Genomic DNA, 100034 nt, shown 5'->3' on the forward strand with positions numbered 1-100034 from the left:
AGCAGCGCTGCGTTTTCAGCAGCAGAGAAGCGAGATTATGAACCGTCTTTTTCAGCTCGTCAACAACTTTCTGAACTACTTCGTTGCGACGATCGGGGTTCAACTTCGTGTGCGCCCGGGCTCTACCACCGCCCTCGACCGCACCGCTTCCCTTCTTCCTCCGCGCTGCGTTTCCGTTAGCGCGAAAGAGGCGTGATTCTAAGCACCCACCCCGGTCTCCGCAACCCCTTTGTGAAAATATTTTGAAAAAGCCCCCGTGCGCTGCCGCGCACGGGGGCTTCAGGTTCGAGGGGCCGCGTGCCGCCCGCAATCTCAAAGAAGTCGGCGGTTCATCTCTCTTATATATAGAGCGACGTCACTTGCCACCGACTGCAGCCTGCAGCCGCTCCATCGGCACGGCATCGGCCATGGCCGTGTAACCCGCGTCACTAGGATGAATGCCGTCGCCGCTGTCGTACCGGCGCTGCAGCACACTCGGGCGAGCCGGGTCGCGCAGCACCGCGTCGAAGTCGACCACGCCATCGAATCCGCCGCCGCTCCGGATCCACCGGTTCACCTCGAGCCGGACCGCCTCGCGCCCGGCCGGCAACGCCGCAGGCGTGAGCGTCGCGCCAAAGACCTTCACACCCTGGCGATGCGCTGCCTCGATCAACCGGCGGTAGCCGTCGATCAACGAAGCGGCCGTGACCTGCGTATGCGGGTTGTCGCAATCGAGCCCCGCACGCGGCGGCATCGCCGCAAAGTTGATGTCGTTGATGCCGATCAGCACGATCACCGCCTTCACCCCCGAACGCGAAAGCGCATCGCGCTCGAACCGCGACGCCAGCGACGTGCCGTAGCATGCCGAATCGCTCAGCAGCCGATTGCCGCTGATCCCGAGATTCACGACGCCGAGCGAATCCGAACCCGCCGCGGCCAGTCGGCGCGCCAGCGCATCCGGCCAACGATGATTGCGATTCAGACTCGAGCGCAGCCCGTCGGTGATCGAGTCCCCGATCGCGGCGACACTCGCTCGCGCGGCGCCCGCCTCGACGGCCAGTTCGGTCACCCATGCATACTGGGTAAAGCGCGTGCGGAATGCGTCGGCGCCCGGATCGTTCACGTGATCGCCCGGCGCCGATACGTAATTGAGTTGGTTCGACACACGGTGCCACACGGTCATCCGCTGGTTTGCCCCCATCCGCAGACTGATCGCATACGGCTGCCCGGCCGTCACGTCGATCGCCACCGGGTCGCTTTCGAGTTCCTGGCTCGGGGCGAGCGTCACCGACGCCTTGCCGCCGAAGCGCACGGCAGCACCCGTCGCGTCGGCAAGCGCCGCGCCGTCACCGGCGCGCGCGAGACTGGCAGCCTCGATCACCAGCGGCGCGCGACCGTAGGCGTTGCTGACACGAATCCGCGCGGCATGCCCGGAAACCGTCGGGTAGACGATCTGCCGAACGGTCCGCCCAGCCACGTCCGGCGCGCGGTAGAGCGGCGGCGGCGCAGCCAGGTCGGGAATCGGCTGCAACGCGGTCGCCCACGCAGCGACCCACCCGGCCGGTGCGGCCGAGACCGCAAGCGGCGACAGGAAAACGGATGCGCCCAGCACGGTCGCGACGAAACTGCTTCGAAATGACATCGGCGAAATCCTCATCGGAAAGCAGGCATTGTGCCGCAGAAGCCGCCTGTCTCACGCGCCGGACCGCCTTCCCGACCGGCGATCGCGCCCCTCGCCCCACGTTTACCCGAGTCCCGATGCAAATCCGCAAGAAATTTATTAACCGACCGGTCGGTTGGTTTATACTTCGCACACATTCAACCGGACGAGATCCTCCGCCATGTACACGCAATCCCTCGACATCCCCGGCAACGTCGCACCGCTCGACGCCGCAGCCGAGTCGCCCGAGCAGGCGCGGTTCGACGCGGTCATGGCCGCGGACGGCAAGATCGAACCGCAGGACTGGATGCCCGACGCCTATCGCAAGACGCTGGTCCGCCAGATTTCGCAGCACGCGCACTCGGAAGTCGTCGGCATGCTGCCGGAAGGCAACTGGATCTCGCGCGCGCCGAGCCTGAAGCGCAAGGCGATCCTGCTCGCGAAAGTCCAGGACGAAGCCGGCCACGGCCTCTATCTATATAGCGCAGTCGAAACGCTCGGCGTATCGCGCGACGCGCTGATCGACGCGCTGCACGCCGGCAAGGCGAAATACTCGAGCATCTTCAACTATCCGACGCCGACCTGGGCCGACGTCGGCGTGATCGGCTGGCTCGTCGACGGCGCCGCGATCATGAACCAGATCCCGCTGTGCCGCTGCACGTACGGCCCGTACGCGCGCGCGATGATCCGCGTGTGCAAGGAAGAGTCGTTCCACCAGCGCCAGGGCTTCGATGCGCTGCTGTCGATGATGAAGGGCACCGACGCGCAGCGCGCGATGGTCCAGCAGGCGGTGAACCGCTGGTGGTGGCCGGTGCTGATGATGTTCGGCCCGAGCGATGCCGATTCGGTCCACAGCAACCAGTCCGCGAAATGGGGCATCAAGCGGATCTCGAACGACGACCTGCGGCAGAAGTTCGTCGACGCGACGGTCGACCAGGCGAAGGTGCTCGGCGTGACGCTGCCCGACCCGGACCTGAAATGGAACGAGGCGCGCGGCCACCACGACTACGGCGCGATCGACTGGGATGAATTCTGGCGCGTCGTCAACGGCGACGGCCCGTGCAACAAGGAACGCCTCGCGACCCGCGTGAAGGCGCACGACGACGGTGCGTGGGTGCGTGAAGCCGCGCTCGCGCACGAAGCCAAGCGCCGCGCCCGCGCCGAACAGCACGCCGCCTGAGCGGCAACCATCGAATACAGGATTCAGGAGAGAGAGTGATGAACAAGGAATGGCCGATCTGGGAAGTGTTCGTTCGCAGCAAGCAGGGCCTCGACCACAAGCATTGCGGCAGCCTGCACGCGGCCGACGCGTCGATGGCGCTGCGCATGGCGCGCGACGTCTACACGCGCCGCCAGGAAGGCGTGAGCATCTGGGTGGTGCCGTCGTCGGCGATCACCGCGTCGGATCCGGCCGAGAAGGCCGAGCTGTTCGAACCGGCGGGCGACAAGATCTACCGTCACCCGACGTTCTACACGCTGCCCGACGAAGTCAACCACATGTAACGCCCGCGCCATGACGATCACGCCCGAACACCTCTCCTACGTGCTGCGCCTCGCGGACAACGCGCTGATCCTCGGTCAGCGCAACGCCGAATGGTGCGGCCACGGCCCGATCCTCGAGGAAGACATCGCGCTCACCAACATGAGCCTCGACCTCATCGGCCAGGCCCGCATGCTGTATACGCACGCAGCCGACCTCGACCGCCAGCTGAACGGCGCGGCGAAGACGGAAGACGATTACGCGTACTTCCGCACCGAGCGCGAATTCGCGAACTTCACGCTCGCCGAGCTGCCGCACTACGGCCCGATCGCCGGCACCGCGCACGCCGACAAGGACTACGCGGTGACCATCGTGCGCAACTTCCTCTACGCGACGCTGATGCTGCACGTGTGGACCGCGCTCGAAACGTCGACGGACGCGCAACTCGCCGCGATTGCCGCGAAATCGGTGAAGGAAACCCGCTACCACGTGCAGCATGCGCGCGAATGGCTGGTGCGCCTCGGCGACGGCACCGACGAATCGCATCGCCGTGCACAGGCCGCGCTCGACTACCTGATTCCGTACACGCGCGAGTTCTTCGCGGCCGACGCGATCGACGACGCGGTTTCCGCACCGGGCATCGGCCCGGCGCCGGCCGCGCTCGAAGCCGCATGGCGCGCGGACGTGGACGATGCGCTCGCGGAAGCGACGCTCACCCTGCCCGCGCCCGTGCAGCACGTGACGACCGGCAAGCAGGGCGAGCACTCGGAACACATGGGCTACCTGCTCGCGGAAATGCAGAGCCTCGCGCGCCAGCACCCCGGCGCGAGCTGGTAACCGGCCGACCCAACGGAGCCCGACGATGTCCGTCCAGACCGCCTCACCCGCCGACGCCGCACCCGCCGCGCACCGCAACGATCCGTTGCTCGCGCGCGCGTGGGACGTGCTCGAAGCCGTGCCCGATCCCGAGATTCCGGTCGTGTCGATCCGCGAGCTCGGCATCCTGCGCGACGTCCGTCGCGCGGACGACGGCCTGCTCGAAGTCGTGATCACGCCGACCTACTCCGGCTGTCCGGCGATGTCGCAGATCGCCGAGGACATCGCCGCGGCGATGCACGCCGCCGACCTGCCGCCGCACCGGATCGAGACGGTGCTCGCGCCCGCGTGGACGACCGACTGGATCACCCAGGAAGCGCGCGACAAGCTGCGTGCGTACGGCATCGCGCCGCCCGTCGGCCAGTGCGCCGGCGCCGCGCCGCGGGAAAACGTCGTGCGTTTCGTGCCGCGCCCCGTCGCGGCGCCCGTGTGCCCGCGCTGCGGTTCCGCCCGCACCGAGCGTCTCGCGCAATTCGCATCCACGGCCTGCAAGGCGTTGTATCGCTGTGTCGACTGCCGCGAACCCTTCGACTACTTCAAACCTTATTGACCATGGCGACCCCGCAATTTCACCCGCTGCGTATCCGCGACGTGCGCCCCGAGACCGCCGACGCCGTCACCGTCTCCTTCGACGTGCCGCCCGAGTTGCGCGACGCGTACCGCTTCACGCAGGGCCAGTTCGTCACGCTGAAGACCCACATCGACGGCGAGGAAACGCGCCGCTCGTACTCGATCTGCGTCGGCACGACCGACTACGACCGCGACGGCGAACTGCGCATCGGCATCAAGCGCGTGCGCGGCGGCCGGTTTTCGAACTTCGCGTTCGACACGCTGAAGCCCGGCCACACGATCGACGTGATGACGCCGGACGGCCGCTTCTTCACGCACCTGAACGCCGACCACGGCAAGCAGTACGTCGCGTTCTCCGGCGGATCGGGCATCACGCCGGTGCTCGCGATCGTGAAGACGACGCTCGAGCTCGAGCCGCGCAGCACGTTCACATTGGTCTACGGCAACCGCAGCGTCGACGCGATCATGTTCGCCGAGGAGCTCGAGGACCTGAAGAACCGCTACATGAACCGCTTCGTCCTGTATCACGTGCTGTCGGACGACCAGCAGGACGTCGAGCTCTTCAACGGCGTGCTCGACCAGGCGAAATGCGCGGAATTCCTCGCCACGCTGACGCCGGCCGACGCGATCGACGAAGCGTTCATCTGCGGCCCCGCGCCGATGATGGACGCGGCTGAAGCTGCGCTGAAGGCAGCCGGCGTGCCGCAGGCAAAGGTGCATGTCGAGCGGTTCGGGACGCCACTGCCGCAGGCGGGCGCACCCGTCGTCGAGATCACCGACCAGACGCCGGCCGCCGACCTCGAAATCGTGCTCGACGGCAAGAAGCGCAAGCTGCGCCTGCCGTACGAAGGCGTGAGCCTGCTCGACGTCGGCCTGCGCGCGGGCCTCGCGCTGCCGTACGCGTGCAAGGGCGGCGTATGCTGCACTTGCCGCGCGAAGGTGGTCGAAGGCGAAGTCCGGATGGAGAAGAACTACACGCTCGAGGAACACGAAGTGAAGGACGGCTTCGTGCTCACGTGCCAGTGCCACCCGATCAGCGACAAGGTCGTCGTGAGCTTCGACGAGCGTTGAGCGGCGTCGCGCCGGCGCGGTGCGCCGGTTTCTCGTCGTCACACATCTCGCTTACACTAGGGGCCGCCGGCCGGCTGGACATCGCAACGTCCGCCCGGCCGGCGGTTTTCTTTTGTTGATGACAGGCCGATGAGTACCATTCACGTGATTCAGGGCGGCACCGCCGCCGCGTCGCTGCGCGAGGCTCTCGCGCAAGCCGGACGCGACGAGCGCGTCGTCGGATTGCTCGACGATCTCGCGGTCGGGCCGCTGAAGGGCGCCGACGAGACGCCCGACACGCGCGCCGCCTTCTGGCAACGCGTGCTCGGCGACCAGATTCCCGACTGGCATGCGGAGATCGAAGCTGAATTCACCCGCCTCGACCAGCTCGCGATGGATACCGACCAGGTGGTCGTCTGGCATGCACCGAGCGTCGGCGACAAGCTGCTGTTGCGCCGCGTCGCCTATCACCTGCGCAACGTGCCGCAGCGGCTGAACGAGGTGCGGTTGTCGGCCGCGGACCTCGACGCCTCGCAGCGCGCGGCGCTGACCCGTACCGACCAGGCCTGTTCGACCGGGATGTTCTCGCCGGCGGCACTCGCCCGCAAACGGCCGGCGGCCGCGCCGATCTCGGTACTGCGCATCGGGCGCCTCGCGCTCGAATGGCAGGAGGCGAAGCACCTGAATGCCGAACTGCGTTACTGGGTCAGCAACACGATCAAGAGCGGCCACTACGCGGACCTCGACGCGCTGATCGTCGCGCACGCGGAAACCGGCTGGCTGCCCGCGCGACGCGTCGTCGGCGGCATCATGGCCGGGGCCGACCGCGGTGGGCTGTTCGTCAGCGACTCGATCGCCTGGTGGCGCTGCCGCGAACTCGCGGCCGCCGGCCGGCTCGAGCTGCAGGACGACGCGCCGGCCGCCCTTTCTTCCACGCAGGTGCGCGCAGCAGCCGCGCCTCGCTAACGCTACAACTTTCGCATTCGACCATGGCCCGTACCCGAGCGCCCGACCACGAATCCCAGCGCGAACAGATCCTCGATCTCGCCGCCGAGAAATTCGCGCAGACGAGCTATCCGAGCACGTCGATGTCCGATCTCGCGACCGCGAGCGGCACGTCGAAGGCACGTCTCTATCACTATTACGAGAGCAAGGAAGCGATCCTGTTCGACCTGCTCGACCGCTACACGAAGCGCTTGATGCTGATCATCGCCGAGGTCGAAGGCGCGAGCCAGCGGCGCGGCCTCAGCGAGCGCGACGCGTTCGCCGAGCTGGTGCGCGCATTTCTCGCCGAGTACGAGACGTCGCACAGCCGCCATGTCGCGCTGCTCAACGACGTGAAGTACCTCGAGGACGCGCAGCGCGAAATCGTGCTCGACCGCCAGCGCGACATCGTCGCGGCATTCGCGCGCCAGCTCGCGCGCGCCTATCCGGACCGAATCTCGAAGGAAAACCAGACGTCGGTCACGATGATGGTGTTCGGGATGATCAACTGGACGTTCACATGGCTCAAGCCGGGTGGCCGCCTCGGCTACCGCGACTTCGCCGAACAGGTGATCGACCTGATGGAACACGGACTGTCGCCCGGCGCGTGATTGCCGCGCAGCAGCATGCGTTGCGCGGCGGGCACACTGTGACAGGCCGCCGCGCGTTTCATATGATGAATTTTAAATCCGTTTAAAATCAAACAGATAGAGAATTAACTAAGCGGATTTAGAATTCACCCTCAGCACAAATAACGTCAAATACGGGTTTTCCCCAACCCCACTCAGGTAAAATGCGCTGCATTGCACAAGTCACTGGTGCAGCCACACACTGAGGAACCCACGATGAACACGCAACTCAACCGCCGTGCCGATGCTGTCGGCCACGCCGGTACTGCGCCGGTTCTCGTCAGGGAACTGGCTTCCAAAGACCGTGAGCAAATGCTCACCCACTTTCTCTCGCTCAACGAAGAGGACCGCCTGCTGCGCTTCGGCCAAATGGTGCCCGACCACGTGATCGAGAACTATGTCCGTACGATCGACTTCGGTCGCGACACGGTGTTCGGCGTGTTCGACCATGCGCTCGAGCTGATCGGCGTCGGCCACCTGGCGTACCTGCCCGCCGATGGCGACAAGCGCACGGCCGAATTCGGCGTGTCGGTGCTCGAAAGCGCCCGCGGCCGCGGCGTCGGCTCGAAGCTGTTCGAGCGCGCGGCGATCCGCAGCCGCAACACCCGCGTGACGATGCTGTACATGCATTGCCTGTCGCGCAACGCGACGATGATGCACATCGCGAAGAAGTCCGGGATGCGGATCGAATACGCATACGGCGAGGCCGATGCGTACCTGTCGCTGCCGCCGGCCGACCATTCGACGATCCTCGCCGAGATGCTGCAGGAGCAGGCCGCGGTATTCGACTACGCGCTCAAGCGCCAGGCGCACCGCACGTCGAAGTTCATCGAATCGCTGATGCCCGCCGCGCTGACGGCGTAACATCGGCCGACCGGGCTGCCTCGCGGGGCGCCCGGCCCACCTTCCCTTTCTCGCTTCCCGGCGCCACGCGCTAACGCACTGACCGGATCGGCAACGCCGTCGTCTCCTTGAAGCATTCGAGCGAGAAGCTCGTCTTCACGTCGATCACCGACGGATGGTGCAGCAAATGCTCCTGCACGAACCGGGAGAAATGCGCCATGTCCTCGACCTGCACGCGCAGCAGGTAATCCATGTCGCCCGTCATCGCATGGCACGCGACCACTTCCGGCCAGGTCTGCACGGCCGCGCGGAACAGTTCCGCGTGGGTCGCGCCCGCGCGCGCCGACCTCTCGTCGGCACGGACCGGCACCACGCCGCCGCGCTTCTCGAGCCGCACGCTCACGTACGCGAGCAGGTCGAGCCCGAGCTTCTGCGGATCGAGCAGCGCGACGTAGCCGGTGATCACGCCGATCTCCTCGAGCCGACGGATCCGCCGCAGGCACGGGCTCGGCGACAGGTTCACGCGCTCGGCGATCTCCTGGTTCGACAGGCGGCCGTTTTCCTGAAGAATCGCAAGAATCCGCCGGTCGATGGCATCCAATTCGGCTTGCGCCATCTTCTGCCCTCCAATGATTGTTCAGAGACTGGAAATTGCGCCATCGTAGGCATGGACGATTAAGTTCGCAAGTTTCCGCTCGCGCCCGCCCGCTACACTTTGTCGCACGTACCGATTCGTTGCGCACGCCGACGCGTGCGCCGCGTTCGACATCGAACCGGGCCGCGCACGCCCACGTCGCGCCGGCCGATCGCCCCGCACAGGAGACACGACATGCAGATCCCCAACTGGGACAACCCCGTCGGCACCGACGGCTTCGAATTCATCGAATACACCGCTCCGGATCCGAAAGCGCTCGGACAACTGTTCGAGCGGATGGGTTTCACCGCGATCGCGCGCCATCGCCACAAGGACGTGACGGTCTACCGCCAGGGCGACATCAACTTCATCATCAACGCCGAACCCGATTCGTTCGCGCAACGCTTCGCGCGGCTGCACGGCCCGTCGATCTGCGCGATCGCGTTCCGCGTGCAGGACGCCGCGAAGGCGTACAAGCACGCGCTCGAGCTCGGCGCATGGGGCTTCGACAACAAGACGGGCCCGATGGAGCTGAACATCCCGGCGATCAAGGGCATCGGCGATTCGCTGATCTATTTCGTCGACCGCTGGCGCGGCAAGAACGGCGCGCAGCCTGGCGCGATCGGCGACATCAGCATCTACGACGTCGACTTCGAGCCGATCGCCGGCGCGAACCCGAACCCGGTCGGCCATGGCCTCACCTACATCGACCACCTGACGCACAACGTGCATCGCGGCCGCATGCAGGAATGGGCCGAGTTCTACGAGCGCCTGTTCAACTTCCGCGAAGTGCGCTACTTCGACATCGAAGGCAAGGTGACGGGCGTGAAGTCGAAGGCGATGACGTCGCCGTGCGGCAAGATCCGGATCCCGATCAACGAGGAAGGCTCGGACACGGCCGGCCAGATCCAGGAATACCTCGACGCGTACCACGGCGAAGGCATCCAGCACATCGCGCTCGGCACGAACGACATCTACGGCGCGGTCGACGGCCTGCGCGGCAAGGGCGTGAAGCTGCTCGACACGATCGACACGTATTACGAACTGGTCGACCGCCGCGTGCCGAACCACGGCGAATCGCTGGACGAACTGAAGAAACGCAAGATCCTGATCGACGGCGCCCGCGACGACCTGCTGCTGCAGATCTTCACCGAGAACCAGATCGGCCCGATCTTCTTCGAGATCATCCAGCGCAAGGGTAATCAGGGCTTCGGCGAAGGCAACTTCAAGGCGCTGTTCGAATCGATCGAACTCGACCAGATCCGCCGCGGCGTGGTCCAGGACAAGGCCTGACGCAGACGGCCTCGCGGCGCCCCGCAGCCGGTGCCGCGCGCGCCTCGGCGGCACAGGAAAAAAGGGCGGGAATCTTGCGATTCCCGCCCTTTTGTCTTTTGCATCGTTCCGGCGCGGCCCGACGGCCGCGCGAACGGATCAACGCACGTTCGCCTTCGACACGACGACGCGCGCGGCCGCCGGTTGCGCATCGGCGGCCTGCGCCGGCGCGATCTGACGCATCTGCGCGCCGGCTGCCGCCAGTGCGCTCGCGCCTTGCGCGTGCACCGGGCCGGTCATCGCGAAAAACGCCGCGGACACGATCAGGAAACTCTGGATATGACGTGTGTTCATTGCACCTCCTTTAAAACTGCCGGCGCCTCCCCGGTTGCGTCGAAACGAGCCGACGCGGCCGGGCACCTCCGGCAGGCCGACAAGATTAACGGCATTTGTACGAAGATGGGACCGGCTTTACATGCTTTTACATGATGTAACGCATCGCCGCGCGCCGTTTCGTCGACGCGCCGCTGCCCGTCGGCCGGTGGGCGGCGGGTTTATCCCAGTGCTACCATCACTCAAAACCGGCCAATATGCCGGCCACTGCCGACACGTCCACAAGACGTCGACGCAATCGAAGCTTTGGTGATCCCAAACTGGGTGGAGGAGACAGTTAATGAATGCCCCGCTAGACGCAGGCCAACGCGCGTCGCTCGAAGCCGCGCTGAAGTCCGTCACGCTTGACGACAAATACACGCTCGAACGCGGCCGCGCTTACATGAGCGGCATCCAGGCGCTCGTGCGCCTGCCGATGCTCCAGCAGGAACGCGACCGCGCCGCCGGCCTCAACACGGCCGGCTTCATCTCCGGTTATCGCGGCTCGCCGCTCGGCGGCCTCGACCTCTCGCTCTGGAAGGCCAAGCAGCACCTCGCGGCCCACCAGATCGTCTTCCAGCCCGGTCTCAACGAAGATCTCGCCGCCACCGCCGTGTGGGGCTCGCAGCAGGTGAACCTGTATCCCGGCGCGAAGCACGACGGCGTGTTCGGCATGTGGTACGGCAAGGGCCCGGGCGTCGACCGCACCGGCGACGTCTTCAAGCACGCGAACTCGGCCGGCTCGTCGCAGCACGGCGGCGTGCTCGTGCTCGCCGGCGACGACCACGCGGCGAAATCGTCGACGCTCGCGCACCAGTCCGAACACATCTTCAAGGCCTGCGGGCTGCCGGTGCTGTTCCCGTCCAACGTGCAGGAATATCTCGACTTCGGCCTGCACGGCTGGGCGATGAGCCGCTACTCGGGCCTGTGGGTCGCGCTCAAGTGCGTGACGGACGTGGTCGAATCGTCGGCATCGGTCGACATCGACCCGCATCGCACCGAGATCGTGCTGCCGACGGACTTCATCCTGCCGGAAGGCGGCCTGAACATCCGCTGGCCGGACCCGCCGCTCGTCCAGGAAGCGCGGCTGCTCGACTACAAGTGGTACGCGGCGCTGGCCTATGTGCGCGCGAACAAGCTCGACCGGATCGAGATCGACTCGCCGAATGCGCGCTTCGGGATCATGACGGGGGGCAAGGCGTACCTCGACGTGCGCCAGGCGCTGACGGACCTCGGCCTCGACGACGAAACCTGCGCGCGGATCGGCATCCGCCTGTACAAGGTCGGCTGCGTGTGGCCGCTCGAGGCGCAGGGCGCGCAGGCATTCGCGCGCGGCCTCGACGAGATCCTCGTCGTCGAGGAAAAGCGCCAGATCCTCGAATACGCGATCAAGGAAGAACTGTACAACTGGCCCGATGCGCAGCGCCCGCGCGTGTTCGGCAAGTTCGACGAGAAGGACGGCGCCGGCGGCGAATGGTCGGTGCCGATGGGCAACTGGCTGCTGCCCGCGCACTACGAACTATCGCCCGCGATCATCGCGAAGGCGATCGCGACGCGCCTCGAGAAGTTCGAGCTGCCGTCCGACGTGCGCGCACGCATCGCCGCGCGGCTCGCGGTGATCAACGCGAAGGAAATGGCGCTCGCGAAGCCGCACGTGCAGACCGAGCGCAAGCCGTGGTTCTGCTCGGGCTGCCCGCACAACACGTCGACCAACGTGCCGGAAGGCTCGCGCGCGATCGCCGGGATCGGCTGCCACTACATGACGGTCTGGATGGACCGCAACACGAGCACCTTCAGCCAGATGGGCGGCGAAGGCGTGCCGTGGATCGGCCAGGCGCCGTTCACGGACGAGAAGCACGTATTCGCGAACCTCGGCGACGGCACCTATTTCCACTCGGGCCTGCTGGCGGTGCGCGCGGCGATCTCGTCGAAGGCGAACATCACCTACAAGATCCTCTACAACGACGCGGTCGCGATGACGGGCGGCCAGCCGGTCGACGGGGTGCTGACGGTGCCGCAGATCACGCACCAGCTCGCGTCCGAAGGCGCGAAGAAGATCGTGATCGTCACCGACGAACCGGAGAAGTACGACAGCCAGAAGGCGCTGCTCGCGCCGGGCGTGACGATCCATCACCGCGACCAGCTCGACGACGTGCAGTGCGAGCTGCGCGAGATCGAAGGCACGACGATCCTGATCTACGACCAGACCTGTGCGACCGAGAAGCGCCGCCGCCGCAAGCGCGGCACGTATCCGGACCCGGCGAAGCGCGTCGTGATCAACGACGCTGTGTGCGAAGGCTGCGGCGACTGCTCGGTGAAGTCGAACTGCCTGTCGGTCGAGCCGCTCGAAACCGAATTCGGCACGAAGCGCCAGATCAACCAGTCGAGCTGCAACAAGGACTTCTCGTGCGTGAAGGGCTTCTGCCCGAGCTTCGTCACGGTCGAAGGCGGCCAGTTGAAGAAGCCCAAGGCCGTGTCGGTGGACGGCGGTGCGCTGCCGCCGATTCCGGAGCCGACGCTGCCGGCGATCGACCGTGCATACGGCGTGCTCGTCACGGGCGTGGGCGGCACGGGCGTCGTCACCATCGGCGCGCTGCTCGGGATGGCCGCGCACCTGGAGAACAAGGGCGTGACCGTGCTCGACGTCACGGGTCTCGCGCAGAAGGGCGGCGCCGTGATGAGCCACGTGCAGATCTCGCACGCGCCGACCGACATCCACGCGACGCGGATCGCGATGGGCGAAGCCGACCTCGTGATCGGCTGCGACGCGATCGTCACGGCCGGCGACGAATGCACGTCGCGGATGCGGCACGACACGACGCGCGTGGTCGTCAACAGCGCGCAGACGCCGACCGCCGAGTTCATCAAGAACCCGAACTGGGCGTTCCCGGGTTTGTCCGCGGAAAACGACATCCGCGCGGCGGCGGGTGAAGCCGTCGACTTCATCGACGCGAACCGCTTCGCGGTCGCGCTGCTCGGCGACGCGATCTACACGAACCCGTTCGTGCTCGGCTACGCGTGGCAGAAGGGCTGGCTGCCGCTCACGCTCGCGTCGCTCCAACGCGCGATCGAGCTGAACGCGGTGTCGGTCGAGAAGAACCGCGCGGCGTTCGACTGGGGCCGCCGCGCCGCGCACGACCTCGCGAGCGTGAAGCAGGCCGCGGCCGGCGACGCCCGCCCCGCGCAAGGCGCGACGGTGATCGCGCTGCATACGAAGAAGGCGGTCGACGCACTGATCGCGAAGCGCGTGACGTTCCTCACGGCGTACCAGAACGCCGCGTATGCGGCGCGCTATGCGGCCTTCGTCGACACGGTGCGGGCAGCCGAACGCGCGCTGGCGGACGGCGACGCCGCGCAGGAACCGCTGACCGAAGCAGTCGCGCGCAACCTGTTCAAGCTGATGGCGTACAAGGACGAATACGAGGTCGCGCGGCTGCAGTCCGATCCGGCGTTTCTCGCGCGCCTGTCGTCGCAGTTCGAAGGCGACTGGAAACTGAAGTTCCACCTTGCGCCGCCGCTGTTCGCGAAGAAGGACGCGCACGGCCATCTCGTGAAGAAGGCGTACGGCCCGTGGATGATGTCGGCGTTCCGCTTGCTCGCGAAGGCGAAGTTCCTGCGCGGCACGGGCCTCGACCCGTTCGGCCGCACCGAGGAGCGCCGCACCGAGCGCGCACTGATCGGCGAGTACGAAGCGCTGATCGGCGAGGTGCTGACCAGGCTGAACGCGGCCAACCGCCCGCTCGCGCTCGAGCTGGCGGCGCTGCCGGACGGCATTCGCGGCTACGGCCACGTGAAGGAGAACAACCTGCGCGCGGTTCGCCAGAAGTGGAACACGCTGCTCGCGAAGTGGCGTTCGCCGACGGGCGGGCAGTCGCGCCAGCAGGTCGCGTAACGGCGCGCGGCGGGCGTTCGCGGTCGGGACGTCCGCCACCGCGCGGAGACGGTTCATAAAAAAACGCCACGGAACACAGGTTCCGTGGCGTTTTTCATTGCGCCGCGCGCGATGCGCGGCACACGCGGGCGCGAACTTACTTCGTGTTCGCGTTCGCGGCGGCCACTGCCGTCATGTTGATGATCCGGCGCACGGTCGCGGCCGGCGTCAGGATGTGGACCGGCTTCGCCGCGCCGAGCAGGAGCGGGCCGACCGTCACGCCTTCGCCGCCGACCATCTTCAGCAGGTTGTACGCGATGTTCGCCGCTTCGACGTTCGGCATGATCAGCAGGTTCGCTTCGCCCGACAGCGTCGTGCCGGGGAATGCGGCCTTGCGGACCGCTTCCGACAGCGCCGCGTCGCCGTGCATTTCGCCGTCGACCTCGAGGTTCGGCGCACGCTCGCTGATCAGCTTGCGGGCTTCGGCCATGCGGCGCGACGACGCCGACGGCGCGCTGCCGAAGTTCGAATTCGACAGCAGCGCGGCCTTCGGCACGATGCCGAAGCGCTCGATCTCGGCGGCCGCCTGGATCGTCATGTCGGCGAGCTGTTCGGCGCTCGGCAGTTCGTTCACGTACGTGTCGCACAGGAACAGGTTGCGGCCCGGCAGCATCAGCAGGTTCATCGCCGCGAAGTGCTCGGCGCCCTTCGCACGGCCCAGCACCTGCTCGATGAACTTCAGGTGCGTGTGGTACGTGTCGATCATCCCGCAGATCATCCCGTCCGCATCGCCCAGATGCACGAGCATCGCGCCGATCAGCGTGTTGAACTTGCGCAGCGCGGCCTTCGCGACTTCCGGCGTGACGCCGTCGCGCGCGCCGATCTCGTGGTACGCCTGCCAGTAGCGGTGGTAGCGCGTGTCGTCTTCCGGATTCACGATCTCGAAATCGACGCCGGCCTTCAGCTTCGAGCCGATCTTCGCGAGGCGCATCTCGACGACCGACGGACGGCCGACGATGATCGGCTTCGCGATCTTTTCCTGCAGCACGAACTGCGCGGCGCGCAGCACGCGCTCGTCCTCGCCCTCGGCGAACACGATGCGCGCCTGCTTCTTCTTCGCGGTCGCGAACACCGGGCGCATCACCATGCCGGTGCGGTAGACGGTCGCGCCGAGCTGCTCGCGGTATGCGTCCATGTCCTGGATCGGACGCGTGGCGACGCCCGAATCCATCGCGGCCTGCGCGACGGCCGGCGCGATCTTGATGATCAGGCGCGGATCGAACGGCTTCGGAATCAGGTATTCCGGCCCGAACTCGAGCGAGTGGCCTTCATACGCCTTCGCCACTTCCTCGCTCTGGTCGGTTTCCTCGGCCAGCTCGGCGATCGCGCGCACGCATGCGAGCTTCATTTCTTCCGTGATCGTCGTCGCGCCGACGTCGAGCGCGCCGCGGAAGATGAACGGGAAGCACAGCACGTTGTTGACCTGGTTCGGGTAGTCCGAACGGCCGGTCGCGACGATCGCGTCCGGGCGCACGGCCTTCGCGTCTTCCGGGCGGATTTCCGGTTCCGGGTTCGCGAGCGCCAGGATCAGCGGGCGGTCGCCCATCGTCTTGACCATGTCCTGCTTCAGCACGCCCGCGCTCGAGCAGCCGAGGAACACGTCCGCGCCGACGATCGCGTCGGCGAGCGTGCGCGCGTCGGTGGTCGCCGCGTAGCGCTGCTTCGACGGGTCGAGGTTGCCGCGCCCTTCGTAGATCACGCCCTTCGAGTCGGCGACGAGGATGTTCGACTTCGTGAGGCCGAGGTTCACCAGCAGGTCCAGACACGCGATCGCCGCCGCGCCCGCGCCCGAGCACACGAGCTTCACTTCGGACAACTTCTTGCCGACCACCTTCAGGCCGTTCAGGATCGCGGCCGACGCGATGATCGCGGTGCCGTGCTGGTCGTCGTGGAAGACGGGGATCTTCATGCGCTCGCGCAGCTTCTGCTCGATGTAGAAGCATTCCGGCGCCTTGATGTCCTCGAGGTTGATGCCGCCGAGCGTCGGCTCGAGCATCGCGATCGCCTCGACGAGCTTGTCGGGGTCGGACTCCGAGAGTTCGATGTCGAACACGTCGATGCCCGCGAACTTCTTGAACAGGCAGCCCTTGCCTTCCATCACCGGCTTCGCGGCCAGCGGGCCGATGTTGCCGAGGCCCAGCACGGCCGTGCCGTTCGTGATGACGCCGACGAGGTTGCCGCGCGACGTGTACTTCTGCGCGTCGAGCGGATCGGCATGGATCGCCTCGCACGCGGCGGCGACGCCCGGCGAATACGCGAGCGACAGATCGAGCTGGTTCGACAGCGGCTTGGTCGGGGTGACCGAAATCTTGCCGGGTTTCGGGTTCAGGTGATAAGCGAGAGCGGCCTGCTTCAGTTGTTCGTCCATGATTGACCTGCGAGAGACATGCGAAATTTTGACGGTTCAGTACACAGCACCTTGGGCCGCGTCTGCTTGAATCGAAGGGGTGGTCGACTGCGAGACGGCACGCAGCGCGCCGGATCGGCACGCCATCGAACCTTGGCGGGTAGCAAGAGGAAAGTACAAAGTACTGAACGATTTCTAAGGGTCGCCTAGTGTACACCCCCTAAATGCCGTCCGTTGGTGCGGCGCCGCATCCTCCGCATCCGCATCGAGGCGATCGCGCCCCGTTTGTTTCGCCGGTGGTGAGCCGCCCGCCGAACCTGCGGGAATTCCGCCGAAAACCGGCCTGGATCGGGTAAAATAGCGGGCTACGCGCGCAGCGATGCGGTCGGCCCGCCGATCGCACCCCGGCCCCTCGGGCAGGTTCCCCTTGCTGCGCCACCGGGCCCGCGCCCGCTCTTCGCTCATCACCCAAGGAATGCCCATGACAGGCTACGATCGTCAGTCGATCTCGGATACGACCGCCAAAATCCTGCTCGAAGTGCAGGCGGTGCACTTCAATGCCGAAAAACCGTTCATCTTCACGTCCGGCTGGGCAAGCCCCGTCTATATCGACTGCCGCAAGCTGATCTCGTATCCGCGCGTGCGTCGTGCGCTGATGGAAATGGCTGAAACGACGATCATGCGCGACGTCGGCTTCGAGCAGATCGACTCGGTGGCGGGCGGCGAGACGGCCGGCATCCCGTTCGCGGCATGGCTCGCGGATCGGATGATGGTGCCGATGCAGTACGTTCGCAAGAAGCCGAAGGGTTTCGGCCGCAACGCGCAGATCGAGGGTCATCTGGAAGAAGGCTCGCGCGTGCTGCTCGTGGAAGACCTGACGACCGACAGCCGCAGCAAGATCAACTTCGTCAATGCGCTGCGCACCGCGGGCGCGACGGTGAACCACTGCTTCGTGCTGTTCCACTACAACATCTTCAAGGAAAGCGTGTCGGTCCTGAAGGACATCGACGTCGACCTGCACGCGCTGGCGACCTGGTGGGACGTGCTGCGCGTCGCGAAGGCATCGGGCTACTTCGAGACCAAGACGCTCGACGAAGTCGAGAAGTTCCTGCACGCGCCGGCCGAGTGGTCGGCCGCGCACGGCGGCGCGACGGCCCCGAAGGAGTAATGCCGGCCGGCACGCAGCCGGCACCCTGGCCGAAAGAGCCGCTCGCCTGACCGCGAGCGGTTTTTTTTCGTCCACCGATGCGCATCGGGGCGGCCCCAATCGCGGGCCGCGGCATGCATCGCTCATCGAACCCTAATGCTAGACTTGATCCATCGTCGCCATCAGCTGCGCGGGCAACGCACAACGCCAACAATGCCGGGAGCATCGGCCCGGCCCACGTGACGGGAGAAGCGCCATATGCGTGTGGATCGCCGGATCACTTCGCCTGCGTCCCCGGGTCGTCCTTCGCCGTTCATCGCCGCCCTTCCCTGCGCCGCCGCGTGCGTCGCGTTCGCCGTCCTGCCCGCGCGGGCGGAAGGCCCGTTCACCGTGTCGAGCAACGACCTGACGCCCGGCGGGCGCGTCAGCGCCGCGAACGTGTTCGACCGCGGCGACTGCAAGGGCGACAACCGTTCGCCGCAGCTCAGCTGGCGCAACCCGCCCCCCGGCACGCACGGCTACGCGATCACGATCTTCGATCCCGATGCGCCGGGGCACGGCTGGTGGCACTGGGCCGTCGCCGGCATCCCGGCGAGCGTCACGAGCCTGCCGGCCGACGCGAGCGCGTCGGGCTTCCTGCGCCGCATCGGCGCGAGCGAGGCGCGCAACGACTTCGGGGTCGACGGCTACGGCGGCCCATGCCCGCCGCCCGGCAAGCCGCACCGCTACGTGATCACCGTCTATGCGCTGAAGGGCACGGACCTGCGCGTCGCGCAAGGGCGCCCCGCCCCGATGTTCGAGCACGAGATCGGCACGCTGGCGATCGGCACCGCACGGCTCACGGTCACTTACGGACAGTGAGCGCGCATGCGCCGCCTGCCCCATTGCGCGTGTCTCCGGCCGCGATCGCCCGCGCCCGCGAATTTCCCCACGCCGCGTGCGTGCTTTTCTCCCGTCATTTCGGCTTGCTAGACTCGGCGGCACCGGTCGCGGCATCCCGCCGCGCATCCGTCGCGCCGCCCGACCGCGGCGCGTGACGCGGCAGGCCGCGGCGCCCGCCGTGTCGTCCCCTTCCGGAGAACGCTTCATGTCGAACATCGTCATCGTCTATCACAGCGGCTACGGTCACACGCAGAAACTGGCCGAAGCCGTCCACGCAGGCGCGCAGGACGCCGGCGCCACCGCACGCCTGATCGCCGTCGGCGAACTCGACGACGCGGGCTGGGCCGCGCTCGACGCGGCAGACGCGATCGTCTTCGGCGCGCCGACCTACATGGGCGGCCCGTCCGCGCAGTTCAAGCAGTTCGCCGATGCCACGTCGAAACCGTGGTTCACGCAGAAGTGGAAGGACAAGATCGCCGCGGGCTTCACGAACTCCGCGACGATGAACGGCGACAAGTTCTCGACGATTCAGTATTTCGTCACGCTGGCGATGCAACATGGGATGGTGTGGGTCGGCACGGGCATGATGCCGGCCAACTCGAAGGCGGCCACCCGCAACGACATCAACTACGTCGGCGGCTTCACGGGCCTGCTCGCGCAGTCGCCGGCGGACGCGACGCCCGACGAGGGCCCGCTGCCCGGCGACCTCGAGACCGCGAAGGCGTTCGGCCGGCGCGTCGCCGACGCGACCGCCCGCTGGCTGGCCGGCGGCCGCTGAACGAACGCGGCGGCACGCGCGCCCGCTCGCGCCGCCGGTGACGCGGCAATGCGGCGCAGGCGCGCACGAGGGACACAAGACGGCCCGCGGGCCGTCCTTTTTTTGCCCCGCGCGGTGCGGGCCCGCCGGATGAGGTCTTAAAATGGCGGTTTCAGGGCGCCGCGGCTCCCGTTTCATTCAGCGAGAACGAAATGAGCACCAAAGTTTTTGTCGACGGCCAGGAAGGTACGACCGGCCTCAAGATCTTCGAATACCTGTCGGCGCGCAACGACATCGAGATCCTGCGCATCGATGAAGCGAAGCGCAAGGACGTCGACGAGCGCCGCCGCCTGATCAACGCATCGGACGTCACGTTCCTGTGCCTGCCGGACGTCGCGTCGCGCGAATCGGCATCGCTGGTCGAGAACCCGAACACGACGCTGATCGACGCGAGCACCGCGTTCCGCACGAACGCCGACTGGGCATACGGCCTGCCGGAACTGACGCGCGCGCAACGCGAGAAGATTCGCACGTCGAAGCGCATCGCCGTGCCGGGCTGCCATGCCTCGGCGTTCGTGCTCGCGATGCGTCCGCTCGTGGATGCCGGCATCGTCGCGCCGACCTTCGCCGCGCACAGCTATTCGATCACCGGCTACAGCGGCGGCGGCAAGTCGATGATCGCCGAATACGAAAACGCGGCGCCGGGCGGCAAGCTCGCGAGCCCGCGTCCGTACGCGCTCGCGCTCGCGCACAAGCACCTGCCGGAAATGGCCGCGCACACGGGCCTCACGCATGCGCCGATCTTCACGCCGATCGTCGGCCCGTTCCTGAAGGGCCTTGCCGTGACGACCTACTTCTCGCCCGAGCAGCTCGCGAAGCGCGCGACGCCGCAGGACGTGCAGCGCGTGTTCGCCGAGTACTACGCGGACGAACCGTTCGTGCGCGTCGCGCCGTTCAACGCGGATGCGAACCTCGACAGCGGTTTCTTCGACGTGCAGGCGAACAACGACACGAACCGCGTCGACCTGTTCGTGTTCGGCAACGAAGAGCGCTTCGTCACGGTCGCGCGCCTCGACAACCTGGGCAAGGGCGCATCGGGCGCCGCGATCCAGTGCATGAACCTCAACATCGGCGCCGCCGAGGATGCAGGCCTCAAGCGCTGATTCCGCTTGCATGCGATGCAAAGCCGGCCGCTGGCCGGCTTTTTATTTTCCCGTATCAGGCAATCAATAAAATCCGGTTCGCACATTTACAAATATTTACAAGCTTTCCATTGCGCGATTACCGATTGATTAATTAACCCCATTTTATCCAGTCAATCCCGAATAGGGATAAACCGGATACCGCCGCTTTAAACGCTGCCGTTATACGCGTGAGGGCCTCGAGAGCCGTCCGTGCGTGGCAGCCGCCCCACTTCGGCAGCACTCTAGCGCCCTCCGCGCGTTTTAATTCTTACTGAAATCCAGATTCTGCAAGGATTCATTGCGTGCACGCTGTTTCAATCGCCTTTTTTAGACGAGTTCATCAATTGACAGCAAAAATCCAGACAGCGACATTAGCTCGCACAATTAAACGATTGGAGACAGCGGCATGTCGCACGCCTTATCGAAGGGGGTGGCAACGGCCTTTGCCATCGCCCCTTTCCTGATTGCCTGTGGTGGAGGGGACGGCGGCTCGCCCGCGCCGATCGAAGCGCCCCAATGTTCCGGATCGAGCTGCGGCACGCAAGGGCCGCCGCCGTCGCAGCCCATAAACGGCGCGCTGTGCCCGGCCAACGCCGACATCGTGAAGAGCACGTACCTCGGCGGCGCCGGTAGCGGCGAGATCGTCAGCGTCAACATCGACGCGGTCGCGATGACGTACACGCTCAAGTGGCTCGAATCGCCGATTCCGCTCGCGACCGGCACGGTCACGCCGAGCCGCGCCGGCACCACGATCACCGGCAAGGTCATCCACCCGCCGACCGGCACGCTGCCGACCGCGGAGCAGACGCGCTGCGCGTTCGTGCTCACGCCGGGTTCGGGCACTGCACCGAACGGCTCGACCTATTCGACGGCCGCCGACTTCAACCAGGCGAACCCGCCGATGCTGCTGGTCGGCATGGGCGTCGCGGGCGGCGGCATCCCCGGCGCGACGGTTCAGTACGACGGGCTGACGATCATCCCGGGCGTGATCCAGAACGTCGGCCAGGTGCCGAACCGCCACTTCGACTTCTATCCGTTCCTCGGCTTCGCGAACACGACGACGGACCTCACGAAGCTGCCCGGCACGTACAACGCGCTGATCTACCACCTCGTGCCGTCGAGCAACTACGCGACGAAGGGCACAAATTCGAGCGAGACGTTCGACACGAACGGCGCATGCACGTCGACGAATGCCGGCGGCTGCCAGACGACCGGCGATCCGTGGACGGCGAACGCGAGCGGCGGCTACCTCAACAGCGCGAAGGCGCCGCAGATCCTGCCGCAGACGCGGCTGCCGCTGATCGGCGCGACCGGCAAGTCGGCCACCGCGCACATGGTGATCGGCCAGCTCAACGGCGCGACCGTGCCGGTGGTCGTGCGCACGGGCAACGTGAACCTCGGCACGCCGCCGCTGCACGCCGACGCACAGGTCGACGACGAATCGGGCATCGCGGTGCTCGGCGCGGCGACCGCGATCCAGTCCGGCGCGATCGACGGCGGCTACGCGGGCGCCGATTCGAACTTCAAGTACACGGCGGCACTGATCCGCGGCGGCAACGCGTCGTTCATCAACCCGACCACGCAGGCAGAGGAAGACGCCTTCACGCTCGACTACGGCCAGGGAACGCCGGGCCTGCTCAACACGGCGACGACGCCGGCGAGCGGCGCGACCTACCCGTCCGCATCGGGCGTGGTGATCGCGACGGGCGGCCTGTACGCGGCGCTCATCCAGGGCACGGTGAACGGCGGCGTCACGTCGACGTCGGCGAACGCGAGCACGTCGTCGACACCGTACTTCGGCGTGGGCGCACAGATCAGCAAGTAACGATCGGGGACGCGGCGGCGGCCGGTGCGCCGCCGCGGGATGCAGGGAAGGCACGAAACGACGGCGCCCGGCACGGCGCACGCAGCACGAGCACAAGCAACAGAAGCGGTCGACAGGGAGCCGGCCGCCTGACAAGACAAATCTGGAGGAGCAACATGAAGCGCAACCTCGTTCTGGCGGCGGCCCTTGCCGCCCCCCTTCTTTCCGCATGCGGCGGCGGCAGCGACAATCCGCCCCCGCTCGTCGAAGACCGGCTCTGCCCCGCGACGCTCGACTACAGCACCGTGTTTACCGGCGGCGCGGGCAGCGGCGAACTGGCCAAGGTCCAGCTCGATACGACCAAGATGACCTGGCAGGTCACCTACGTCGAATCGGCGGTTCCGCAAAAGACCGGCACCGTCACGCCGACCCGCGCGGGCACCGTCGACAGCGGCACGCTCACGCAGGAAACGCTGCTGCCGACCAACAAGCTGAACCAGTGCGCATTCCGGCTGAACGGCGCGAGCCTCGACGCATCGCGTCCGGCGCGCATCTTCGTCGGCTTCGGCGTCGCGGGCGGCACGATTCCCGGCAAGGAGATCCAGTTCGACGGCGTGCTCGGCCAGGCCGCGGTGCCCGACACGAAATTCCCGTACTACCCGTTCATCGGCTTCTCGTCGATCGAAACCGACATCACGAAGGTCGCGGGCACGTACAGCCACATCGGCTTCGGCGAAGTGCCGTCGCAGAAATTCGCGCCGGCGTCGATCGACGCGAAGGTGACGATCAACGCGGACGGCACGTGGACCAAGTGCGACACGACCGGCCAGTTCGCCGGCGGCGCGTGCATGCAGCAGGGCACGAACTTCGTGCAGTCGGCCGACGGCAGCGGCGCGTTCCAGAGCAACAACTACCAGAGCCAGTTGAAGCCGACGCTGTCGGCGACGCCGCAGGGCAAGGGCTTCATGATCGTCGGCAAGCTGCGCAACCAGCTGGTGCCGATCCTCGTGCGCACGGGCGTCGCGAACCCGAACCCGACGCCCGACAGCAACGGCGTGCCGGGCCTGACCGCCGACGACGAATCGAGCATCTCGATCCTCTCGCCGCAGACCGCGATCGCCGCCGGCTCGCAGAACGGCGAATACATCGGCGTCGACAGCCAGTTCGACTACCGGACCACCGCGCTGATCGACAAGCAGGCCACGCTGCTCGATCCGTTCCAGCCGTCGCAGGCATCGCTCGCGACCGCGCTCGACCTGGACTACACGCAGAAGGTGCCGGGCACGGTCACGACGATCCACACGGGTTCGGGCAGCACGTCGCCGACCGGCAAGTTCATCTTCACGGGTGGCGTGTTCGGTTTCCTCGACAACGCGGGTTCGACGCCGTATTTCACGATCGGCGCGTTCGTCCAGTAAGCGGAGGCAAGCCGTGATGAAGAAGACCCTTCTTTGCGCGGCGGCCGGCGCCGCCGCGCTGGCGCCGCTCGCGGCGCACGCGCAGAGCGCCGGCAGCAACGTCGTCACGCTGGGCTGGTTCCACGTGATGCCGCAGCAAAGCAGCACGCCGATGACGACCAACGTCGCGCCGACGCCGATCAACACGCCGCTGCGGCTGCCGCCGTCGTTCACGTCGCCGGGCACCGGGCTGCGTACGAGCGGCGCCGATACGGTCGGCCTGACGGTCAGCCACTTCCTGACCGACCACATCGCGGTCACGTCGGTGGCCGGCGTGCCGCCGGTGTTCAAGGTGTCGGGCCAGGGCACGATCAAGCCGCCCGGCCCTGCCGGCGCGCTCGGCACGCAGAACATCGGGCTGGCCTCGGTCAATCCGATCGTGAAGAGCGTGCGGCAGTGGAGCCCGGCGGCGATCCTGCAGTATTACTTCGGGGCGGCGAACGCGAAATTCCGGCCGTTCCTCGGCCTCGGCGTGTCGTACAACTGGTTCAGCGACCTGCAGCTCAACACGAACTTCATCAAGCAGACGCAGGACAACCTCGGCGCGATCCTCGCGGCGGGTGCGGGCAAGCCGGGTACGACATCGGTGGAAGCGAAGGCGTCGTCGTCATGGCAGCCGGTGTTCAACGCGGGCCTGCAGTACAACATGACGGAGCATTTCGGGCTGGTGGCGTCGGTGACGTATATCCCGCTGAAGACGACGTCGACGGTGACGATCAAGGCGGCCGACGGCACGGTGCTCGCCGAGTCGAAATCGGACCTGAAGGCCGACCCGATCATCAGCTACGTCGGGATGACCTACAAGTTCTGACGCCGGCGACGGAGGACGGACAGAGGACGAATGGATGGCCCGTGCAAAAAACGCGGGCAAAAAAAAGCCCGCCTAAGAGGCGGGCTGAATCCATATCAGAGGAGACATGGAGGAGACAGGTGTAACTATAGCGAATCGATTTCTGCATTGCAACATTTCCGTAGAGAAAATCAGGATTTTCCCTCGAATGCGCACTCTAGCGCGCTAGTTCGCACCTGACCCCTTCTCGTTCTCCCGGTCGAGCACCTCGCCCAGCGCATCGCGCAGCAGCGCGACCGGCCGCGTCAGGCGGCCCGGCAGCGCGCCGTGCACGATCCAGACGTTGATCCGCGTCTCCAGCCCCGCCGTTTCCACCACCCTCAGTGCATCGCGATGCGCACTGCGCGCCAGCGCATTCGGCGACGCGATCCCGATGCCCGCGCCGCGCGCCACGAGCGACAGCTGCAACTCCGAACCGAACGCCTCGACCGCGACGTCGAACGGCAGCCCGGCCGCGCCGAGCGCACGGCTCAGCGCCGATCGCATCCCGCAACCGTCCTGGCTCAGCACCCACGGAAAACCCGACAGCACGTCGAGCGACAGCGGGCCGTCGGGCAGCGGGAAGTCGCGCGCGGCGACGAGTACGGTCGGCTGCGTGCCGAGCAGCGTGGCCGTCAGCGTGTCGGGTAGCGCCGCGCTGGCCGGCACCATGACCGTCGCCACGTCGAGCGTGCCGCGCTCGATGCCCTGCACCAGCGCCGGCGACCAGCCGGCCGTCACGCGCAGCGTCAGCCGCGGAAACGTGTCGCGCAGCCGATCGATCGGCCGCTCGAGCGCCAGCTCGGACAGGAACGGCGGCACGCCGATGCGCAGTTCGCCGGACGGCTCGCTGTCGGGCGCGCCGGCCGCCATCAATTCGTCGACCGCACCCAGCACGTTGCGCGCGAGCGCATAGACGTCGCGCCCGGCGGCCGTCGGCTTCAGCGGCTTGCTCTGCCGCTCGAGCAGCGGCATGCCCAGCAGCGTTTCGAGGTTCTGCACGCGTCGCGTGAGGCCCGGCTGCGTCAGATGAAGCTTCGCGGCGGCGGCGACCATCGACCCGCTGTCGACCACCGCGACGAACGCCTGGAGATCACGCGTATTCAAAGCAAACTCGCATAATCATGTTAGACATATTTCAATTGTCGCATAAACATCGGGCGCCTACGATGGGGATTCCTTCGCTCGAAACCCAGGCTTCCGATGAACTGCCCTGCCGATTCCTGCTCGCCCGCCGGCCACCCCGCGCGCGGCGCACCGCCGCCCGCACTCAGTGCGGGCATGACGCTCTTCTTCGCCGCGACGGTCGGCGTGATCGTGATGGACCTGTTCGCCGCGCAGCCGTTGACCGGCCCGATCAGCGCGGACCTGCGGCTGCCGTCCGGCCTCGCGGGCCTCGTCGCGATGCTGCCGCAGCTCGGCTACGCAGCGGGCCTCGTGCTGCTGGTGCCGCTCGTCGACCTGCTCGAGAACCGCCGTCTGATCGTCGCGACGCTCGTCGCGTGCGCGGCCGCGCTCGCACTGCCGGCGTTCACGCGATCCGGCACCGTCTTCCTGCTCGCGACGCTGGCCGCGGGGGCCGCGTCGAGCGTGATCCAGATGCTGGTGCCGATGGCCGCGTCGATGGCGCCCGAAGCGCAGCGCGGGCGAGCGGTCGGCAACGTGATGAGCGGATTGATGCTCGGCATCCTGCTGTCGCGGCCACTCGCCAGCCTGATCGCGGGCACGGCCGGCTGGCGCGCGTTCTATGCGCTGGCCGCGCTCGCGAACGCGGGGATCGCGGCGGTGCTCGCGCTACGCTTGCCGCCGCGCGTGCCGCCGATGACGGCCGGCTATCGCGCGCTGCTCGCGTCGATGGGCCGCCTGCTGGCCGACGAACCCGTGCTGCGCCGACATGCGCTGTCGGCCGCGCTCGCGATGGCCGCGTTCAGCGCGTTCTGGACCGCCGTCGGGCTGCGGCTGGCGCAGCCCCCGTTCGGCCTCGACCTGCACGGAATCGCGCTGTTCGCGTTCGCCGGCGCGAGCGGTGCGATCGTCACGCCGCTGGCCGGCCGCGCCGGCGATCGCGGCCACGGCCCGGCCGCGCAGCGCATCGCGCACGTGACGATGCTCGCAGCGCTCACCGTGCTCGGCATCGCCGGCGCCGGCTGGTTCGGCTTCGATGCGTCGGCGCACCGCGGCCTCGCGCTGGCGCTGCTGGCCAGCGGCGCGGCGCTGCTCGATGCGGGCGTGATCGTCGACCAGACGATCGGCCGCCGCGAAATCAACCTGCTGAATCCGGCCGCGCGCGGACGTCTGAACGGGCTGTTCGTCGGGTTGTTCTTCGTCGGCGGGGCGCTCGGCGCGGCGCTCGCGGGCAGCGCATGGGCATGGGGCGGGTGGAGCGCCGTGTGCGGCGTCGGCTTCGCGTTCGCGGGCGCGGCCGCGGCATACGGCTGGTCGGCCGGCCGCCGGGACGGCGCCGCCGCGTGGCCGCGCGCGTGATGCGGGCCCGGACAGGAAAACGCCCCGCCCTCTGACGAGGTGCGGGGCGTCCGGCGGACCGCGCGGGCCGAATTCAGTGACGAACCAGCGCCATCATCGCGCCGAAGCCGACGAAGAGGCCGCCCGTCAGCCGGTTGAAGACCTTCGCGACGCTCTGGCTCTTCAGCGTCGCGCCGATGCGCGTGCCGAACGACGCGTAGACGAGATACCAGCTCACCTCGATCACCGCGAACGTGACGACGAGGATGCCGAACTGCGGCAGCGTCGGCTCGGATGCGTTGATGAACTGCGGCAGCAGCGCGGCCGCGAACAGGATCGCCTTCGGGTTGCTGCCCGCGACCAGGAAACCGTTGCGGAACAGCACCCAGCGCGATGCCGACGCGACCTGGCGCGACACGGTTTCGACGTCGGTCGCGGGCTGCTCGTCGTCGACGCGCGCGCGCCACGCCTTCACGCCGAGATAGATCAGGTAGGCCGCGCCTGCAAAGCGCAACGTGTTGAACATCGCCGGCCATGCCTCGAGCACGGCGCCGAGGCCCGCCGCCGACACCGACAGCATCAGCACCAGCGCGGTGAGGCAGCCGGCCATCGTCCACGCCGAACGCCGCAGCCCGTGCCGCGCGCCGTGCGTCATCACGAGCAGCATGTTCGGACCCGGAATCGCCGACACGACGAACACCGTCGCCACGAAAAGCCACCACGTATGCAGGTTCATGCCCACCCCGATCGAAAGAGAAACGAAATGTCGATTATGCCGCGCGCGCGGCGTGTCTGTCCCGCGTCGGCTCAGCGGCCCGCGCGGCGCAGCGCGACTTCGCCGAGCACCGCGAAGTCCTGTTCGCCGCCGCCGTGCGCGAGCGCATCGAGCAGGCTGTCGCGCACGACGCTCGCCACCGGCAGCGGGACCGATACGGCGTCGCCGGCCTGCAGCGCGAGGCGCACGTCCTTCAGCCCGAGGCGCGCCTTGAAACGCGCGGGTTCGTAGCTGCGCTCGGCGATCATCCCGCCGTAGCCTTCGTAGACCGGCCCCGGAAACACGCTGTTCGTGATCACGTCGAGGAAGTCGCGCATCGCGACGCCGTGCGCGCCGAGCAGCGCGGACGCCTCGCCGAGCGTCTCGATCGCCGACGCGAGCGTGAAATTCGCCGCGATCTTCGCGACGTTCGCATGCTGCGGCAGCGAGCCGAAGCGCCAGGTCTTCTGGCCGATCGCGTCGAACAGCGGCTGCACGCGGTCGATGGCCTCGGCCGGGCCGCCGGCCATGATCGTCAGGCGCGCGGCGGCCGCAACGTCCGGGCGCCCCATCACGGGCGCGGCGACGTACGCGAGACCGCGCGACGCATGCGCGTGCGCGAGCGACTCGGCGAGCGCGACCGACACCGTGGCCATGTTCACGTGAATCAGGCCGCGCGGCGCCTGCGCGAGCAGTGCGTCGTCGAATACTTCGCGCGCCGCGGCATCGTCGGCGAGCATCGAGAACACGGCATCGCCGCGAAACGCGTCGGCCGGCGTCGCGACGATCTGCGCGCCGAGCGCGGCGAGCGGCTCGGCACGCTCGCGCGACCGGTTCCAGACCCGCACGGCATGCCCTGCCTTCAGCAAGTTCGTCGCGATCGCCTGCCCCATTTCTCCCAGCCCGATAAATCCGAGATCCATTTCCCGCTCCTTCGACTCGTGAAGCGTGGAGTTAAACACAGATGGCGGTGACCTGCAGCCCCGGCGACGGGCGGCGCGCGGTGCGCGGTGCGATACTGCCCGGATGGCGACCGCGACCTTCCGCTTCCACGGCGAACTGAACGCGTTTCTCGCTCGCGCCCAGCGCGAGCGCGCGTTCGCGCACGCGTTTGCCCGCGACGCGACGGTCAAGCATGCGATCGAGGCGCTCGGCGTCCCGCATACGGAAATCGGCCGGCTCTGCGTGAACGGTGCACCGGCCGGCCTCGACCGGCCGCTCGGCGACGGCGACCGCGTCGACATCCATCCGGAGCGCGCGCAGCCGGCAGCCGCATCGCCGCTGCCGCAACCGGACCATTGGCGCTTCGTCGCCGACGCGCACCTCGGCGGCCTTGCGCAGCTGCTGCGCCTCGCCGGCTTCGACACCTGCTACGACAATCACTACCGCGACGACGAGCTCGTCGCGCTCGCCTCGCGCGAAGGCCGGATCGTGCTGACCCGCGACCGCGAGCTGCTGAAGCGCCGCGCGGTCGCACGCGGCTGCTACCTGCACGCGCAGCAGCCCGACGCGCAGCTGCGCGAACTGTTCGCGCGGCTCGACCTCGCGCCGCACATGCGGCCGTTCCGGCTGTGCCTGCGCTGCAACGCGCCGCTGCACGCGCTCGATGCGGCGGACGCCGCCCCGCGCGTGCCGGACGGCGTCCGGCAGCGGCACCGGCGCTTTGCCGCGTGCGACGTGTGCCGGCGGGTGTTCTGGGAAGGGTCGCACTGGCGGCGCATGCGCGCGGTGGTCGACGCGATGCGCGCGCCGCCGCCCGCTGCCCTCGACGTTCCGGACGTCGCGGACGCCTGAAAAAACAAAACCCCGCAGGCCGGAGCGTGCGGGGTTTCGCGACGGGCGGCTGGCAGGGCCAGCCCCGGCGAAGCGTGCTTAGTTCTGCGCGCCTGCGTCGTTCGTGCCGGCGGCCGAAGCGGCTGCGGCCTTCGCCTTGCCCTTCGCCGAACCGTGTTGCTTCAGCTGGTGCTTCGGCTTGCTGTGATCCTTCTTGGCCGGTGCCGATGCCGCGGCCGACGTGTCGGCTGCCGGCGCCGACGCCTGTGCGAATGCCGAAACCGATGCGAGAGCGAATGCTGCGGTCATGATCGAAGCGAGCGTCTTCTTCATTGTTCTTCCTTTAGCGGAGAAAAAGTCAAACGTACCGGTAAGAGATGCGAGGCATCCGCATCGGAACATCAGTCGCGCCGGGCTGCCGGTCGCCGCCGGGCGGGTCGGCGCCTGCCTTTCCGCCTCGACGAATTCTGATGCACTGGCTCCATAACGCGTCGCCCGCGCGACGAGTTGACATGCGGCTTGCATCCCTCGGGTTTCCCCGTAGGCGCCGGTTTCGGGCCCGCACGACGCGCCGCGGCACGTGCATCAATCGTCCGACAAACCGCCTCTCGCGCCCGCCGCCGCGACGCTATACTGGCCTCCTTCCGTCCCAACCGGACGCGGCCGGTCGCGAGACCGCCGCCGTCGCGAGGCGCCCAAATTGCCCGATCACAATCTGGACAAACTGAAAATCGACCGGCGTCCTGTCGCGACCGCGCCACGCCGGCGCCGGTGGGTCCGCTATGCGGTCGCCGCCGCGCTCGTCATCGTCGCGATCGTCGCCGTGCTGGCGCTCACCGGCCGCCCGACGGTCGACACGACCGCCGTCACATCCGCCTACCCGTACCAGAACGACACCCAGCTCAACGCGACCGGCTACGTCGTGCCGCAGCGCAAGGCCGCGGTCGCGTCGAAGGGCCAGGGGCGCGTCGAATGGCTCGGCGTGCTCGAAGGCACGCGCGTGAAGAAGGACGAGATCATCGCGCGGCTCGAAAGCCGCGACGTGCAGGCGTCGCTGGCGCAGGCACGCGCGCAGGCGCAAGTCTCCCGCGCCAATCTCGGCGTCGCCCAGGCGGAGCTGAAGGACGCGCAGATCGCGCTGCGCCGCACCGCCGCGCTCGCGCCGAAGGGCGCGGTGCCGGCCGCGCAGCTCGACATCGACACGGCCCGCGTGAACAAGGCGCGCGCGTCGGTGAACAGCGACGAGGCCGCGATCGCGTCCGCCGAAGCCAATGCGCAGGCCGCGCAGGTCGCGGTCGATCAGACGGTGATTCGCGCGCCGTTCGACGGCATCGTGCTGGCAAAACACGCGAACGTCGGCGACAACATCACGCCGTTCTCGTCCGCGTCGGACAGCAAGGGCGCGGTCGTGACGATCGCCGACATGGACACGCTCGAGGTCGAGGCCGACGTCGCCGAATCGAACATCGCGAAGATCCGCGCGGAGCAGCCGTGCGAGATCCAGCTCGACGCGCTGCCCGACATGCGCTTCGCGGGCCGCGTGTCGCGCATCGTGCCGACCGTCGACCGCTCGAAGGCGACGGTGCTCGTGAAGGTGCGTTTCGTCGACCGCGACGAGCGCGTGCTGCCCGACATGAGCGCGAAGATCGCGTTCCTGTCGAAGCCCGCGTCGCCGCAGGACCGGCAACCGGTGACGGCCGTGCAGGCGAGCGCGGTGGTCGAGCGCGACGGCCGGCCGGTCGTGTTCGTCGTGAAGGACGACACCGTGCATGCGGCGGCGGTGACCAAGGGCGCGCGGATCGGCGAACTCGTCGCGATCCGCGGCGTGAAGCCCGGCGACACGGTCGTGCTCGCGCCGGGCGCGAAGCTGAAGGACGGCGCGAAAGTGACCGTCGCCAAGAAGTAGCGTGGCGCGCGTGAACGACGCCGCGCCGCCGCTCGTCGAGATCAGCCACGTCGCGAAGTCGTACCGGCGCGGCAACCAGATCGTGCCGGTGCTGACCGACATCACGCTCGACATCGGCGAAGGCGACTTCGTCGCGCTGATGGGGCCGTCGGGTTCCGGCAAGAGCACGCTGCTCAATCTCGTCGCCGGCATCGACCGGCCCGACAGCGGCGAGCTGCGAGTGGGCGGCCTCGACATCTCGCGGCTCGAGGAAGCGCAACTGGCCGAATGGCGCGCGGCGAACGTCGGCTTCATCTTCCAGTTCTACAACCTGATGCCCGTGCTCACCGCGTTCGAGAACGTCGAGCTGCCGCTGATGCTCACGCACCTGTCGCGCCGCGAACGGCGCGAGCGCGTCGAGCTGGTGCTCGACATGGTGCATCTCGGCGACCGGGCGACCCATTACCCGTCCGAGCTGTCGGGCGGCCAGCAGCAGCGCGTCGCGATCGCGCGTGCGTTGATCACCGATCCGGTGCTGATCGTCGCCGACGAGCCGACCGGCGACCTCGACCGCGCATCGGCCACCGACGTGCTCGCGATGCTGCAGCGGATGAACGCCGAGCTCGGCAAGACGATCATCATGGTGACCCACGACGCGCACGCGGCCGCCGCCGCGCGCTCGCTCGTGCATCTGGAAAAAGGGGAGCTGATCGATGGGCACGCCGTCTGACGGACGCGAGCGCGCACGATGTACGTGCTGAAGCTGATCGCGCGCAATGCGCTGCGGCACCGGCTGCGCACGCTGCTGACCGTGCTCGGGCTGACCATCGCGGTGCTGGCGTTCGGGCTGCTGCACACCGTCGTCGACGCGTGGTACGCGGGCGCGGCCGCCGCGTCCAGCGGCCGGCTCGTCACGCGCAACGCGATCTCGCTCGTGTTTCCGCTGCCGGTCAGCTACGAGAACCGGATCCGCGGCGTCGACGGCGTGACCGCCGTGGTCCGCTCGAACTGGTTCGGCGGCATCTACCGCGACCCGAAGAACTTCTTCGCGAGCTTCGCGGTGTCGGAGAACTACCTCGACCTGTATCCGGAGTTCATCCTCCCGGCGCAGCAGCGCGCCGACTACGACCGCGACCGCCGCGGCTGCCTCGTCGGGCGCCAGCTCGCGACGCAGTTCGGCTTCAAGGTCGGCGACGTGATTCCGCTGAAAGGCACGATCTATCCGGGCACGTGGGACTTCGTCGTGCGCGGCATTCTCGACGGCCGCGACGACTCGACGATCACGCGCCAGCTGGTGTTTCACTGGGACTACCTGAACGAGACGGTGCGCAAGCGCACGCCGAAGCAGGCCGACCAGGTCGGCGTGTTCGTGCTCGGCGTCGCGAACCCGGACGACGGCGCCGCGATCGCGCGCAACGTCGACGCGGTGTTCAAGAACTCGCTCGCCGAAACGCTGACCGAGACCGAGCAGGCGTTCCAGCTCGGCTTCGTCGCGATGTCGAACCAGATCATCGCGGCGATCCGCGTCGTGTCGTACGTGGTGATCCTGATCATCATGGCCGTGATGGCGAACGCGATGGCGATGAGCGCGCGCGAACGCACCGCCGAATACGCGACGCTGAAGGCGCTCGGCTTCGGCCCCGGCTTTCTCGCGTTGATCGTGTTCGGCGAATCGGTCGTGATCGCGGTGGTCGGCGGCGGGCTCGCGATGCTCGCGACACCGCCGGCCGCGAGCCTCTTCAAGCAGGCCGCGGGCGGCATCTTCCCGGTATTCAAGGTGTCGGCCGAGACGATGGTGCTGCAGGCCGCGTGCTCGGTCGCGGTCGGCCTCGCGGCCGCGCTCGTGCCGGCGTGGCAGGCGGCGCGCGTGCGCGTGGTCGAAGGCCTGCGGGCGATCGGATGAGCGCATGGCGATTCCGCTGACCTACATCGCGCGCAACCTGTGGACCCGCCGGCTCACCACCGCGCTCACCGCGGGCGGGATGGCGCTCGTGATCTTCGTGTTCGCGACGGTGCAGATGCTCGACGCGGGGCTCACGCAGACGCTCGTGTCGACCGGCGAACCGGACAACGTCGTGGTGATCCGCAAGGGCGCGGAAACCGAGATTCAGAGCGCGATCGACCACCAGCAGGCCAACGCGCTCGAGATGCATCCGGCCGTGGCGCTCGGCCCCGATGGCCGGCCGCGGGTGTCGAAGGAAGCCGTCGTGCTGATCTCGCTCGTGAAGACGTCGAGCGGCAAACCGTCGAACGTCGTGATCCGCGGCGTGTCGCCGGCCGGTCTCGCGCTGCGCCCGCGCGTGAAGCTCGTGGCCGGCCGCGCGTTCGCGCCGGGCTCGTCGGAGATCGTCGTCGGCAGCGCGATCGCGAAAGGCTTCAGCGGCACGCAGCTCGGCGACAGCCTGCATTTCGCGCAGCGCGACTGGACCGTCGTCGGCATCTTCGACGCGGGCGGCAGCGGCTTCGATTCGGAGATCTGGGGCGACGTCGACCAGCTGATGCAGTCGTTCCGGCGCACCAGCTATTCGTCGATGGTGCTGCGCATCCCGAGCGCCGACGGCTTCGCGCGCTTCAAGGCCGACATCGACGTCGACCCGCGCCTGACGGATGAAGCGAAACGCGAGCAGACGTTTTACGGCGACCAGTCGAAGGCGCTGTCGACCTTCATCAACATCCTCGGCATCACGCTGTCGACGATCTTCTCGATCGCCGCGATGATCGGCGCGATGATCACGATGTATGCGTCGGTCGCGAACCGCACCGCCGAGATCGGCACGCTGCGCGCGCTCGGCTTCAAGCGCATGAACGTGCTCGCCGCGTTCCTGCTGGAGGCGCTGCTGCTCGGCTTCGTCGGCGGCGTCGCGGGGCTCGCGTGCGCATCGCTGATGGAGTTCGCGTCGTTCTCGACGACCAACTTCCAGACCTTCTCCGACCTGTCGTTCCGCTTCGTGCTGACGCCCGCGATCGTCGTGAAGACACTGCTGTTCTCGCTGGTGATGGGGCTCGTGGGCGGGTTCCTGCCGGCGATGCGCGCCGCGCGGCTGAACATCGTCGACGCGTTGCGCGCGCAGTGACGCGCGCGGCCGCTCACGCCCGACGCTCGCGCGGCACCCACGCGCCGTGGAACCCGGCCGGCACGCGACGCGGCAGGTGCACCGTCGCGACCGGCGCCGCGTCGATCGCGCGCGCATCGAGGATCACGACGTCGCTCGTATCCGTCGCCGCGCGGTAGACCACCACCAGCAGCCAGCCGTCGTCCTCGTCGGCGCCGCCCGGGCGCGGCACGAACACCGGCTCGCCGTTCTGGTCGCCGGCCGGCACCGCGTAACGCGTCGTCGTGCCGCGCACGTGGTCGAAGCGCATCACGCCGCGCATTTCGGCATTGTTCGGCTGCTCGGCCGCATACAGATAACGGTAGCGGCGCCCCGTCCGGCTTTCGTTGATGCGCGGCAGCTCGATGCCGCCGTCGGCGAGCGGCCCCTCGTCGATCAGCCCGTTCGCCGTATCGATCACGTAACGCCACAGCTCGCCGACCGGGTTGTCGGCGAAGCGGCCCGTGCGCGCGTCGAGCCGCAGGAACCACGGATAGCGCACCGCATCGAGCACGATGCACGACGCATCGCAGTCGTACGCGTTCACGACGTGCTGGATGAAGCACGGCTCGATGCCGAACCAGCGCACGTCGCCGCCGTGGCGCGGCATCACGCCGATCCGCGCGTCGCGGTCGTCGTGCCAGCGCAGCGGCATCCGGTGCCCCTGCTTCAGCATCGCGAAGTCGTAGCCGACGTTCAGGTCGAGCAGCAGGCTGCGGGTTTCGGTGATCGCGAGGTCGTGCATCATCGACGGCGCGCGCACGTCGACGGCGAGGTCGACGCGCTGCACGCCCTGCGCGTCGGCAACGCCATAGCGCAGCCACGGCGCGCGCCAGTCCGCGCGAAACAGGATCAGTTCGCCCGTCACCGGATCGACCTTCGGATGCGCGGTCATCGCGCCGCCGAACGCCGCGTGCCGCGCGGGCGCACCGAGCGTGTCGAGCGCGGCCGTGATCGCGAGCGGCGCGCCGCCTTCCGCCAGCGCGAGCAATTCGCCGGCGTGCTGCAGCACGTTCACATTCGGATTCGTGTCGGGCAGGTGCGGCGCCTGCTCCGGCGCATGCACGTCGGCCCAGCGGCGCGTGCGCGCCCAGCGGTTCCGGTAGCCGGCCGCGCGACCGCGTTCGAATGCGATCGCGTGCAGCATCGCCGCTTCCGGCCACCACGACAGCACGTCGTTGCCCTCGAAACGGCCGCCCGGCGGATTCGGGCCGTTGCGCAGCAGCGTCCCGTCGAGTTCGGGCGGGATCGCGCCGGTCACGCGCAGGTCGACGAGGTCGACTTCGTCGGCGACCGGCGCGATCGCGCCGCGGTTCAGATCGAACGTCGTCATCGCGTCGTGTGCTCCGTCAGCAGTCTTCGGTCGACGGCGGCAGATCGCCGTGCGCCAGCGCGAGCGCATGACCGCGCACGTCGTCGGGCCAGCCGGCGATCAGCTCGGCCATCCGCGCGAGGTCGTTCGCATACAGCGCACGCGCGGCCTCCTCGAATCCGGGCAGGTCGCCCGCGATCGCGGACATGAAGTGGTACGCGCGCGCCTGCGCGTCGCGGCGCCGGTCGGCCGCCGCGTGCGTGCGCCGTGCGTCCTCGACCAGCTTGCGCAGCGCGACGGACGCGCCGCCCGGCTGCGCGGCGAGCCAGTCCCAGTGACGCGGCAGCAACGTGACCTCGCGCGACACGACGCCGAGCTTCGGACGGCCGCGGCCGCGTTGTTCGGCCGCGCCGGCCGGCTCGCCGGCGGACGCGGACGCCTCGCCCGGCGCGGGCGCGTAACGCGCGCGAATATCGTCCGCCGTGCCGCGCAGGTCGAGGTCGATCGAGCGGCCGGTCGCGTCGTCGAAGATCACGATCGTGCCGGACATCGCGTCGCCGGCCGCCTGCCGGACCGCCACCGCCACCGTCGCGAGCGGACCCGACGCGACGCGCCGGTGGCCGTCGAACGCCGTGTAGGAAGGGAGAAGTGTGGAGAGCGTCATCGTGGTCGCCCGTAGGCAGAAATCGGAATGACGCTATTTTTATCCGGGTATAAATTGAATGTCAATATCACCCGGGTAAAAATTTGCCGACATCGTGCGCGCGTCGAGTGAGCGCGCTGTCCCGTCTTCAGGGCGTCGTGGCCGACATCGCGGTCACGCGCGCGCTGGCGAGCGCATCGTCGAGCGACACATGCCCCTCGAATGCCGACGACGCCGGTAGCGGCCGGTTTTCCTCGATCGCGTGAGCGAACTGCACGCCGGCGTCGTCGGCAAGCCGTGCGCGCAGCGCGGCGACACGCGGAAACGCGTCCTGCTCGAACACGGCGTGATAGTCCGCCCAGCGGGCGATTCCCGCGAAATACGCGTCGGCCAGCGTGCGTTGCGCGCCGAGCAGCCACGGACCGTCACGGCGCTCGAGCAGTGCCTCGAGGTGACGGTGTGCCTTCAGCACCTTGCCGCGACCATATGCCTGCAGCACGGTTTTCTCGGCGCCTTCGGCGCCGTGTTCGTACACGTACCAGAGCGCGCCGAACGCGCTGAAGAACGTCGTGTTCAACCACGCGAGCATGCGGTTCAGACGGTCGAAATCCGCGCTGCCCTGGCGGAACGCGAGGCCGCTGTCGAGTGCCTGTGCGCCGACATGGCCGAGGATCGCGACGCTTTCGGTCAGCACGTCGCCGTTCGCGGTCACGAACGCCGGCGTCTCGGCGGCGGGGTTCAGCGCGAGGAAGGCGTCGCTCGTCACGAGGCCCGGCATCGTGATGCGCGACAGCCGGTAGGGCCGGCCAGCCCATTCGAGCGCGACGATCGAACCGAACGAGCAGCCGGCGGGAATGCCGTAGAGAAGGATCGGAGACATGGGGATTTCGCAGAAGTTGATCGAGCAATCATGCTCCCATGACGAACGATCGCGCAGTAGCCGCTAGAATCGAAACTCGTCGTTTCTCCTGGTGGACGCCGACAGTGAATCTCAACGATCTCTACCTCTTCGTACAGGCGGTCGACGCGGGCAGCATGTCGGCGGCCGCACGTCGGCTCGACCTGCCGAAATCAACGGTCAGCAAGCGCGTGGCCGAGCTCGAGCGCACGCTCGGCGCGCGGCTCGTGCATCGCACGTCGCGCAGCTTCCGGCTGACGCCGGTCGGCGCCGAATTCTTCGAGCATGCGCGCGCGGCGGTGATCGAGGCCGAAAGCGCGCGCGACGCCGTGCTGCGGCAGGCGGCCGAACCGGCCGGCGTCGTGCGGATCACGAGTTCGGTGCCGGTGGCGCAGCACATCCTCGCGCCGTGCCTGCCGGCACTGGCGATCGCGCACCCGAAGCTGCTGCTGCAGATTCATGCGAGCGACCGGCTCGTCGACATCGCGCAGGAAGGCTTCGACATCGCGGTCCGCAGCCATTTCGCACCGCTCCCCGATTCCGCACTCGTGCAACGGCCGCTGGCCACGTCGCCGATCGTCGCCGTTGCGTCGCCGGCATATCTCGCGCGTGCGGGCACGCCGGACGCGCCGGCCGACCTAGCCCGGCACGACGGGCTTCATCCCGGTCCTCAGCCATGGCGGCTGCAGCGCGCCGGCGACACCGTCGACGTCGCGCCGCGCATCCGGATGCAGGCGGACGAGTCGACGCTGCTGCTGCAGGCCGCGACGGCCGGCCTCGGGGTCGCATGCCTGCCCGACTGGATCGCGGGCGCCGCGCTCGCGTCGGGCGCGCTCGTGCGCGTGCTGCCCGGCTGGCGGGCCGGCACCGTCACGACCACACTGCTGATGCCGCACCGGCGCGGCCAGTTGCCCGGCGTGCGCGCCGCGGTCGAGTTTCTCGCGAAACACGTCGCGGCCCACCACGGCGCCGCCCCGGACGACGCGCACGCATGAACGAACCCTCCGGCGAAGCGCGCCCACAATTCGCGTCCGCCTCCAATCGATCCAATTCCTGAATCGATCAAGTCAGCAATTGGCATGAAAGCGTGATTTTCGCCATGCCAGAATGACCCGGACGCCCGCCTCCGCGCATCGGCGTCCGGCCTCCGGCCGGCAAGATGACCACGAAAAAACGCGCGCACCGACGCGCAGCCGCTCGACGGCACCTTCCGCCCTTCGGAGGAGACAGTCATGAATCCGCTTCACGCATTGCCGGCGTCCGCGTCGGCAACGACCCGGCGCACGCGCGTGCGCTGGCTCGTGCTGACCGTGCTGTTCGCGGTCACGACGATCAACTACGCGGATCGCGCGGCGATCGCGATCGCGGGCCCGGCGCTGGCCCGCGCGATGCATCTGAGCCATGTGCAGATGGGCTTCATCTTCTCGGCGTTCGGCTGGTCGTACGTGATCGCGCAACTGCCGGGCGGCTGGCTGCTCGACCGCTTCGGGTCGCGCATCGTCTATGCGTTCAGCATCTTCTTCTGGTCGCTGTTCACGCTGCTTCAGGGCGGCATCGGCTTCGTCGGCGGTGCGGCCGCGTTCGCGCTGCTGTTCGGATTGCGCTTCCTGGTCGGCGCGGCCGAGGCGCCGTCGTTCCCGGCCAACAGCCGGATCGTGTCCACGTGGTTTCCGGCCGCGGAACGCGGCACCGCGTCGGCGATCTTCAACGCCGCGCAATACGCGGCGACCGTCGTGTTCGCGCCGCTGATGGGCTGGCTCGTGCACGCGTACGGCTGGCAGTCGGTGTTCGCGGTGATGGGCGTGCTCGGCTTCGCATTCGTGCTGGTGTGGAACCGCACGATGTACGACCCGAAGGCGCACCCGCGCATCAACGGCGCGGAGCTCGACTACCTCACCGAAGGCGGTGCGCTCGTCAACATCGACCAGGCGACCGGCGCGCGCGACGGCGGCCCGTCGATGCGTCACGTGAAGGCGCTGCTGAGGAACCGGATGCTCGTCGGCGTGTACGTCGCGCAGTATTGCATCAACGCCCTCACCTACTTCTTCATCACGTGGTTTCCCGTCTATCTCGTGCAGGCGCGCGGGATGTCGATCCTCAACGCGGGGCTCGTCGCGTCGATCCCGGCCGTGTGCGGGTTCCTCGGCGGGATTCTCGGCGGCATCGTGTCCGACGCGCTGCTCAAGCAGGGCCAGTCGCTGTCGGTCGCGCGCAAGGTGCCGATCGTGATCGGCATGCTGCTGTCGATGTCGATGATCGTCTGCAACTACACCGATTCGCACGTGCTCGTCGTGCTGTTCATGGCGCTGTCGTTCTTCGGCAAGGGGCTCGGCGCGCTCGGCTGGGCCGTCAACGCCGATACCGCGCCGCGCCAGATCGCCGGCCTGAGCGGCGCGCTGCTCAACACGTGCGGCAATCTTTCCAGCATCACGACGCCGATCGCGATCGGCTACATCGTCGATCGCAGCGGCTCGTTCAACGGCGCGCTGGTGTACGTCGTCGCGCACGCGCTCGTCGCCGTGATCTGCTACCTGTTCGTCGTCGGCGAAATTCGTCGCGTCGAGCTGAACTGAATGGCGCGGGCCGCGCCGGCGCGTCCGGCGGCCCGCGCATGACCGGAACCAGGAGCGAACCGATGTCCGAATCCCGCCGTGCCGGCACCCCGCGCGTCACGCGCATGCAGGTGATCCCCGTCGCCGGCCGCGACAGCATGCTGCTGAACCTGTGCGGCGCGCACGCGCCGTATTTCACGCGCAACCTCGTGATCCTCGACGACAGCAGCGGCCACACGGGCGTCGGCGAAGTGCCCGGCGGCGAAGGCATCCGCCAGGCGCTCGAACGGATGACCGATCTCGTGGTCGGCCAGTCGATCGGGCGTTACCAGGCGACGCTCAATGCGGTGCGCGCGGCGTTGTCCGGCACCGGTGCGGCGGCAGGACGCACGATCCGGCACGAGGTGACGTCGGCCGGCGAGGCCGCCGTGCTGCGCCAGCCGCACGAGATCAACCTGCGGTTCGACAACGTGATCACCGCGATCGAGGCCGCGCTGCTGGACCTGCTCGGCCAGCATCTCGACGTGCCCGTCGCGGCGCTGCTCGGCGAAGGCCAGCAGCGCGACGCGGTGCCGATGCTCGCGTACCTGTTCTACATCGGCGAACGGCGCCGCACCGACCTGCCGTATCGCGACGAGATGCACGCGGCCGATCCGTGGTTCCGGCTGCGCAACGAAGCCGCGCTCACGCCGGCTGCGATCGCGCGGCAGGCCGAGGCCGCGGTCGAGCGCTACGGCTTCGTCGATTTCAAGCTGAAGGGCGGCGTGATGGCCGGCGCGGACGAGATGGAAGCGATCGCGGCGATCAAGGCGCGCTTTCCCGACGCGCGCGCGACGCTCGACCCGAACGGCGCGTGGTCGCTCGACGAAGCCGTCGCGCTATGCCGCGGGCAAGGTCATCTGCTCGCATATGCGGAGGACCCGTGCGGGCCGGAAGCCGGCTACTCGGGCCGCGAGGTGATGGCCGAATTCCGCCGCGCGACCGGCATCCCGACCGCGACCAACATGATCGCGACGGACTGGCGGCAGATGGATCACGCGGTGCGGCTGCAGGCGGTCGACATTCCGCTCGCCGATCCGCACTTCTGGACGATGCAGGGTTCGGTGCGGCTCGCGCAACTGTGCCGCGACTGGGGGCTCACGTGGGGTTCGCACTCGAACAACCACTTCGACGTGTCGCTGGCGATGTTCACGCATGCGGCCGCGGCGGCGCCCGGCACGATCACCGCGATCGACACGCACTGGATCTGGCAGGAAGGCGACGCGCGGCTCACGCGCGAGCCGCTCGAGATCGTCGGCGGCCAGGTGGCCGTGCCCGAGCGCCCAGGGCTCGGGATCGAACTCGACATGGCGCAGGTCGAGGCGGCTCATGCGCTGTACGGGCAAGTCGGCGGCACGGCGCGCGACGATGCGATGGCGATGCGGTATCTGGTGCCGGGGTGGACGTACGATCCGAAGCGGCCGAGTTTCGGGCGCGGATGACGGCGGCGGAACGGACACACGAAAAACAAAAAGGGCTCGGTCTGGCGACCGAGCCCTTCGAATTCCGTTGGTGGAGCCGAGGGCCACTGAACTGTAGTAAAAACACCAAAAGAATGGGCTGAATTTTTCGCCGCGGCGTTTCCGCGCGTCCCGGAATTTGCCCCGAAGCCGGCGTCGCTGCAAATCCGGCCTGAAAGTCCGACCGCAGAAACTGAAACAGCGCTGCCGGGGAGCGCCGTCACTTCACCCGTTATCGTCGAATCTGCACGGCTCCACTACTCGTTTTTGACGAGAAGCAGGCCAGATTTGCGCGGGCGTCCCACAGCGCATGATGCTGATGGCCGTGTTCGGCAAAAAACGCGGCCAGTCCTGCTGACTTCAGCCTAGTCCAGATGTTCTCCTGCTGCCACCCTTTCGGAAGGCTCCCAGTCAGGCTTTCGAGTAGTCGCAGGTCCACGTCGTTGTCGTAGCAGAGGATTGGGCGGTTGCGAACCCGAATACGAAGCAGCCAGGCCGTCACTTCGGTGCGAAGCTGCCAGTCGAAAAACTCGATGAGATGCTGAATCATCCAAACGACACGCACCTGATTGAGGCCAAGGGCTCGCTAGGCTTACCAGACGGGCGCGACTCAATGATGGAGGTGTTGTCGGTAGTCGTTCACTGCGAGGGCGGCTATTCACGGTCATGCGCCATCGCCCTGGCGCTCCACCGGCTATACGGCTACCAAGCAGAAATCGAGCATCTTTCGCAGGCCAACCCGTCGGTCGTACAAATGATGGCCGGAGATAACCGCCCCCGTCGTCGGGAACGACAACAAACCCGTCGTTAAGACGTTTCAATGACCACGCCCGTCAGCCCGGCACTATACACCGACCGGCCAGCGGTCACGCTCGCGGGCTCCAACGATGTGTTAAAGCGTGTCGACGGGTGCGTTCAGCGTAGTCCGTATGCTTGGCGAACTCCGTATCAGAACCTTCAATACGGCCGAACACCGATGCGAGGGTTCAGGCAGGCGTAGATGAGAGTAAATGCAATGAACAGGAGCAGGAAGCTGGCTACCGCCTTGCCTACGTCACTAGCCCGCTGGGTTTTGGTGAACAGAATGCTCCCGATGAGCACCAACGCGATACCCGTGAAGAAGTCAGTCGCCAGACCGCCGGCAGTCTGACCATCCACAAAGCTGAGGTAATCGTAGCTCAGCAGGTGATGGAGTTGGTCGACGCTCCTGAGGGAAAGCAGCGCACCAACGCTGAAGACCATGCCTACCAGGGAGAGGATGGATGCCGCTGTCGCCAGCACGATTTGCGTCCGCTTCTTCATAAGTTAGCCGACCGTATAGAAAGCTTGAGTTTGCGCGTAGAGCAGGATGACGAGCAATGCAACGGACCACCCAAGCACAAATGCGAAGCTCTTGCCGGTGCGCGCGCCTCGGAACACCAATCCACTCGCTGCCAAGCTGATGGCCGCCAACACCAAGACATAAAAACGGCTCGCCAGCAATTCCGCTTCCGGTATCGCGCGGTCCAGTCGGTTAGCCCAATGATAGGTGATTGGCTTCAATGCGAGGCCCTCTCCTATTACGGAAGGCCTGAGGAGCAAGCCGATGGAAGGGACGCCAGCTGCGACGTAGCACAGCACGAGCGCCGCAAGCATAGCAACGGTGAGTCTCAGTTTCATAGGTTGTTGAACTCGGCGAAGTTCCAGCGCACGTGCTTGTTCATGCTTCCCCAGACATCGGCGTCCCAGTCTCGATAGTCGCCGTAGAGACGCTGATACATCCACTTGCCATTGCGCTGCTCATACACGGCATTCTGAACAGGAGAGCCCAGGTAGTTCGAGCTTTCCCGGTTGCCAGTATTCGTCGCGCGAATCCAGGGACCGAGTTCCAGGTAGCTTGTCCACTTTCGGCGGGGTGTCTCGCCCGGTCCAGGGAAGTTGCCCTGCATGATTTCTATCCGTCCTGGCCCCGCGCCGGTTACGACCTGGATATGCCCGCCGTTAAATTCGACGAAGAGGTCGCCTGGCAACAGGTCACTGTCCGCTACAGGGAGCGAGTTTTTCAGCACGTCGGGCGCGCCGCTGGCATAAGCGACATCAAGAGCAAATCCAGCCGGTGTCGGCGGAGCCGTCTTGTTTCCGGACTGATAGTCCATGTCGATGTTTTTAAAGACTGCGGAGCCGGTCTTGATTTTCAAGGGCAACTTGTTGCGGGAGGCAAACTCAATGAGAATTTCGAAGGCGAAATCCTCACAGGTAAATCGGTTCGTGTCATTTCCACCGGTAGGTGACCCGTCGATGGGTTCGCTCTCCAGCTTCGACATATCGACCTTTCGAGCCTGTATTTCCTTGGCCAGTGCGGGTGCTGCAGCATGGTATTGAGCTATCCACTGGGCATTCCATTCATGCCGGTGAATCCAGTAGATTTTGTGTTGAACCGTGACGGCCTTACGTTCGTCCTTGGGGGTCATCAGCGCGTTGGCCAGTTGCATTACTCACTCCCCCCCGCCAAGTGAAGAAAGAACTGGACATCATGCGCTTGGTCAGCCGAGATGAGTTCGGTTTTCCCGTTCGCTGATGTAATGCCTTGCACGGTTTTTCCATCCGCGCTCTTGAGCATATAAGGCAACCCTTCCACTGGTTCCCCGTCGCTGTTGATAATCCGAAAGTGCTGGTCGTGCGTCTTGAACGCGTGCTCAATCAGCTCGCCGCTTGGCGTAAAACCGAGGTCGGCCAAATGATTGCTCTCGAAGGTCATGTACATGTCGGTTTGAGAGGCAATCATCACCGGGGGCGGGTCGCATTTACAGGCGCAAATGTCACCTTCCAGCGCTGGCTCCTTCCCCATCATTGAACCCGGCCAGCGTGGCCCCGTCGGGACAATACGGCCGACGGATTTGCAGGCCGGACAAGTCACCTGCGCACCGAGAAAGGTCGGTTCGGTGCCGTGATGGGTCGTCATAGGCACCCCTTCAATCACCGTTCCGTTGGCAGACGACTTGTCGCCCACCATCAAGTAGCTGCGCCTCATGCTGGTGATACCTTTAAAAACGTTGAACAGGCTAGTGGCCGTAGAACCATCCTGGCGTCCCGCAAATCCGTTCTTGCGGGGAAACCAACAACTTCAGTCGTCGAGTCAAAGCTTTGCCAGTGGCGCGGGGGATACAAAATGCCACTGCTCGAACTCAGCGTCGTAGAGCGCCACCTGGTTGTACTCGCTCTCCGCCGGCGCGAGGCCGCCCATCTTTTGCACGGCCGCCGTAACGGCTCGGTTGCGGCGCGTTTCAGGCCAGCCCATCATCGTGTTGAACGTCTCTCGATACGCAAACAGGCCGGCGCTCATATATAGCTCGTCGAGAACTGTCAGGGTGCCCTGTTCAAGTCTGAACGCGATGTGATGAGCGTGCTCGGGTGGAACCTGCATCTCGTGATGCGAAGCGCAGGAGACGGGCTTGCCGTTGTGCCGGGCAATCAACTGGCCGTTCCGCGCCGGCCAGCCCAGGTGCACGTCGAGCGCAAGACGACCGTTGTTGTCGTCAATGAATGTCGTCGGAACGAATCCGCTAGCGGGAATTGCGTAGTAGCGCTTGCCTTGCTTCGAGGCGAAGATTGCGTCGAGCATGGCATCCACCGGCGAGAGGTATGCGCAGATTGCGTCGCCCCCATCGTGCCGTTCGCACAGCACGTTGACCCAATTCGGATTGTCCGGGCGAGGCTCATAGTTCGCCACCAGATACAGGGATGGCTCAGGGAAAAATACCTGCCCGGGCGAAAAATCGCTTTGTGCTGTTCGTGTTATCAAGACGTCTCTCTACGTCATTATCGCCACGCAAATTATTAGGTCAGAAGAATGTGTTTGTCCATCGGGTGACTGCATGTAGCGGCTGCTTAGCCAGCGAATTGACACATTTTCACGATGGCGCCGTACCGATGAGTACGCGCCGTCCCGGAAGCGCAACGCCGCCCCTCAACCGCGCCACACGGGAGCGTTCAGAGCAATGTCGAGCGTCGCTTCGACGTCCGCCAGGACGGTCAGCATCCGGAGGGCGACGGAGGCCTATCGGCCGGAGTCGCAGACCGGCGCCCACGCCGGACTGTGCCCTTTGGGCGGAGCCACGAACGGGGCACACCGGCAGGTGTGAGGCACCCCCAGGTGCCAATTACTGTGCCGAGTGCAGGTGCGGCGGCGCCGAAGCCCCCACGTTTCTGGTTCATTTCCCCGTCGCCTGAGAAATTTCGCCGGCCACGCCCCACGCACCGAGCTATACGGTTCGCGACGCAGATTTTGGCCAGCAGCTTGCGGGCATCGTCGCGCTTGGCACGCGCGTCCTTCAGAGCGACATACGGGTACTTGCCGAACGATAGCCGTTTCTCCTTGCCGTCGAACCGCTACTTCAGGCGCCAGAGCTTCGACCCTGTCGGGGTAATCTCAAGGTAAAGGCCGGCCCCATCCCACAGGCGGTAGGTCTTCCCGGTCGGCTTGGCGTTCTTGACGGCGAGGTCGGTGAGGGGCATGGGGGCATCCTCGGGTGGGGAAATGAACCGATGCCCCTTATGCTGCCCCGGAAAGCGCCCAGATTTCAATGGACGTCGTTGGACGACCCTAGACGCAAAAAAGGCCGGAAGCCTTGTGGGACAAGGACTTTCCGGCCTTCGCTGGATGTCTCCAGACTTGAATGTGGTGGAGCGGAGGAGGATCGAACTCCCGACCTTCGCATTGCGAACGCGACGCTCTCCCAGCTGAGCTACCGCCCCAACAGTCGACCATCATACACACGCATTTCCACGCTTGGCAATAGGGGATCCGTCACCCCCGGCGCGTTACTTTGACGGCGCGCCCGCCAGCACCCATTCGACCACGGAGCGCAGATCCGCGTCGCTCATGCGCGGATGCGCCGGCATCGGAATCGCGCCCCAGACGCCGGAGCCGCCGTCCTTCACCTTCTTCGACAACTTCGCGACGGCTTGCGGATCGGACTTGTAGCGGGCGGCGATGTCCTTGAACGACGGACCGACGAGCTTGCGGTCCACCGCGTGGCAGCCCATGCACGCGTTGCCGCGCGCGACCTTGAGGCCGTCGCCGACGTCCGCCTGCGCCGTGCCGAGCACACCGGCCGCGAGCGCCGCGGCTGCGGCGCCCTGCACCATCCATTGCCTGAACTTCATCTGCGTCGACTTCATTGCGGCGTTGCCTTCGGATTGCCCGGGTGCACGCTCGACGAATTCGAGATCGGCGCCGGCGGTTGCAGCGGCGTGGACTGGACCGACGCATCGGGCACCGCACCGACCGTCGCGGCATCCGCGGGCGCGGCGGCGGGTTGGGCGCCGGACGCCCCGCTCGGCGACGCGGCTTGCAACGCCTGCGCGTCCTGCGGCTGGATGTACTGGAACACCTTCACGACCTTCTCGACGCCCGGCACCTGGCTGGCCGCATCGGCGCCGCGATTGCCTTCGTCGACCGTCACGAGCCCCATCAGATAGACGTTGCCGCGCTCGCTGACGACCTTGTAGTAGTTCGCCGACAGCCCCTTCGTCGCGATCAGCTCGGACTTCACGCGCCCTTCGAGGTACGAGTCGTTCGCGCGCGACGACAGCGACGACGACGGCTCGACCGACAGCTCGTTGACGATGCCGTTCACGTTGTTGATGCCGCGCACGATTTCCTCGGCGCGCTGCTTCGACGCGTTGTTCGGCACTTCGCCCGTCAGCAGCACGCGACGGTTGAACACCGTCACGTTCACGTGCGACTGGTCCGGCAGCCCGTTGTTGATCTGCGAGAGCGACTTGACCTGGATCTCGCGATCCTCGGTCTGCGCGCCGAGCGTGCGGCGATCGGTCGCGATCAGCGCGCCGCCGCCCGCCGCCGCCCCAAGCACGCCGAGCACGCAGCCCTGCAGCGACATCGCGAGGCCCGCCGTCAGCGCGGCGAGCAACGTGGTTCTGACGAGCGTCTGTTTGACGCGGCTTTGATTCATCGACGGCTCTCCTTCGTTCAATCCTCACCCAGCAGCATCGCGTCGATGCCGTCGCACAGGCAGTGGATGGTCAGCAGATGGACTTCGTGGACGCGCGCCGCACGCGAGGCGGGCACGCTGATCGGAATATCGGTGTCGGACAGCGCGGCGGCCACGGCATGGCCGTCGCCGCCCGTCAGCGCGACGACGGTCATCTCGCGCTCGTGCGCCTCGTCGATCGCGGCCAGCACGCGCGGCGACGCGCCGCTCGCGTCGAGCACCAGCAGGATGTCGCCGGTCTGCCCGAGCACGCGCACCTGCTGCGCGAACAGCTGATCGGCGGCGGCTGCCCCCGTGAGACCGCCCTGCGATGCATCGGTGGCCAGCGCGATCGCGGGCAGGCCCGGACGATCGCGCTCGAAGCCGCCGACGAGCGACACGGCGAGGTAATGCGCTGCGGCGGCCGACGGGCCATCCCCGCATGCGACGATCTTGTTGCCGTTCGCCAGCGCGGCGAACATCGCGTCGACCGCGGCTGCGATCGGCAGCGACAGCGCATCGGCCGCTTCGGCGTGAAGCGCGGCGCTGTCGCGGAAATGTTGCTGAATACGTTCGACTGACATCGATTCCTGGTGAACTGGGCGCGCATGGCACGCAGCGCGCAACGTCATGGGTGCGGCGAGTTTACCGCACTCCGGCACCCTCTCCGGCGGTATGACAAGAACTCTTTACATCTCGTCACAGCTCGCGGCTATGCATCGTCGGCACGAAATGCATCGCGCAGCCACTCGAGCCGACCGGCCTCGAACGCGACGACGTCGAAACGGCATGCAGCACCCGCGCCGTGCCGCGCCCAGAAATGGAGCGCGGCCGCGACCAGACGCCGCCGCTTGCGCAAGCCGACGCTCGCCGCCGCGCCGCCATGCCGGGCGCTGCGCCGCGCGCGCACCTCGACGAACACGAGCGTGCCGTCGGGCGTGCGCATCACGAGGTCGAGCTCGCCGCCGCGCATCGTCACGTTGGCCGCGACGAACGCGAGACCGCGACGTTCCAGGAACTGCCGCGCGCGCTGCTCGAACGTCGCGCCGATCGATCTGGATCGCGCCGTGCCGGAAAAGTCGCCGCCGCCGGTCGGCAAACCGCGCTCGTTGCCCGGCGCGGCCGGCGCCGCGTGGCACAATGCCGTCCTTGTTCCGCTTGCGCCGCGATTGCGCGCATTGCCTGCCATGACTGCCCTCCTTGAACTCGCGCAAACGCAGCACTACCCGGACGCCGCGCTCTACGTGGTCGCGACGCCGATCGGCAACACCGCCGACATCACGCTGCGCGCGCTGCACGTGCTCGGCCTCGCCGACCGCATCGCGGCCGAAGACACCCGCAACACGGGCCAGCTGCTGGCCCGCTACGGCATCTCGAAACCGCTCGTCGCCGTGCACGAGCACAACGAGCGCGAAGCCGCGCTGCGCGTGATCGAGCTGCTGCGCGCCGGCGAACGCGTCGCGTACGTGTCGGACGCCGGCACGCCCGGCATTTCCGACCCCGGTGCCCGGCTCGTCGACGCCGTGCGCGCGGCCGGCTTCCCGGTGATTCCGCTGCCGGGCGCGAGCGCGGCCGTGACCGCGCTGAGCGTGGCCGGCGACTGGGCCGGCGCGTTCACGTTCGCGGGCTTCCTGCCGCCGAAGCCGAAGCAGCGTGCGAGCGCGCTGCAGGCGCTCGTGCGGCACCCGTACGCGCTGGTGTTCTACGAAGCGCCGCACCGGATCGCGGACACCGTCGCCGCCCTCGCCGACGCGTTCGGCCCGGCGCGCCGGCTGCTGATCGCACGCGAGCTCACCAAGCTACACGAGCAGTTGTTCCAGGGCACCCTGGCCGAAGGACAGAGCTGGCTCGCCGGCGATGCGAACCGCCAGCGCGGCGAGTTCGTCCTGGTCGTCGAAGGCGCGCCGGCCGACGTCGGCGAAGCCGACGACACCGCGCACGACGCGCTGCTGAAGCTGCTGCTGGAAGAAGTGCCGGTGAAGAGCGCGGCGAAGCTCGCGGCCGCGCTGACGGGCGCATCGCGCAACGCGCTGTATGCGCGCGCCCTGGCGCTGAAGGAAGGCTGACGCGCGAGCGCGGGTGGCATCCGCCGCTCGGCACGCGGAAACGAAAAAGGGCTGCCCGAGGGCAGCCCTTTTGCATGAGCGGACGAACCGCCGCGTTACTTCGACGACAGCGACGCGAACATTTCGTCGCGCGCCTCGCGCGCTTCCTGCGGCGACAGCCCTTCGATCTTCACACGGCCCGTGCCGGCATGCACGAGGCCGATCATCTTGGCGGCGGCGTACGACAGGTCGAGCACGCGGCCACGCTTGTACGGCCCGCGATCGTTGACCTTCACGACGACCCACTTGCCGCTCGACGGATTCGTCACCTTGATGTACGACGACAGCGGCAGCGTGCGGTGCGCGGCGGTCAGCGCGTTCATGTTGAAACGCTCGCCGTTCGCGGTGCGGCGGCCGTGGAAATCCCGGCCATACCACGATGCCCGGCCCGTCTGGCGGAAGTCGGACACGTCCTTGCCGTCGATCGGCTCGGCGTCCGCCAGCGACGACTTCTTCGCGTCCTTGCTGTCGGCAGCCGGCATCGATGCCAGCGCGGAATCGAAATTCAGTTGCTGCTTGTCGTCATCCGCTTTCGCGGCAGCGGCCGTCTTGCTGACCGCGTTCTTCTGGTTGGCGCTGCCGGTGGTCTGGCTGGGTGGCACCGCACAGCCCGTCAGCGCAAAAAATAATGCAATGGTCCCGAATCGAGTCGGAAAACGAAAGTTCATCGACGTGTCGCCTTCTGGTTCGGGCCGCACCGATACAACGCTGCTCAACAACGCAGATACGCGGCCCGGACGGCAAATGCGTGCACGCCCCGCTCGGCTACGCGAGCAGGCGGCTAGCATGGGCGCGGCTTTCGTCTCTGCCGCAACCGTCCTGATTAGTTTTCACGTCTGGCGCAACCTGTCCCCGGCAGCCTGACCAGACCCCACATGCCGCCATCGAACATGGCTTCACGTTCGCGCGCGCTGCATACAGCCAACGCACAGGAACGGCGGCACAGGCCTCATCCGGCGGCGCGGCAGCAGGGCCGCAGAACGGGCGCGCAGCACCCGGCCGGACAAGACGTGAGCACCGAATGCTCGGTGCTGGATACACCGCCGGACTCCCCCGGCGGTCGATGCTTGACGGTGATCCGACACCCCTTTTTTAACGGGGCCGAAACACCAGCGAATTGCGTGAAATTCACGCGCAATGGGCGGCATTATACATAAACCAAAACCCCGGCTCGAAAAGCGCCCCGTCCGGACCATTGATTCTCACTATGGCTGTAACAATCGGAATGCTCCGGGATTGCCCTGAGCAGCGCGTCCGACGCCGCGCCGCAAAGGCGGCGGGCAGCGCGCGCGACCGGTACAATCGCTCCTTTTAGCCGCCGGTGCCTCCATGAAAGTCACGCTCATTCCGGTCACGCCGTTCCAGCAGAACTGCTCGCTGCTCGTCTGCGAAAAGACCGGCCGCGCCGCCGTCGTCGATCCGGGCGGCGACATCGAACGGATCGAACAGGAGATCGCGCGGCAGAACGTGCAGGTCGAGAAGGTGCTGCTCACGCACGGCCACGTCGATCACTGCGCGGGCGCGAAGGCGCTCGCGACGCACTACGGCGTGCCGATCGTGGGACCGCAGGAAGACGAGCGCTTCTGGATCGAGCAACTGCCGATGCAGAGCCAGCGCTTCGGCTTCCCGGCCGCCGAGGCGTTCGAGCCGGACCAGTGGCTGAACGACGGCGACACCGTGCAGTTCGGCGACGAGACGCTCGAGGTCTATCACTGCCCCGGCCACACGCCCGGCCACGTCGTGTTCTTCAGCCGCGCGCATCGTGTCGCGATCGTCGGCGACGTGTTGTTCGCCGGCTCGATCGGCCGCACCGATTTCCCGCGCGGCAACCACGCGGACCTCGTGCGGTCGATCAAGGAGAAGCTGTGGCCGCTCGGCGACGACGTGACGTTCGTGCCGGGCCACGGCCCGGTCTCGACCTTCGGCGACGAGCGCCGCACGAATCCGTTCGTGTCCGACAAGGTGTTCGGATGAACCAGACCGCCATCCCCGAAATCTACGTCAGCACCGACGTCGAGGCCGACGGCCCGATTCCCGGCCCGCACTCGATGCTGAGCTTCGCGTCGGCCGCCTATACCGAGGACAAGCAGCTGATCGCGACGTTCTCGGCGAACCTCGAGACGCTGCCCGGCGCGCAGGCCCATCCGGTGCAGGAAGCGTGGTGGAAGACGGAACCGGAAGCGTGGGCCGCGTGCCGGCGCGACCTGCAGGCGCCGGAGGCCGCGCTCGTCGCGTACGTCGAGTGGGTCGAGGCGCTGCCCGGCAAGCCGGTGTTCGTCGCGATGCCGGCCGGCTTCGATTTCACGTTCATGTTCTGGTACATGATGCGCTTCGCCGGACGCTGCCCGTTCTCGTGGTCGGCGCTCGACATCAAGACGCTCGCGTTCGCGATGACGGGCCTGCCGTACCGCAAGGCGATCAAGCCGCGCTTTCCGAAGCACTGGTTCGACGATCATCCGCACACGCATGTCGCGCTCGACGACGCGATCGAGCAAGGCGCGCTGTTCTGCAACATGCTCGCCGACCTGCGCCGCCAGCAGGCCGCGCTCGCGGGGCTCGCGGTGGGCGACACCGATCGGTCGGAACAGGCGGGGGCGGGACAAAATCCCACGGATCCGCGTGCAAATTAGCGAATCTCGCTCAGCGACGCGCCGCCAGATTGCCTTTCCTTTCCCGGCCCTCTAACATTCAGCGTGTTGTAGCTGCCGCATGGAGGCGCAGGTGACGCTCGATTCCTTTTCGCAAAAAATCCTTCGCCTGTTGCAGCTCGACGCGCGCCGTTCCGTGCAGGAAATCTCCGACCAGGTCGGCCTGTCGAGCACGCCGTGCTGGCGCCGCATCAAGGACATGGAACAGTCCGGCGTGATCCAGCGCTACACCGCGCTGCTCGATCGCGAGAAGCTCGGCCTGCACGTGTGCGCGCTCGCGCACGTGCACCTGACCCGTCACAACGAAGGCGGCGTCGAGCAGTTCGAGCGCGAGATCGCGACCTGCCCGGAAGTCACCGAGTGCTACAGCACGACGGGCGAGGCCGATTACATCCTCAAGATCGTCGCCCCCGACATCAAGGCCTACGACGTCTTCCTGCACGAACGGATCTTCAAGATCCCGGCCGTGTCGCAGGTGCGCACGAGCGTCGTGCTGCGCGAAATCAAGTTCGACACGCAACTGCCGCTGTAACGCGCTGCCCGCGGTCGCCCGCGCCGCTCAGGCCTGCGCGGGCAGCCCGCGCGTGAAGCCGATCCGGCGCGCGCCGAACTGCCGCTTCAACGCGTCGACGTCGAGCCGGCCGGCCAGCGCCGCGTCGGTATCGCCCGCGCCGGCGTCCAGCGTCACGTCGATCTCGAGCCCCGTACTCAAGTAGTGCAGATTGATCGCGGCCGGATGCAGCCCGCGTTGCGCGAGCGCGGCCTCGAGCCGCGCCGTGATCTCGGCACGCGGCGGCAGCGCGAGCGCCGGACGGCGCGCCGTGTCGTTCTCCGGGTCGACGTGGATCAGCGCGTCGAGCACGCGCGGGTCGCGCAGCACGCGCGCACGCGCGGTTTCCGCGATGTAATGGCCTTCGGAGACGGAGATCATCGGATCGACGAGGATGTGCGCATCGACGAGCGCCGCATCGCCCATCTTGCGCGTGCGCAGGTCGTGCACGTCGCGCACACCCGGCGTCGCCTCGAGCAGCGCGCGGATCTCGGCCGTGTCGGCGGTGTCGAGTGCGCGATCCGACAGGTCCTGAAGCGCGTCGTAGCCGAACGTCCAGCCCATGCGCGCGACCATGAAACCGACGATCGCCGCAGCGATCGGGTCGAGCAGCCGCACGCCGGCGAGACTGCCGACGATGCCGATCGCCACGACGAGCGACGAAGCGGCGTCCGAGCGCGCATGCCACGCGTTCGCGACGAGCATCGCCGAACGCACGCGCCGTGCCTCGCGCAGCATGTAGCGGAACAGCGCCTCTTTCGACACGAGCACGGTCAGCGCGACGATCAACGCGGAAAAATGGACGGCCGGGATGTTTTCGAGATTGACGAGACGATCGCCGGCGCGCCAGAGCATGCCGATGCCGACCGCGATCAGGATCGCGCCGAGAAACAGCGACGCGACGGTCTCATAACGGCTGTGTCCGTAATTGTGATCGGCATCCGGCGATGCACCACTATGGCGATTCGCAACCAGCACGACAAAATCCGAGATCAAATCGGAAATCGAATGGATGCCATCGGCAATCAATGCCTGCGAATGCGCAACCACGCCGACGACGATCTGAAACGTCGCAAGCACCACATTCAGCACAATACTGACGAGGGTGCTCTTGCGCGCGACCGCGTGCTTATCTGCGCTTTGCGCGTCGTCGGAAAACGTGGACATGAAATACGAGATATCGGTTGGGATACGGAATTCTATCAAACGAAGTGCGCGCGGCATTCCGTTAACATGAAATTTTCCATTCAAATCAACCGCTTATGCGAACGGGTTGCATTTTCATTCACGCCCGTTTCTGACATTTTCATGACAACGCGCATACATTCCGATTCCAGAATGCAAAAAGCCGCGCTCCTGGCGGATGCGCGGCTCTTTTTGAGACGTCGACTTAAACGATCGTTTAAATCGCAAACTGTTCGCGGTTCTTGCCGGCGATCCAGCGCGGCGGCTTGCCGCGGCCCGACCACGTCGCGCCCGTTTCCGGATCGCGGTATTTGGCTGCCACGCCTGCGCGCGGGCGACCGACCTTGCCTGCCTTCGCGCGGCTGAGGCCAAGTTCGGCGAGCGAAAAGCCGTAGTCGGCAATTTTCTGCTTCACGTCATTCAGCACTTCGGCGTATTCGCGCGACTTCGCTTCTTCGATTTGCTTCTCCAGCTTCTCCCGCTGGGCCAGCAGGTCCTTGTAAGAAGACATAGTTTCCCTTTCTATATGACCAATGGCACCGGTCTGCAGCCGGCTCACCATTCATGGAATATTTGTGCCTCGGATTTTCGAAGGCAGAGATTAGCACAAAAAAGATTTGATAGAAGCGAGATTCATGAAAATCCCGAGATCAATTGTAATTTACACATGTCATTTTGACCGGCTGCGGCCTTTTCTCAAGTTTTCACGCGCTTGCATAGAGATTAGGACATTACTCATCGGGTAATCGGCCTATCAATATACGCAATTACCCTGCATGCGGAAAAATCAAAGCTTTCATCCGACGACAAGTTCGGGAAAATCGTACGGCGCGATGCGCTATTCAGACATCTCCGTATCCGCGGCGTCACGTCACATCCCGCGCGCAGGCAATCAACCGTTCGCGCAACGCACCGGCGTCGCCCGGCACCGAATCGAAGGGCGTGCGCACGCGGCGGCCGTCGCAGCGCCAGTCGGCGCCGTGGCGATCGACGCCGAGCAGGTCGAGCCCGTCGCGGCGCGCATCGCTCGAGTCGTACGCATCCCACAACGCCCGTTCGTCGTCGAACCCGAGCGGCGGCAGCGCATCGAGGCCGGTGCCGTCCACCCAGCCCATCCGGCCGAATCCGCCGATGTAGCGCAGCCGCTCGATGTCGAGCGCCCAGAACGTGAAGTCGCCGAGCGCGAGGTAGCGTCCGGCATCGGGCTCGTAGCGCGTGTAGCGCGCGGCGACATGCGGATCGTCGCCGAGCGGCACGAAGCGACCGAGCAGCGTTGCGCGCTCGGCGTTCAGCACGTCGCCGTCCGGCGCGTCGACGACGAGGAAGCCCGCGCGCGGATCCGCGGTGAGGTTGCGCGTGTGTTCGGCAAGGCCGCTCACGAGAATCACCGGGCGATGACGTGCATCGGGCGCGAACGGCACGACCGTCGGATAAGGAAAGCCTTGCGGGTCGCGCGCGTGGGTCGCGAGCGTGCCGAGCGCGCAGCGGTGCAGCAGGTGCAGGGCAAGGGCGGGATCGATGTTCACGGTGACTCCTGCGGTCGAAAAGCCTGGGCGGCAACGGTGGCGATGACGCGCCGCACTGGAACGCTTCGGGCACGCCGCCTGCGCACCGATGTTACTCGCGGCGGCGTCCCGCCGGGCATCCGCCGAATGGCCAACGCGGCCCGCGCAAGCGGCGCGCGCCGAAGCGTGATCGGCCGAACGGCCAGCGCGCCGGCAAGACCGTAAGCGGTTCGATAGAATCGGACCCATCCGACGGGCGCGACGCGCCCGCGCATCGTCCATTCAAGAGCGCTCCGTGTCCGAAACCTCCTCCCGATCCTCGTCCGACTTCGCCGCGCCGCCCGACGCGCATCGCCTGCTGGCCTTGCCGGTCCGCCAGCGTGCACGCACGGCCACGATGGCTCTCTTCTTCATCGCCGGCATGATGTACGCGTCGTGGGGCGTGCACGTGCCGACCGTGCGCGACAAGTTCGCGTTGAGCCCGGGGCTGCTGTCGATCGCGCTGTTCGCGGTCGCGGGCGGCTCGATCGCCGCGATGCTGACGATCGCGCGCTGGATCGCGCGCGTCGGCTCGCGCACCGCGTGCCTCGCGGGCGGGCTCGTGATGTCCGCATGCGCGGCGCTGATCCTCGTCGTGCCCGATTACTGGATGCTGCTCGTCGTGCTCGCGCTGTTCGGCTTCTCGATGGCGACGCTCGACGTCGCGATGAACGCGGAGGCGAGCGCGGTCGAGATCGCGCTCGGCAAGCCGATCATGTCGTCGCTGCACGGGATGTTCAGCATCGGCGGGATGTCGGGGGCGGCGGCCGGCGGCGCGCTGCTGTCGGCCGGCATGGCGCCGGCCGTGCATCTCGCGCTCGCGGCGGCCGTCGGCGCGGCGGTGCTGCTCGTCGCGAGCCCGGCCGTGCTGCCGCACGTGCCGCATCACGAGCACGCGCACGGCGGCGGCAACCGCTGGCGCTCGCCCGCGCTGTGGATGCTGGGCGGCATCGCGCTGATCGCGCTGATCGCCGAAGGTGCGATGTACGACTGGGCGACGGTCTACATGCGCGACGTCGTCGCGGCGAGTCCCGCGCTCGCGAGCGCGGCCTATGCCGCGTTCTCCGGCGGGATGGCGATCGCGCGATTCGCGGGCGACGCGGTGCGCGCGCGTTTCGGCGCGCCGCAGCTCGTGTTCGCGAGCGCATCGCTTGCGTGCGCCGGGATGATCGGCGCTTTGCTGCTGCCGAACCCGATCGCCGTGCTGACGGGCTTCACGCTGATGGGCCTCGGCCTCGCGAACATGATGCCCGTGCTGTTCGCCGCCGCCGCGCGCGTGAAAGGCATCCACGCGGCCGAAGGGCTCGCGCACGTGGCGGGGCTCGCGTATTTCGGACTGCTGTTCGGTCCGGTCGTGATCGGCGCGGTCGCGCAGGCCGTGAATCTGACCGTCGGCCTGTCGGTCGTCGCGCTGTGCGCGGCGCTCGTCGCGGCCGTCGCGCCGAAGGTGCTCGCGCACCTGAAGATCTGACCGCGCGGCGGGCCCGCCACCCGCTGCAGATTCGCCAAAAAGAAAGCGCGCCTGCGTTGCCGCAGGCGCGCCTTTACCCCTTCTGTCGGCCGCTTTTCAGCTTACATCTTCACTTCGTCAAGCAGCGACTTCTTGCCGTTCTTGTAGTTGTACAGCGAGATCACGCCGTGCTGCAGGTCGCCCTTCGAGTCGAAGGTCGTCGTGCCGATCACGCCCGAGTAGTTCGTCGCCGGCATCGCCGCGAGAATCTTCGCCGGATCCGTCGAGTTCGAACGCTTCATCGCATCGACGATGATGTACACGGCGTCGTACGTGAACGGTGCGTAGATCTGGATCGGCTGGCCGAAGCGCTTCTCGTACTTCGCCTTGAACGCCCCGCCGCCCGCCATCTTCTCGAGCGAAGCACCGGCTTCCGAGCACACGACGTTGTCGGTCGCGTCGCCGGCCAGGTCGGCCAGCTTTTCCGTGCACACGCCGTCGCCCGCGAAGATCTTCGCGCGCAGGCCGAGCTGCTTCGCCTGTTTCGCGAACGGGCCGCCGGTGGCGTCCATGCCGCCGTACATGATCGCGTCCGGATTCTCGCCCTTGATCTTGGTCAGAATCGCGCGGAAGTCGACCGCCTTGTCGTTCGTCGCGTCGTGCGACATCACCTTCAGGCCGAGCGCCTTCGCCTTCTTCTCGAACTCGTTCGCGAGACCCTGGCCGTATGCGGTCGAATCGTCGACCACCGCGACGCTCTTGATGCCCTTCGAGTGCGCGTAGTTCGCGAGTGCCGGGCCCTGCTGCGCATCGGTCGCCACCACGCGATACGTGGTCTTGAAGCCTTGCTGCGTGTAAGCCGGGTTGGTCGCCGACGGCGAGATCTGCACGATGCCCGCATCGCTGTAGATCTTCGAAGCCGGGATCGACGTGCCCGAGTTCAGGTGGCCGACCACCGCGACGACCTTGTCGTCGACGAGCTTCTGCGCAACCTGCGTGGCCTGGCGCGGGTCGGCCGCGTCATCCTGCGGGTCGAGCTGCAGCGTGATCTTCTGGCCGCCGACCGTGAGACCCTTGGCGTTGATCTCCTCGACTGCGAGACGCGCGCCGTTTTCGTTGTCCTTGCCCAGGTGTGCAATACCGCCCGTCAAGGGCGCGACGTGGCCGATCTTGACGACTTGATCGGCGGCCGCGTTGCTTGCAGCTGCAGCGCACAGCATCGCCGCTGCGGTGATCGGCAACAGCTTTTGCATCTTGATATTCATGTAAGTCTCCAGTTTCGGTCCCAATAAACGCCATCGCCCGGTGCCCCGCTGCCATCCCTGTGTTTGCATTCACTGGACGATTCGCCGGTTGCATCGTTCATGCACTTGGCCTCAAGCACGTAGGGAAACAGCCGCTTGTAGCGGCCGCCCGCCCGTACTTGCGCGCAAGTGTAGGTGATCAAATTAATTTGTGGGACTTTTTTGGGGTAGTGGTAACACTACCGATATGGGCGCTTTGGAATGAATGCTCGAATATCGCCGCGAGCCCCACCGGATAAGGGTTTCCGCTAATCTCGGACGGCCGGATGAAAGGTTGATTCAAAGCATTCCCGCGTCATTTCGATTCGGTATTTTGTGCGCGGGATCATTGAATGAAACGCGCGTGACAACACGCGCTTTTCTCGCTTCGATACGAGCCGGTCAGCCGGCCGTCGCGCGCCATTCGGCGTCGAGCGCGTCGACGAGTTGCGACGTCGTGAGCGCGGCGGCGCGCCGTCGCGCGAGCGGCGCGCCCTGCCCGGCCCACAGCGACAGGTAGTCGCCGTCGTTCGCGCGCGCGGCGGCCTGGCGCAGCGGCTGGGTCAGCGCGTTCTGCACCGGATACGGCGCGGCGTCGGCCACGCGTTCGCCGAGCCGCGTCATCAGCGTATTGCGCAATCCGCGCGCATGGCGGCCCGTGATCGCGCGCGTGACCTGCGTCGACGTATCGGCGCTCGCGAGCAGTCGCGCTTTCCAGTCCGTCGCGATCGCGCTTTCCGCACACGTCAGGAACGCGGTGCCGAGCTGCGCGCCCTGCGCGCCGAGCGCGAGCGCGGCGGCGATCCCGCGGCCGTCCATGATGCCGCCCGCGGCGAACACGGGCAGGCCGGTCGCATCGACGAGCTGCGGCACCAGCGCGAGCGTGCCGATCAGCGCGTCGTCGGCCGAGCCGATGAAGGTCCCGCGATGGCCGCCCGCTTCGGCGCCCTGCGCGGACAGCGCGTCGGCGCCGGCCGCCTGCCACGCGCGCCCTTCGGCGACGTGCGTCGCGGTGCCGATCACGTAAGTGCCGGCGGCCTTCAGGCGCGCGACGTCGGCCGCGTCGAGCACGCCGAACGTGAAGCTCGCGACCGGCACGCGCAGCGCGACGAGCGCGTCGAATTGCGCGCGGAAGTTGGGCGCGTAGCGCGCGGGCGCGGTGCCCGGCGGCAGCCCGAGCGTCGCGTTCAACGGATCGATCGCGGCGAGCGCGCGTGCGACGGTCGCCGCGTCGGGCGCGGCCTCGGGCAACACGAACAGGTTCACGGCGAACGGACGCACGGTCGCCGCGCGAATCGCGGCGACTTCGGTCGCGAGACGATCCGGCTCGAACGCGCCGGCGCCGAGACTGCCGAGCGCGCCGGCATTGGATGCGGCCGCGACCATCGCGGCCGTGGTCGCGCCGACCATCGGCGCCTGCACGAGCGGCAGGCGCAGGCCGAAGCGTTCGGAAAACGGATTGGAAAATGCACGGGCTGGCATGGCGAATCCTTCGATGACGATGTGCGAAAGCGCTTTGTAAAGGCCGACACGTCGACTCTATCGAAGCGGCGCAGCGCCGAAAAATGAATAATCGAGATCGAAACGATCGCTGCGCGAGAAGCAGGTTCGAGACGCGGATTCGACACGCGCGCACACCGGGCAGGCGCGCCGCTTGCGCGCTGCAGCGCCACGGGATTGGTGGCACACTAGGCCGCCCTTTTTTCCATCCGCGGTGCGCATGTCGCGCGCCCGTTCGCCAGGAGTTCCAACGTGACTGCCCAATGGATCGACATCCCGACCGGTAACGACAGCTTCGGCGGCTATCTCGCGCTGCCCAAGCGCGGCGAGGGCCCCGCCGTCATCATCATCCAGGAGATCTTCGGCGTGAACGCGCACATCCGCGCGGTCGCCGACCAGTACGCGGCCGACGGCTTCGTCGCGCTCGCGCCGGACGTGTTCTGGCGCACGCAGCCGCGCGTCGAGCTGACCTACGAAGGCGCCGATCGCGACAAGGGCATCGAGCTGATGAAGAAGACCGACGTCGGTCTCGCGATCGCGGACATCGGCGCGGCCGCCGACGCGTTGCGCGCGCGCCCCGAAGCCACCGGCAAGGTCGCCGCGATCGGCTACTGCTTCGGCGGCCAGCTCGCGTATCGCGCGGCCGCGGCCGGCAAGGTCGATGCGGCGGTCGCCTATTACGGCGGCGGCATCCAGAATGCGCTCGACCTCGCCGGCAAGATCACGCAGCCGATCCTGTTCCACTACGCGGAGAACGACCACGGAATCCCGCTCGACGCCGTCGAGCAGGTGAAGGCCGCGTTCGCGGGCCACCACAACGCGTCGTTCCATCTGTATCCGGGCGCCGAACACGGCTTCAACTGCACCGATCGCGCGTCGTACAACCAGCGCGCGTCGGCGCTCGCGCACGGCCGCACGCTGACGTTCCTCGCCGAACACGTGTAACGCGGCAGCGGGCCCGGCGCGTCGGGCCCGCGTTATCCTCCCTTCATCGCCACGGGTCACAACGGGGGTGACTGCGATGCACTCGGACTATCTCGCGCATGACGCGCTCGGCCTCGCCGCACTCGTGCGCGAGCGCAAGGCGAGCCCGCGCGAACTGCTGGACGCCGCGATCGGCCAGGCCGAAGCGGTGAACGGCGCGATCAACGCGATCGTGCTGCAGGACTACGACGATGCGCGCAAGCGGGCGGAATCGGCCGTCGATACCGGCACCGATGCGCCGTTCGCGGGCGTCCCGTATCTCGTCAAGGATCTCGGTGCGGCGGTCGCCGGGCTGCCGTTGTCGATGGGCAGCCGCCACTATCGCTACTTCGTCCCCGCCGACGATTCGCCGGTGATCGCGCGCAGCCGCGCGGCGGGGCTCAACGTGTTCGGCAAGACCAATACGTCGGAAATCGGCCAGATGCCGTACACCGAACCCGAACTGTTCGGCGCGTGCCGCAATCCGTGGAACCTCGATCACACGCCCGGCGGCTCGAGCGGCGGCGCGGCCGCGGCCGTCGCGGCCGGCATCGTGCCGCTCGCGCATGCGTCGGACGGCGGCGGCTCGATCCGGATTCCGGCGTCGTGCTGCGGGCTGTTCGGGCTGAAGCCGAGCCGCAATCCGGTGCTGGTCGACTCGCCGTCGAACGGCGAGCTGGTGGTTCAGCATGCGGTGTCGCGCAGCGTGCGCGACAGCGCGCTGCTGCTCGACGTGACGACCGGCCAGACGCTGCCGCCCGGCGCGCCCGGCACCTTTCTGGGCGAACTCGACACGCCGCCCGGTCCGCTGCGGATCGGCCTCGTCGTCGACCCGATGCTCGCGCCGGCGCTTTCCGACGACACGCGCGCGGCGCTCGACGACGCGGCCGCGCTCGTCGAATCGCTCGGCCATCACGTCGAGCCGGCGACGCTGAACATCGACTACGCACGCGCGGCCGAAACCTTTCTCACGCTGTGGGCGACGATCGCCGAGGAAATGGTGCTGGGTGCACGCGCGCTGACCGGGCGCACGCCGAAGCGCGCGGAGTTCGAACCGGCGACATGGGCGATGGCCGTCGTCGGCAGGCGCATCGCCCGCGCGCGCCTGCCGGACGTGCTCGAATGGCAGCGCCAGCTCACCGTGCAGGTCTCGGGCCTCGTGTCGCGCTACGACGCGATCCTGTGCGCGACGCTCGCGGGGCCGCCGGTCAAGATCGGCGAGCTGCAGCCGACGCCGCTCGAAGCCGCGCAGATGAAGCTGCTCGGCGCGCTGCCGGTGAAACCGCTGCTGCGGGAAATGCTCGCGAAGGCGTCGGAAAAGGCGTTCGCGTGGGCCGGCTGCACCGAGCTGTTCAACCTGACGGGCCAGCCGGCGATGTCGGTGCCGCTCTACTGGAACGCGCGCGGCCTGCCGATCGGCGTGCAGTTCGTCGCGCGTCACACCGACGAGGCGTTGCTGCTGCGGCTCGCGCGGCAGCTCGAACAGGCGCGGCCGTGGTTCGACCGGCGTCCGCCGCTGATGCAGGCGCAGCGCTGACGCCAGCGCCGTCGGCCGTCGGCCGCCGGTGAAAAAAAGCCCCGCCGGTTTTGCCGGCGAGGCTTTTGCGCATGCAACCGCGCGATGACGCTTACATGGAGAGCCGTTCGCAGATCGTCCGCGTCGCGGTCGCCGCGTTCAGCGTATAGAAGTGCAGACCCGGCACGCCCGCGTCGATCAGGCGCTGGCACAGGCTCGTGACGACGTCCGCGCCGAACGCGCGGATCGCGTCGCGATCGTCGCCGAAGCTCTCGAGCCGGCGCGCGACCCAGCGCGGCACTTCCGCGCCGCACATCTCCGAGAAGCGCATCAGCTGCGAGAAGTTCGTGATCGGCATGATGCCCGGCACGATCGGCACGTCCACACCCAGCTTGCGCGCATCGTCGACGAAGCGGAAATACGCGTCGGCGTTGAAGAAGTACTGCGTGATCGCGGAATTCGCGCCGGCTTTCACCTTGCGCGCGAAGTTTTCGAGATCGGCCTTCGGCGAGCGCGATTGCGGGTGGTATTCCGGATAGCCGGCGACTTCGATGTGGAACCAGTCGCCATGCTCGGCGCGGATGAAGCTGACGAGCTCGGACGCATAGCGCAGCTCGCCGACCTCGCCCATCCCCGACGGCAGATCGCCGCGCAGCGCGACGATATGCCGGATGCCGTGCGAGCGGTACTGGTCGAGGATCGCGCGCAGGTTGTCGCGCGACGAGCCGATGCACGACAGGTGCGGCGCGGCCTCGAGGCCGTCCTTCTGCATGTCGAGCACGGTATCGAGCGTGCCCTGCTGCGTCGAGCCGCCGGCGCCGAACGTCACGGAGACGAATTTCGGCTTCAGCGGCAGCAGCTGCGCACGCGTCGCGCGCAGCTTTTCGACGCCGTCCGCCGTCTTCGGCGGGAAGAATTCAAACGAGAGTTCGATCGATTTCATGATTCGCAAGAATGGGCGCGGCCGTCAGCCGATGTCGCGCTGCCCGAAGATCAGCGCGGACAGCAGCCACGACACGATGCTGTACAGGATCGAACCGAAGAACGCCGACCAGAAACCCGACACCTCGAACCCCTTCAGCAGCGACGACGCGAACCAGAAGCACAGCGCGTTCACGACGAGGATGAACACCCCGAGCGTGACGATCGTGACCGGCAGCGTCAGCAGGATCAGCACCGGACGGATCACCGTGTTGATCAGGCCGAGCACGACCGCGATGATCAGCGCGGTGCCGAAGCTCTTGATGTGGATCGACGGCACGAGGTACGTGATGATCAGCAGCGCGAGGGCGTTGATGACCCAGGTGAGGATGACGCTCATGGAGGGCTCCGGTTCGGTTGTCGATCTGGTCGGTCAGTGGCCGCCGCCGACCGCCGCACGTGCCCGCGCGGCGGCGGACACGGCGCGGCGGCCGGCGGTCCGGCACCGTGCCGCGCGCCGCGCATGAACGCGGCGCGGCGGCGGCGGTGCATCAGTAGCGGTAGTGGTTCGGCTTGAACGGGCCGTCCTTCTGCACGCCGATGTACGAAGCCTGCTCGTCCGACAGCACGGACAGGTTCGCGCCGATGCGCGCGAGGTGCAGGCGCGCGACCTTTTCATCGAGATGCTTCGGCAGCACGTACACCTTGTTCTCGTACTGTTCGCCGCGCGTGAAGAGTTCGATCTGCGCGAGCGTCTGGTTCGCGAACGAGTTCGACATCACGAACGACGGGTGGCCGGTCGCGCAGCCGAGGTTCACGAGGCGGCCTTCGGCCAGCAGGATCACGCGCTTGCCGTCCGGGAAGATGATGTGGTCGACCTGCGGCTTGATGTTTTCCCACTGATACTGGCGCGTCGACGCGACGTCGATTTCGGAGTCGAAGTGGCCGATGTTGCAGACGATTGCGTTGTGGCGCATCGCCTTCATGTGATCGTGGTTGATCACGTGGTAGTTGCCGGTCGCCGTCACGAAGATGTCGGCCTTGTCGGCCGCGTATTCCATCGTCACGACGCGGTAGCCTTCCATCGCCGCCTGCAGCGCGCAGATCGGATCGATTTCGGTGACCCACACGGTCGCGCCCAGGCCGCGCAGCGATTGCGCGCAGCCCTTGCCCACGTCGCCGTAGCCCGCGACGACCGCGACCTTGCCCGCGATCATCACGTCGGTCGCGCGCTTGATGCCGTCGACGAGCGACTCGCGGCAGCCGTACAGGTTGTCGAACTTCGACTTCGTGACCGAATCGTTCACGTTGAACGCCGGGAACGGCAGGCGGCCGTCCTTTTCCATCTGGTACAGGCGGTGCACGCCGGTCGTGGTTTCTTCGGTCACGCCCTTGATGTGCGCGAGGCGCGTCGAGTACCAGGTCGGATCGGCGTCGAGGTGCTTCGCGATCGACTTGAAGAGCGCGACTTCTTCCTCGTTGGTCGGCTTCGCGATCACCGAACGGTCCTTCTCGGCCTTCGAGCCGAGGATCAGCAGCAGCGTTGCGTCGCCGCCGTCGTCCAGGATCATGTTCGCGAATTCGCCGTTCGGCCATTCGAAGATGCGGTGCGAGAATTCCCAGTATTCGTCGAGCGACTCGCCCTTGAACGCGAACACCGGCGTGCCGGCTTCGACGATCGCGGCAGCGGCGTGGTCCTGCGTCGAGAAGATGTTGCACGACGCCCAGCGGACATCGGCGCCGAGCGCCTTCAGCGTCTCGATCAGCACGCCGGTCTGGATCGTCATGTGCAGCGAACCTGCGATGCGCGCGCCCTTCAGCGGCTGCTGCGCCTTGTATTCGTCGCGGATCTGCACGAGGCCCGGCATTTCGGTCTCGGCGATGTTCAGCTCCTTGCGGCCCCAGCCGGCAAGCGCCATGTCGGCGACGATGTAATCCTTGGAAGCTTGCGAATCGATAATGGCGTTCATCACGCCCTCCTTTCTAAAAAAGTTCTAGAAATTGGTGACGTGAGCGCCGTTCAGGAAGCGGGGCCGGCGCGAAGGTTGCCGCACGGCTGCTTGGTGAAGCTTTCCGAGCCTGGCGGACGCAGGATGGTCCGTCGCAACGCTCCTCGGGAAGCGGGAGGGATTGTAGCAAATCGGCGCGGGAAATGCGCGCCACGCACCGCGCGCGGCGTCGGCGCGCGCGGGCGCTATGAAAGGGTCAGTTCTCGGCGCCGACCCATGCCTGTTCGCGCAACCGCGCGCGCAGGCGCGCGACGGCCTGGCTGTGCAGCTGGCACACGCGCGACTCGCTGACCTCGAGCACCGCGCCGATCTCGCGCAGGTTCAGCCCGCGCTCGTAGTACAGCGACATCAGCAGTTTCTCGCGCTCGGGCAGCCGCTCGATCGCTTCGACGAGCGCCTCGCGCAGATGTTCGTCGAGCAGCGACGACAACGGATCGGCGTGATCGACGCGATAGCGGTCGAGGAACGGCTCGTCGTCGGCCGCGCGATCGAAATCCTCGTAGTAGATGAGCTGGCTGCCGTGCAGGTCCTGCAGCATCCCTTGATATTCGTCGAGCGGCATCTTCAGATGCTGCGCGATCTCGGTCTCGCTCGCGGAACGGCCGAGCTGCTGCTCGACCTGGTGCACCGCGTACTCGACCTCGCGCGACGTCTTGCGCAGGCTGCGCGGCAGCCAGTCGTTGCTGCGCAGCTCGTCGAGCATCGCGCCGCGGATGCGCTGGGTCGCGTAGGTCTCGAACTGCGCGCCCTGGTCTTCCTTGTAGCGGCCGGCCGCGTCCATCAGGCCGATCATGCCGGCCTGGATCAGGTCGTCGAGATCGACGCTCGCCGGCATCTTCGCGACGAGCTGCAGCCCCAGGCGCCGCACGAGCGGCGCGTATTGCGCGAGCACGTCGGCCTGGGTCATCTTTCCTTGAGCGTTGTACATCATGGCTCTCTCCTTCCGGTGGCGCTCACGCGGCGTGTGCCGCACCCGCCTCGTACGACGGCTTGCCGCCCGCATGCACGGCGCGGCCGGCGCCCGATCGCGGGCGCATCGGCCAGTACAGCAGGTCGGCGGCGATCTGCCGGTAATCGCGCGCGGCGACCGACGACGGGAACGCGTCGACCGCGGTATGCATCAGCTCGCGCGCATGCTCGACGAGCGGATCGGCGCTCACGCAGCCGGCGTCGGCGATCGACACCGTCAGGTAGCGGCTCGCGACGCCCGCGAGGTTGTCGAATGCGGTCCTGGCGTCGGCGTGGCTGCCGACGTGATTGGTCAGCACGCGGAACTGCGCGACCGCGTGCGCGAAATGCAGGCGCTTCATGCACGCATACGCCTCGGTGATCGCCTGCGCGGCGACCCGCGTGACGATCAGCACGTCGTGCGCCTCGCGCGCGAGCGGGGAGAACGTGCCGTCGGCACCGAGTTGCGCGTCGACCAGCACGATGTCGGCCTGGCCGTCGACGAAGTCGCTCAGTTGCGACTCGCTGTAGCCGTCCCGCGCGGCCGCGCACAGGCCGAACCCTGCGGCGACGCGCGTGCGTTCGCCGTCGCGCAGCCAGGCGCCCGCGAGCGTCGCCGTGGCCGAATGCACGTCGGCGCGCTCGTCGACGACGAGCACGTCCTTGCCGAGCGCGGTCAGCGCGGCCGCGACGTTCACGACGGTCGTCGTGCAGCCGACACCCGCCGGCCCGCCCGTCACCGCGACGATGCGCGACGCGCGCCCGGCCAGCAGGCGCCGCAGCCCTTCGGCCTGATCGATGATCCGTTTATCCAAATCGCACCTCGTGCAGCTCGGCGGTGGAACGTGCGGTCAGTGCGGAAAGCAGCGTCGGCATGTCCTCGTCTTGCGGCACGAAGGGCGAGCCGTCGCGCGGCACACAGAACGCGCTCTTCAGCAGGAACCGGGTCGATGCGACGTACAGGTTTTCCGGCACTTTCTGGCCGGTCGACACGTAATGGACCGGCAGCTTGTAGCGGATCACCGTGTCGAGCACGCCGCCGAGGTGGGTCGCCTCGTCGAGCTTGGTCAGGATGCAGCCGGCGAGATCGGGATACTCGGCCGCGCTGCGGTAGGCCTGGACGACCTCGTTGAGCGTGTCGCCGTGGCTCGTCGCGTTGAGCAGCAGCAGGCGCTGCACCGGCGCGTTCGCGCCGTGCAGCATCGCGATCTGGTCGGACAGCGCGCGGTCGCGCTGGCTCATGCCGATCGTGTCGATCAGCACGATGTGCTTGTTGCGCAGCTCGGACAGCGCGAGCTCGAGATCGCCCGCATCCTTCACCGCGTGCACGGGCACGCCGAGGATCTTGCCGAAGATGCGCAGCTGCTCGTGGCCGCCGATCCGGTAGCTGTCGGTGGTCAGGAGCGCGACCTTGCTCGCGCCGAAGCGCATCACGCAGCGCGCGGCGAGCTTCGCCGTGGTGGTCGTCTTGCCGACGCCGGTCGGCCCCATCAGCGCGAACACGCCGCCGCGCTCCATCAGCGCGTCTTCGCTTTCGAGCACCGGCAGGTTCGCCGCGAGCACCGACTGCGCCCATTCGGCGGCCTGCTCGAAGGTTTGCGCGTCGTCGCCGGACGGCAGGTTGTCGACCAGCATGCGCACCAGTTGCGCGGAGAAGCCGGCCGAGAACAGGTGCCTGGTCAGCGCGCCGTGCACCGGGCTGCGGCGCTGGCGGTCGTGCCACATCAGGCTGTCGAACTGCTCTTCCATCATCCCGCGCATCGCGCCGAGCTCGTGCATCACCGTGTCGTTGACGATGCTCTCGATGCGCGTCTTCACCGCGTCGGCCACCGCGGCCGCCGCTTCCGCGGACAGGCGCGTGCGTTCGGCCGGCTTCGCGGCGCTCGCTTCGCTCTGGCGGGTCATCGGCGCGGCGGCCGACGGCATCCGGCGTTCGGCGTCGCGCACGATGTCGCGCGCCCAGCCGGCCGGCGTCGCGGATGCGGCGTCCTGCGGCGCGCGCGCCGGTGCCTGCGGCGCGGCCGGTGCGGCCTGCGCGCGGGCGATCAGCGCTTCGCGCTGCTGGGTCAGGCGCTTCGCGTGTTCGACGAGCCACGGCGCGGGTTCGGACGCTGCCACCGGCGTGCCGGCGGCAGGCGCAGGCGCGACCGGCGCGTTCGATGCCGCGTCCATGCCGGCGTCGAAGGCGGCCGCTTCGGCTGCCGGCTTCGTCGCTTCGGCGCTTGCGCCGAACACCGACGAGAACACGTCCGGCAGGCCGCCTTCGCCCGCCGCATACGGATTGACGGCCGGGCGCGCGAGCGCGGCGCCCGGACGCGACACGATGCCCGGGACGGCCGCGGCCGGCACGGATTCCGGCGCGCGCGGCGCGACGGTGCGCGCCCGGACGGCGGCCGGCGGCGTGACCGCGGCGAGATCCGAGTCGGCGAGTGCGACGATTTCGACGCTGCCGTCATCGAGCGTGCGGTTCGACAGCACGACGGCGTCGGCGCCGAGTGCCTCGCGCACGAGGCGAAGCGCGTCGCGGCTCGTCGCGCCGGTGAATTTGCGAATGTTCAAGCGGAACCCCCGATGACGTTAACGACTTTGATCGTGCGCGTGTCCGGCACTTCGGCATACGACAGCACTTTCAGTTGCGGCAGGCTGCGGCGCAGGAAACGCGCGAGCATCGCGCGCAGCGCGTGCTGCACCAGCAGCACCGGCGGCAGCCCGAGATTCTGTTGACGCAGCATCGCCTGCTGCGTGCCGGTCAGAAGGTTGTGCGCGAGGCCGGGCTCGAGGCCCGGGTTCGCGCCGGTGGCGAGCGCCTGCGACAGCACGCGCTCGAGATTCGAATCGAGGCCCATCACCTGCATCTCGCCCGAGCCCGGATACCACTGCTGCGTGATCGCGCGGCCGAGCGACAGCCGCACCGCGGCGGTGATCTCGTACGCGTCGCCGCGGCCCGCGTGTTCGGACACGGCCTCGAGGATCGTGCGCATGTCGCGGATCGGCACGCCTTCCTCGAGCAGGTTCTGCAGCACTTTCTGCAGCGTCGTCAGCGAGATCGTCTTCGGCACGAGGTCCTCGACGAGCGACGGCGCATCCTTGCCGGTGCGCTCGACCAGCGCCTGCACTTCCTGGCGGCCCAGCAGCTCGGCCGCGTGCTGGACGACCAGATGGTTCAGGTGCGTCGCGACGACCGTGCTCGCATCGACGACCGTGTAGCCGTACACCTGCGCCTGCTCGCGCATCGCGACATCGATCCACACGGCCGGCAGCCCGAATGCCGGATCCTGCGTCACGGCGCCCGGCAGCGCGGCCGTCACCTGGCCCGGGTTGATCGCGAGCCACTGGCCCGGGAACACTTCGCCCGCGCCGATCTCGACGCCCTTCAGCGCGATCCGGTATGCGTTCGGCCGCAGTTCGAGGTTGTCGCGGATGTGGATCACCGGCGGCAGGAAGCCGATCTCCTGCGCGAATTTCTTGCGGATGCTCTTGATGCGCTTGAGCAGTTCGCCGTCGCTGTTCTTGTCGACGAGCGGAATCAGCCGGTAGCCGACTTCGAGGCCGAGCGGATCGATCAGCTGCACGTCGTCCCAGGTCGCCTCGTGGCTGTCGCCCGGCAGCGCGGCGGGCGGTGCGATCTCGGTCACGTCGCCGGCCGCCACGCGGGCCGCCGCGCGGCGGACCTGCGTGCGGGCCAGCCAGATCGCGCCGCCGCCGAGCGCGAGGAACGCGAAGTGCGGCATGCCCGGGATCAGCCCCATCAGCACGATGATCGCGCCGGTGATGGTCAGCACGCGCGGGTTGGTGAACAGCTGGCCGGTGATCTGCGTGCCGATGTCCTCGTCGGTCGCGACCCGCGACACGATCACGCCGGCCGCCGTCGAGATCACGAGCGACGGGATCTGCGCGACGAGGCCGTCGCCGATCGTCAGCAGCGTGTAGTTGGTGCCGGCCGCCGCGAACGACATGTCGTGCTGCACCATCCCGACGATCAGCCCGCCGATCACGTTGATCGCCATGATGATCAGGCCCGCGATCGCGTCGCCGCGCACGAACTTCGACGCGCCGTCCATCGAGCCGTAGAACTCGGCTTCCTGCGACACGGCGAGGCGCCGCTTGCGTGCCTGCTCTTCGTTGATGAGGCCCGCGTTCAGGTCGGCGTCGATCGCCATCTGCTTGCCGGGCATCGCGTCGAGCGTGAAGCGCGCGGACACTTCGGCGATCCGCCCCGCGCCCTTCGTGATCACCATGAAGTTGATGATCATCAGGATCACGAAGACAACGATGCCGACCGCGAAGTTGCCGCCGACGAGGAAGTGGCCGAACGCCTCGATCACCTGGCCGGCCGCGTCGGGGCCGGTATGGCCCTCGAGCAGCACGACGCGCGTCGACGCGACGTTCAGCGACAGGCGCAACAGCGTCGAGAACAGCAGCACGCTCGGGAACGCCGCGAAGTCGAGCGGCTTCATCGTGTACATGCTGACGAGCAGCACCATCACCGACAGCGCGATGTTGAACGTGAACAGCAGATCCAGCAGCAGCGGCGGCAGCGGCAGGATCATCATCCCCAGGATCATGCAGATGAGGATCGGGCCCGCGAGCGCGCGCAGGTTGGTGCCGGCGAACGGATTCTGGCGTTTGGCGAACAGGCCGGTGGTCGGGGTGCTCATGCTGCGTTTCCTTGCTTGCCGAGCGTGTCTTCGGCTTCTTCACGCTCGTCGTCGGCCGATACCGACGACCCCTTGTCGAGATCGGCCGGCACGTCGAGATCGACCGGCGCGGCCGGGAAGGCGCCGCCTTCCGAGCGGAAGCGCCGCAGCTGGTAGACCCACGCGAGCACTTCGGCGACGGCCGAGTACAGCGAGCCGGGAATCTCGCGTTCGAGTTCGACGTTGTGATACAGCGCACGCGCGAGCGGCGGCGCTTCGAGCAGCGGCACGTTGTGCTCGGCCGCCAGCTCGCGGATGCGCGCGGCGACGAGGTTCACGCCCTTCGCGACGACCTTCGGCGCGCGCATCTCGCCGTCCGTGTACTGCAGCGCGACGGCGAAGTGCGTCGGGTTCGTGACGACCACGTCGGCCTTCGGCACGGCGGCCATCATCCGGCGCCGCGCGATCGCGCGCTGCTGCTGGCGGATGCGGCCCTTCACGTGCGGATCGCCTTCGTTCTCGCGATGCTCGCGCTTCACTTCTTCCTTCGTCATGCGCAACTTCTTGTTGTACTGCCAGATTTGGTAAGGCACATCGAGCGCGGCGACCACCAGCATCCCGGCGACCGTCGTGCCGCAGCACACGGCGACCAGGTGCATCGCATCGGCGAGCGCCGAGCCGAGCGGCTGGGTCGCGAGGCCGAGCAGCTCGTCCTTGCTGCGCCAGATCGCGATCCCGCCGATCCCGCCGACGACGAGCGTCTTCGCGAGCGACATCCCGAGCTGGATCGGCCCCTGGATCGAGAACATCCGGCCGAGGCCGGAAATCGGGTTCAGGCGGTCGAACTTGAGTTCGAAGGTTTTCTGCGAGATCAGCCAGCCGCCGAGCGCCATCGGCGCGAGCAGCGCGGCGAGGCCGGTGAGCGCGAGGATCGGCAGCAGCGCGGCGAGACCTTCGACGCTCGCGCTGCCGGCCGCCGACAGCATCCGGTGCGTGTCGAACGCAGTCGCGCGATCGAACGCGAACGCGCCGCGCAGCATCGTCTGGAGATGGGCGCCCGACGGACCCGCGAGCAGCCACGCGCCGTAGAACCCGGCCGCGAGCAGCGCGAACGAAGCCAGTTCGCGCGAACGCGCGACCTGCCCCTCCTCGCGCGCCTTCTCGCGGCGTCTCGGAGTGGCGGCTTCGGTTCTGTCGAGATCGCTCTCGTCTGCCACGGTGCCTCCAGTCGGGTACGGCGAAATGCCGCTTTCCAGTGACACCGATTATTCATGCGCACGTCAAACGCCGATCGGTCGAGCAAAGCCGGGAAAGGGGGGTATTTCGGGGAATCGGGCGGGCCGGTGCGGCGGGAGGTCGCGGGCAGGCGCGGCGCGCCGGGAGGCGGTGGAAACCGCGTTCGCGAGCGGGCGCGGTGAAGCGTGTGAGGGATGAAGCGGGGAAGCGGGAGATCGAGGCGGCCGTGGAACGATCGTCGGCCCGCCCCGACGCGACGGCGTCGCGCGTCGAGGCGGGCGGCGCTCAGATCACCGGGATCGGATCCGAGCCGAAACGGTTCGGCCCGTTGGTGCCGCGCGAGCACATCCACACGAGCAGCAGGATCCCGCCGACGATCGGAATGAACGCGATCAGCAGGAACCAGCCGGAGCGGCCCGTATCGTGCAGGCGGCGGACGGTGACCGCGAGGCTCGGCAGCACCAGCGCGAGCGACACGACGGCCGCGACGATCATCAGCAGCAGCGAAAGTGCGCTCGCGTCGCGCCCCGCCGTGGTGATCACCTGGCAGACGATCGACACGACGCTGGTCAGCAACGCGAAATACCAGTATTCGGCACGGCGCGCGCGGCCCTCGAATTTCGCATATTGATTGAGTGCGGAACGAACGGCTTCGGTGAAATTCATTTTATTGCCCTCATGTTTTATATCGGCGACCCCGGAAACAACGCGGGCATTATAAGTTTGAATTTCCGGGCATTGCATCTCTTTTCGCGCGCCGACCGGCCCGCACGCGGGCGCCGGCAGAACTGGAGCGGCTTCAGCGGCGGAACGCTGCATTGCCTGCGGGCATGTCACGTCATTTTTATAATGGCGACGGCCCGGCATAAACGACGGCCAGATAATCCATGGCTTGATTACACCAGCATGAAACGCACCGCGATCGATAATCGAATCGATCGTTCGGCGCGCATTTACCGGCCGGCCGGGAATATTGCCGAGCGTCACGTACGCACGTCGGGAACGGCGCGTCCCGGCCGGCGTTCGCGCTAGCCCGCCGCCGCCTGCTCCAGCACATGGAGATCGAGTTTCTTCATCTTCATCACCTGCGCCATCACGCGCTCGGCGCGTGCCGGATCGCCCGCCATCAGTTCGGCCATCTGCACGGGCACCACTTGCCACGACACGCCGAAGCGGTCGCGCAGCCAGCCGCACTGCTGCGCGCGCTCGTCGCCGCCGTCGGACAGGGCCGTCCAGTAGCGGTCGATCTCCTGCTGGTCGCGGCAGTTGACGACGAACGACACGGCGGGCGTGAGCGGAAACGCCGGGCCGCCGTTCAGCGCGAGAAACGCCTGCCCGTCCAGTTCGAACGACACCGTCATCACCGCGCCCTCGGCCTGCCCGGACGCCTGCGCACCGGACTTGCCGTAGCGGGCGACGTGCAGGATCCGCGCGTCGTCGAACACCGACACGTAGAAGCGGGCGGCCGCCTCGGCGTCGCGGTCGAACCACAGAAACGGCGTGATGCGTTGAATACGCTGGCTCATGGCGCTGTCTCCTCGATGTCGTGCCGGCACCGGTGCCGGCCTTATATCGTAGGCGCTGTGCCGGCGCGGCGCGGCCGCCCGACGCGTAGTGCGTCGCCGCTGGCGAAGGCAAAAAAAAGGGGGCGATCGCTCGCCCCCTTTCCTGCCGCCGCCGTGCGTGCGCGGTCAGAACGCGACGTAAGGCTGCGCGCCGCCGCTGCCGGTCCGGTCCATCCCGAAGTAGATCGTCTTGCCGTAGAAGTGCGGCATGCCGATGTCGAGCCAGCCGGCCGCGCCGAACGGGCCGGCGATGTCGTTGAACGCGAACGTCGACGAATTCGCGAACAGCGCATCGGCGTTCGCGACGGGCATCGACACGCCGCCCGACACGCCGTTCTTGCCGGTCAGCGTCGCCGTATAGGTGGTCGTCGACGACGGGCAGTAGAACTGCGTGTTGGTCGAGCAGGCCTTCTGCGTCGAATCGTTGAAGAAGTACGCGTTCGAGCCCGTATCGAAGAACGCGGTCACGTTTCCGCCGAGGAACGTCGCATCGACGTCGCCCGTCGTCGTCGACGTCAGCACCGTCGACGCCCCGAGCGCGTTGTTGCTCTGCGTATTGATCCCGAACGTCAGCAGGCCCGTCGCGCTGCCCTGCCCGCTGCTCGAGATGTTCGGCATCTGCACGATCACGCCGTTGTTGTCGGTCGCGAAGCGATGGACCGGGTTGGCCACCTGCTGCGCAACCGGCACCAGCGCCACCGCGCAGCTCGAATTGCCGTTCGGGCACGCGTAGTAGTTGTTGGACGTCGCCGACGTCGACGTCGCGCAGCTCGTGCCGCAATCGACCGGCGCCGGCCCGATGCCGAGGATGCCGTTCGCGCCGAGGTCGCCGGCCGTGTTGGCCGATGTTCGGGCGCCGTTGTTCGAGCATGAACCCGGCACGTTGCTCGTGCCGAGATCGCCGATGATCTGCACCGGCAGCGAGCCCGCCTGCTCGGTGCCGATCGACAGGTCGACGGTGCGCACCGAGCCCCACGTGAAGCTCGACACGAACTTGCCGCACTCGGCCACGGGCGCGCCGCCGCTCGTCGTCTGCGGCAGGTTGTTCAACACGCCCGACGACAGCGCGCTGCTGACCAGCCGCAGCCCGTACGACGCCGTATCGACGAGGACGTTGTTGACCACCTGGCAGTTCGTCGTGCCCGGCACGCAGATCTTCACGTTGACGGTCGGGATGTTGATCACGTGCGCGACACCGGTGCCGACCGTGATCACCGCCGTGTTCGCGGTATTGCCGTCGGATACGTTGGAGCCGCCGTTGTTGCCGCTGCTCCCGCCGTTGTCATCGCCGCCGCCGCAGGCGGTCACGAGCATGGCCGTCGCGGCCGCGACGCTCAGCAGGCCGAGCCAGCGCTTGAAGGTACGAGGAATTCGCAAGATCGCTCTCCCGCTGTCACTGGATGTCGTTGCCGGTCAGCCCGGCAGGCAGCGCCGTCGGCAGCCATGCCTGGCCCGCGAAGGCGCCCATGTGGCCGCCGGTGCGGATCACGAGGCCGCTCGTATCGACGGACACGGGCGCGCGCCAGCCGCGCGCCGCATGCGCGACCTGGACGGCGGCGGTGTACTGCGGGAAATAGCTGCCGAGCAGCGACTCGAGGTCCGGCATGCTCGGCCCGCGCCAGGCGAGGCCGAACACGGTGCCGGCCGCGCTCGTGTATTCGTGGATGACGGTGCCCGATCCGAGCGTGATCTCGCGGACGGTGTAGGCGGCCGCGTTCGCCTGCGCGCCGTCGGCGGAGCGCATCGCGCGCTGCAGCGCGCGCACCGTGGCGGCGCGATCGTCCGCCGGCGGCGACATCGGCGCGCCGCCCAGTTCGGCCTGTGCGTGGACGGCCCACAGCACACCCATTGCGGCCGTCGCATGCGCGGCGGCCCAGCCCAAGCGTTTCAGCTTCACGTTCCCCCCCAAGGGACTGGCTTCGTTGCCGGCGGTGCCGTCGTCAGGCGCGGCACCGCGGGCCAACAAATGAAAGTCTTAAGAATGACGCTTCGTTGCTGCTGACGCGTAGTATGCCTGCGGAGTGTGTCGCAGTGTCAAATCAACGTTGCATGACGCAACGCAACATGACGTGCGGCACGACCCGCGCGCGGGGAGCGCGTCGTGACGAGCACGGGGGAAAGCCATGCGCACCGGGCCGCGCCACGATCGGGCGCGGCGCCGATGCAATGGGACAGCATCAGAAGCCGAGACTCGCGAGCAGGTCGTCGACCTGCGCCTGGTCCTGCACGACGTCGGACTTGCCTTCCGGCGCGATCTGCGGCCCGTTCAGCAGCGACTCGGGGCTGCCGGTCGCGCTGATCTGCTCGGCCGCGAGCGCGGCCGCGGTCGCCGCGAACTGCTCGCGCCGCTCGGGCGCGATGTTCTCGACGAGCACCGTGAGCAGTTGCTGCTCGATCAGGTAGACCATGTCCATGATCTTCTTGATCACCTGCCCGGTCAGGTCCTGGAAATCCTGCGCGAGCATGATCTCGAGCAGCTGCGCGCTGGTCGCCGACGCCGCCTCCGGCAACGCGCGCAGGAACGTGCGCGTGTCGTCCATCAGCTCGCGCACTTCCGCGTGCTCGATCGGCGCCGCATACCACTGCGCCCAGCGCGCATCGAGCGCCTCGGCCTCGTTCTGGATGCGCTCCTGCATCGGCTTCGCGACCTCGATCGCGTTCAGCACGCGCTCGGCCGCCTGCTCGGTCATCGTCGCGACGTAGCGCAGCCGGTCGCGCGCATCGGGCACGGCTTCCGCCGCGCGCTCGACATGCTTGTCGAGGCCGAGCTCACGCATCGAATCGCGCAGCGTGCGCGTGACGTGGCCGATGCGCGCGAGGATCCGGTCGCTCGCGTAATCGGCGCCTTCGGCGTGGCCGTCGGCGTTGACTGCCGCGCCGGCGAGCGCCGCATGGATCGGCTCGTTCACGTCAGCTCCCGGCCTTGGCCATCTTGTCGATGATCTTGTTCAGCTTCTCGTCGAGCGTCGCTGCCGTGAACGGCTTCACGACGTAGCCGCTCGCGCCCGCCTGCGCGGCCGCGATGATGTTCTCCTTCTTCGACTCGGCCGTGACCATCAGCACCGGCAGGTGCGTGAGCGTCGCGTCCGCGCGGATTTCCTTCAGCATCGCGAGGCCGTCGAGGTTCGGCATGTTCCAGTCGGAGATCACGAAGTCGAAGCCGCCGCCGCGCAGCCGCGCGAGGCCGGCCGCGCCGTCCTCGGCTTCGTCGACGTTCGTGTAGCCCAGTTCCTTGAGCAGGTTGCGGACGATCCTGCGCATCGTCGGGAAATCGTCCACCACCAGGATTTTCATGCTCTTGTCCATCGTCGTTCCTTTGCAGATTCGTTACCGTCGGGGCCCGCAGCATCGCACGTGCCCCGTGACATTTCATTCAGACGCGCTGCACGCGGTCGCCCATCGTCGCCAGTCGCGCCATCACGCGCCGGCTCATCTCCGACAGCGGCGCGACCTCGTCCGCGCCGCCGAGCGCGATCGCCTCGCGCGGCATCCCGAACACGATGCAGCTCGCCTCGTCCTGCGCGAACGTGTGGGCGCCCGCGCGCTTCATGTCCAGCAGGCCGGCCGCGCCGTCGCGGCCCATCCCCGTGAGGATCACGCCGATCGCGTTCTTGCCCGCATGCTGCGCCGCCGAGCGGAACAGCACGTCGACCGACGGCCGGTGCCGGTTCACCGGCGGCTCGTCGGACAGCTGCGCGATGTAGTTCGCGCCGCTGCGCGCGAGCAGCAGGTGCGCATGGCCCGGCGCGATGTACGCATGACCCGGCAGCACGCGCTCGCCGTGCTCGGCTTCCTTCACCGCGATCCGGCACAGGCCGTTCAGCCGCTGCGCGAAGGACTTCGTGAAGCCGGGCGGCATGTGCTGCGCGATCAGCACCGCCGGCGCGTCCGGCGGCAGCGGCGTCAGCACCTCGCGGATCGCCTCGGTGCCGCCCGTCGACGCGCCGATGATGATCAGCTTCTCGGTACTGACGAGCGGGTTGTTGACCATCGGCGCGGCCGGCTGGCCGCTCGCCGCGCGCGCGGCGGCCTGCGGCTGCGGCGTCTGGCGCACGCGCGCGCGCGATGCGGCGCGGATCTTGTCCGCGAGCTTTTCCGCGTAGTCGAGCATGCCGTCGCGAATCCCGACGCGCGGCTTCGTGACGAAATCCACCGCGCCGAGTTCGAGCGCGCGCAGCGTGATTTCGGAGCCGCGCTCGGTCAGCGACGACACCATCACGACCGGCATCGGCCGCAGGCGCATCAGCTTCTCGAGGAAGTCGAGCCCGTCCATGCGCGGCATTTCGACGTCCAGCGTCAGGACGTCCGGGTTGTGCTGCTTGATGAGCTCGCGCGCGACGAGCGGATCGGGCGCGGTCGCGCACACTTCCATGTCGGGCTGGCTGTTGATGATCTCCGTCATCAGGCTGCGGATCAGCGCCGAGTCGTCGACGCACAACACTTTGATCTTCTGCACTGCGGTCATGCCTCCTGCTTTCTCGAAAGGTTGGCCGCAAACGGGCTGCCGGCCTTCGTGTTCGTCGTCTGCGCGCCCGCGCCGCCGCGTGCGCCGAACAGCTCGATGCGCGGGCGTGCCGGCGGCGGCGCGGCCGGCCGCTTCGCCGCGAACAGCTCGACGTGCGCGCGCGGCCGCTCGGCGCGCGCGCGGTCGGCCTCGCGCGCCAGCGCGGCTTCGCGCTCGGTCACCCCCGGCACCTGCAGCCGCAGCTTCTTCACCATCGCGCGGCCGGTGCGCGGCATGAACGCGACCTTGCGCGGGTGCACGCCCTGCAAGTCCTCCGCGGTGATGCGGATGCGTTCGAGCGCCAGATAGCGGCGCACGAAATCCGCGTTGCGGTCGCCGATGTTGATGGTCGTCATCCCGGCCAGCACGGCCGCGCCGCCGAACACCTTCGCCTCGAGGCGCTCGCGGCGCCCGCCGGCCTTGATCAGTTCGTTGATCAGCACTTCCATCGCGTACGCGCCGTAGCGCATCGACTCCGACGCGGCCGCGCCGGCATCGGCGCCGTCGTCGGGCAGCATGAAGTGATTCATCCCGCCGATGCCCGCCAACGGGTCGTGCAGGCACGCGGCGACGCACGAGCCGAGCACGGTCATCAGCACCATGTCCTCGGACGTCGTGTAGAACTCGTTCGGCAGCAGCTTCACGCCGGGGCGTTCGAAGTGGTTGTCGAAGTAGCGATTGGTCGCGATCGGCAGGGCGCTCATCCGCGTTCTCCGTAAGCGGGCACGGCGCCCGCGGCACGCGCATGGGCGCGCGGCGCCGCCGCGGCCGGCGCGGCGCCGTGCGGGCGCAGGCCCGGCGCGGCATCGCGCGTCAGTTCGTACACCGTCTGCCCGCGCAGCCGGAACGCCTGCGAGACGTACGTGAAATTCTCCGAATGCCCGGCGAACAGCAGGCCGCCCGGCTTCACGAGCGGCTCGAAGCGCGACAGCACCTGCCCCTGCGTCGGCTTGTCGAAATAGATCATCACGTTGCGGCAGAAGATCGCGTCGAACGGCTTCGCGATCCCGTAGTCGGCATCGGTCAGGTTCAGCTGCTCGAAGCGGATCATCGCGCGCAGTTCCGGGCGCACCTTCACGCGGCCGGCCTGCGCGCCCGTGCCTTTCAGGAAGAAGCGCTTGAGCCGCTCCGGGCTCAGGTGCTTGACCTGGTCGTACGTGTAGATGCCGGCCTCGGCCTTCGCGAGCACCTGCGTGTCGAGATCGGTCGCGAGGATCGATGCGCCGCGCGCGGCCGATTCGCCGAGCGCCTCGATCAGCGTGATCGCGATCGAATAAGGCTCCTCGCCGGTCGACGCCGCCGAGCACCACACCGACACGGGCGCCGCGCGACGCTTCACGAAGTCGGCGAGGATCGGGAAATGGTGCGACTCGCGGAAGAACGCGGTCAGGTTCGTCGTCAGCGCGTTGGTGAACGCTTCCCACTCGAGCGGATCGTCCTCCTGCTCGAGCAGGTCGAGGTAGTCGCGGAACGTGTCGAGGCCGCGTGCGCGCAGCCGGCGTGCGAGCCGGCTGTACGCCATGTCGCGCTTGTGCTCGGACAGCGAAATGCCCGCGCGTTGATGGATCAGCGCGCGGATGCGTGCGAAATCCGCGCCGGTAAACGCGAAGTCGCGCCCCGGCTCGCCCGCGCGGGGCGAGGCATCCGGTGCATCGGGTCGAAACGGTGCGCGCGCGGACGGCATGGCTTAGAAAGTCTCCCAGTCGTCGTCGGACGTGCCGGCCGCCGCCATCGCCGGCTTCTCGCCGTTCAGCGCGGGGCGTACCAGTGCGGGCTTCTCGGCGGACTTCGGCGCCGGTGCGGCGGCCGCCTTCGCGAGACGCGGGCCGTAGCCGCCCGCGGCCGGCGCTTCCTTCGACGCGCGTGCGGCAGCGGCGTCCGGCGCGCGCCGGGTTTCGTGGCTCGCGGCCGGCGCCGCGGCATGCGGCGCCGGTGCGACGCGACGGGCCGGCTGCGCGGCAGGCTGCGGTGCCGGCAATGCGGCCGGCGCCGCTTCGTGACGGTGCGCCGACGGCAACGCCGGCGCCGCTGCATGCGCGGCCGGGCGTGCAGCGTTGCGCGCCGGCGCGAGCGCGATGCCGCCCGCGACGCGCCACTCCGACACGACCGCCTTCATCTGGCGCGTCTGCTCCTCGAGCGATGCGGCCGCCGCCGCGGCCTGCTCGACGAGCGCCGCGTTCTGCTGCGTGACCGAATCCATCTGGCCGACCGCGCGATTGACCTGCTCGATGCCGGTCGACTGCTCGTCCGACGCGGCGCTGATCTCGCCCATGATGTCGGTCACGCGGCGCACGGCCTGCACGATCTCGTCCATCGTCGAGCCGGCGCGCGCGACGAGTGCCGACCCGCTTTCGACCTTCTCGGCCGAATCGCCGATCAGCTGCTTGATTTCCTTCGCGGCGCTCGCGCTGCGTTGCGCCAGCGAGCGCACTTCGCCCGCGACCACGGCGAAACCGCGGCCCTGCTCGCCCGCGCGCGCGGCTTCGACCGCCGCGTTCAGCGCGAGGATGTTGGTCTGGAACGCGATGCCTTCGATCGTGCCGATGATGTCGACGACCTTGCCCGAGCTCGCCGCGATGTCCTGCATCGTCGACACGACCTGGCCGACGACGTCGCCGCCCTGCGTCGCAATGTCGGACGCGTTCACCGCGAGCTGGCTCGCCTGCCGCGCGTTCTCCGCGTTCTGCCGCACGGTGCCGGTCAGCTGCTCCATGCTCGATGCGGTTTCCTGCAGCGACGCGGCCTGCTCCTCGGTGCGCTGCGACAGGTCGGTGTTGCCGGTCGAGATCTCGCGCGCGCCGACGTCGATCGACTCGGTGCCGCGATGCACGGCCTGCACCATCGTCGTCACGGCGTCCTGCATCCGCTTGATGCCGCCGAACAGGCGGCCGATTTCGTTGGTGCTGGACACGTTCACCGGCTGCGTGAGGTCGCCGCCGGCGATGCGCTCGAAGTGCGCGATCGCGTCCTCGAGCGGCTTCACGATCAGCCCGCGCATGGCGAAGCGGATCGCGATCACGACGACGAACGCGATCGCGATGCCGGCCGCGATCAGCGCGACCATCAGCGAGATCTGCGACTGCGTCGCGGCCTGGCGTTCTTCCGCGCGCTTCTGCAGCGATGCGATCACGGCCGCCGCCGTCTGGTCGAACGCGACGAACATCGGGCTGATCTTCGCGTCGGCAATCGCGTGGTACGCCGCCATGTCGCCCGCGCGCGCCGCGGCAAATTCGGGCTCGACGCCTTCCTTCACGATCGTCGTGTAGCGGGCGGTGAGCTCGTCGACGAGCGCCTGCTCGACGCCGAGCTTCGGCGTCGACTGGAACGCCTGCCAGTTCTGGTTCGACTTCGTATACAGCTCCTGCGCGCGGTCGAGCACCTTCGCCGCCTCGGCCGTATTGCCGGCTTCGGTCAGCGTACGGAAGCGATCGAGCGCAATGCGCGAGCGCAGCAGGTGCGCGGCCGTGTCGTCCAGCGTGTGAATCGCCGGCAGGTCGACGTGCGCGATCTCGTCGAGCGAACGGCTCGCGTGATTGAGCGCGTAGAGGCCGAGCCCGCCGACCGCGGCGGCCAGGCACACGAGGATGAGTCCGACCGCCGTGAGCGTCGTGCGGATCGACCAGTTATGCAACATTGCAGATTCTCCCGAAATTCCTGCGCGCGCGGCGCGCTTACCCGCCGAGCGTCTCGATCAGCGCCATTTCCCGGCTCGACATCAGCTTCTCGATGTCCATCAGGATCAGCATCCGGCCATCGACGGTGCCGAGGCCCGTCAGGTACTCGGTCGTCAGCGTCGCGCCGAACTCCGGCGCCGGCATGATCTGGTCGGTCTGCAGCGTCAGCACGTCCGACACGCCGTCGACCACCATCCCGACCACGCGGTTCGACACGTTCAGGATGATCACGACGGTCTGGTGGTCGTACTCGACGCGGCCGAGATGGAACTTGATCCGCATGTCGACGATCGGCACGATGATCCCGCGCAGGTTGATCACGCCCTTGATGAAGTCCGGCGCGTTCGCGATGCGCGTGACGCTGTCGTAGCCGCGGATTTCCTGCACCTTCAGGATGTCGATCCCGTATTCCTCGTCGCCGAGCGTGAAGACGAGGAACTCCTGGCCCGTCGCATCGCCCTGCTCCGCGTCGCGGCGGCTGGTTGCCGCGTTCGCCGCGGCCGGATTGATCATTTGGACTTCAGCAGACACGTTTGCCCCCAATCGGTTGAATGGCGAGAGTCAGAAGATGGCGAGCTCGGCGCCGGCTCGGGCGCCGTGCGTCGCACGGGTTTCACGGTTCAGCGCCGCGACGTCGACGATCAGTGCGACGCTGCCGTCGCCGAGGATGGTCGCCGCCGAGATGCCGTGCACCTTGCGGTAATTCGTTTCGAGGTTCTTCACGACCACCTGCTGCTGGCCGACCAGCTCGTCGATCAGCATCGCGAAGCGGCGCCCCTCGGTTTCCATGATCGTGACGATTCCCTGGGTCGGATCGGTGCGCGCGTCCTCGACCGAGAACACCTCGTGCAGCGCGACGAGCGGCAGGTATTCGCCGCGCACGCGCACCACGCGCTCGCCGTTGCCGACCGTGTAGATGTCGTCGTTCGACGGCTGCAGCGACTCCATCACGAAGTTCAGCGGCAGGATGAAGATCTCCGTGCCGACCTTCACCGACATCCCGTCGAGAATCGCGAGCGTGAGCGGCAGCACGATCCGCGTGGTCGTGCCGCGGCCGGCCTGCGAGCTGATCTCGACGTGGCCGCCCATCGACTGGATGTTGCGCTTCACGACGTCCATCCCGACGCCGCGGCCCGACACGTCGGTCACCGTCTCGGCGGTCGAGAAGCCCGGCGCGAAGATCAGTTGCCAGACTTCGTCGTCGCTGATGGTGTCGGGAATCTGCATGCCCTGCTTGGCGGCCTTCGCGAGAATCCGCTCGCGGTTCAAGCCGCCGCCGTCGTCGCTGACCTCGATCACGATGTTGCCGCCGTGATGCGCGGCCGACAGCACGAGCTGGCCGACCGCGTCCTTGCCGGCGGCGACGCGTTTGTCGACGGTCTCGATCCCGTGGTCGAGGCTGTTGCGCACGAGGTGGGTGAGCGGGTCGATGATCCGCTCGATCAGGCTCTTGTCGAGCTCGGTCGCCTGGCCGAACGTGACGAGCTCGACCTGCTTGCCGAGCTTGCCGGCCAGGTCGCGCACGAGACGCGGGAAGCGGCTGAACACGTAGTCCATCGGCATCATGCGGATCGACATCACCGCTTCCTGCAGGTCGCGCGCGTTGCGTTCCAGTTGCGCCATCCCGTTGAAGAGGCGGTCGTGCAGCGCCGGATCGAACGCGCTCGCCGTTTCCGCGAGCATCGCCTGCGTGATCACGAGTTCGCCGACCAGGTTGATCAGTTGGTCGACCTTCTCGACGCCGACGCGGATCGAGCTGCCTTCGGCGCCCGATGCGGCGGCGGCCGGGCGCGGACGCTTGTCGTCGTGGTGGGCGGCGGCGTGGGCAGCCGGCGCGGCGGCTTCGGCGTGCGGTTGCGGGGCCGCTTGCGGCGCCGGTTGCGCGGCGGCGCCCGGCTGCGCCGGCGCGTGCGACGCGGCGGCGGCCGGCGCGGCACCGGCGGCTTGCGCGAAGACCTCGACGCGCGCGGCCGGCTCCGGCGCGGCGGCCGGTTCGAGCGCGGCCGGCGCGGCGGCAGGCGCCGCCGGTGCGGCCGGCGCGGTGCCGCGCGCGATGCGGATCTGGCTGTCGTCGATCACGAAGCAGCACACGGCGACGATGTCGTCGGACGGCACGTCCGATTCGAGCCACAGCGTCAGGTCCGCGCCCGCTTCCTCGCGGCCGACGATCCGGCCGAGATTGCCGAGTTCCTCGGTGAGCAGCGCCTGGTCCTTCGCGTCGACGCCGACGAGCGTGATCTTCAGGTGCGGGCCGCCCGCGCCGGCGTCGTCCGCCGGATGCGCGGCCGCGACGGCCTGTTCGACCACGTGATCGGGCGCGCGGTCGTCGGCGACGGGCGCCGGGGCCGGTGCGGCCGCCTCGGCCGGCACCGCAGGCGCGACGTCCGCGGCCGCGGGCGCACCCGCGCCGCTCTCGGCCTTCAGGCGTTCGAGCTTCGCGCAGATCGTCGCGGCAGCCGCCGCGTCCGGTTCCGCGCTGGCGCGATAGTCGACCAGCTGGTCGGACAGCACGTCCTTGGTCTCGAGGAACGCGTCGACCATTTCCTTGGTCAGCGTCAGCTCATGGTTGCGCGCGCGGTCGAGCAGCGACTCGAGGATGTGGGTCGTCTCGGTCAGCGCGGAAAAGCCGAAGGTCGCCGCGCCGCCCTTGATCGAATGCGCGGCGCGGAAGATCGCGGCCAGGTCCTCGGGGTCGGGCGAGCCGACGTCGAGGTTCAGCAGCAGCTGCTCCATTTGCGCGAGCAACTCGTCCGCTTCGTCGAAAAAGGTCTGGTAGAACTGCGTGATGTCGAGAGTCATGCCCGGTCACCGGTTGAATTCGTCGCGTACATGTCAGGAGGCGGTCTGCTCGGAGAGCGTCGCAACCAGGTCGATCAGCACGGCCGGGTCGATCGGCTTTTCGATCCAGCCGGTCGCGCCCGCGTCGCGCGCGGCGTCCTTGAAGGCATCGCTGCCCTCGGTGGTCAGCACGAGGATCGGCGTATCCGCGTATGCCGTCAGCTTGCGCAGCGAGGCGATCACCTCGAGCCCGTTCTTGCGCGGCATGTTCTGGTCGGTCAGCACCAGGTCGTACGGCACGGTGGCCGCCATGTCGAAGCCGGCTTCGCCGTCCGGCGCCACCGTCACGTCGTAGCCGGCCTGCGCCAGCGTCGCCTGCAGCAGCGCGCGCATGGTCGCCGAGTCGTCGATGGCGAGAATGGTTCGGATCATGTCTGTCTCGAAATCTGGGAAACGTCAGGGTTTCGGCGCCACGGCGACGGCGCTCGCGAGCGCCGGTCGCGCGGCCGGCGCCGGGCCGTCGAGCTGCTGGGCCAGCAGCTTCGAGCCCGCCGCGTCGGCCGACAGCGTCGTGGTCGTCGCGTCGTCGCGCATCAGCGCGTCTTCGGATTTGCGATTCAGCACGATCACGCTGATCCGGCGGTTTTCCGGATCGAGCGGATCGGCCTTGTTCAGGTTCTGCGTCGACGCGAGGCCGAGCACGCGCAGCACCTTCGCCTCGTCCATGCCGCCCGCGATCAGCTCGCGGCGCGACGCGTTCGCGCGGTCGGCCGACAGCTCCCAGTTGCTGTAGCCGCCCTCGCCGCCCGCGTACGGCACCGCGTCGGTGTGGCCCTGGACGATGATCCGGTTCGGCACGTCGTTCAGCGTCTTGCCGATCTCGCGCAGGATGTCGCGCATGTACGGCTCGACGTGGTCGCTCGACATCGCGAACATCGGCCGCTTCTGCGTATCGACGATCTCGATGCGCAGCCCCATCAGCGTCGAATCGATGCGGATCTGCTGCTTGAACTGGCGCAGCGTCGGATTCGCCTCGATCGCCGCCATCAGCTTGATCTGCAGGTCGTGCAGGCGCGTCTGCTCGAGCCGGTCCTGCGCGCCCTGCGCCTGCGAGCGCGTCTTGTCGTCGCCGGCCTTCGCGACGCGGTCGGCGAGCGACGTCGTGCCGTCGGTGCGGCGCAGCGAGCCGGCGTCGAGGCTCGACAGGTCGCGGCCGCCGCCGTTGATGATGCTCGAGTCCTGCGAGCTGCGGTCGCCGCTGCCGAACAGCGCGGCCTTCAGCGGCGTGTTGAAGTACTCGGCGATCCCCTTCAGCTGCACCGGCGTGACCGAGCTCAGCAGCCACATCAGCAGGAAGAACGCCATCATCGCGGTCATGAAGTCCGCGTAGGCGAGCTTCCATGCGCCGCCGTGGTGGCCCTTCTTCTGCGGGGCCACCCGTTTCACGACGATCGCGCGATCCTTGTTCTTGCTCATCGAACGCTCCGCGTTACTTCGCCTTCACGCGGCGCACGTGCTCTTCGAGCTCGGTGAACGACGGCCGCTCGGTCGAGAACAGCACCTTGCGGCCGAACTCGACCGCGATCGCCGGCGCATAGCCGTTCAGGCTCGCGAGGATCGTCACCTTGATGCACTGGAACATCTTGGTCGACTCGGCCACGCGCTGCTCCGCGAGGCTCGCGAGCGGCCCGATCAGCCCGTACGACAGCAGGATCCCGAGGAACGTGCCGACCAGCGCCTGCGCGATCATCGCGCCGAGCACCGCGGGCGGCTTGTCGGCGGATGCCATCGTGTGGACGACGCCCATCACGGCCGCGACGATCCCGAACGCCGGCATCGCGTCGCCGACGCGCATCAGCGCGTGGGCCGGGCCCTCGCCTTCGGCGTGGTGCGTCTCGATCTCCTCGTCCATCAGGCTCTCGATCTCGAACGCGTTCATGTTGCCGCCGACCATCAGGCGCAGGTAATCGGTCAGGAATTCGACGATGTGGCGATCGGCGAGGATCTTCGGGTATTGCGTGAAGATCGGGCTCTTGTCCGGATCGTCGATGTCGGCCTCGAGCGTCAGCGTGCCTTCCTTGCGCGCCTTCGCGAGCAGCACGTACAGGAGCGCCATCAGCTCCATATAGACGTCCTTGGTGTACTTCGAGCCCTTGAAGAGCGTCGGCAGCACACGCAGCGTCCCCTTGATGGTCTTCATGCCGTTGCCGAGGATGAACGCGCCGACGCCCGCGCCCGCGATCATCAGGATCTCGACCGGCTGGATCAATGCGCCCAGATGCCCGCCTGCCAGCGCATAACCGCCGAAGACGGACAACAGCGTCACGAGTGTTCCCACGATAATCAGCACTGCCTGTCCCTCACGAATGACCGGCGGGGAGACCGCCGTTAATCAGGTTTACGGCAGTCGGCAGGAAAACTTTCGCGGTCGCGCCGCGGCGGCGCGGCGGTGTTTACCAGCAAGCCCCGGCCGGTTCGCGCGGCGCGCGGCAGCCGTCCGGCGTCCGCTCGCGCCCCGCCCGAAGGCGCTCAGGCCGCGGCGGCGGACAACTCGGCGCGCGCGGCGGCGGCCTTGCGGGTCTTGCCCGCGCGCGACGGCGGCTGGCAGAGGCCGCACACGAAACCTTGATGCGGATCATGCGCGTGCGCGACGAAGTGGCCGCCGCAGCGCGTGCACGGGGTCATCTGCAGCATCCCCGAGTCGAAGAAGCGCACCAGCGTCCACGCGCGCGTGAGGCTCAGCGCGGCCTCGTCGCCGGACAGGTTCACGTGCTCCAGATAGAGCCGGTACGCCTTCACGATCGACTGGATCGGCTCGCAGCGGCCGTGATCCTGCATGAACCGGTAGATGTTGTAGAACAGCGACGAGTGGATGTTCGGCTGCCACGTCATGAACCAGTCGGTCGAGAACGGCAGCATCCCCTTCGGCGGCGACGCGCCCTTCAGCTCCTTGTACAGCTTGATCAGGCGATCGCGCGACAGGCTCGTTTCCGCCTCCAGCAGCTGCAGCCGGGCGCCCAGTTCGATCAGTTCGATGGCGAGGGTGATTTCCTTCACCTCGATCACGACGCTTTTGCTTGCCATGGTGAATAACCGTCCGCTTGACGTTGTTCGGATGAGTGGCCAAAGCGCCGCCGGCCGGCGCGGCGCGCCGGGACGAACGCAAGGCGGGAAGGATCAGCGGACGCTTTCGACCGGCTGGCCGGCCATCAGGATGGCCGAATGCGCGTGCGTGACGACGTCGCTGCGCCCCTTGTCGGCGAGCGACGACAGCAACGCGTGATCGTCGAAGCGGAAGCGGCACAACATCTGGTTCGATGCGGCGAGCTTCACGGTCTGGGCGAGCGTGAGGTTCGCGAGCACGTCGGCCAGTTCCTGGGACACGCCCATGCGGAACATGCCCATCGCTTTGTCTTCCCGCAGCAGGCGCTGCGCGAGGAGGAGGTACGACAGGTTGACCTCTTTGATCTCACTGAGCATTTCGCTGGTGGCGCTCATGATTCCCCCGTTAAGAGCTTTGCTTTGGCCTTTCATGTTATGAAAACGTTTGCTCGATCAGGCCGCGCTGGGCGCACCGTCGGCACGTTTATAGTCTTACAGGGCGAATTTTGGCCAAACGGGATTTATGTCGGTATCAGCGAAGTGGCGTATGCCGCGCAGGATTTGTCTGTAAACCGTGTAGGAATTTTTCCGACAAAGCGAATTGAAAGGGAACAAACGGCGGGGCGAGTGACGCGCGAATTCGTCGACGATGCGGTACCGCATGGGACAAATCCGGCTGGAGGCCTTCCGACAAGGCTGCCGGAAAGTGAATCGGTAAAAATTATAGTGGTTTTTCACGATAGCGCAACAATTCTCGTTGCCATATCGCTTTATGTTTCCGCACCCTTTTTATCGGGGTTTTCGCGTATTTCATGGTGTAACAAGCCTTAAGTGTTTGAAAAAACACTCGAACCCCTGAAGGCGATATCGATAATGGACTCCAATGGGCGGCGGCGGGAGCCGTGCCGGCCCGCCCCGCAGCTTGCCGCCCGGCCTCCCGCGCACCGCGCCCCGGACCGGGCCACGTACCGCGAAGCGCGTGCGTCGGCGAGTTCCGCAACCCTGCATCGGACCAGCATGCGCATTCGAGCGCCCCGCGCTGGTCGACACCGGAGAACGCCCATGCGTATTGCCCAGATCGCGCCGCTTTACGAAGCTGTCCCGCCGAAACTCTATGGCGGCACCGAGCGTGTCGTGTCCTACCTCACCGAGGCGCTCGTCGAGCTTGGCCACGACGTGACGCTGTTCGCGAGCGGCGACTCCGTCACGTCCGCCCGTCTCGAGGCGGCATGGCCGCGCGCACTGCGGCTCGACCCGTCGATCCGCGACTCGATGGCGCCCCATATGCGCCTGATCGAACAGGTCGCCCGTGTCGCGCACGAATTCGACGTGCTGCACTTCCACCTCGACTACATGCCGTTCTCGCTGATGTCGCGTCTCGATACGCCTTACGTGACGACGCTGCACGGCCGCCTCGACCTGCCGGAGCTGCAGCCGGTGTTCGACGCCTTCCCGGACGCGCCGGTCGTGTCGATCTCGAACAACCAGCGCAAGCCGCTGCCGCAGGCCGCGTGGGCCGGCACCGTGTATCACGGGCTGCCCGACACGCTGCTCACGCCGCAACCGCACGTGAAGCCCGAATACCTCGCGTTCCTCGGCCGGATCTGCCCCGAAAAGCGGGTCGACACCGCGATCCGGATCGCCGCGCAAAGCGGGTTGCCGCTGAAGATCGCCGCGAAGGTCGACAAGGCCGACGCCGATTACTTCAAGGAAGTGATCGAGCCGCTGCTCGGCGAGGCGCACGTCGAATTCATCGGCGAGATCAACGAGGCGCAGAAGCCGGCGTTCCTGTCCGGCGCGAAGGCGCTGCTGTTCCCGATCGACTGGCCGGAGCCGTTCGGCCTGGTGATGATCGAGGCGATGGCCTGCGGCACGCCGGTAGTCGCGTTCAACCGCGGCTCGGTGCCGGAAGTGATCGAGGACGGCGTGACCGGCTTCATCGTCGAGGACGTGCAGGGCGCCGTCGGCGCGCTGCACCGGATCGACAGCCTGTCGCGCGACGCGATCCGCGCACGTTTCGATACGCGCTTCAGCTCGAAAGCGATGGCGCGGCGTTATGTCGAAACTTACGAATCGCTTTGCACGGCGGCAAAACGGCCGGTCTTGCGTCAGGTCGCGGGCGCCTGACGCCGAAATTCGTCAGGAAATATCCGGTGAAATTCGCGCCGAAATCGGCGTGAAAATCCCGAAAACGCCAAAGAGCCGCATCGTCGATGCGGCTCTTTCTTTTTGCGCGGTCATTCGATCAGGAAACGATCGCGGTTTTTCCCGACGATCCAATTCGGCGGCTTGCCGCGCCCGCTCCAGGTTGCGCCCGACTTCGGGTCGCGGTATTTCGGGGGCAGCGGCGCCTTTTTCGGCGGACGGCCGCGCCGCGCGCGCTCCGCGAAGCCCAGGTCCTCGGCCGTCAGGCCATATTCGGCAATCATCCGCTGGACGTCGGCGATCACCGTCGCCACTTCCTGGCGACGCACGTCGTCCGCCTGGGCCTGCAACTCGGCGATCTGCGCCTTGAGTTTCGCGTATTGAGACATTTTTCGACTCCCCTTTTCCATGATGCGGCTCCAGCGAGTCCGGCCGGAACGCCAACATCCGTTACGTCATCGTACTGCCGCCCTGCTCTTCGAATTTAATGCTGTCATCTTTAACCGATTCGTCGATATCGAGAATGCGGACTTATTCTAATAAAAGCCATTCGCCCGCCATTCAAATTTAACAATCGTTGACCCTCGCGAAGCCGATTCATTTCCTATAATCCAGACCAATTCCGGGCGTCGGAATAAAACTCCGGTCGCCCGTTTGTCTTCAACCCACTTGAACGAGGTCCTTACATGAATCTTTCTCAGCGTCTGGCTGCAGAGGTATTCGGCACGTTCTGGCTGGTGCTCGGCGGGTGCGGAAGCGCCGTGCTGGCCGCCGCCTTTCCGGGCCTCGGCATCGGCTTTGCCGGCGTCGCACTCGCCTTCGGCCTGACTGTGCTGACGATGGCATTCGCGATCGGCCATATTTCGGGCTGCCACCTGAATCCGGCGGTGAGCGTCGGCCTGACGGTCGCCGGCCGCTTCCCGGCGCGCGATCTCGCGCCGTACATCGTTGCGCAGGTGGTCGGCGCCACGCTGGGTGCGTTCGTGCTGTACCTGATCGCGACCGGCAAGCCGGGCTTCGACGTCGTCGGCAGCGGCTTTGCGACGAACGGCTTCGGCGAGCGCTCGCCCGGCCATTACTCGCTCGGCGCGGCGTTCATCTGCGAAGTCGTGATGACGGCCTTCTTCCTGTTCGTGATTCTCGGCGCCACCGACAAGCGCGCGCCGGCCGGCTTCGCGCCGATCGCGATCGGCCTGTGCCTGACGTTGATTCACCTGATCTCCATCCCCGTCACCAACACGTCGGTGAACCCGGCCCGCTCGACCGGCCCGGCGCTGTTCGTGGGCGGCGAGGCGATCGGCCAGCTGTGGCTGTTCTGGGTCGCGCCGATCATCGGTGCGGCAATCGCGGGGATCGTCTATCCGCTTATCGCGGGGCGCGACGATGCCGTCGGCCTCCTGCCCGCATCCGCTCGCACCAACGAATAAAACGCTACGGGGTCACGCGAGCAGAGCAGCGAGCCTCACGCTGTCGAACAACATAGAGGCAGGTAATTTGGACGGGCGCCGCTGGCGCCCGTTTTTCATGGCCGCTCAGGAAGCGGCGACGCCGTCGAGGGTGTCCTCGAGCGCGAACAGCGTGCGCAGGTGGCGGGCGACGCCCGCGTCGAAGTTGTTGCCGATCCGCGGGATGTGCGGCAGATGCGCGACCAGGTCGGGGTTCGCGTTGTTCATCATGAACGCGTGACCGGCCGTTTCGAGCAGGTCGATGTCGTTCATGTTGTCGCCGAACGCGATGCAGTGGCCGGCGTCGACGCCGAGCCGCGCGAGCACCGCACGCAGCGCGCGGCCCTTCGACACGTTGGCGGTCATCACTTCGAGACAGTCGGGCAGCGAATACGTGACGTACAGCGCATCGCCGAACCGCACGCGCATCTGCTCGGCGACCACCGCCAGATCGGCCGGCTCGCCGATGTACAGCACCTTCGCGATATCGGCGCCGCCGTGCGCGGACATGTCGATCACGTCGTACCGGAATCCCGAATCCTGGTGGAATTCGAGCAGGTGCGGCGCGTCGCGGTCGATCAGCCAGCCGCGGTCGGTGAACAGGTTGACGATCACGCGCCCGTGCGCGCCGGTCACGTCCGGCTGCACGAGGCCGCGGACGATCGCGGGATCGATGTCCTGCGCGTGGATCGCCGTGTCGTCCGGCGCATGCACGCGCGCGCCGTTCGACGTGATCAGGTACGGCCGGATGCCCAGCACGTCGCGGATGCCGGCGACGTCCGCATAGTGGCGCCCCGTCGCGATCACGAATTGCAGGCCGTCGCGGTCGAGCCGGCGGACGGTCTCGATCGTGTACGGATCGAGCTGGTGGTCGCTGTTCAGCAGGGTGCCGTCGAGATCGGTGGCGATGACTTTGTACATGGGGACGGGTGAATGGCGCGCAGAACGCTGCGGAACCGCCATTTTAACGTCGTGCCCGGGGGGCCGCCGGGCGGTTGGGGAACGGGCCGGTTTCGGGCCGTTCGGCCTGCCCGGCCGGCTCACCACTCACCGCACGCTGCCCATTCGAACCGCTCACCCCGCTTCGGCTGCCCTCAATGCCTGCAACGCAAGCCGCAACGCGCCGTGCGCGGAATCGTCGAGCGGCGCGCGCAGCCGGGCCGCGTGGCGCGCCGGCACGGCCGGCGCCAGCGCGTCGGCCAGCCCGCCGCACAGCGCGACCGGCAGCGCCTGCCGCGGATCGAGCGCGTCGATCATCTTGCCGATCTCTTCGCCGGCCTGCGCGATCAGCACCGCCGCGCAAGGATGGTCGCGGTGCGCGAACACGATCGGCGCGAGGCGCGCGTAGATCGTCTGGTTCGCATCGCACGACCACTGGACGAGCGCGTCGCGATCGTGCACGCCCGTTTCCGCGAGCAGCGCGCCGGCGAACGCGTCGCGCGGCACGCGGCCGTCGAGCGCCTGCTGCGCGTATGCAAGCGCGCGCATGCCGAGCCACGCGCCACTCGCCTCGTCGCCGGACGGAAAACCGAAGCCGCCCGCGATGCGGCAGTCGCCCGCCGCGTCGAGCGCCGCCGCGATGCTGCCCGTGCCGAGTGCGACGATGAGCCCCGGCGCGCCGCCGTGCGCGCCGACGACGGTCGTATACGCGTCGCTCTCGATCGCGAGCGCGTCGAGCGGCGCCTGCGCACGGAACGCGGCGAGCCACGCGGCATTGTTGACGCCCGCCAGCCCGCAACCGAGCGCGCATTGCGACCAGTCGAACTCGAGCCCGGCCCGCGTGAAAGCGTCGGCGCAGGCCGCGCCGATCGATGCCCACGCGCGCTCGATGCCGAGGCCGAGCCCCGACGGGCCGCCGCGCCCCTGCGCGAGCTCGCGCCCGTGCCGGTCGGCCAGTACCGCACGGGTGCCGGTGCCGCCGCCATCGATGCCGATCGCAAAAAGTAGTGCCGTCATGCGTTGATCCTGCTGATTCGAACAGGCGCCAAGCTTAACCGGATCGGCGCCGTGCGCCCATCTGCCGTTCGGCCAGCTATGCCGTGAATGGGCCTTCCGCTATGCTGGCACGATCGAATCGACTCTGGAACGAGGCTGACGATGTCGCAGCGGTGCAACTGGGTAAGGACGGAAGCGGATGCTCACTATCACGATACCGAGTGGGGCGTGCCGTCGCATGACGATCGCCATCTGTTCGAAATGCTGATTCTGGAAGGCGCGCAGGCGGGGCTGTCGTGGTCGACGATCCTGAACAAGCGCGCCGGCTATCGCGAGGCGTTCGCCGAGTTCGATGTCGACGCGGTCGCGCGCTTCACGCCGAAGCGCATCGAGAAGCTGCTCGAAAATCCGGGCATCGTGCGCAATCGCGCGAAGGTGGAATCCGCGGTGACCAATGCGCGGGCCGTGCAGCGCATTCGCGACGACCACGGGTCGCTCGCGCAATTCCTGTGGTCGTTCGTCGACCACACGCCGGTGCAGAATGCGTGGCAGTCGTATCGCGACGCGCCCGCGTCGACCGCCGAGTCCGATGCGCTCAGCAAGGCGCTGAAGGAATACGGCTGCAAGTTCGTCGGCTCGACGATCTGCTACGCGCTGATGCAGGCAACCGGGATGGTCAACGACCACGAGACCGGCTGCCCGTGTCACGCCAAATGCGCGGCGCTCGGCGGCAAGCAGCAGCCGGCGCGGCGCCGCAAGGCAGGCTGACGGCGACGCAGCCCCGCCCGGCGGGCCGGGTCGGTGCATCGATACGTCATCGCGTCGTGCGCGGCTCGCACGCACGCGCTGCGTTTCTTCAAACAGATGCCGATCGCGTCACGCCGACGCCGAGCGTCGCGATGACCACTTCGGAACGCCCCCCGCGGCGGCCCGAGACCGCCCGGCAATCCGTCGAACCCGCCGCGTCGCCACCAGGCGGCCACCCCGCCAAGGCTTGATTCCCGAGATCGAAGCCGATTTTTCCGGCCCGAAAAGCGAAACGGCGGAGCGGCTTCTTTCGAAGCACGCTCCGCCGTTTCGCGGCGAACCGTAGATGCTCTTAGTGGAGCTTCTTCGGCAGCATCTGGCTGCGCAGGCGCTTGTGCAGGCGCTTGACGGCTGCTGCCTTCTTGCGCTTGCGGACTGCGGTCGGCTTTTCGTAGGACTGGCGTTCGCGCAGTTCAGCGATCAGGCCATTTTTTTCGATAGCACGGCGAAAGCGGCGAATCGCCACTTCGAACGGCTCGTTTTCTTTCAGAAGAATCGTCGTCATGTCGTTCCTAAATTGCTTAAACGGTCAAAAACGTAGCGGCCAAGCGCCACGCACCGGCCATCCGGGCGTCCCCACAACAGGCGAAACGAGCGGAAATACGGCCTCGGAGGCCGGAAAAGAGAGGCACAAAGCACCGCGAGTACGCTTCACAAGCCGCGTGCAGCGCCGCGTTTGACTGCCAGCAAGAGTGCCGGGACGGCACAGGCTTGACAGAAAATCTCAATTCAGCCCGCCATCATATCAGGAAATCACAGACAAAACTATCCTTTTGTCGATCCCGGTTCGCCGCCCCGCGCGGCGCGGCCGCATAAACCGTCCAACGAGACCGTCGCGCAACCCCGCCGAAATCGCTGCCAGCCATACCAGGCGCGGACTTCGCGGCAGCGGCATGCTTCCGTCCCGATTTTCCTCACACATCCCTCTAAAGTTTTCGCCGGGTGCCGCCGTCAACCAGGAAAGGCGGGCAGCGCCACTCGCGATAAAGCGCAACGCCGAAAACGAACCTGATCCTGTCTGTACTCAGGCATTTTCCAAAACGAGGAAGCAAATGCTGAACATCAACACCAACATCCTTTCGCTGTCGACGCAGACGAACCTGTCGGGCTCGCAAAACGCGCTGTCGCAAGCGATCAACCGCCTGTCGTCGGGCAAGCGCGTGAACAGCGCAGCAGACGACGCAGCGGGCCTCGCAATCGCGACGACCCAGACGGCCGCGATCAACGCGCTGAACCAGGGCGTGTCGAACGCGAACAACGGCATCTCGATGGTCCAGACGACCGCCGGCGCGCTTCAGTCGATCGTCGACAACCTGCAACGTATCCGCCAGCTGGCAGTTGAAGCAGGCGACGGCTCGCTCGACTCCAACGCACGTGCAAACCTGCAGTCGGAAGTCTCGACCCGTCTGACGGAAATCTCGCGCGTCGCAACGCAAACGACGTTCAACGGCCAATCCGTCCTGCAAGGCCTGGGCACGGTCAGCTTCCAGATCGGCGCAATCAACGGCCAGACGATCGCAGCGAACTTCGGCTCGCAGAGCTGGGACTCGGCAAACCTCGGCCTCTCCGCGCTGACGGTTTCGAGCGTCACGGATTCGCAAGCCGCGATGGGCTCGATCGACGCAGTGCTGACGAAGGTCAACACGTTCCAGGCAACGCTCGGCGCAACGCAGAACACGTTCCAGTCGGCCATCACGAACACGCAGACGCAATCGACCAACATGTCGGCAGCCCGTTCGCAGATCACCGACGCGGACTTCGCGACGGAAACGGCGAACCTGAGCAAGGCGCAAGTGCTGCAACAAGCAGGTATCTCGGTGCTGGCACAAGCGAACTCGCTGCCGCAGCAAGTCCTGAAGCTCCTGGGTTAATACCCCACGACCGGCGGCGCGCGTCTCGCGACGCGCCGTCCGCCGGCACGGGCGCCGCGACCTGGGTCCGGCGCCCGCGCCTTTTCATCGCGCACCCGGGAGGCTCACCTCCCGTTGCGCGCTTGTTCGACACCGACGCGCGATTCGCCCGAACCTGTCCGGCGATGCGGACCGGAGCACCCGAATGACCTCGACGACCACCACCACCACGTCCTCCAGCGACCTGAACACCGCGCTCCAGCAGGCTGCGCAGTCCCTCATCAGCGGCTCGACGAAGTCGTCGCTCGACGTCAATTCGCTCGTCTCCGCGCTCGTCACCGCGAAGACCGCCGCGCAAACGACCGCACTCGCGAACAAGCAAACGTCCGACAACACCGAACTGTCCGCGATCGGGCAGATCAAGTCGCAGCTCGCGGCGCTGCAAACGGCGCTGAAGGGCCTCACCGACGGCACGGCGCTGTCGGCGCTGACCGCGACGGCCAGCGGCTCCGGCCTCACCGCCACCACCGCGAGCGGCGCGGCGGCCGGCACGTACGCAGTGAAAGTCAACGCGGTCGCGACCGCCAACTCGATTTCTTCGCCGGCGCTCACGTCGTCCGACACGATCGGCAGCGGCACGCTGACCGTCGGCGTCGGCACCGGCTCGATGCAGCTGTCGGTCTCGTCGACCGATACGCTCGCGACGATCGCCGCGAACATCAACAAGGCCTCGAACAACCCGGGCGTGACGGCCACCGTGATCAACGCGTCCGACGGCCAGCACCTGGTGCTCTCGTCGAACAACACGGGGGCGGCGAACACGGTGTCGATCACCGCGGGCGCCGGCCTGAACAGCAAGCTCGACTCGACGCAGTCGACCTACAACACGGTGACGCCCGCCGCGGACGCCAACATCACGATCGCCGGCAGCACCGTGACGAGCGCGACGAACCAGATCTCCAACGCGCTGACCGGCGTCACGCTGAACCTGACGGCCGCCGCGGTCAACACGACGCAGACGCTCACGATCGCGCAGGACACGACCGGCATCACGACGGCGATCAACAATTTCGCGAAGGCGTACTCGACCTTCGTCACGACGGCATCGAGCCTGTCGTCGTACACGACCACGTCGTCGGGCTCGACGGCCGGCCCGCTGCTCGGCGACGCGATGCTGAACTCGATCACGAACGGCCTCGCGACCGCGCTCAGCGGCGGCGTCACGTCGGGCGGCAAGACCTACAGCCTGTCGTCGATCGGCATCAACCTTAACACCGACGGCACGCTGACGGTCGACAGCACGAAGCTGCAGACCGCACTCACGACCAACGGCTCGGCCGTCTCGGCGATCTTCAACTCGACGAACGGCGTCGGGGTCGCGCTGAACAACTTCGCGAATTCGTACTCGCAGACGGGCGGCCTGATCGACCAGCGCACGGCCTCGCTGAACAAGGACCTGTCGAATCTGCAGGACCAGGCGACGCAGCTGAAGAACTACCAGGCCTCGCTCACGGCGCAGTACAACGCGCAGTTCACCGCGCTCAACACGCTGATGACGAAGATGCAGAACAACCAGCAGTACCTGACGCAGCTGTTCGGCGGTGCGAGCAGCGCCGGCACGCTCGCCACCAACAAGTGACGGACCGGCACCCGGCCGCCGCCCACGAGGACTACTCGCCATGGAACACACTTCGCTGACACGCGCGCTGGCGCTCACGCACGCGCTCGCGGACGCCGTCTCGCACGACGCATGGGAGCGCGCCGCCGCGCTCGTGGACGAACGCGCGACGCTGCTGATGTCGCTCGACGCGGACCAGACGCCGGATGCGCTCGCGATCGTCCGCGAGATCCAGCGGCTCGACGCGATCATCACCGAACAGGCGAAGGCCGGCCGCGAACGGCTGATGACGAATCATCGGCTGGCGCTGCAGCGCATCGACGCGGCATCGCGTTATCAGTCGACCGGGATGCTCGGCTGAACCGCACCGACGCGTAACGAACGAGAACAACAACGACGCCCGCGAGGGCGCACTCCTCGAAGAGCCGCAGCGATGCGGCTTCTTTTTTTTGGGACGTCCGCATGCGCCGCACCGCGCCGAAGCGCGCCGCGATGCGCGGCGGCGCGGCGCCTGGCCGGCCGCGGCCGTTACCGCGCCGGCGCGTCGTCCGGGGTGCCGGCGAGCCACGCGTCCCACATGCCGTGGAACGCGTCCTCGAGGTGGCGGGCGAACCGCTTCGCGTCGCCGAGCGGCGAACGCTGCATCTGCTGACGCAACCCGGCACGCATCGCCGCGAGCTCGCCGCGATCGCGGGAAAACGCGACGGCCTTCGCGATGTAGTCCGCTTCGTCGCTCGCGATCCAGTCGCCGAGTCCGGCCGCATGCAGCAGGCTCTCGCAGATGTGCGTGACGAACCGCTCGCCCTTCATCCCGAGCACCGGCACGCCCATCCACAGCGACTCGGCCGTCGTCGTGCCGCCCGGGTACGGAAACGGGCTCAGCATCACGTCCGCGCGGTTGTACGCAGCGAAGTACGCGTCGCGCGACGAGCCCTGCTCGAGGATCAGGCGGTCGGCGTCGATGCCGTGCGCCGCGAAGCGCGCGCGCGTCGCATCGCAGATGTCCTCGACCGCGAGTTCATACGCCTTGAGCAGCAGCTTCGCGCCCGGCACGGTGTGCAGCAGGCGCGACCAGACGCGCACCACGTCGTCGGTCACCTTCACGAGCTTGCCGAAGCAACCGAACGTGATATGCCCGTTGCGCAGCATCGGCAGCGGGCCGACCTGCACGTCGTACGGCGGCGGCGTGAAGCACAGGTAGCTGTCCGGCAGCCGCCACGGCCGCTCGACGAAGTGCGCTTCCTCGGCGGCCGGCAGCACGTGCGCATCGCCGAGGAAATAGTCCATCTCCGCGATGCCGGTCGACGCGAAAAAGCCGAGCCAGCTCACCTGGATCGGCGCCGGCTTCCACGCAAAGGCAGGCAGCCGGTTGTGCGCCGTATGCCCGGCCAGATCGACGAGCACGTCGATCCGCTCGTCGTGGATGCGTCGGGCCGTCTGCTCCGTCCCGAGATCCGTGATGCGATGCCAGCCGTCGAAATGCGGCTTCAGCCGCGCGGTGTAGTCGTCCTCGGTGTCGAACGTCGTGAACGCGACCAGTTCGAGCCGCGACCGATCGAGATGCGCGACCACGCTTTCGAGAAAGATGCCGACCGGGTGCCGCCGGAAATCGCCCGACACGAAGCCGACACGCAACCTGCGCCCGTTCAGCGGCGCCGGCCGGTGCCGCCACGGCTGCGCGTGCATCGACATGCGCGCGCCGAACACGCGCGCATCCGCCAGGTACGCTTCGGGGTCGAAGCTGGTCTGGCCCGCGAGGCAGAACAGCAGCGACGTGTAGGTGCCCGGATTGTCGGGATCGCACTCCAGCGCGCGGCGATAGCACCGGATCGCCGCGTCGACGTCGCCGGTCTTGCGCAGCACGTCCGCGAGATGCGCATGCCGGCGCGCGGTGCCGGGTTCGAGTGCGACGGCGGCCTGCGCGCTTTCCAGCGCTTCATGGACGCGCCGCGCCTGGCACAGCGCGATCGACAGGTTCTGGTGAATGTCCGCCGAATCCGGATCGAATTCGAGCGCATGGCGATACTGCACGATCGCGTCGTCGACGCGGTCCAGCCAGTAATACGCGTGGGCCAGGTTCACATAGCCTTCCGCGCGGCGCGGATCCAGCTCGATGGCCCGCTTGCCGGCCTCGACGGACTCCTCGATCCGGTTCTGGCTCTTCAGCGCCCGGCTCAGGTTGAGGTGTGCGTCGACGTCGCCGCCGGACAGTTCGACAACCCGTTCGAAATGCTCGATCGCTTCGTCGTTCCGGCCCGCTTCACGCAGCGCGCTGCCGAGACAGTTGTGGACCTGCGGGTCCAGCGGATCGAGTTCGACCGCCCGGCGCAGCGTCGCGATGGATTCGTCGAGGTCGCCGCGTGCGAGCAGCGCGGTGCCGAGATTGCCGTGCACGATCGCCCGGCCCGGGTTCAGCGCGACGGCCGCGCGGTAGCTGTCCACCGCCGCGTCGAACTTGCGCTGCGTCGTCAGCACGTTGCCGAGATTGTTGTACGCGTCCGCGTAGCGCGGGTCATGCTCGATCGCCTTGCCGTATGCCAGCACCGCCGCATCCGCCTGACCGAGGTCCTTCAGCGCGTTGCCCAG

Annotated in this window: 98 protein-coding genes, 1 tRNA gene, 2 pseudogenes and 1 riboswitch; of the genes and pseudogenes, 42 read left to right on the forward strand and 59 right to left on the reverse strand. The window is 67.4% G+C overall.

Annotated elements, in window-relative coordinates; genetic code table 11:
• Positions 1 to 196: hypothetical protein (locus WS49_RS35885; protein ID WP_059532672.1), on the forward strand; the 196-nt coding region annotated here is incomplete at its 5' end.
• A gap of 159 nt (positions 197 to 355) precedes the next feature.
• Here the strand turns inward: WS49_RS35885 and WS49_RS22275 are convergent.
• The gene (locus WS49_RS22275) at positions 356 to 1621 is read right to left on the reverse strand and encodes an SGNH/GDSL hydrolase family protein (RefSeq protein WP_059533365.1); all 1266 of its coding nucleotides are present in this window, start codon (positions 1619 to 1621) and stop codon (positions 356 to 358) included.
• A gap of 199 nt (positions 1622 to 1820) precedes the next feature.
• Between WS49_RS22275 and paaA the strand changes: the two genes are divergently transcribed.
• The 8 genes from paaA (at position 1821) to WS49_RS22315 (ending at position 8092) form a co-directional block, all read left to right on the forward strand.
• Positions 1821 to 2819 carry a 1,2-phenylacetyl-CoA epoxidase subunit PaaA gene (paaA, locus tag WS49_RS22280; protein ID WP_059533367.1) on the forward strand — a complete coding sequence of 333 codons (999 nt, stop codon included), beginning with the start codon at positions 1821 to 1823 and terminating at the stop codon, positions 2817 to 2819.
• Between the two features lie 38 nt (positions 2820 to 2857).
• On the forward strand, positions 2858 to 3142 hold the full coding sequence (paaB, locus tag WS49_RS22285) for a 1,2-phenylacetyl-CoA epoxidase subunit PaaB (RefSeq protein ID WP_006752453.1): 285 nt from the start codon (positions 2858 to 2860) through the stop codon (positions 3140 to 3142).
• Between the two features lie 10 nt (positions 3143 to 3152).
• Complete coding sequence (gene paaC / locus WS49_RS22290; protein ID WP_059533369.1) at positions 3153 to 3956, forward strand: 1,2-phenylacetyl-CoA epoxidase subunit PaaC; 804 nt, start codon at positions 3153 to 3155, stop codon at positions 3954 to 3956.
• Between the two features lie 25 nt (positions 3957 to 3981).
• Entirely contained in the window at positions 3982 to 4545 is a 564-nt protein-coding gene (gene paaD, locus WS49_RS22295) for a 1,2-phenylacetyl-CoA epoxidase subunit PaaD (RefSeq protein ID WP_059533371.1), read from the forward strand.
• Positions 4546 to 4547: 2 nt separating this feature from the next.
• Positions 4548 to 5636 carry a 1,2-phenylacetyl-CoA epoxidase subunit PaaE gene (gene paaE / locus WS49_RS22300; RefSeq protein ID WP_059533373.1) on the forward strand — a complete coding sequence of 363 codons (1089 nt, stop codon included), beginning with the start codon at positions 4548 to 4550 and terminating at the stop codon, positions 5634 to 5636.
• A gap of 129 nt (positions 5637 to 5765) precedes the next feature.
• Positions 5766 to 6581: a DUF1835 domain-containing protein gene (locus WS49_RS22305; RefSeq protein WP_059533375.1), complete on the forward strand. Its 816-nt coding sequence runs from the start codon at positions 5766 to 5768 to the stop codon at positions 6579 to 6581.
• A 23-nt stretch (positions 6582 to 6604) separates the two neighbouring features.
• Positions 6605 to 7210: a TetR/AcrR family transcriptional regulator gene (locus WS49_RS22310; RefSeq protein WP_059533377.1), complete on the forward strand. Its 606-nt coding sequence runs from the start codon at positions 6605 to 6607 to the stop codon at positions 7208 to 7210.
• A gap of 234 nt (positions 7211 to 7444) precedes the next feature.
• On the forward strand, positions 7445 to 8092 hold the full coding sequence (locus WS49_RS22315; protein WP_059533379.1) for a GNAT family N-acetyltransferase: 648 nt from the start codon (positions 7445 to 7447) through the stop codon (positions 8090 to 8092).
• A gap of 70 nt (positions 8093 to 8162) precedes the next feature.
• Here WS49_RS22315 and WS49_RS22320 read toward each other — a convergent pair whose 3' ends face one another.
• A complete protein-coding gene (locus WS49_RS22320; RefSeq protein WP_059533380.1) occupies positions 8163 to 8687 on the reverse strand; it encodes an Lrp/AsnC family transcriptional regulator in 525 nt (174 codons plus the stop codon).
• A gap of 213 nt (positions 8688 to 8900) precedes the next feature.
• Here WS49_RS22320 and hppD point away from each other — a divergent pair, with 213 nt between their 5' ends.
• The gene (gene hppD, locus WS49_RS22325; RefSeq protein ID WP_059465128.1) at positions 8901 to 9998 is read left to right on the forward strand and encodes a 4-hydroxyphenylpyruvate dioxygenase; all 1098 of its coding nucleotides are present in this window, start codon (positions 8901 to 8903) and stop codon (positions 9996 to 9998) included.
• A 138-nt stretch (positions 9999 to 10136) separates the two neighbouring features.
• Here the strand turns inward: hppD and WS49_RS22330 are convergent, their stop codons facing one another.
• Positions 10137 to 10331: a hypothetical protein gene (locus WS49_RS22330; RefSeq protein WP_059533382.1), complete on the reverse strand. Its 195-nt coding sequence runs from the start codon at positions 10329 to 10331 to the stop codon at positions 10137 to 10139.
• A gap of 319 nt (positions 10332 to 10650) precedes the next feature.
• On the opposite strand from WS49_RS22330, the gene WS49_RS22335 reads away from it, so the two are divergent.
• Positions 10651 to 14241: an indolepyruvate ferredoxin oxidoreductase family protein gene (locus tag WS49_RS22335; protein WP_059533383.1), complete on the forward strand. Its 3591-nt coding sequence runs from the start codon at positions 10651 to 10653 to the stop codon at positions 14239 to 14241.
• A gap of 136 nt (positions 14242 to 14377) precedes the next feature.
• Here WS49_RS22335 and WS49_RS22340 read toward each other — a convergent pair whose 3' ends face one another.
• The gene (locus WS49_RS22340) at positions 14378 to 16648 is read right to left on the reverse strand and encodes an NADP-dependent malic enzyme (protein ID WP_059533385.1); all 2271 of its coding nucleotides are present in this window, start codon (positions 16646 to 16648) and stop codon (positions 14378 to 14380) included.
• Positions 16649 to 17108: 460 nt separating this feature from the next.
• Here WS49_RS22340 and WS49_RS22345 point away from each other — a divergent pair, with 460 nt between their 5' ends.
• The 7 genes from WS49_RS22345 (at position 17109) to WS49_RS22375 (ending at position 24669) form a co-directional block, all read left to right on the forward strand.
• A complete protein-coding gene (locus WS49_RS22345) occupies positions 17109 to 17795 on the forward strand; it encodes an orotate phosphoribosyltransferase (protein ID WP_006752465.1) in 687 nt (228 codons plus the stop codon).
• A gap of 237 nt (positions 17796 to 18032) precedes the next feature.
• Positions 18033 to 18635, forward strand: a complete 603-nt coding sequence (locus WS49_RS22350) for a YbhB/YbcL family Raf kinase inhibitor-like protein (RefSeq protein ID WP_059533387.1) — start codon at positions 18033 to 18035, stop codon at positions 18633 to 18635.
• A gap of 226 nt (positions 18636 to 18861) precedes the next feature.
• A complete protein-coding gene (locus WS49_RS22355; RefSeq protein ID WP_059533389.1) occupies positions 18862 to 19434 on the forward strand; it encodes a flavodoxin family protein in 573 nt (190 codons plus the stop codon).
• Between the two features lie 191 nt (positions 19435 to 19625).
• Positions 19626 to 20576 carry an N-acetyl-gamma-glutamyl-phosphate reductase gene (argC, locus tag WS49_RS22360; protein WP_059533391.1) on the forward strand — a complete coding sequence of 317 codons (951 nt, stop codon included), beginning with the start codon at positions 19626 to 19628 and terminating at the stop codon, positions 20574 to 20576.
• A 427-nt stretch (positions 20577 to 21003) separates the two neighbouring features.
• On the forward strand, positions 21004 to 22422 hold the full coding sequence (locus WS49_RS22365) for a DUF2957 domain-containing protein (protein WP_059533393.1): 1419 nt from the start codon (positions 21004 to 21006) through the stop codon (positions 22420 to 22422).
• 155 nt (positions 22423 to 22577) lie between these two features.
• Entirely contained in the window at positions 22578 to 23819 is a 1242-nt protein-coding gene (locus WS49_RS22370) for a DUF2957 domain-containing protein (RefSeq protein ID WP_059533395.1), read from the forward strand.
• Between the two features lie 16 nt (positions 23820 to 23835).
• On the forward strand, positions 23836 to 24669 hold the full coding sequence (locus tag WS49_RS22375; RefSeq protein ID WP_059533397.1) for an OmpW/AlkL family protein: 834 nt from the start codon (positions 23836 to 23838) through the stop codon (positions 24667 to 24669).
• A gap of 204 nt (positions 24670 to 24873) precedes the next feature.
• Here the strand turns inward: WS49_RS22375 and WS49_RS22380 are convergent, their stop codons facing one another.
• Positions 24874 to 25794, reverse strand: a complete 921-nt coding sequence (locus WS49_RS22380; protein WP_059533398.1) for a LysR family transcriptional regulator — start codon at positions 25792 to 25794, stop codon at positions 24874 to 24876.
• Positions 25795 to 25890: 96 nt separating this feature from the next.
• On the opposite strand from WS49_RS22380, the gene WS49_RS22385 reads away from it, so the two are divergent.
• On the forward strand, positions 25891 to 27171 hold the full coding sequence (locus WS49_RS22385; protein WP_059533401.1) for an MFS transporter: 1281 nt from the start codon (positions 25891 to 25893) through the stop codon (positions 27169 to 27171).
• Positions 27172 to 27244: 73 nt separating this feature from the next.
• Here the strand turns inward: WS49_RS22385 and WS49_RS22390 are convergent, their stop codons facing one another.
• On the reverse strand, positions 27245 to 27886 hold the full coding sequence (locus WS49_RS22390; protein WP_059533403.1) for a LysE family translocator: 642 nt from the start codon (positions 27884 to 27886) through the stop codon (positions 27245 to 27247).
• A gap of 71 nt (positions 27887 to 27957) precedes the next feature.
• Complete coding sequence (locus WS49_RS22395) at positions 27958 to 28866, reverse strand: NAD(P)-dependent oxidoreductase (RefSeq protein WP_223963041.1); 909 nt, start codon at positions 28864 to 28866, stop codon at positions 27958 to 27960.
• A gap of 64 nt (positions 28867 to 28930) precedes the next feature.
• Between WS49_RS22395 and WS49_RS22400 the strand changes: the two genes are divergently transcribed.
• Complete coding sequence (locus WS49_RS22400; protein ID WP_059533407.1) at positions 28931 to 29698, forward strand: Mut7-C RNAse domain-containing protein; 768 nt, start codon at positions 28931 to 28933, stop codon at positions 29696 to 29698.
• 78 nt (positions 29699 to 29776) lie between these two features.
• On the opposite strand, the gene WS49_RS22405 is transcribed toward WS49_RS22400, so the two are convergent.
• Positions 29777 to 30010, reverse strand: coding sequence for a hypothetical protein (locus WS49_RS22405; protein WP_059533409.1), 234 nt, complete (start codon positions 30008 to 30010; stop codon positions 29777 to 29779).
• A gap of 367 nt (positions 30011 to 30377) precedes the next feature.
• On the opposite strand from WS49_RS22405, the gene WS49_RS22410 reads away from it, so the two are divergent.
• From WS49_RS22410 to WS49_RS22425, 4 genes are read left to right on the forward strand one after another with little or no spacing between them, the layout of a single operon-like run.
• Positions 30378 to 31583: an efflux RND transporter periplasmic adaptor subunit gene (locus WS49_RS22410; RefSeq protein ID WP_059533411.1), complete on the forward strand. Its 1206-nt coding sequence runs from the start codon at positions 30378 to 30380 to the stop codon at positions 31581 to 31583.
• Between the two features lie 10 nt (positions 31584 to 31593).
• Complete coding sequence (locus tag WS49_RS22415; protein ID WP_059533517.1) at positions 31594 to 32292, forward strand: ABC transporter ATP-binding protein; 699 nt, start codon at positions 31594 to 31596, stop codon at positions 32290 to 32292.
• Positions 32293 to 32310: 18 nt separating this feature from the next.
• Positions 32311 to 33465: an ABC transporter permease gene (locus WS49_RS22420; protein ID WP_059533413.1), complete on the forward strand. Its 1155-nt coding sequence runs from the start codon at positions 32311 to 32313 to the stop codon at positions 33463 to 33465.
• Between the two features lie 4 nt (positions 33466 to 33469).
• The gene (locus tag WS49_RS22425; protein WP_059533414.1) at positions 33470 to 34636 is read left to right on the forward strand and encodes an ABC transporter permease; all 1167 of its coding nucleotides are present in this window, start codon (positions 33470 to 33472) and stop codon (positions 34634 to 34636) included.
• A 13-nt stretch (positions 34637 to 34649) separates the two neighbouring features.
• Here the strand turns inward: WS49_RS22425 and WS49_RS22430 are convergent, their stop codons facing one another.
• From WS49_RS22430 to WS49_RS22440, 3 genes are all read right to left on the reverse strand, one after another.
• Positions 34650 to 35987 carry a carotenoid oxygenase family protein gene (locus WS49_RS22430; protein WP_059533518.1) on the reverse strand — a complete coding sequence of 446 codons (1338 nt, stop codon included), beginning with the start codon at positions 35985 to 35987 and terminating at the stop codon, positions 34650 to 34652.
• A 16-nt stretch (positions 35988 to 36003) separates the two neighbouring features.
• Entirely contained in the window at positions 36004 to 36630 is a 627-nt protein-coding gene (locus WS49_RS22435) for a DUF2239 family protein (protein WP_059533416.1), read from the reverse strand.
• A 127-nt stretch (positions 36631 to 36757) separates the two neighbouring features.
• Positions 36758 to 37489 carry a glutathione S-transferase family protein gene (locus WS49_RS22440; protein WP_059533418.1) on the reverse strand — a complete coding sequence of 244 codons (732 nt, stop codon included), beginning with the start codon at positions 37487 to 37489 and terminating at the stop codon, positions 36758 to 36760.
• Positions 37490 to 37527: 38 nt separating this feature from the next.
• Between WS49_RS22440 and WS49_RS22445 the strand changes: the two genes are divergently transcribed.
• From WS49_RS22445 to WS49_RS22455, 3 genes are all read left to right on the forward strand, one after another.
• Positions 37528 to 38502: a LysR family transcriptional regulator gene (locus WS49_RS22445; RefSeq protein WP_059533420.1), complete on the forward strand. Its 975-nt coding sequence runs from the start codon at positions 37528 to 37530 to the stop codon at positions 38500 to 38502.
• A 237-nt stretch (positions 38503 to 38739) separates the two neighbouring features.
• Positions 38740 to 40080, forward strand: coding sequence for an MFS transporter (locus WS49_RS22450; protein ID WP_059533422.1), 1341 nt, complete (start codon positions 38740 to 38742; stop codon positions 40078 to 40080).
• Between the two features lie 62 nt (positions 40081 to 40142).
• The gene (locus tag WS49_RS22455) at positions 40143 to 41540 is read left to right on the forward strand and encodes an enolase C-terminal domain-like protein (RefSeq protein WP_059533423.1); all 1398 of its coding nucleotides are present in this window, start codon (positions 40143 to 40145) and stop codon (positions 41538 to 41540) included.
• Positions 41541 to 41790: 250 nt separating this feature from the next.
• Here WS49_RS22455 and WS49_RS22460 read toward each other — a convergent pair whose 3' ends face one another.
• Positions 41791 to 42108: a hypothetical protein gene (locus WS49_RS22460; RefSeq protein WP_059533425.1), complete on the reverse strand. Its 318-nt coding sequence runs from the start codon at positions 42106 to 42108 to the stop codon at positions 41791 to 41793.
• A 66-nt stretch (positions 42109 to 42174) separates the two neighbouring features.
• Here WS49_RS22460 and WS49_RS36155 point away from each other — a divergent pair.
• Positions 42175 to 42369, forward strand: a pseudogene (locus WS49_RS36155) (hypothetical protein); the annotation flags it as partial.
• Between the two features lie 146 nt (positions 42370 to 42515).
• Here the strand turns inward: WS49_RS36155 and WS49_RS22465 are convergent.
• From WS49_RS22465 to WS49_RS22515, 11 genes and pseudogenes are all read right to left on the reverse strand, one after another.
• Positions 42516 to 42860 carry a hypothetical protein gene (locus WS49_RS22465; protein WP_059533427.1) on the reverse strand — a complete coding sequence of 115 codons (345 nt, stop codon included), beginning with the start codon at positions 42858 to 42860 and terminating at the stop codon, positions 42516 to 42518.
• Between the two features lie 3 nt (positions 42861 to 42863).
• Entirely contained in the window at positions 42864 to 43217 is a 354-nt protein-coding gene (locus WS49_RS22470; protein WP_059533430.1) for a hypothetical protein, read from the reverse strand.
• Positions 43214 to 44029, reverse strand: a complete 816-nt coding sequence (locus WS49_RS22475) for a hypothetical protein (protein WP_059533432.1) — start codon at positions 44027 to 44029, stop codon at positions 43214 to 43216. The genes WS49_RS22470 and WS49_RS22475 overlap by 4 nt, the downstream gene beginning before the upstream one ends.
• Positions 44029 to 44568, reverse strand: coding sequence for a PAAR domain-containing protein (locus WS49_RS22480; RefSeq protein ID WP_059533434.1), 540 nt, complete (start codon positions 44566 to 44568; stop codon positions 44029 to 44031). Before WS49_RS22480 ends, WS49_RS22475 begins: the two co-directional genes overlap by 1 nt.
• Positions 44569 to 44673: 105 nt before the next feature.
• On the reverse strand, positions 44674 to 45339 hold the full coding sequence (locus WS49_RS22485; protein ID WP_257127753.1) for a hypothetical protein: 666 nt from the start codon (positions 45337 to 45339) through the stop codon (positions 44674 to 44676).
• A gap of 230 nt (positions 45340 to 45569) precedes the next feature.
• Positions 45570 to 46052 (reverse strand): annotated as a pseudogene (locus tag WS49_RS36545) (Arm DNA-binding domain-containing protein).
• 164 nt (positions 46053 to 46216) lie between these two features.
• Positions 46217 to 46292, reverse strand: a tRNA-Ala gene (locus tag WS49_RS22495).
• A 66-nt stretch (positions 46293 to 46358) separates the two neighbouring features.
• Positions 46359 to 46718 carry a c-type cytochrome gene (locus WS49_RS22500; RefSeq protein ID WP_059533436.1) on the reverse strand — a complete coding sequence of 120 codons (360 nt, stop codon included), beginning with the start codon at positions 46716 to 46718 and terminating at the stop codon, positions 46359 to 46361.
• On the reverse strand, positions 46715 to 47512 hold the full coding sequence (locus WS49_RS22505; protein ID WP_059533438.1) for a BON domain-containing protein: 798 nt from the start codon (positions 47510 to 47512) through the stop codon (positions 46715 to 46717). The genes WS49_RS22500 and WS49_RS22505 overlap by 4 nt, the downstream gene beginning before the upstream one ends.
• Before the next feature lie 17 nt (positions 47513 to 47529).
• Positions 47530 to 48114 carry an SIS domain-containing protein gene (locus WS49_RS22510; protein ID WP_059533440.1) on the reverse strand — a complete coding sequence of 195 codons (585 nt, stop codon included), beginning with the start codon at positions 48112 to 48114 and terminating at the stop codon, positions 47530 to 47532.
• A 128-nt stretch (positions 48115 to 48242) separates the two neighbouring features.
• Entirely contained in the window at positions 48243 to 48671 is a 429-nt protein-coding gene (locus WS49_RS22515) for a YraN family protein (protein ID WP_179949280.1), read from the reverse strand.
• A 46-nt stretch (positions 48672 to 48717) separates the two neighbouring features.
• Here WS49_RS22515 and rsmI point away from each other — a divergent pair, with 46 nt between their 5' ends.
• Positions 48718 to 49596 carry a 16S rRNA (cytidine(1402)-2'-O)-methyltransferase gene (rsmI, locus tag WS49_RS22520; protein ID WP_059533444.1) on the forward strand — a complete coding sequence of 293 codons (879 nt, stop codon included), beginning with the start codon at positions 48718 to 48720 and terminating at the stop codon, positions 49594 to 49596.
• Positions 49597 to 49691: 95 nt separating this feature from the next.
• On the opposite strand, the gene WS49_RS22525 is transcribed toward rsmI, so the two are convergent.
• Complete coding sequence (locus WS49_RS22525) at positions 49692 to 50303, reverse strand: septal ring lytic transglycosylase RlpA family protein (RefSeq protein ID WP_059533446.1); 612 nt, start codon at positions 50301 to 50303, stop codon at positions 49692 to 49694.
• A gap of 661 nt (positions 50304 to 50964) precedes the next feature.
• Between WS49_RS22525 and WS49_RS22530 the strand changes: the two genes are divergently transcribed.
• From WS49_RS22530 to WS49_RS22540, 3 genes are all read left to right on the forward strand, one after another.
• Positions 50965 to 51609 (forward strand): MBL fold metallo-hydrolase, encoded by a 645-nt coding sequence (locus WS49_RS22530; protein ID WP_059533448.1) that lies wholly within the window; start codon positions 50965 to 50967, stop codon positions 51607 to 51609.
• Positions 51606 to 52265: a hypothetical protein gene (locus tag WS49_RS22535; protein WP_059452651.1), complete on the forward strand. Its 660-nt coding sequence runs from the start codon at positions 51606 to 51608 to the stop codon at positions 52263 to 52265. The genes WS49_RS22530 and WS49_RS22535 overlap by 4 nt, the downstream gene beginning before the upstream one ends.
• A 79-nt stretch (positions 52266 to 52344) precedes the next feature.
• Positions 52345 to 52815, forward strand: a complete 471-nt coding sequence (locus tag WS49_RS22540) for an Lrp/AsnC family transcriptional regulator (protein WP_006477376.1) — start codon at positions 52345 to 52347, stop codon at positions 52813 to 52815.
• 27 nt (positions 52816 to 52842) lie between these two features.
• Here the strand turns inward: WS49_RS22540 and WS49_RS22545 are convergent, their stop codons facing one another.
• The 3 genes from WS49_RS22545 to WS49_RS22555 form a co-directional block, all read right to left on the reverse strand.
• On the reverse strand, positions 52843 to 54000 hold the full coding sequence (locus tag WS49_RS22545; RefSeq protein WP_059533450.1) for a cation diffusion facilitator family transporter: 1158 nt from the start codon (positions 53998 to 54000) through the stop codon (positions 52843 to 52845).
• A gap of 235 nt (positions 54001 to 54235) precedes the next feature.
• Positions 54236 to 54529, reverse strand: a complete 294-nt coding sequence (locus WS49_RS22550) for an H-NS histone family protein (RefSeq protein ID WP_006491875.1) — start codon at positions 54527 to 54529, stop codon at positions 54236 to 54238.
• A gap of 355 nt (positions 54530 to 54884) precedes the next feature.
• Positions 54885 to 55544 (reverse strand): HugZ family pyridoxamine 5'-phosphate oxidase, encoded by a 660-nt coding sequence (locus WS49_RS22555; protein ID WP_059533452.1) that lies wholly within the window; start codon positions 55542 to 55544, stop codon positions 54885 to 54887.
• 274 nt (positions 55545 to 55818) lie between these two features.
• On the opposite strand from WS49_RS22555, the gene WS49_RS22560 reads away from it, so the two are divergent.
• Entirely contained in the window at positions 55819 to 57033 is a 1215-nt protein-coding gene (locus WS49_RS22560; protein WP_059533454.1) for an MFS transporter, read from the forward strand.
• 101 nt (positions 57034 to 57134) lie between these two features.
• Here WS49_RS22560 and WS49_RS22565 read toward each other — a convergent pair whose 3' ends face one another.
• Both WS49_RS22565 and WS49_RS22570 read right to left on the reverse strand, forming a co-directional pair.
• Positions 57135 to 58277 (reverse strand): branched-chain amino acid ABC transporter substrate-binding protein, encoded by a 1143-nt coding sequence (locus WS49_RS22565; protein ID WP_059533457.1) that lies wholly within the window; start codon positions 58275 to 58277, stop codon positions 57135 to 57137.
• Positions 58278 to 58697: 420 nt separating this feature from the next.
• Positions 58698 to 59777 (reverse strand): NAD(P)H-dependent flavin oxidoreductase, encoded by a 1080-nt coding sequence (locus WS49_RS22570; RefSeq protein WP_059533458.1) that lies wholly within the window; start codon positions 59775 to 59777, stop codon positions 58698 to 58700.
• Between the two features lie 270 nt (positions 59778 to 60047).
• On the opposite strand from WS49_RS22570, the gene WS49_RS22575 reads away from it, so the two are divergent.
• On the forward strand, positions 60048 to 60740 hold the full coding sequence (locus WS49_RS22575) for a dienelactone hydrolase family protein (protein ID WP_059533460.1): 693 nt from the start codon (positions 60048 to 60050) through the stop codon (positions 60738 to 60740).
• Positions 60741 to 60816: 76 nt separating this feature from the next.
• Positions 60817 to 62295, forward strand: coding sequence for an amidase (locus WS49_RS22580; protein ID WP_059533462.1), 1479 nt, complete (start codon positions 60817 to 60819; stop codon positions 62293 to 62295).
• Positions 62296 to 62386: 91 nt separating this feature from the next.
• Here the strand turns inward: WS49_RS22580 and metF are convergent, their stop codons facing one another.
• From metF to flhD, 25 genes are all read right to left on the reverse strand, one after another.
• Positions 62387 to 63217 carry a methylenetetrahydrofolate reductase [NAD(P)H] gene (metF, locus tag WS49_RS22585; RefSeq protein WP_059533463.1) on the reverse strand — a complete coding sequence of 277 codons (831 nt, stop codon included), beginning with the start codon at positions 63215 to 63217 and terminating at the stop codon, positions 62387 to 62389.
• Positions 63218 to 63241: 24 nt separating this feature from the next.
• Positions 63242 to 63595 (reverse strand): phage holin family protein, encoded by a 354-nt coding sequence (locus tag WS49_RS22590; protein ID WP_006477367.1) that lies wholly within the window; start codon positions 63593 to 63595, stop codon positions 63242 to 63244.
• A gap of 151 nt (positions 63596 to 63746) precedes the next feature.
• Positions 63747 to 65165 carry an adenosylhomocysteinase gene (gene ahcY, locus WS49_RS22595; protein WP_059533465.1) on the reverse strand — a complete coding sequence of 473 codons (1419 nt, stop codon included), beginning with the start codon at positions 65163 to 65165 and terminating at the stop codon, positions 63747 to 63749.
• A 34-nt stretch (positions 65166 to 65199) separates the two neighbouring features.
• A riboswitch (S-adenosyl-L-homocysteine riboswitch) is annotated at positions 65200 to 65316 on the reverse strand.
• 84 nt (positions 65317 to 65400) lie between these two features.
• Complete coding sequence (locus WS49_RS22600; protein ID WP_059452641.1) at positions 65401 to 66135, reverse strand: RNA polymerase sigma factor FliA; 735 nt, start codon at positions 66133 to 66135, stop codon at positions 65401 to 65403.
• Positions 66136 to 66157: 22 nt separating this feature from the next.
• Positions 66158 to 66967: a MinD/ParA family ATP-binding protein gene (locus WS49_RS22605; RefSeq protein WP_059533467.1), complete on the reverse strand. Its 810-nt coding sequence runs from the start codon at positions 66965 to 66967 to the stop codon at positions 66158 to 66160.
• Complete coding sequence (gene flhF, locus WS49_RS22610) at positions 66960 to 68711, reverse strand: flagellar biosynthesis protein FlhF (protein WP_059533469.1); 1752 nt, start codon at positions 68709 to 68711, stop codon at positions 66960 to 66962. Before flhF ends, WS49_RS22605 begins: the two co-directional genes overlap by 8 nt.
• Positions 68708 to 70810, reverse strand: a complete 2103-nt coding sequence (gene flhA, locus WS49_RS22615) for a flagellar biosynthesis protein FlhA (RefSeq protein ID WP_059533471.1) — start codon at positions 70808 to 70810, stop codon at positions 68708 to 68710. The genes flhF and flhA overlap by 4 nt, the downstream gene beginning before the upstream one ends.
• Positions 70807 to 72006, reverse strand: a complete 1200-nt coding sequence (gene flhB, locus WS49_RS22620) for a flagellar biosynthesis protein FlhB (RefSeq protein ID WP_059533473.1) — start codon at positions 72004 to 72006, stop codon at positions 70807 to 70809. Before flhB ends, flhA begins: the two co-directional genes overlap by 4 nt.
• Before the next feature lie 304 nt (positions 72007 to 72310).
• On the reverse strand, positions 72311 to 73012 hold the full coding sequence (locus tag WS49_RS36165) for a DUF805 domain-containing protein (protein ID WP_257127754.1): 702 nt from the start codon (positions 73010 to 73012) through the stop codon (positions 72311 to 72313).
• Positions 73013 to 73053: 41 nt separating this feature from the next.
• A complete protein-coding gene (locus tag WS49_RS22630) occupies positions 73054 to 73551 on the reverse strand; it encodes a VOC family protein (protein WP_059533476.1) in 498 nt (165 codons plus the stop codon).
• Positions 73552 to 73716: 165 nt separating this feature from the next.
• Entirely contained in the window at positions 73717 to 74967 is a 1251-nt protein-coding gene (locus WS49_RS22635; protein ID WP_059533478.1) for a DUF3443 domain-containing protein, read from the reverse strand.
• Positions 74968 to 74983: 16 nt separating this feature from the next.
• Complete coding sequence (locus WS49_RS22640; protein WP_059533522.1) at positions 74984 to 75487, reverse strand: DUF2844 domain-containing protein; 504 nt, start codon at positions 75485 to 75487, stop codon at positions 74984 to 74986.
• Between the two features lie 280 nt (positions 75488 to 75767).
• Positions 75768 to 76499: a protein phosphatase CheZ gene (gene cheZ / locus WS49_RS22645; RefSeq protein ID WP_059533481.1), complete on the reverse strand. Its 732-nt coding sequence runs from the start codon at positions 76497 to 76499 to the stop codon at positions 75768 to 75770.
• A gap of 1 nt (position 76500) precedes the next feature.
• Positions 76501 to 76896: a chemotaxis response regulator CheY gene (gene cheY / locus WS49_RS22650; protein ID WP_006754880.1), complete on the reverse strand. Its 396-nt coding sequence runs from the start codon at positions 76894 to 76896 to the stop codon at positions 76501 to 76503.
• Between the two features lie 67 nt (positions 76897 to 76963).
• The gene (locus WS49_RS22655) at positions 76964 to 78055 is read right to left on the reverse strand and encodes a protein-glutamate methylesterase/protein-glutamine glutaminase (RefSeq protein ID WP_059533483.1); all 1092 of its coding nucleotides are present in this window, start codon (positions 78053 to 78055) and stop codon (positions 76964 to 76966) included.
• Positions 78052 to 78798: a chemoreceptor glutamine deamidase CheD gene (gene cheD, locus WS49_RS22660; RefSeq protein WP_059533485.1), complete on the reverse strand. Its 747-nt coding sequence runs from the start codon at positions 78796 to 78798 to the stop codon at positions 78052 to 78054. The genes WS49_RS22655 and cheD overlap by 4 nt, the downstream gene beginning before the upstream one ends.
• A complete protein-coding gene (locus tag WS49_RS22665) occupies positions 78795 to 79778 on the reverse strand; it encodes a CheR family methyltransferase (protein WP_059533487.1) in 984 nt (327 codons plus the stop codon). The genes cheD and WS49_RS22665 overlap by 4 nt, the downstream gene beginning before the upstream one ends.
• 3 nt (positions 79779 to 79781) lie before the next feature.
• Positions 79782 to 81728, reverse strand: coding sequence for a methyl-accepting chemotaxis protein (locus tag WS49_RS22670; protein WP_059533489.1), 1947 nt, complete (start codon positions 81726 to 81728; stop codon positions 79782 to 79784).
• 37 nt (positions 81729 to 81765) lie between these two features.
• Positions 81766 to 82281, reverse strand: coding sequence for a chemotaxis protein CheW (gene cheW, locus WS49_RS22675; RefSeq protein ID WP_031397017.1), 516 nt, complete (start codon positions 82279 to 82281; stop codon positions 81766 to 81768).
• A 48-nt stretch (positions 82282 to 82329) separates the two neighbouring features.
• Positions 82330 to 84567, reverse strand: coding sequence for a chemotaxis protein CheA (cheA, locus tag WS49_RS22680; RefSeq protein ID WP_059533491.1), 2238 nt, complete (start codon positions 84565 to 84567; stop codon positions 82330 to 82332).
• Positions 84568 to 84600: 33 nt separating this feature from the next.
• Positions 84601 to 84978: a response regulator gene (locus WS49_RS22685; protein ID WP_059533493.1), complete on the reverse strand. Its 378-nt coding sequence runs from the start codon at positions 84976 to 84978 to the stop codon at positions 84601 to 84603.
• A gap of 24 nt (positions 84979 to 85002) precedes the next feature.
• Positions 85003 to 86022, reverse strand: coding sequence for a flagellar motor protein MotB (motB, locus tag WS49_RS22690; protein WP_059533495.1), 1020 nt, complete (start codon positions 86020 to 86022; stop codon positions 85003 to 85005).
• A 13-nt stretch (positions 86023 to 86035) separates the two neighbouring features.
• Positions 86036 to 86896: a flagellar motor stator protein MotA gene (motA, locus tag WS49_RS22695; protein WP_059452624.1), complete on the reverse strand. Its 861-nt coding sequence runs from the start codon at positions 86894 to 86896 to the stop codon at positions 86036 to 86038.
• Positions 86897 to 87075: 179 nt separating this feature from the next.
• Positions 87076 to 87630 carry a flagellar transcriptional regulator FlhC gene (gene flhC / locus WS49_RS22700; protein ID WP_059452623.1) on the reverse strand — a complete coding sequence of 185 codons (555 nt, stop codon included), beginning with the start codon at positions 87628 to 87630 and terminating at the stop codon, positions 87076 to 87078.
• A gap of 93 nt (positions 87631 to 87723) precedes the next feature.
• Positions 87724 to 88044, reverse strand: coding sequence for a flagellar transcriptional regulator FlhD (flhD, locus tag WS49_RS22705; protein WP_014895554.1), 321 nt, complete (start codon positions 88042 to 88044; stop codon positions 87724 to 87726).
• Between the two features lie 39 nt (positions 88045 to 88083).
• Here flhD and WS49_RS35255 point away from each other — a divergent pair, with 39 nt between their 5' ends.
• Complete coding sequence (locus WS49_RS35255; RefSeq protein WP_156437106.1) at positions 88084 to 88479, forward strand: hypothetical protein; 396 nt, start codon at positions 88084 to 88086, stop codon at positions 88477 to 88479.
• 231 nt (positions 88480 to 88710) lie between these two features.
• The gene (locus tag WS49_RS22710; protein ID WP_059533497.1) at positions 88711 to 89775 is read left to right on the forward strand and encodes a glycosyltransferase family 4 protein; all 1065 of its coding nucleotides are present in this window, start codon (positions 88711 to 88713) and stop codon (positions 89773 to 89775) included.
• A gap of 110 nt (positions 89776 to 89885) precedes the next feature.
• Here the strand turns inward: WS49_RS22710 and WS49_RS22715 are convergent, their stop codons facing one another.
• On the reverse strand, positions 89886 to 90182 hold the full coding sequence (locus tag WS49_RS22715) for an H-NS histone family protein (protein WP_059533499.1): 297 nt from the start codon (positions 90180 to 90182) through the stop codon (positions 89886 to 89888).
• A gap of 297 nt (positions 90183 to 90479) precedes the next feature.
• Between WS49_RS22715 and aqpZ the strand changes: the two genes are divergently transcribed.
• The gene (aqpZ, locus tag WS49_RS22720; protein WP_059533501.1) at positions 90480 to 91220 is read left to right on the forward strand and encodes an aquaporin Z; all 741 of its coding nucleotides are present in this window, start codon (positions 90480 to 90482) and stop codon (positions 91218 to 91220) included.
• Between the two features lie 105 nt (positions 91221 to 91325).
• Here the strand turns inward: aqpZ and WS49_RS22725 are convergent, their stop codons facing one another.
• Positions 91326 to 92159: a Cof-type HAD-IIB family hydrolase gene (locus WS49_RS22725; RefSeq protein WP_059533503.1), complete on the reverse strand. Its 834-nt coding sequence runs from the start codon at positions 92157 to 92159 to the stop codon at positions 91326 to 91328.
• Between the two features lie 153 nt (positions 92160 to 92312).
• Positions 92313 to 93194, reverse strand: a complete 882-nt coding sequence (locus WS49_RS22730; RefSeq protein WP_059533505.1) for a BadF/BadG/BcrA/BcrD ATPase family protein — start codon at positions 93192 to 93194, stop codon at positions 92313 to 92315.
• A 141-nt stretch (positions 93195 to 93335) separates the two neighbouring features.
• Here WS49_RS22730 and WS49_RS22735 point away from each other — a divergent pair, with 141 nt between their 5' ends.
• The gene (locus WS49_RS22735; protein ID WP_059533507.1) at positions 93336 to 93941 is read left to right on the forward strand and encodes a DNA-3-methyladenine glycosylase I; all 606 of its coding nucleotides are present in this window, start codon (positions 93336 to 93338) and stop codon (positions 93939 to 93941) included.
• A 331-nt stretch (positions 93942 to 94272) separates the two neighbouring features.
• Here WS49_RS22735 and rpsU read toward each other — a convergent pair whose 3' ends face one another.
• Positions 94273 to 94485, reverse strand: a complete 213-nt coding sequence (gene rpsU / locus WS49_RS22740) for a 30S ribosomal protein S21 (RefSeq protein ID WP_006401410.1) — start codon at positions 94483 to 94485, stop codon at positions 94273 to 94275.
• Positions 94486 to 95032: 547 nt separating this feature from the next.
• Here rpsU and WS49_RS22745 point away from each other — a divergent pair.
• The 3 genes from WS49_RS22745 (at position 95033) to WS49_RS22755 (ending at position 97809) form a co-directional block, all read left to right on the forward strand.
• Complete coding sequence (locus WS49_RS22745) at positions 95033 to 95851, forward strand: flagellin domain-containing protein (protein ID WP_059508662.1); 819 nt, start codon at positions 95033 to 95035, stop codon at positions 95849 to 95851.
• A gap of 184 nt (positions 95852 to 96035) precedes the next feature.
• Positions 96036 to 97469: a flagellar filament capping protein FliD gene (fliD, locus tag WS49_RS22750; protein ID WP_059533509.1), complete on the forward strand. Its 1434-nt coding sequence runs from the start codon at positions 96036 to 96038 to the stop codon at positions 97467 to 97469.
• Positions 97470 to 97509: 40 nt separating this feature from the next.
• Positions 97510 to 97809, forward strand: coding sequence for a flagellar protein FliT (locus WS49_RS22755; RefSeq protein WP_059533511.1), 300 nt, complete (start codon positions 97510 to 97512; stop codon positions 97807 to 97809).
• A gap of 167 nt (positions 97810 to 97976) precedes the next feature.
• Here the strand turns inward: WS49_RS22755 and WS49_RS22760 are convergent.
• The coding region (locus tag WS49_RS22760; protein WP_059533514.1) for a tetratricopeptide repeat protein at positions 97977 to 100034 on the reverse strand (2058 nt) is incomplete at its 5' end.

Origin of the sequence: Burkholderia sp. RF7-non_BP4 (assembly GCF_001521935.1) — a bacterium.
GTDB lineage: Bacteria > Pseudomonadota > Gammaproteobacteria > Burkholderiales > Burkholderiaceae > Burkholderia > Burkholderia diffusa.

Bases quoted from the DNA above. Each gene is read 5' to 3' on its own strand.
- WS49_RS22275 (WP_059533365.1), bottom strand. From the start codon at position 1,621: ATGTCATTTCGAAGCAGTTTCGTCGCGACCGTGCTGGGCGCATCCGTT.
- paaA (WP_059533367.1), top strand. From the start codon at position 1,821: ATGTACACGCAATCCCTCGACATCCCCGGCAACGTCGCACCGCTCGAC.
- paaB (WP_006752453.1), top strand. From the start codon at position 2,858: ATGAACAAGGAATGGCCGATCTGGGAAGTGTTCGTTCGCAGCAAGCAG.
- paaC (WP_059533369.1), top strand. From the start codon at position 3,153: ATGACGATCACGCCCGAACACCTCTCCTACGTGCTGCGCCTCGCGGAC.
- paaD (WP_059533371.1), top strand. From the start codon at position 3,982: ATGTCCGTCCAGACCGCCTCACCCGCCGACGCCGCACCCGCCGCGCAC.
- paaE (WP_059533373.1), top strand. From the start codon at position 4,548: ATGGCGACCCCGCAATTTCACCCGCTGCGTATCCGCGACGTGCGCCCC.
- WS49_RS22305 (WP_059533375.1), top strand. From the start codon at position 5,766: ATGAGTACCATTCACGTGATTCAGGGCGGCACCGCCGCCGCGTCGCTG.
- WS49_RS22310 (WP_059533377.1), top strand. From the start codon at position 6,605: ATGGCCCGTACCCGAGCGCCCGACCACGAATCCCAGCGCGAACAGATC.
- WS49_RS22315 (WP_059533379.1), top strand. From the start codon at position 7,445: ATGAACACGCAACTCAACCGCCGTGCCGATGCTGTCGGCCACGCCGGT.
- WS49_RS22320 (WP_059533380.1), bottom strand. From the start codon at position 8,687: ATGGCGCAAGCCGAATTGGATGCCATCGACCGGCGGATTCTTGCGATT.
- hppD (WP_059465128.1), top strand. From the start codon at position 8,901: ATGCAGATCCCCAACTGGGACAACCCCGTCGGCACCGACGGCTTCGAA.
- WS49_RS22330 (WP_059533382.1), bottom strand. From the start codon at position 10,331: ATGAACACACGTCATATCCAGAGTTTCCTGATCGTGTCCGCGGCGTTT.
- WS49_RS22335 (WP_059533383.1), top strand. From the start codon at position 10,651: ATGAATGCCCCGCTAGACGCAGGCCAACGCGCGTCGCTCGAAGCCGCG.
- WS49_RS22340 (WP_059533385.1), bottom strand. From the start codon at position 16,648: ATGGACGAACAACTGAAGCAGGCCGCTCTCGCTTATCACCTGAACCCG.
- WS49_RS22345 (WP_006752465.1), top strand. From the start codon at position 17,109: ATGACAGGCTACGATCGTCAGTCGATCTCGGATACGACCGCCAAAATC.
- WS49_RS22350 (WP_059533387.1), top strand. From the start codon at position 18,033: ATGCGTGTGGATCGCCGGATCACTTCGCCTGCGTCCCCGGGTCGTCCT.
- WS49_RS22355 (WP_059533389.1), top strand. From the start codon at position 18,862: ATGTCGAACATCGTCATCGTCTATCACAGCGGCTACGGTCACACGCAG.
- argC (WP_059533391.1), top strand. From the start codon at position 19,626: ATGAGCACCAAAGTTTTTGTCGACGGCCAGGAAGGTACGACCGGCCTC.
- WS49_RS22365 (WP_059533393.1), top strand. From the start codon at position 21,004: ATGTCGCACGCCTTATCGAAGGGGGTGGCAACGGCCTTTGCCATCGCC.
- WS49_RS22370 (WP_059533395.1), top strand. From the start codon at position 22,578: ATGAAGCGCAACCTCGTTCTGGCGGCGGCCCTTGCCGCCCCCCTTCTT.
- WS49_RS22375 (WP_059533397.1), top strand. From the start codon at position 23,836: ATGAAGAAGACCCTTCTTTGCGCGGCGGCCGGCGCCGCCGCGCTGGCG.
- WS49_RS22385 (WP_059533401.1), top strand. From the start codon at position 25,891: ATGAACTGCCCTGCCGATTCCTGCTCGCCCGCCGGCCACCCCGCGCGC.
- WS49_RS22390 (WP_059533403.1), bottom strand. From the start codon at position 27,886: ATGAACCTGCATACGTGGTGGCTTTTCGTGGCGACGGTGTTCGTCGTG.
- WS49_RS22400 (WP_059533407.1), top strand. From the start codon at position 28,931: ATGGCGACCGCGACCTTCCGCTTCCACGGCGAACTGAACGCGTTTCTC.
- WS49_RS22405 (WP_059533409.1), bottom strand. From the start codon at position 30,010: ATGAAGAAGACGCTCGCTTCGATCATGACCGCAGCATTCGCTCTCGCA.
- WS49_RS22420 (WP_059533413.1), top strand. From the start codon at position 32,311: ATGTACGTGCTGAAGCTGATCGCGCGCAATGCGCTGCGGCACCGGCTG.
- WS49_RS22425 (WP_059533414.1), top strand. From the start codon at position 33,470: ATGGCGATTCCGCTGACCTACATCGCGCGCAACCTGTGGACCCGCCGG.
- WS49_RS22430 (WP_059533518.1), bottom strand. From the start codon at position 35,987: ATGACGACGTTCGATCTGAACCGCGGCGCGATCGCGCCGGTCGCCGAC.
- WS49_RS22435 (WP_059533416.1), bottom strand. From the start codon at position 36,630: ATGACGCTCTCCACACTTCTCCCTTCCTACACGGCGTTCGACGGCCAC.
- WS49_RS22440 (WP_059533418.1), bottom strand. From the start codon at position 37,489: ATGTCTCCGATCCTTCTCTACGGCATTCCCGCCGGCTGCTCGTTCGGT.
- WS49_RS22445 (WP_059533420.1), top strand. From the start codon at position 37,528: ATGACGAACGATCGCGCAGTAGCCGCTAGAATCGAAACTCGTCGTTTC.
- WS49_RS22450 (WP_059533422.1), top strand. From the start codon at position 38,740: ATGAATCCGCTTCACGCATTGCCGGCGTCCGCGTCGGCAACGACCCGG.
- WS49_RS22455 (WP_059533423.1), top strand. From the start codon at position 40,143: ATGTCCGAATCCCGCCGTGCCGGCACCCCGCGCGTCACGCGCATGCAG.
- WS49_RS22460 (WP_059533425.1), bottom strand. From the start codon at position 42,108: ATGATTCAGCATCTCATCGAGTTTTTCGACTGGCAGCTTCGCACCGAA.
- WS49_RS22465 (WP_059533427.1), bottom strand. From the start codon at position 42,860: ATGAAGAAGCGGACGCAAATCGTGCTGGCGACAGCGGCATCCATCCTC.
- WS49_RS22470 (WP_059533430.1), bottom strand. From the start codon at position 43,217: ATGAAACTGAGACTCACCGTTGCTATGCTTGCGGCGCTCGTGCTGTGC.
- WS49_RS22475 (WP_059533432.1), bottom strand. From the start codon at position 44,029: ATGCAACTGGCCAACGCGCTGATGACCCCCAAGGACGAACGTAAGGCC.
- WS49_RS22480 (WP_059533434.1), bottom strand. From the start codon at position 44,568: ATGAGGCGCAGCTACTTGATGGTGGGCGACAAGTCGTCTGCCAACGGA.
- WS49_RS22500 (WP_059533436.1), bottom strand. From the start codon at position 46,718: ATGAAGTCGACGCAGATGAAGTTCAGGCAATGGATGGTGCAGGGCGCC.
- WS49_RS22505 (WP_059533438.1), bottom strand. From the start codon at position 47,512: ATGAATCAAAGCCGCGTCAAACAGACGCTCGTCAGAACCACGTTGCTC.
- WS49_RS22510 (WP_059533440.1), bottom strand. From the start codon at position 48,114: ATGTCAGTCGAACGTATTCAGCAACATTTCCGCGACAGCGCCGCGCTT.
- rsmI (WP_059533444.1), top strand. From the start codon at position 48,718: ATGACTGCCCTCCTTGAACTCGCGCAAACGCAGCACTACCCGGACGCC.
- WS49_RS22525 (WP_059533446.1), bottom strand. From the start codon at position 50,303: ATGAACTTTCGTTTTCCGACTCGATTCGGGACCATTGCATTATTTTTT.
- WS49_RS22530 (WP_059533448.1), top strand. From the start codon at position 50,965: ATGAAAGTCACGCTCATTCCGGTCACGCCGTTCCAGCAGAACTGCTCG.
- WS49_RS22535 (WP_059452651.1), top strand. From the start codon at position 51,606: ATGAACCAGACCGCCATCCCCGAAATCTACGTCAGCACCGACGTCGAG.
- WS49_RS22540 (WP_006477376.1), top strand. From the start codon at position 52,345: ATGGAGGCGCAGGTGACGCTCGATTCCTTTTCGCAAAAAATCCTTCGC.
- WS49_RS22545 (WP_059533450.1), bottom strand. From the start codon at position 54,000: ATGTCCACGTTTTCCGACGACGCGCAAAGCGCAGATAAGCACGCGGTC.
- WS49_RS22550 (WP_006491875.1), bottom strand. From the start codon at position 54,529: ATGTCTTCTTACAAGGACCTGCTGGCCCAGCGGGAGAAGCTGGAGAAG.
- WS49_RS22565 (WP_059533457.1), bottom strand. From the start codon at position 58,277: ATGAATATCAAGATGCAAAAGCTGTTGCCGATCACCGCAGCGGCGATG.
- WS49_RS22570 (WP_059533458.1), bottom strand. From the start codon at position 59,777: ATGCCAGCCCGTGCATTTTCCAATCCGTTTTCCGAACGCTTCGGCCTG.
- WS49_RS22580 (WP_059533462.1), top strand. From the start codon at position 60,817: ATGCACTCGGACTATCTCGCGCATGACGCGCTCGGCCTCGCCGCACTC.
- metF (WP_059533463.1), bottom strand. From the start codon at position 63,217: ATGAAATCGATCGAACTCTCGTTTGAATTCTTCCCGCCGAAGACGGCG.
- WS49_RS22590 (WP_006477367.1), bottom strand. From the start codon at position 63,595: ATGAGCGTCATCCTCACCTGGGTCATCAACGCCCTCGCGCTGCTGATC.
- ahcY (WP_059533465.1), bottom strand. From the start codon at position 65,165: ATGAACGCCATTATCGATTCGCAAGCTTCCAAGGATTACATCGTCGCC.
- WS49_RS22600 (WP_059452641.1), bottom strand. From the start codon at position 66,135: ATGATGTACAACGCTCAAGGAAAGATGACCCAGGCCGACGTGCTCGCG.
- flhA (WP_059533471.1), bottom strand. From the start codon at position 70,810: ATGAGCACCCCGACCACCGGCCTGTTCGCCAAACGCCAGAATCCGTTC.
- WS49_RS22630 (WP_059533476.1), bottom strand. From the start codon at position 73,551: ATGAGCCAGCGTATTCAACGCATCACGCCGTTTCTGTGGTTCGACCGC.
- cheY (WP_006754880.1), bottom strand. From the start codon at position 76,896: ATGGACAAGAGCATGAAAATCCTGGTGGTGGACGATTTCCCGACGATG.
- WS49_RS22655 (WP_059533483.1), bottom strand. From the start codon at position 78,055: ATGACCGCAGTGCAGAAGATCAAAGTGTTGTGCGTCGACGACTCGGCG.
- cheD (WP_059533485.1), bottom strand. From the start codon at position 78,798: ATGAGCGCCCTGCCGATCGCGACCAATCGCTACTTCGACAACCACTTC.
- WS49_RS22665 (WP_059533487.1), bottom strand. From the start codon at position 79,778: ATGCCGTCCGCGCGCGCACCGTTTCGACCCGATGCACCGGATGCCTCG.
- WS49_RS22670 (WP_059533489.1), bottom strand. From the start codon at position 81,728: ATGTTGCATAACTGGTCGATCCGCACGACGCTCACGGCGGTCGGACTC.
- cheW (WP_031397017.1), bottom strand. From the start codon at position 82,281: ATGATCAATCCGGCCGCGGCGAACGCGGCAACCAGCCGCCGCGACGCG.
- cheA (WP_059533491.1), bottom strand. From the start codon at position 84,567: ATGACTCTCGACATCACGCAGTTCTACCAGACCTTTTTCGACGAAGCG.
- WS49_RS22685 (WP_059533493.1), bottom strand. From the start codon at position 84,978: ATGATCCGAACCATTCTCGCCATCGACGACTCGGCGACCATGCGCGCG.
- motB (WP_059533495.1), bottom strand. From the start codon at position 86,022: ATGAGCAAGAACAAGGATCGCGCGATCGTCGTGAAACGGGTGGCCCCG.
- flhC (WP_059452623.1), bottom strand. From the start codon at position 87,630: ATGGCAAGCAAAAGCGTCGTGATCGAGGTGAAGGAAATCACCCTCGCC.
- flhD (WP_014895554.1), bottom strand. From the start codon at position 88,044: ATGAGCGCCACCAGCGAAATGCTCAGTGAGATCAAAGAGGTCAACCTG.
- WS49_RS35255 (WP_156437106.1), top strand. From the start codon at position 88,084: ATGAAAACGTTTGCTCGATCAGGCCGCGCTGGGCGCACCGTCGGCACG.
- WS49_RS22710 (WP_059533497.1), top strand. From the start codon at position 88,711: ATGCGTATTGCCCAGATCGCGCCGCTTTACGAAGCTGTCCCGCCGAAA.
- WS49_RS22715 (WP_059533499.1), bottom strand. From the start codon at position 90,182: ATGTCTCAATACGCGAAACTCAAGGCGCAGATCGCCGAGTTGCAGGCC.
- aqpZ (WP_059533501.1), top strand. From the start codon at position 90,480: ATGAATCTTTCTCAGCGTCTGGCTGCAGAGGTATTCGGCACGTTCTGG.
- WS49_RS22725 (WP_059533503.1), bottom strand. From the start codon at position 92,159: ATGTACAAAGTCATCGCCACCGATCTCGACGGCACCCTGCTGAACAGC.
- WS49_RS22730 (WP_059533505.1), bottom strand. From the start codon at position 93,194: ATGACGGCACTACTTTTTGCGATCGGCATCGATGGCGGCGGCACCGGC.
- WS49_RS22735 (WP_059533507.1), top strand. From the start codon at position 93,336: ATGTCGCAGCGGTGCAACTGGGTAAGGACGGAAGCGGATGCTCACTAT.
- rpsU (WP_006401410.1), bottom strand. From the start codon at position 94,485: ATGACGACGATTCTTCTGAAAGAAAACGAGCCGTTCGAAGTGGCGATT.
- WS49_RS22745 (WP_059508662.1), top strand. From the start codon at position 95,033: ATGCTGAACATCAACACCAACATCCTTTCGCTGTCGACGCAGACGAAC.
- fliD (WP_059533509.1), top strand. From the start codon at position 96,036: ATGACCTCGACGACCACCACCACCACGTCCTCCAGCGACCTGAACACC.
- WS49_RS22755 (WP_059533511.1), top strand. From the start codon at position 97,510: ATGGAACACACTTCGCTGACACGCGCGCTGGCGCTCACGCACGCGCTC.